The 115,343-nt window shown below is 47.4% G+C and carries 107 protein-coding genes, 1 tRNA gene and 1 pseudogene (1 of these 109 running past the window's edge); 66 read left to right on the top strand and 43 right to left on the bottom strand.

The annotated features are described in order from the left end of the window. From ACO0KY_RS11265 to ACO0KY_RS11250, 4 genes are all read left to right on the top strand, one after another. Window positions 1-98, top strand: the end of a protein-coding gene (locus ACO0KY_RS11265; protein WP_423046094.1) for an IMPACT family protein. Its footprint begins 484 nt before the window's first position; the window shows 98 of its 582 coding nt (coding positions 485-582); the start codon falls outside the window, past its left edge; it ends in the stop codon at window positions 96-98. A 48-nt stretch (window positions 99-146) separates the two neighbouring features. Further along, window positions 147-449 (top strand): DUF2288 domain-containing protein, encoded by a 303-nt coding sequence (locus tag ACO0KY_RS11260; RefSeq protein WP_186912337.1) that lies wholly within the window; start codon window positions 147-149, stop codon window positions 447-449. 157 nt (window positions 450-606) lie between these two features. Continuing rightward, window positions 607-1,224, top strand: coding sequence for a hypothetical protein (locus ACO0KY_RS11255; protein ID WP_423046092.1), 618 nt, complete (start codon window positions 607-609; stop codon window positions 1,222-1,224). Between the two features lie 124 nt (window positions 1,225-1,348). Continuing rightward, on the top strand, window positions 1,349-2,650 hold the full coding sequence (locus tag ACO0KY_RS11250) for a tetratricopeptide repeat protein (protein WP_186912339.1): 1,302 nt from the start codon (window positions 1,349-1,351) through the stop codon (window positions 2,648-2,650). Between the two features lie 217 nt (window positions 2,651-2,867). Here ACO0KY_RS11250 and ACO0KY_RS11245 read toward each other — a convergent pair whose 3' ends face one another. Genes ACO0KY_RS11245 through ACO0KY_RS11235 form a run of 3 tightly spaced genes read right to left on the bottom strand, consistent with a single transcriptional unit; the run spans window position 2,868 to window position 5,570 of the window. Beyond that, on the bottom strand, window positions 2,868-4,439 hold the full coding sequence (locus tag ACO0KY_RS11245) for an ammonium transporter (protein WP_423046089.1): 1,572 nt from the start codon (window positions 4,437-4,439) through the stop codon (window positions 2,868-2,870). A gap of 31 nt (window positions 4,440-4,470) precedes the next feature. Further along, window positions 4,471-4,809, bottom strand: coding sequence for a P-II family nitrogen regulator (locus tag ACO0KY_RS11240; protein WP_186883931.1), 339 nt, complete (start codon window positions 4,807-4,809; stop codon window positions 4,471-4,473). A gap of 14 nt (window positions 4,810-4,823) precedes the next feature. After that, on the bottom strand, window positions 4,824-5,570 hold the full coding sequence (locus ACO0KY_RS11235) for a TorF family putative porin (protein WP_186912341.1): 747 nt from the start codon (window positions 5,568-5,570) through the stop codon (window positions 4,824-4,826). Window positions 5,571-6,021: 451 nt separating this feature from the next. Between ACO0KY_RS11235 and ACO0KY_RS11230 the strand changes: the two genes are divergently transcribed. The 5 genes from ACO0KY_RS11230 to ACO0KY_RS11210 all read left to right on the top strand — a co-directional run bounded on the left by ACO0KY_RS11230 (window position 6,022) and on the right by ACO0KY_RS11210 (window position 11,763). Next, the gene (locus tag ACO0KY_RS11230; protein WP_186912342.1) at window positions 6,022-6,264 is read left to right on the top strand and encodes an accessory factor UbiK family protein; all 243 of its coding nucleotides are present in this window, start codon (window positions 6,022-6,024) and stop codon (window positions 6,262-6,264) included. Between the two features lie 9 nt (window positions 6,265-6,273). After that, window positions 6,274-7,809: a YifB family Mg chelatase-like AAA ATPase gene (locus tag ACO0KY_RS11225; RefSeq protein ID WP_423046086.1), complete on the top strand. Its 1,536-nt coding sequence runs from the start codon at window positions 6,274-6,276 to the stop codon at window positions 7,807-7,809. A 174-nt stretch (window positions 7,810-7,983) separates the two neighbouring features. After that, complete coding sequence (locus tag ACO0KY_RS11220) at window positions 7,984-8,742, top strand: DUF2076 family protein (protein WP_423046084.1); 759 nt, start codon at window positions 7,984-7,986, stop codon at window positions 8,740-8,742. 136 nt (window positions 8,743-8,878) lie between these two features. Next, window positions 8,879-10,459: a DUF1800 domain-containing protein gene (locus ACO0KY_RS11215; protein ID WP_423046082.1), complete on the top strand. Its 1,581-nt coding sequence runs from the start codon at window positions 8,879-8,881 to the stop codon at window positions 10,457-10,459. 101 nt (window positions 10,460-10,560) lie between these two features. After that, entirely contained in the window at window positions 10,561-11,763 is a 1,203-nt protein-coding gene (locus tag ACO0KY_RS11210) for a DUF1501 domain-containing protein (RefSeq protein ID WP_423046080.1), read from the top strand. On the opposite strand, the gene ACO0KY_RS11205 is transcribed toward ACO0KY_RS11210, so the two are convergent. Then, entirely contained in the window at window positions 11,735-13,933 is a 2,199-nt protein-coding gene (locus ACO0KY_RS11205) for an ATP-binding protein (RefSeq protein ID WP_423046078.1), read from the bottom strand. The two genes, ACO0KY_RS11210 and ACO0KY_RS11205, sit on opposite strands and share 29 nt — an antisense overlap. A 267-nt stretch (window positions 13,934-14,200) precedes the next feature. Between ACO0KY_RS11205 and ACO0KY_RS11200 the strand changes: the two genes are divergently transcribed. Both ACO0KY_RS11200 and ACO0KY_RS11195 read left to right on the top strand, forming a co-directional pair. Next, entirely contained in the window at window positions 14,201-15,691 is a 1,491-nt protein-coding gene (locus ACO0KY_RS11200; protein WP_423046076.1) for a M20 family peptidase, read from the top strand. Beyond that, complete coding sequence (locus ACO0KY_RS11195; RefSeq protein ID WP_423046074.1) at window positions 15,688-15,963, top strand: DUF1161 domain-containing protein; 276 nt, start codon at window positions 15,688-15,690, stop codon at window positions 15,961-15,963. The genes ACO0KY_RS11200 and ACO0KY_RS11195 overlap by 4 nt, the downstream gene beginning before the upstream one ends. Before the next feature lie 79 nt (window positions 15,964-16,042). Here ACO0KY_RS11195 and ACO0KY_RS11190 read toward each other — a convergent pair whose 3' ends face one another. Together ACO0KY_RS11190 and ACO0KY_RS11185 are read right to left on the bottom strand one after the other, a co-directional pair. Then, on the bottom strand, window positions 16,043-16,549 hold the full coding sequence (locus ACO0KY_RS11190; protein ID WP_423046072.1) for a GNAT family N-acetyltransferase: 507 nt from the start codon (window positions 16,547-16,549) through the stop codon (window positions 16,043-16,045). A 9-nt stretch (window positions 16,550-16,558) separates the two neighbouring features. Then, window positions 16,559-16,933 (bottom strand): hypothetical protein, encoded by a 375-nt coding sequence (locus tag ACO0KY_RS11185; protein WP_423046070.1) that lies wholly within the window; start codon window positions 16,931-16,933, stop codon window positions 16,559-16,561. Window positions 16,934-17,236: 303 nt separating this feature from the next. Between ACO0KY_RS11185 and ACO0KY_RS11180 the strand changes: the two genes are divergently transcribed. The 18 genes from ACO0KY_RS11180 to ACO0KY_RS11095 all read left to right on the top strand — a co-directional run bounded on the left by ACO0KY_RS11180 (window position 17,237) and on the right by ACO0KY_RS11095 (window position 33,025). Continuing rightward, entirely contained in the window at window positions 17,237-17,743 is a 507-nt protein-coding gene (locus ACO0KY_RS11180; RefSeq protein ID WP_423046068.1) for a hypothetical protein, read from the top strand. A gap of 124 nt (window positions 17,744-17,867) precedes the next feature. Beyond that, window positions 17,868-18,212, top strand: coding sequence for a DUF1840 domain-containing protein (locus ACO0KY_RS11175; RefSeq protein WP_186912377.1), 345 nt, complete (start codon window positions 17,868-17,870; stop codon window positions 18,210-18,212). 3 nt (window positions 18,213-18,215) lie between these two features. Continuing rightward, window positions 18,216-19,136: a lysophospholipase gene (locus ACO0KY_RS11170; RefSeq protein WP_423046066.1), complete on the top strand. Its 921-nt coding sequence runs from the start codon at window positions 18,216-18,218 to the stop codon at window positions 19,134-19,136. Window positions 19,137-19,396: 260 nt separating this feature from the next. Beyond that, window positions 19,397-20,830, top strand: a complete 1,434-nt coding sequence (rsmB, locus tag ACO0KY_RS11165) for a 16S rRNA (cytosine(967)-C(5))-methyltransferase RsmB (protein WP_423046064.1) — start codon at window positions 19,397-19,399, stop codon at window positions 20,828-20,830. 136 nt (window positions 20,831-20,966) lie between these two features. Further along, window positions 20,967-21,554 (top strand): DUF4390 domain-containing protein, encoded by a 588-nt coding sequence (locus tag ACO0KY_RS11160; RefSeq protein ID WP_423046062.1) that lies wholly within the window; start codon window positions 20,967-20,969, stop codon window positions 21,552-21,554. Next, complete coding sequence (locus ACO0KY_RS11155) at window positions 21,551-23,905, top strand: ATP-binding protein (protein ID WP_423046060.1); 2,355 nt, start codon at window positions 21,551-21,553, stop codon at window positions 23,903-23,905. Before ACO0KY_RS11160 ends, ACO0KY_RS11155 begins: the two co-directional genes overlap by 4 nt. A gap of 84 nt (window positions 23,906-23,989) precedes the next feature. Next, window positions 23,990-24,712 carry a response regulator gene (locus ACO0KY_RS11150; RefSeq protein ID WP_186912380.1) on the top strand — a complete coding sequence of 241 codons (723 nt, stop codon included), beginning with the start codon at window positions 23,990-23,992 and terminating at the stop codon, window positions 24,710-24,712. 32 nt (window positions 24,713-24,744) lie between these two features. Then, window positions 24,745-25,125 carry a GTPase gene (locus ACO0KY_RS11145; RefSeq protein ID WP_423046058.1) on the top strand — a complete coding sequence of 127 codons (381 nt, stop codon included), beginning with the start codon at window positions 24,745-24,747 and terminating at the stop codon, window positions 25,123-25,125. Window positions 25,126-25,298: 173 nt separating this feature from the next. After that, entirely contained in the window at window positions 25,299-25,556 is a 258-nt protein-coding gene (locus ACO0KY_RS11140; RefSeq protein WP_186912382.1) for a BTH_I0359 family protein, read from the top strand. Window positions 25,557-25,713: 157 nt separating this feature from the next. Beyond that, window positions 25,714-26,589 carry a xanthine dehydrogenase accessory protein XdhC gene (gene xdhC, locus ACO0KY_RS11135; RefSeq protein ID WP_423046056.1) on the top strand — a complete coding sequence of 292 codons (876 nt, stop codon included), beginning with the start codon at window positions 25,714-25,716 and terminating at the stop codon, window positions 26,587-26,589. Continuing rightward, window positions 26,586-27,614 (top strand): adenosine deaminase, encoded by a 1,029-nt coding sequence (locus ACO0KY_RS11130; protein ID WP_423046054.1) that lies wholly within the window; start codon window positions 26,586-26,588, stop codon window positions 27,612-27,614. The genes xdhC and ACO0KY_RS11130 overlap by 4 nt, the downstream gene beginning before the upstream one ends. A gap of 220 nt (window positions 27,615-27,834) precedes the next feature. After that, the gene (locus ACO0KY_RS11125) at window positions 27,835-29,013 is read left to right on the top strand and encodes an HDOD domain-containing protein (RefSeq protein ID WP_423046052.1); all 1,179 of its coding nucleotides are present in this window, start codon (window positions 27,835-27,837) and stop codon (window positions 29,011-29,013) included. Window positions 29,014-29,207: 194 nt separating this feature from the next. Further along, window positions 29,208-29,585 (top strand): hypothetical protein, encoded by a 378-nt coding sequence (locus ACO0KY_RS11120; RefSeq protein WP_423046050.1) that lies wholly within the window; start codon window positions 29,208-29,210, stop codon window positions 29,583-29,585. A 33-nt stretch (window positions 29,586-29,618) separates the two neighbouring features. Beyond that, a complete protein-coding gene (locus ACO0KY_RS11115; RefSeq protein WP_423046048.1) occupies window positions 29,619-30,146 on the top strand; it encodes a DUF6985 domain-containing protein in 528 nt (175 codons plus the stop codon). Between the two features lie 5 nt (window positions 30,147-30,151). Continuing rightward, window positions 30,152-30,646, top strand: a complete 495-nt coding sequence (locus ACO0KY_RS11110; RefSeq protein ID WP_423046046.1) for a GNAT family N-acetyltransferase — start codon at window positions 30,152-30,154, stop codon at window positions 30,644-30,646. Window positions 30,647-30,917: 271 nt separating this feature from the next. Beyond that, window positions 30,918-31,235, top strand: coding sequence for a hypothetical protein (locus ACO0KY_RS11105; protein ID WP_423046044.1), 318 nt, complete (start codon window positions 30,918-30,920; stop codon window positions 31,233-31,235). 292 nt (window positions 31,236-31,527) lie between these two features. Further along, entirely contained in the window at window positions 31,528-32,418 is an 891-nt protein-coding gene (locus ACO0KY_RS11100; RefSeq protein ID WP_423046042.1) for a hypothetical protein, read from the top strand. Between the two features lie 196 nt (window positions 32,419-32,614). Further along, window positions 32,615-33,025 carry a hypothetical protein gene (locus ACO0KY_RS11095; protein WP_423046040.1) on the top strand — a complete coding sequence of 137 codons (411 nt, stop codon included), beginning with the start codon at window positions 32,615-32,617 and terminating at the stop codon, window positions 33,023-33,025. Window positions 33,026-33,638: 613 nt separating this feature from the next. Here ACO0KY_RS11095 and ACO0KY_RS11090 read toward each other — a convergent pair. The 4 genes from ACO0KY_RS11090 to ACO0KY_RS11075 form a co-directional block, all read right to left on the bottom strand. Continuing rightward, window positions 33,639-34,730, bottom strand: a complete 1,092-nt coding sequence (locus ACO0KY_RS11090) for a porin (protein WP_423046038.1) — start codon at window positions 34,728-34,730, stop codon at window positions 33,639-33,641. Window positions 34,731-34,843: 113 nt separating this feature from the next. Next, complete coding sequence (gene uraD / locus ACO0KY_RS11085) at window positions 34,844-35,362, bottom strand: 2-oxo-4-hydroxy-4-carboxy-5-ureidoimidazoline decarboxylase (protein ID WP_423046036.1); 519 nt, start codon at window positions 35,360-35,362, stop codon at window positions 34,844-34,846. Then, window positions 35,359-36,336: an allantoinase PuuE gene (puuE, locus tag ACO0KY_RS11080; RefSeq protein ID WP_423046034.1), complete on the bottom strand. Its 978-nt coding sequence runs from the start codon at window positions 36,334-36,336 to the stop codon at window positions 35,359-35,361. Before puuE ends, uraD begins: the two co-directional genes overlap by 4 nt. Before the next feature lie 52 nt (window positions 36,337-36,388). Beyond that, complete coding sequence (locus tag ACO0KY_RS11075; protein ID WP_423046032.1) at window positions 36,389-37,108, bottom strand: GntR family transcriptional regulator; 720 nt, start codon at window positions 37,106-37,108, stop codon at window positions 36,389-36,391. A 260-nt stretch (window positions 37,109-37,368) separates the two neighbouring features. Between ACO0KY_RS11075 and uraH the strand changes: the two genes are divergently transcribed. The 6 genes from uraH (at window position 37,369) to ACO0KY_RS11045 (ending at window position 43,169) form a co-directional block, all read left to right on the top strand. Then, window positions 37,369-37,722 carry a hydroxyisourate hydrolase gene (uraH, locus tag ACO0KY_RS11070; RefSeq protein ID WP_423046030.1) on the top strand — a complete coding sequence of 118 codons (354 nt, stop codon included), beginning with the start codon at window positions 37,369-37,371 and terminating at the stop codon, window positions 37,720-37,722. 9 nt (window positions 37,723-37,731) lie between these two features. After that, entirely contained in the window at window positions 37,732-38,934 is a 1,203-nt protein-coding gene (locus ACO0KY_RS11065) for a urate hydroxylase PuuD (RefSeq protein WP_423046028.1), read from the top strand. A 37-nt stretch (window positions 38,935-38,971) separates the two neighbouring features. Next, window positions 38,972-39,982, top strand: a complete 1,011-nt coding sequence (alc, locus tag ACO0KY_RS11060) for an allantoicase (protein ID WP_423046026.1) — start codon at window positions 38,972-38,974, stop codon at window positions 39,980-39,982. Between the two features lie 75 nt (window positions 39,983-40,057). Then, complete coding sequence (locus ACO0KY_RS11055; protein ID WP_423046024.1) at window positions 40,058-40,552, top strand: ureidoglycolate lyase; 495 nt, start codon at window positions 40,058-40,060, stop codon at window positions 40,550-40,552. A gap of 775 nt (window positions 40,553-41,327) precedes the next feature. Further along, entirely contained in the window at window positions 41,328-42,536 is a 1,209-nt protein-coding gene (locus ACO0KY_RS11050; protein WP_423046022.1) for a M20 aminoacylase family protein, read from the top strand. A gap of 48 nt (window positions 42,537-42,584) precedes the next feature. Beyond that, window positions 42,585-43,169 (top strand): ATP-dependent Clp protease proteolytic subunit, encoded by a 585-nt coding sequence (locus ACO0KY_RS11045; protein ID WP_186912399.1) that lies wholly within the window; start codon window positions 42,585-42,587, stop codon window positions 43,167-43,169. A gap of 90 nt (window positions 43,170-43,259) precedes the next feature. Here ACO0KY_RS11045 and ACO0KY_RS11040 read toward each other — a convergent pair whose 3' ends face one another. The 4 genes from ACO0KY_RS11040 to ACO0KY_RS11025 all read right to left on the bottom strand — a co-directional run bounded on the left by ACO0KY_RS11040 (window position 43,260) and on the right by ACO0KY_RS11025 (window position 49,744). Next, on the bottom strand, window positions 43,260-44,999 hold the full coding sequence (locus tag ACO0KY_RS11040; protein WP_423046020.1) for a methyl-accepting chemotaxis protein: 1,740 nt from the start codon (window positions 44,997-44,999) through the stop codon (window positions 43,260-43,262). 108 nt (window positions 45,000-45,107) lie between these two features. Beyond that, the gene (locus ACO0KY_RS11035) at window positions 45,108-46,697 is read right to left on the bottom strand and encodes a methyl-accepting chemotaxis protein (protein ID WP_423046018.1); all 1,590 of its coding nucleotides are present in this window, start codon (window positions 46,695-46,697) and stop codon (window positions 45,108-45,110) included. Between the two features lie 300 nt (window positions 46,698-46,997). After that, window positions 46,998-48,437: a metallophosphoesterase family protein gene (locus tag ACO0KY_RS11030; RefSeq protein WP_423046016.1), complete on the bottom strand. Its 1,440-nt coding sequence runs from the start codon at window positions 48,435-48,437 to the stop codon at window positions 46,998-47,000. Between the two features lie 161 nt (window positions 48,438-48,598). After that, the gene (locus tag ACO0KY_RS11025) at window positions 48,599-49,744 is read right to left on the bottom strand and encodes a serine hydrolase domain-containing protein (RefSeq protein WP_423046014.1); all 1,146 of its coding nucleotides are present in this window, start codon (window positions 49,742-49,744) and stop codon (window positions 48,599-48,601) included. A gap of 131 nt (window positions 49,745-49,875) precedes the next feature. On the opposite strand from ACO0KY_RS11025, the gene ACO0KY_RS11020 reads away from it, so the two are divergent. The 5 genes from ACO0KY_RS11020 (at window position 49,876) to ACO0KY_RS11000 (ending at window position 56,123) form a co-directional block, all read left to right on the top strand. After that, entirely contained in the window at window positions 49,876-51,141 is a 1,266-nt protein-coding gene (locus ACO0KY_RS11020; RefSeq protein ID WP_423046012.1) for a glycerate kinase type-2 family protein, read from the top strand. Window positions 51,142-51,355: 214 nt separating this feature from the next. Further along, window positions 51,356-52,912, top strand: a complete 1,557-nt coding sequence (locus ACO0KY_RS11015) for an ABC transporter ATP-binding protein (RefSeq protein WP_422993260.1) — start codon at window positions 51,356-51,358, stop codon at window positions 52,910-52,912. Further along, window positions 52,905-53,972, top strand: coding sequence for an ABC transporter permease (locus ACO0KY_RS11010; protein WP_186912404.1), 1,068 nt, complete (start codon window positions 52,905-52,907; stop codon window positions 53,970-53,972). The genes ACO0KY_RS11015 and ACO0KY_RS11010 overlap by 8 nt, the downstream gene beginning before the upstream one ends. Before the next feature lie 5 nt (window positions 53,973-53,977). Continuing rightward, window positions 53,978-54,889: an ABC transporter permease gene (locus ACO0KY_RS11005; RefSeq protein ID WP_186912405.1), complete on the top strand. Its 912-nt coding sequence runs from the start codon at window positions 53,978-53,980 to the stop codon at window positions 54,887-54,889. A gap of 85 nt (window positions 54,890-54,974) precedes the next feature. Continuing rightward, window positions 54,975-56,123 (top strand): BMP family ABC transporter substrate-binding protein, encoded by a 1,149-nt coding sequence (locus ACO0KY_RS11000; protein ID WP_423046009.1) that lies wholly within the window; start codon window positions 54,975-54,977, stop codon window positions 56,121-56,123. Between the two features lie 139 nt (window positions 56,124-56,262). Here the strand turns inward: ACO0KY_RS11000 and ACO0KY_RS10995 are convergent, their stop codons facing one another. From ACO0KY_RS10995 to ACO0KY_RS10985, 3 genes are all read right to left on the bottom strand, one after another. Then, window positions 56,263-57,189, bottom strand: coding sequence for a LysR family transcriptional regulator (locus tag ACO0KY_RS10995; RefSeq protein WP_423046007.1), 927 nt, complete (start codon window positions 57,187-57,189; stop codon window positions 56,263-56,265). Next, on the bottom strand, window positions 57,186-57,977 hold the full coding sequence (locus ACO0KY_RS10990; RefSeq protein WP_423046005.1) for a class II glutamine amidotransferase: 792 nt from the start codon (window positions 57,975-57,977) through the stop codon (window positions 57,186-57,188). The genes ACO0KY_RS10995 and ACO0KY_RS10990 overlap by 4 nt, the downstream gene beginning before the upstream one ends. Before the next feature lie 201 nt (window positions 57,978-58,178). Then, the gene (locus ACO0KY_RS10985) at window positions 58,179-58,877 is read right to left on the bottom strand and encodes an ArsR/SmtB family transcription factor (protein WP_423046003.1); all 699 of its coding nucleotides are present in this window, start codon (window positions 58,875-58,877) and stop codon (window positions 58,179-58,181) included. Window positions 58,878-58,956: 79 nt separating this feature from the next. On the opposite strand from ACO0KY_RS10985, the gene ACO0KY_RS10980 reads away from it, so the two are divergent. The 4 genes from ACO0KY_RS10980 to ACO0KY_RS10965 all read left to right on the top strand — a co-directional run bounded on the left by ACO0KY_RS10980 (window position 58,957) and on the right by ACO0KY_RS10965 (window position 62,331). Beyond that, window positions 58,957-60,147, top strand: coding sequence for a cytochrome P450 (locus ACO0KY_RS10980; RefSeq protein WP_423046001.1), 1,191 nt, complete (start codon window positions 58,957-58,959; stop codon window positions 60,145-60,147). Beyond that, window positions 60,128-60,487: an antibiotic biosynthesis monooxygenase family protein gene (locus tag ACO0KY_RS10975; protein ID WP_423045999.1), complete on the top strand. Its 360-nt coding sequence runs from the start codon at window positions 60,128-60,130 to the stop codon at window positions 60,485-60,487. Before ACO0KY_RS10980 ends, ACO0KY_RS10975 begins: the two co-directional genes overlap by 20 nt. Window positions 60,488-60,799: 312 nt before the next feature. Continuing rightward, complete coding sequence (locus tag ACO0KY_RS10970; RefSeq protein ID WP_423045997.1) at window positions 60,800-61,462, top strand: hypothetical protein; 663 nt, start codon at window positions 60,800-60,802, stop codon at window positions 61,460-61,462. 14 nt (window positions 61,463-61,476) lie between these two features. After that, a complete protein-coding gene (locus ACO0KY_RS10965) occupies window positions 61,477-62,331 on the top strand; it encodes a hypothetical protein (protein WP_423045995.1) in 855 nt (284 codons plus the stop codon). Window positions 62,332-62,875: 544 nt separating this feature from the next. On the opposite strand, the gene mnmE is transcribed toward ACO0KY_RS10965, so the two are convergent. From mnmE to rpmH, 5 genes are all read right to left on the bottom strand, one after another. Further along, a complete protein-coding gene (gene mnmE, locus ACO0KY_RS10960; protein ID WP_423045993.1) occupies window positions 62,876-64,282 on the bottom strand; it encodes a tRNA uridine-5-carboxymethylaminomethyl(34) synthesis GTPase MnmE in 1,407 nt (468 codons plus the stop codon). 176 nt (window positions 64,283-64,458) lie between these two features. Continuing rightward, complete coding sequence (gene yidC, locus ACO0KY_RS10955; RefSeq protein ID WP_423046198.1) at window positions 64,459-66,219, bottom strand: membrane protein insertase YidC; 1,761 nt, start codon at window positions 66,217-66,219, stop codon at window positions 64,459-64,461. A 19-nt stretch (window positions 66,220-66,238) separates the two neighbouring features. Beyond that, window positions 66,239-66,538: a membrane protein insertion efficiency factor YidD gene (gene yidD, locus ACO0KY_RS10950; RefSeq protein ID WP_423045991.1), complete on the bottom strand. Its 300-nt coding sequence runs from the start codon at window positions 66,536-66,538 to the stop codon at window positions 66,239-66,241. 1 nt (window position 66,539) lies between these two features. Next, window positions 66,540-66,950: a ribonuclease P protein component gene (gene rnpA / locus ACO0KY_RS10945; protein ID WP_186912415.1), complete on the bottom strand. Its 411-nt coding sequence runs from the start codon at window positions 66,948-66,950 to the stop codon at window positions 66,540-66,542. A gap of 40 nt (window positions 66,951-66,990) precedes the next feature. Further along, window positions 66,991-67,125, bottom strand: a complete 135-nt coding sequence (gene rpmH, locus ACO0KY_RS10940; RefSeq protein ID WP_061535510.1) for a 50S ribosomal protein L34 — start codon at window positions 67,123-67,125, stop codon at window positions 66,991-66,993. Window positions 67,126-67,730: 605 nt separating this feature from the next. Here rpmH and dnaA point away from each other — a divergent pair. The 3 genes from dnaA (at window position 67,731) to gyrB (ending at window position 73,084) form a co-directional block, all read left to right on the top strand. Next, window positions 67,731-69,119 carry a chromosomal replication initiator protein DnaA gene (dnaA, locus tag ACO0KY_RS10935; RefSeq protein WP_423045988.1) on the top strand — a complete coding sequence of 463 codons (1,389 nt, stop codon included), beginning with the start codon at window positions 67,731-67,733 and terminating at the stop codon, window positions 69,117-69,119. Between the two features lie 114 nt (window positions 69,120-69,233). Further along, window positions 69,234-70,340 carry a DNA polymerase III subunit beta gene (gene dnaN, locus ACO0KY_RS10930; RefSeq protein ID WP_186912417.1) on the top strand — a complete coding sequence of 369 codons (1,107 nt, stop codon included), beginning with the start codon at window positions 69,234-69,236 and terminating at the stop codon, window positions 70,338-70,340. A 239-nt stretch (window positions 70,341-70,579) separates the two neighbouring features. Further along, on the top strand, window positions 70,580-73,084 hold the full coding sequence (gyrB, locus tag ACO0KY_RS10925; RefSeq protein ID WP_423045986.1) for a DNA topoisomerase (ATP-hydrolyzing) subunit B: 2,505 nt from the start codon (window positions 70,580-70,582) through the stop codon (window positions 73,082-73,084). 110 nt (window positions 73,085-73,194) lie between these two features. Here gyrB and ACO0KY_RS10920 read toward each other — a convergent pair whose 3' ends face one another. From ACO0KY_RS10920 to ACO0KY_RS10900, 5 genes and pseudogenes are all read right to left on the bottom strand, one after another. Then, the gene (locus ACO0KY_RS10920; RefSeq protein ID WP_423045984.1) at window positions 73,195-73,992 is read right to left on the bottom strand and encodes a nucleotidyltransferase domain-containing protein; all 798 of its coding nucleotides are present in this window, start codon (window positions 73,990-73,992) and stop codon (window positions 73,195-73,197) included. 59 nt (window positions 73,993-74,051) lie between these two features. Continuing rightward, a pseudogene (gene rtcA / locus ACO0KY_RS10915) lies at window positions 74,052-75,065 on the bottom strand (RNA 3'-terminal phosphate cyclase). A gap of 22 nt (window positions 75,066-75,087) precedes the next feature. After that, window positions 75,088-76,317 carry an RtcB family protein gene (locus tag ACO0KY_RS10910; protein WP_423045982.1) on the bottom strand — a complete coding sequence of 410 codons (1,230 nt, stop codon included), beginning with the start codon at window positions 76,315-76,317 and terminating at the stop codon, window positions 75,088-75,090. A 104-nt stretch (window positions 76,318-76,421) separates the two neighbouring features. Continuing rightward, complete coding sequence (locus tag ACO0KY_RS10905) at window positions 76,422-77,552, bottom strand: slipin family protein (RefSeq protein ID WP_423045980.1); 1,131 nt, start codon at window positions 77,550-77,552, stop codon at window positions 76,422-76,424. 261 nt (window positions 77,553-77,813) lie between these two features. Continuing rightward, window positions 77,814-77,879, bottom strand: a tRNA-Phe gene (locus ACO0KY_RS10900). A 344-nt stretch (window positions 77,880-78,223) separates the two neighbouring features. Between ACO0KY_RS10900 and rtcR the strand changes: the two genes are divergently transcribed. Together rtcR and ACO0KY_RS10890 are read left to right on the top strand one after the other, a co-directional pair. Then, on the top strand, window positions 78,224-79,822 hold the full coding sequence (gene rtcR / locus ACO0KY_RS10895; RefSeq protein ID WP_423045978.1) for an RNA repair transcriptional activator RtcR: 1,599 nt from the start codon (window positions 78,224-78,226) through the stop codon (window positions 79,820-79,822). Between the two features lie 103 nt (window positions 79,823-79,925). Beyond that, a complete protein-coding gene (locus ACO0KY_RS10890; RefSeq protein WP_423045976.1) occupies window positions 79,926-80,303 on the top strand; it encodes a nucleotidyltransferase family protein in 378 nt (125 codons plus the stop codon). Here ACO0KY_RS10890 and ACO0KY_RS10885 read toward each other — a convergent pair. Beyond that, entirely contained in the window at window positions 80,272-80,589 is a 318-nt protein-coding gene (locus tag ACO0KY_RS10885; protein WP_422994125.1) for a hypothetical protein, read from the bottom strand. The genes ACO0KY_RS10890 and ACO0KY_RS10885 overlap by 32 nt on opposite strands. Window positions 80,590-80,613: 24 nt before the next feature. Continuing rightward, the gene (locus tag ACO0KY_RS10880) at window positions 80,614-81,411 is read right to left on the bottom strand and encodes an HNH endonuclease (protein WP_423045973.1); all 798 of its coding nucleotides are present in this window, start codon (window positions 81,409-81,411) and stop codon (window positions 80,614-80,616) included. A 106-nt stretch (window positions 81,412-81,517) separates the two neighbouring features. Between ACO0KY_RS10880 and ACO0KY_RS10875 the strand changes: the two genes are divergently transcribed. Next, on the top strand, window positions 81,518-82,009 hold the full coding sequence (locus ACO0KY_RS10875) for a hypothetical protein (RefSeq protein ID WP_423045971.1): 492 nt from the start codon (window positions 81,518-81,520) through the stop codon (window positions 82,007-82,009). A gap of 124 nt (window positions 82,010-82,133) precedes the next feature. Here ACO0KY_RS10875 and ACO0KY_RS10870 read toward each other — a convergent pair whose 3' ends face one another. The 3 genes from ACO0KY_RS10870 to ACO0KY_RS10860 all read right to left on the bottom strand — a co-directional run bounded on the left by ACO0KY_RS10870 (window position 82,134) and on the right by ACO0KY_RS10860 (window position 86,082). Then, window positions 82,134-82,913, bottom strand: a complete 780-nt coding sequence (locus ACO0KY_RS10870; protein ID WP_423045969.1) for a DUF4239 domain-containing protein — start codon at window positions 82,911-82,913, stop codon at window positions 82,134-82,136. 18 nt (window positions 82,914-82,931) lie between these two features. Then, window positions 82,932-83,714: a hypothetical protein gene (locus ACO0KY_RS10865; protein WP_423045967.1), complete on the bottom strand. Its 783-nt coding sequence runs from the start codon at window positions 83,712-83,714 to the stop codon at window positions 82,932-82,934. Between the two features lie 394 nt (window positions 83,715-84,108). Further along, complete coding sequence (locus ACO0KY_RS10860) at window positions 84,109-86,082, bottom strand: methyl-accepting chemotaxis protein (RefSeq protein WP_423045965.1); 1,974 nt, start codon at window positions 86,080-86,082, stop codon at window positions 84,109-84,111. Between the two features lie 230 nt (window positions 86,083-86,312). Here ACO0KY_RS10860 and ACO0KY_RS10855 point away from each other — a divergent pair, with 230 nt between their 5' ends. The 4 genes from ACO0KY_RS10855 to ACO0KY_RS10840 all read left to right on the top strand — a co-directional run bounded on the left by ACO0KY_RS10855 (window position 86,313) and on the right by ACO0KY_RS10840 (window position 88,194). Then, window positions 86,313-86,792, top strand: a complete 480-nt coding sequence (locus ACO0KY_RS10855; RefSeq protein ID WP_423045963.1) for a hypothetical protein — start codon at window positions 86,313-86,315, stop codon at window positions 86,790-86,792. Between the two features lie 62 nt (window positions 86,793-86,854). Beyond that, window positions 86,855-87,229 (top strand): nuclear transport factor 2 family protein, encoded by a 375-nt coding sequence (locus tag ACO0KY_RS10850; protein ID WP_422994113.1) that lies wholly within the window; start codon window positions 86,855-86,857, stop codon window positions 87,227-87,229. Window positions 87,230-87,254: 25 nt separating this feature from the next. After that, entirely contained in the window at window positions 87,255-87,527 is a 273-nt protein-coding gene (locus ACO0KY_RS10845) for a KTSC domain-containing protein (RefSeq protein WP_423045961.1), read from the top strand. Window positions 87,528-87,570: 43 nt separating this feature from the next. Continuing rightward, window positions 87,571-88,194: a glutathione S-transferase gene (locus ACO0KY_RS10840; RefSeq protein WP_423045959.1), complete on the top strand. Its 624-nt coding sequence runs from the start codon at window positions 87,571-87,573 to the stop codon at window positions 88,192-88,194. 109 nt (window positions 88,195-88,303) lie between these two features. Here the strand turns inward: ACO0KY_RS10840 and ACO0KY_RS10835 are convergent, their stop codons facing one another. Continuing rightward, window positions 88,304-89,188: a helix-turn-helix domain-containing protein gene (locus ACO0KY_RS10835; RefSeq protein ID WP_186912432.1), complete on the bottom strand. Its 885-nt coding sequence runs from the start codon at window positions 89,186-89,188 to the stop codon at window positions 88,304-88,306. Between the two features lie 173 nt (window positions 89,189-89,361). Between ACO0KY_RS10835 and ACO0KY_RS10830 the strand changes: the two genes are divergently transcribed. The 6 genes from ACO0KY_RS10830 to ACO0KY_RS10805 all read left to right on the top strand — a co-directional run bounded on the left by ACO0KY_RS10830 (window position 89,362) and on the right by ACO0KY_RS10805 (window position 93,525). Continuing rightward, window positions 89,362-90,558 (top strand): alkane 1-monooxygenase, encoded by a 1,197-nt coding sequence (locus tag ACO0KY_RS10830; protein ID WP_423045957.1) that lies wholly within the window; start codon window positions 89,362-89,364, stop codon window positions 90,556-90,558. Beyond that, complete coding sequence (locus ACO0KY_RS10825; RefSeq protein ID WP_186912433.1) at window positions 90,555-90,746, top strand: rubredoxin; 192 nt, start codon at window positions 90,555-90,557, stop codon at window positions 90,744-90,746. The genes ACO0KY_RS10830 and ACO0KY_RS10825 overlap by 4 nt, the downstream gene beginning before the upstream one ends. Then, window positions 90,743-90,931: a rubredoxin gene (locus tag ACO0KY_RS10820; RefSeq protein WP_422994099.1), complete on the top strand. Its 189-nt coding sequence runs from the start codon at window positions 90,743-90,745 to the stop codon at window positions 90,929-90,931. Before ACO0KY_RS10825 ends, ACO0KY_RS10820 begins: the two co-directional genes overlap by 4 nt. 180 nt (window positions 90,932-91,111) lie before the next feature. After that, window positions 91,112-91,927 carry a tRNA-uridine aminocarboxypropyltransferase gene (locus ACO0KY_RS10815; protein ID WP_423045954.1) on the top strand — a complete coding sequence of 272 codons (816 nt, stop codon included), beginning with the start codon at window positions 91,112-91,114 and terminating at the stop codon, window positions 91,925-91,927. A 25-nt stretch (window positions 91,928-91,952) separates the two neighbouring features. Continuing rightward, window positions 91,953-92,552, top strand: coding sequence for a hypothetical protein (locus ACO0KY_RS10810; protein WP_423045952.1), 600 nt, complete (start codon window positions 91,953-91,955; stop codon window positions 92,550-92,552). A gap of 1 nt (window position 92,553) precedes the next feature. Further along, window positions 92,554-93,525 carry a M23 family metallopeptidase gene (locus tag ACO0KY_RS10805; RefSeq protein ID WP_423045950.1) on the top strand — a complete coding sequence of 324 codons (972 nt, stop codon included), beginning with the start codon at window positions 92,554-92,556 and terminating at the stop codon, window positions 93,523-93,525. A 108-nt stretch (window positions 93,526-93,633) separates the two neighbouring features. On the opposite strand, the gene ACO0KY_RS10800 is transcribed toward ACO0KY_RS10805, so the two are convergent. The 5 genes from ACO0KY_RS10800 to ACO0KY_RS10780 all read right to left on the bottom strand — a co-directional run bounded on the left by ACO0KY_RS10800 (window position 93,634) and on the right by ACO0KY_RS10780 (window position 96,189). Then, complete coding sequence (locus ACO0KY_RS10800; protein WP_423045948.1) at window positions 93,634-94,014, bottom strand: hypothetical protein; 381 nt, start codon at window positions 94,012-94,014, stop codon at window positions 93,634-93,636. A 67-nt stretch (window positions 94,015-94,081) separates the two neighbouring features. Beyond that, window positions 94,082-94,408, bottom strand: a complete 327-nt coding sequence (locus ACO0KY_RS10795; protein ID WP_186912439.1) for a hypothetical protein — start codon at window positions 94,406-94,408, stop codon at window positions 94,082-94,084. A 67-nt stretch (window positions 94,409-94,475) separates the two neighbouring features. Continuing rightward, window positions 94,476-94,838, bottom strand: a complete 363-nt coding sequence (locus ACO0KY_RS10790; protein ID WP_423045946.1) for a hypothetical protein — start codon at window positions 94,836-94,838, stop codon at window positions 94,476-94,478. Between the two features lie 346 nt (window positions 94,839-95,184). Further along, a complete protein-coding gene (locus ACO0KY_RS10785) occupies window positions 95,185-95,454 on the bottom strand; it encodes a hypothetical protein (protein ID WP_423045944.1) in 270 nt (89 codons plus the stop codon). Window positions 95,455-95,790: 336 nt separating this feature from the next. Further along, window positions 95,791-96,189 (bottom strand): hypothetical protein, encoded by a 399-nt coding sequence (locus tag ACO0KY_RS10780; RefSeq protein WP_423045942.1) that lies wholly within the window; start codon window positions 96,187-96,189, stop codon window positions 95,791-95,793. Between the two features lie 225 nt (window positions 96,190-96,414). Between ACO0KY_RS10780 and ACO0KY_RS10775 the strand changes: the two genes are divergently transcribed. Together ACO0KY_RS10775 and ACO0KY_RS10770 are read left to right on the top strand one after the other, a co-directional pair. Further along, window positions 96,415-96,813 carry an MAPEG family protein gene (locus ACO0KY_RS10775; RefSeq protein WP_186912443.1) on the top strand — a complete coding sequence of 133 codons (399 nt, stop codon included), beginning with the start codon at window positions 96,415-96,417 and terminating at the stop codon, window positions 96,811-96,813. A gap of 32 nt (window positions 96,814-96,845) precedes the next feature. Next, entirely contained in the window at window positions 96,846-97,097 is a 252-nt protein-coding gene (locus ACO0KY_RS10770) for a hypothetical protein (RefSeq protein ID WP_423045940.1), read from the top strand. A gap of 88 nt (window positions 97,098-97,185) precedes the next feature. Here the strand turns inward: ACO0KY_RS10770 and ACO0KY_RS10765 are convergent, their stop codons facing one another. Then, window positions 97,186-97,755 (bottom strand): GNAT family N-acetyltransferase, encoded by a 570-nt coding sequence (locus ACO0KY_RS10765; protein WP_423045938.1) that lies wholly within the window; start codon window positions 97,753-97,755, stop codon window positions 97,186-97,188. A 209-nt stretch (window positions 97,756-97,964) separates the two neighbouring features. Between ACO0KY_RS10765 and ACO0KY_RS10760 the strand changes: the two genes are divergently transcribed. The 3 genes from ACO0KY_RS10760 to ACO0KY_RS10750 all read left to right on the top strand — a co-directional run bounded on the left by ACO0KY_RS10760 (window position 97,965) and on the right by ACO0KY_RS10750 (window position 103,247). Continuing rightward, entirely contained in the window at window positions 97,965-98,456 is a 492-nt protein-coding gene (locus tag ACO0KY_RS10760) for a low molecular weight protein-tyrosine-phosphatase (RefSeq protein ID WP_186912446.1), read from the top strand. 367 nt (window positions 98,457-98,823) lie between these two features. After that, complete coding sequence (locus tag ACO0KY_RS10755) at window positions 98,824-100,002, top strand: efflux RND transporter periplasmic adaptor subunit (protein WP_186912447.1); 1,179 nt, start codon at window positions 98,824-98,826, stop codon at window positions 100,000-100,002. A gap of 2 nt (window positions 100,003-100,004) precedes the next feature. After that, window positions 100,005-103,247 carry an efflux RND transporter permease subunit gene (locus tag ACO0KY_RS10750; protein WP_423045935.1) on the top strand — a complete coding sequence of 1,081 codons (3,243 nt, stop codon included), beginning with the start codon at window positions 100,005-100,007 and terminating at the stop codon, window positions 103,245-103,247. A gap of 136 nt (window positions 103,248-103,383) precedes the next feature. Here ACO0KY_RS10750 and ACO0KY_RS10745 read toward each other — a convergent pair whose 3' ends face one another. The 4 genes from ACO0KY_RS10745 to ACO0KY_RS10730 form a co-directional block, all read right to left on the bottom strand. Next, window positions 103,384-105,027: a methyl-accepting chemotaxis protein gene (locus ACO0KY_RS10745; protein WP_423045933.1), complete on the bottom strand. Its 1,644-nt coding sequence runs from the start codon at window positions 105,025-105,027 to the stop codon at window positions 103,384-103,386. Window positions 105,028-105,204: 177 nt separating this feature from the next. Next, window positions 105,205-106,188, bottom strand: a complete 984-nt coding sequence (locus tag ACO0KY_RS10740) for an LLM class flavin-dependent oxidoreductase (RefSeq protein WP_423045931.1) — start codon at window positions 106,186-106,188, stop codon at window positions 105,205-105,207. Window positions 106,189-106,289: 101 nt separating this feature from the next. Continuing rightward, the gene (locus ACO0KY_RS10735; RefSeq protein ID WP_423045929.1) at window positions 106,290-108,359 is read right to left on the bottom strand and encodes a M13 family metallopeptidase; all 2,070 of its coding nucleotides are present in this window, start codon (window positions 108,357-108,359) and stop codon (window positions 106,290-106,292) included. 225 nt (window positions 108,360-108,584) lie between these two features. Continuing rightward, the gene (locus ACO0KY_RS10730; protein WP_423045927.1) at window positions 108,585-113,342 is read right to left on the bottom strand and encodes an NAD-glutamate dehydrogenase; all 4,758 of its coding nucleotides are present in this window, start codon (window positions 113,340-113,342) and stop codon (window positions 108,585-108,587) included. A 423-nt stretch (window positions 113,343-113,765) separates the two neighbouring features. Between ACO0KY_RS10730 and ACO0KY_RS10725 the strand changes: the two genes are divergently transcribed. Then, window positions 113,766-115,343 (top strand): type VI secretion system Vgr family protein (locus tag ACO0KY_RS10725; protein WP_423045925.1); only part of this gene is annotated, 1,578 nt, incomplete at its 3' end.

The raw sequence follows: 115,343 nt of genomic DNA, 5'->3' as shown, positions 1-115,343 counted from the left end.
ATGCTGTCATGCAGGTTAGCGTCAAAGAAAAATATCTGGATCTCATCAATGCCGAACTAACAGAAACACTTAAGGGGCAAGTCAGACTCAAGGCATGAGTGATTTTCCGGCTTTGTTTCATTTTTAATTCAATTTTTTAAATTTTTATGTCTGAAGATCTTTCCTTACGCACTAAAATTAATCAGGAAACCGCCAGATTTCCGTGGAGCGAACTCCTTAAGCAATTCGCTACTGGCACTGTCATTGCTATTGATGCAGACCTTGATCTGGTTGATATTGCTGAAGCGATGGCGACCGACAATACAACCATCATTGCACCTTTACTGAGTCAGGGAAAAATCGCCAAAGTCAGTGATACTCAAGCGCAGGCATGGCTGGAGCAAAATCTGATGTTGTGGACCGTCGTGGTCAAACCATGGATTTTGGTACAACATCGCCCTGAGGCTTAAAAAATCGGCAGGCGAGGGAGTATTCGGGTTTTATTAGTCAATGTTATTACGAATAAAGCCTCTTCAGAGACCAATAGTTGATACTATACCCAGTATATAAAATGAACTTTTGACATTAGATTGAATCTTATCCGTACACGCGTACCGGAGTTCATCTATGCAAGTTAGCACAGTTCAGACGACGTCTTTACCCCAGCGCCTCAGTGTGATGAGTTTGATGCTATTGCTGCATCTCATGCTGTGGCTCGCCTGGCAAGCACAAAGCAAATTTAAGCTGGCACATGAAGACCGGACTTCGTACCTGCAAATTTTACAAGTTCCATCCTCTCAACCGATTCCAAAGCAAGAATCTGAAAAATTAACGCCTGCTCTGGCGACATCCATTAAAACCGCAAACACCGTTACAAAAAAAGCGCTGGTATCTAACGCTAACTCTGCCCGTACCGTCAGTGAAGCAATCACAGTAGCTCCTCATGAAGCGATCCCCGATGTGCAGTCACAACAGGAATATCAACAACTACCTGGAGTGAGCCCGCATCTCGATCTTGACGCCCTGCGGCAATCGGCAGTTGCGATGGAAAAACAACGTCGCCGAGGCGAAATAGAAAAAATTCAGGATAGCCTTAAACGGGACGATAGCTTTGAAAAGCAGCTCGGAGAGGGCGTTAGAAAGGCGCAGGCAAAAGATTGCCGCCAGGCATATTCTGGTCTTGGCTTGCTGGCGATTATTCCTTTGGCAGCAAGCGCCATCAGTGATAAGGTCTGTAAGTGGTGATAGCACTCCCGACCTCAGTTATAATGCCCGCTCCCGCACATCCACAGTCAACAGGCTTGATACGCTGAGCGTTACTCTCAGAACCGTGCTAGTGCGGTCTTCCTTATTTTTTACCGGATATTCCATGAAAAAAATTTCTTTCTTGTTCGCTGCGATGATGTTCGCGGCAATCGGCTCAGGTATCGCTCCTGTGACTATGGGTATTGCACATGCAGACGAAGCGGCGGACAAAGCCAAACAACAAACTGTCCGTGCTGAAATGGGTAAACCATTAACAGAAATTCAAACTTTACTCGACCAGAAGCAATTTCCGGCTGCATTAGAAAAAATCAATGCATTGAGTGTGTTTGAAAAGCAAACACCTTATGAAATTTTTGTCGTTGCACGTATGCGTGCCATTGTTGCCTCCGGCACCAGCAATACTGAGCTATTGGCCAGTGCATTCGAAGTCATGGTTAATTCCGACTTCCTCAAAGACAATGAAAAACTGCGCCTGATAGAAGGCATGGCCGGTACCTATTTCAATGAGAAAAAGTATGATTTGGCGATCAACTGGGGTAAGCGCTACTTGGAAAAAGACAGCAGCAGCCCTCAGGTACACAACATGGTGGCACGTGCGAACTACCTCAAAGGCGATTTTGCCAACGCAATTCAGGAACTGAAGGTCATCCTTGCTGAAGATCAAAAAGCAAAGCGTATCCCTACAGAAGAAAACCTGCGTTTGTTAGCAAGCAGCTATCAGCAATCTAAAGACAATGCTGGCTACACATCCGTATTGGAAATGATGGTCGAATACCATCCTACCAGAGAATATTGGGGTGATTTGCTCTACCGCACAGAACATAAAGCTGGCTTCTCCGACCGCTTGCGTCTCGACTTGTATCGCTTGATGTTGGTCACAAACAATATGGACGATCCTGGCCAATATGTTGAAATGACTGAATTAGCTTTGCTCGCAGGTTTGCCAACTGAAGCCAAAACAGCGGTTGACGCTGGTTATGCCGCCAATTTGTTGGGAACAGGCAAAGATGCTGCAAAACATAAACAATTGCGTGACCGCGTCTACAAACAAGCTGCCGAAGACATTAAAACTTTGGATGCAGGCGAAACTGCCGCGAAGAATGCCAAGACTGGCGTAGGTCTGGTCAATATTGGTTACAACTATGTGATCAACGGCCAATCCGAAAAAGGTATTGGTTTGATCGAACAAGGTATCGCCAAAGGTGGATTGAAGTCAGCAGAAGAAGCTAAATTGCATTTGGGCATGGCTTATCTGAAAGCGGGTAACCGTGACAAAGCAACTGAAATTTTCAACAGTTTGCAAGGCACAGATGGTGCAGCTGATATCGCAAAATTGTGGCTGAAAGTACGTCCAATGGAAGAAAAATCTGCGGATAAAGCACCCGCAGCGCCGGCAGCAAAATAATACATATCTAAACAATTAAAAACCTGTGTTGACGTCGGACGTCACACAGGTTTTTTTACGTGTATTTTTCTGCCAACCTGAATAATCGAATCGTACCAGCAAAAAAAAGCGGTTTAGCCATGACGCTAAACCGCTTATAAATCAGTACCGTGCGCTCTATACACCGTACTGAGGATACTAGCTTTACTCCATCAATTCTTTATACCAACCACTCGTATCAGGAATGGTAAGCAGATTCGCCGTGGCTGGTGATGTCCAGACCTTCGCGTTCTTCATCTTCTGGTACACGCAGACCGATAACCAGATCAACCAACTTGTAAGCAATCACAGAAACGATTGCTGACCAGATGATTGTCGTCCCCACTGCGATTGCCTGCACTTTAACCTGATCAAAAATCACGTATGGATCTGCCGACATTTTGTTAGCAACATAATCCATAATGCCTTGACCACCCAACGCTGGGGCTGCAAACACACCCGTTGCCAAGGCACCGAAGATACCACCAACGCCATGCACACCAAATACGTCCAGTGAATCGTCCGCACCGATCATGCGCTTGAGGCCATTCACACCCCACAAGCAGATCACGCCAACCAGCAAACCGATAACTAATGCACCCATTGGGCCGACGAAACCGCAAGCTGGGGTAATCGCTACCAGACCAGCCACCGCGCCGGAAGCACCACCCAACATCGATGGTTTGCCTTTAGACATCCATTCACCAAATACCCACGATACTGCTGCTGCTGCGGTTGCCAACAAGGTGTTCACGAAAGCCAATGCTGCAATGTCGCCCGCTTCTAAAGCAGAACCGGCATTGAAACCAAACCAGCCCACCCACAACAAGGAAGCACCGATCATCGTCATTGTCAGTGAGTGTGGCGCCATCGATTCTTTACCGTAACCAACACGCTTACCGATCATGATCGCACCAACCAGACCAGCGACCGCCGCATTGATATGCACCACGGTACCACCGGCAAAATCAAGTGCTCCTTTTTGTTGCAAGAAACCGCCCTTGACCAACTCAGTTGCTGCAGATGCGGCATCTTTAATGCCATCAGGACCAGTCCAGAACCAGACCATGTGAGCGATAGGCAAGTAGCTGAATGTGAACCACAACACCACGAATGCCAGCACTGCGCTGAATTTTGCACGTTCAGCAAATGCACCAATAATCAGACCGCAAGTAATCGCTGCAAATGTCGCCTGGAATGCCACATAGACAAACTCAGGAATGACGACGCCTTTGCTGAATGTCGCTGCCGTTGCAAATGTGCCTTTGACCGGATCCCAGATACCTTTGAGGAACACACGATCAAAGCCACCGATCACTGAATTGCCTTCAGTAAATGCAAGTGAATAACCGTAGATGCACCACAACACGATAATGACCGCAAAAATCATAAACACTTGGATCAAAATCGACAGCATGTTTTTAGAACGTACCAGACCACCGTAGAACAAAGCCAGACCTGGGATCGTCATCAGAATGACTAACAAGGTCGATACCAACATCCATGCAGTATCGCCTTTGTTGGCAACAACAGCAGGAGCAGAAGCCGCCGCTGCATCTGCCGTAGCAGCTGGCAAGGATGCCACTGACACGTCTGGTGCCGGAATTGGCGTGACAACGGCAGCGGTGGCCGTTGCACTGGCAGCCGTTGCGACGCTTGCCGCAGCGGCTTCAGGTTTGGCCGGAGCGTCATCCGCAAACGCGACCGATGTCATCCCTACTGAAGCAAGCAAAGCGCCTGCTACCAGTATTTGTTTGAATACATTTTTCATATCAATATCCCCGTAAGTCAAATTGAGTGCATCAGAGCGCGTCGTTGCCGGTTTCACCGGTACGAATACGCACAACCTGTTGCAAGTCATAGACAAAAATCTTGCCGTCACCAATTTTTCCGGTACGTGCTGCGCTTTCGATTGCTTCGATTGCACGATCTACAATCGCATCATCCACTGCCGCTTCGATTTTTGTTTTCGGCAAAAAGTCGACCACGTATTCGGCACCACGATATAACTCGGTATGGCCTTTTTGACGACCAAAACCTTTAACTTCGGTCACGGTGATCCCCTGAACGCCCATTTCAGATAAAGCTTCACGAACTTCATCGAGCTTGAAGGGTTTAATAATGGCGGTAATGAGTTTCATACTATCCTCGGTCTTCAGAAAGTTTTAACGGCAGTCAAGACCAGACTTGTCTTGCCAGTGAATTTACCTGCTGGTGTTACGTACAAGGCGTCATTTGCATTTGTACCAATCGCTGCCAGCGTAAAGGCAACGCCGACAAATTCTTTAGTAACGCCGACTTTCCAGTCAGTGTAAGAATAAGCCGAGTTGTTTTTAATCATCTGGCGACCTGCATGCAGCACCAAAGTGTACGTGTCTGGCAGCTCAATATTCGCACCCAGATCCAGATAGCCACTGTTCTTACTGTTTGGATTGCCGAACAAATTAGTAACGGAACTCGAATACTTCGCATACATAGGACCGTAACCGATCTGACCATAGATTTCTGTTGTGTTTGCGTTGACTAAACCAGCAACATTATCCAAACCATTCGATGGATAAACGTAGCTCAAAACACCTACGTCATAGCTCACATCTTTGACGATCTCGCCTTTTTTACCGGCATACAAATCCCATTCAACATCACCACCACCACCTGCATCTTTCGTCCATTTAATTGAGGACAACCAGGTTCCAGCATAAAAACCCGTCGGGTTATGTGTATAGTCAGCACCACCTTGCAATGCCGGGTCTAAACGTGTTTGAGAAATACCACGGTAGCGATAGTCACTTGCGACCCCAACATTAAAGCTGACTTCATTGTCTGGCTTGGCATCTTCTGCATGCACAAAACCGGTTAAGAAGCTTGAGGCAACTGCAACAGCAAGTAGAGATTTCTTCATTGTGCTTCCCCTAAAATGTAAAAAACATAAATGTTGGTAAGAAACTGCGTTGAACTCACTCCGTGAACCTCAACACAAAGTCAGAAGATCATCCGTGACCCCGCGGGAAATGAACTCGATAATGCCTGTTGTCTCCGTATAAGCAGAAGTCGTGCCAGCTTCCTCAAAAGAAATATATTTAAATTTGTTACATGTTTTTTTTGCATCTACTCGTAGCCTAGTCTAGCTAAATGACACCCTTGTTACGCCTTGTAATAGTTGAATTTGGAAGAAGATGGGAAGTAAGCTAGCTTTAGGTTATGATTTCTGTTTAGGCAAAACAGCAATAAGTGCCTTTGCACGGAATAGACTAAATTTGCACCAATTTGCGGCAAGCAATTTTGGATAAACTAACGGCAAATTGCGGCGCACCATTAACGTGCACACGACCCTATAATGAGGATAAAAGACGATGAACAAGCAAAATTTTTTTGAAGACATGCAGGCAAAAATCAGCCAGGCATTTGAAAATTCACCAGCGAAAGACATAGAAAAAAATGTCAAAGCCATGATGACGCAAGGTTTTTCTAAGCTGGATCTGGTCACTCGTGAAGAATTCGATATTCAGGCTCAAGTTTTAGCTAAAACCCGCGCTAAGCTGGAGGCACTAGAGGAACGTGTGGCTGCTTTGGAAGCACAGATCTCGCAAAAATAAGACTGCCTTATGTCGTTGGCGGTTCTCAAAAGTCGCGCCTTAAACGGCATGCACGCTCCGCAAGTAACCGTGGAAGTGCATCTGGCCAACGGGCTTCCGGCTTTTACGATAGTTGGCTTACCGGAAACCGAAGTCAAAGAATCCAAAGACCGGGTGCGTGCAGCATTACAAAATGCGCGGTTTGAATTTCCTGCTAAACGTATTACTGTTAATCTCGCCCCGGCTGATTTACCCAAAGAGTCCGGCCGTTTCGATTTGCCTATTGCACTAGGCATCTTAGCGGCATCTGGCCAGATCCCAGCTGAAATGCTTGCACACTACGAATTTGCCGGTGAGCTTTCACTTTCCGGCGAACTACGCCCGATTCGCGGCGCCTTGGCGATGACTTTTGCTATTTGCCAAAGCAGTCACGAAACAAAGCAAGAATCCGGGCGCAAAGCTGCTTTTATTTTGCCTTCAGCCAATGCAGATGAAGCAGCCCTGGTCACCGAAGCAGCAATTTACCCCGCAGACTCATTGCTACAAGTTTGCGCTCACTTTGCTGCAATCGATAATGACAGCAAGCTTTCACGTCATCGTCCTTCGCAAAACCGCAAGCAAGCCAACTACCCGGATTTTAGTGAAGTCAAAGGCCAGCTACAAGCGAAACGCGCACTAGAAGTGGCAGCCGCAGGTAGCCATTCGGTGTTAATGGTCGGTCCTCCAGGAACCGGCAAATCAATGTTAGCAGCCCGTTTTGCCAGCATTTTGCCGAACATGACAGATCAGGAGGCACTGGAATCGGCAGCGGTGCAATCGCTGACTTCAGGATTTTCCATAGAAAAGTGGAAAGTTCGTCCCTTCCGCTCACCTCATCACACTGCATCGGCAGTGGCATTGGTCGGTGGTGGAGGTAATCCTCGCCCCGGTGAAATTTCTCTCGCCCATCGTGGCGTACTGTTCCTTGATGAACTGCCAGAATTTGATCGTAAAGTATTAGAGGTCTTACGTGAGCCATTGGAATCGGGTCACATCACGATCTCACGCGCGGCGCGGCAGGCGGATTTTCCGGCACGTTTTCAACTGATCGCCGCCATGAACCCGTGCCCGTGCGGCTATTTCGGACACAGCAATGGCAAGTGCCGTTGCACGCCAGACATCATCAATCGTTATCAAGATAAAATTTCTGGTCCCTTGCTCGATCGCATCGATATACAAATCCAGGTTGCCGCATTACCGCAAGCTGATTTGCTCAAACAAGCCAGCGGCGAACCAAGCATCCACATTCTTGCTCGTGTAGAAGCCGCCTTTGACCGCCAACAGCAAAGACAGGGCAAAGCCAATAATCTGCTCAGCACAACAGAGATTGATACGCTGTGCCAGCCCGATACAGAAGCAGAAAAAATACTCAAGCACGCCATGAATAAATTCGACTGGTCAGCCCGCGCTTATCATCGGGTGCTCAAGGTTGCCCGCACCATTGCCGATCTGGCTGCCTCCGAACACATTTGCGCACCCCACGTGGCGGAAGCGATTCAATACCGCCGTGCGTTGAAAGAACGCTAGGACATAGCGCCCCGCACTCTTTTACAGCGTTCCCAAGATCAGGCAGCAAATATGAACCTCAATTTCAGCCCTGGATTTTCAAAGACAGAATTTTTCACACAGTTCAACGCCGGGATTGAAATCTGTGTTCCCATGACCAGATACAGGCCACATCGCTCACTTCAGGAGAAAACCATGTCCCCGCAGGAAATCCAGATTTTGCAGAACTTTCTTGATCAATTAATACAAGTTCAGGGTGTCAATAAAGACCCGGTTGCGCTCGAAATGATCACGGCTGCCGTCAGCAAGCAAGCAGATGCGAGCTATTTATTGGTACAACGCGCATTGTTACTGGATCAAGCAATGGCCAATGCCAATAGCCAAATTGCCAGCCTGCAAGCGGATTTGCGTGAGCAAAAAGCACTGGTTGCAGCACTCAGCGCGAGTTCAGGCGGTTCTTCAAATTCCAGCTTTCTGGATCCAGCCGTCAGTGGCTGGGGAAATAGCGCGCACAGCCGGCCATTGAATGTGCAGCCAGTCGGTAACACCAGCGATTATCCTTCTACAACGACTTCCGTCACAGGGGCGCCATTAGCCGCGTATCCTGCCATGGGGGCAGCGCCAGTGCAATCCACCCAGCCCGTGCAATATGCTCAGTCAGCATCTCCTAGCTTTTTTGGTGGCAATACTGGCAGCGTCTTAGGCACGGTTGCCACCGCAGCGGCAGGCGTTGCCGCAGGTGCGTTTTTATACGAGGGTATCAGCCATCTGATGGGTGGCAATGAGCGTCACGGAATGGGAAATAATTTCAGCGACGTCAACCCAGGCAACAATCTGAATAACAGTAATGATGGTGGCTTGATACCAGGTTATTTTGATCAAGGTCAAAATCAAGCATCCGCGCTTGATAGCGTGTCCGATGATAGTAGCGATAACGGTAGCGATGACACGTAAGCCGTTACAGCCTGCTCAATAAAGTCTTACACATTTACAAAAAAATACACAGCCACTTTCTGCTCCGGTCATCTATTTTGGGGATAATTCGTTGTATCCTCATATTCTTTGAATGTGACCGGAGAACAGAAAGCCCATGCTTACCTCTACAACAATACAACGGTTGGCCAGTGCCACGCTGATATGTTTGCTAAGTGCATGTTCCTCTTCTTTGTTGCAACAGGGCGCAACGAACAACTACGTTAAAGAATTGCCTCCCATTGGTAACACGCTGACCAAAGCCAATGTCAATCCAAATCAATTATTGAACCGTCTGACCTTCGGCAGTAACTTTTCTTCTGACCAGCAACTGCAAACTGTCAATATGGACCGTTATCTGGATCAGCAATTACGTTCCCGTGGCAGCGTCGTACCTAACGTGATCCAGACGCAAATCAGCGCCATGACGATTTCCCAAACCTCGCTGGAGGATTTAATACACAAGCTGGAGGCACAACGGATTGCCGCTGACCAGCAAAAAGGGGTAGATGACAGTCTCAATAAGCAATACCAGCAAGAACTGAGTCGCCTGCAACGCGAAGCAGCAACCCGTTCATTGTTGCGCGACATTTATTCCCCCAACCAGTTACAAGAACAAATGACCTGGTTCTGGATGAACCATTTCAATATTCACAGCGGCAAACATAATATCCGCGCCATGTTGGGTGACTTTGAAGAAAATGCAATTCGTCCTTACGCCTTAGGTAATTTCCGCGATTTATTGCGTGCCACTGCTTACCATCCTGCAATGCTGCGCTACCTCGACAATGAGTACAATGCCAGCGGCCACATCAATGAAAACTATGCGCGTGAAATCATGGAGTTGCATACCATGGGCGTTAATAGCGACTACACACAAAAGGATGTGCAAGAGTTGGCGCGGGTGCTGACAGGTGTCGGTATCAACCTCAACGGCAATGCCCCGAAAATCAAACCTGAGCTGAGCAAATTTTATGTTCGTCGAGGTTTATTTGAGTTTAATCCGCAAAGACATGATTTTGGCGATAAGCAGTTTTTAGGTACCACCATTCACGGCCGCGGCTTAAATGAGATGGAAGAAGTGTTCAGCATGTTGACCAGACAGCCAGCTACCGCGCGTTACATCAGCAAAGAGTTAGCGACTTACTTTGTGTCAGACAACCCATCCGATGCGCTGATTCAAAGCATGGCAAAGAGCTTTTTACAAAGCGATGGCAATATCCCCATCACTTTACGAACCATGTTTGACTCGCCGGAATTCATTGCCTCGCTCGGTCACAAATTCAAAGATTCTTTGCATTACGTGGTGAGTGTTGTGCGCCTTGCCTATGACGGTAATTCTATCGTCAATACTGGCCCAATACTGAACTGGCTCAATATGATGGGGCAGCCTTTCAATGGTCATCAAACGCCAGATGGTTATTCTATGCAAGAAAGCGCCTGGGCAAGCCCGGGTCAGATGAGTGTGCGCTTTGACATCGCTCGTAATATGGCATTCGGCACGCCTGGTCTGTTTAAGATCGAGAATCAGCCGGCGCCAGCAGAAAAACCACCAGCACCCGCTTTGGCCAGCTCTATGTATGCCAAAAACATGAGTAATACGTTTAGCAAAGAAACCCGGGACGCTTTGCTACAAGCGAAGAATCCTAACGAATGGAATATCTTTTTCCTCGCCTCACCAGAAATGATGCGACGCTAATTCATTCGACTTCATTCGACTTCATTCGACTTCATTCAATTTCATTCAATTTCATTCAATTTCATTCAATTTCATTCAATTATCAGTCTGAAGGATCTATCATGAACCGCCGTGACCTGCTTAAATCCATGCTGGCGATGACTGCATTGCCTGCCACGGGATTTTGCACCAATGCGCTGGCAGAACCAGCAACGCAAAGTCGATTTTTATTGGTTTTTTTGCGTGGTGGTTATGACGCATGTAATTTACTGGTACCTACTTCCAGCAGTTTTTATTACGAATCCCGTCCCAACATTGCGATTGCCCGTCCCAGCGATAATCCGCAATCAGCACTGGAGCTCAATGCCGACTGGGGACTCCATCCGGCACTGCGTGACACGATTTATCCTATGTACAAAAATGGTGAAGTCGCATTTATCCCTTTCGCCGGTACCGACGATCTCACCCGCAGTCACTTTGAAACGCAAGACACGATAGAACTTGGGCAACCCTTGAATACGTCGCGCAATTACCATTCTGGCTTTATGAATCGCTTAGCCAGCGTAATCAATGGTGGCAAAGGCATTCCGGCGATGGCATTCACCGATCAATTACCGATTTCCATGCAAGGCACTGCCAGCGTAGGCAATACGTCTTTGCGTAACTTGTCCAAATCCAGCGTCGATCCACGCCAAACCGACATCATTCAAAAAATGTACGGCAAAACCGGCTTAGCCCAGCAAGTCAATGAAGGGTTTGCAGTAAGGCAGGATATCGCGATGGAAATGCAAGATGAAATGAATGCCGCGAATCGCGATGCGATCACCACCAAAGGTTTTGCACTGGAAGCCAAACGTATCGCCAAAATGATGCGTGAAAAATATGCGCTCGGTTTTATCGATGTTGGTGGTTGGGATACGCATGTAGACCAGGGCGGTGCGAAAGGCGCGTTGGCGGGTAAATTTGAAGAACTTGGTCGCGGACTGGCTGCGTATAAAGAAGAAATGGGCGACGCCTGGCATGACACCACAGTGGTCGTGATCAGCGAATTCGGCCGTACCTTCCGCGAGAACGGCAAGCGCGGCACCGATCACGGACACGGTAGTGTCTATTGGGTCATGGGTGGTGGCGTCAAAGGCGGACAAGTCCTCGGCGACCAGATTAAACTAACATCCGGCCAATTATTTCAAAACCGCGATTTCCCGGTATTGAATGAATATCGCGCCGTGCTAGGTGGCTTGTTTTCGCGGATTTACGGTTTAAACAATCAGCAATTAACTACCGTGTTCAATGGCGTTAAAGCACGGGATCTGGGCTTAATTTAATACTACTTTGTTGGTTCGCCAATGGCAGATCTACATAAAAAATAGCGCCGCCACCTTGATCTGCAGGGAGATTATAAAAGTCGATATCTCCCTGCATTTGTTGAATAATCACTTTAGAAATTGCCAAGCCAAGGCCAGTCCCGCCTTTCGCACGCGTATCTGACGAATCGGCCTGAGAAAATTTTTGAAAAATCCTGTCACGGAAGCTATCTGGCACTCCGCTGCCCTGATCTTCCACCGAAATTCGAACCGTATCCTGTCCTAATCTGCTGGCACGCAAATTAACTACGCCACCTTGTGGTGAATATTTGCAGGCATTAGAAATCAGGTTCGCCATCACTTGCTGGAAACGCCCCTGATCCACATTGACCGCAGCCAGTTGGGTGGCATTGTCCTCATCTGCAATGTACAAGCCAACACCAAGTTCTTGCGCTAAGGCCTGATTATTTTGCACTGCCGCTTGCAGTAAAACACTGAGATTAACGCGCTCCATCAAAAAGTCCATTTTACCGGCTTCAATTTTTTGAATATCGAGTAAATCATTAATCAAGCGGGTCAGGCTGGTACTATTTTTGTGTGCCATTGTCAGTAGCGGCAATATTTTTTCCGGTAATGCGCCCATTGCGCCCCCCATCAACAAACCCAGTGCGCCCCGTATCGCAGTCAGTGGCGTACGAAGTTCGTGGCTGACGGTGGAAATAAATTCATTCTTCATGCGTTCAATTTTGCGGCGATCAGAAATGTCGCGCACAAATACGATGAGTTTTTGTTTTCCGCCCAGATGATATTCGCTCATAGCCAACTCAGCCGGAAACAATTCGCCATTTTTTCTGCGCCTCTCCGTTTCAAGCAACAGACGCCCGGTCTTTAAAAACTCGCGCTGGTTGGTGGCCAGCGTCAATAAATCAGCTTGCCCTTTGGGAGAAAATAATTGATTATCTTTTCCTACAACATCGTCAGCTGAGTAACCATAAATCAATGAAGCTGCTGGATTGATCGCTTCCACGATACCCTCCTCATCAATCATCACAATGCCGTCAACCGCATTTTGAAAAATCGCCTGCAAACGATCAGAAGACTCTTTCAATGCGCCTTGTTGTTCGGTCAGGTTTTGCAACAGGCCGGTTTGACTGCGATTAATAATATCCGCCTCGCGTTTGAGTTCGGTCATCACCCGCATATCTGTTTCACGCTGCAAAAATAACTGAATTAATATACGGAACGCCGCCAGCACGGCGGCAATAGCAGCAGCGGTGACGATCGCAATAGCGACACTGATTTTCCACCAATCGGACAAATACAAATCTTCATCGATTGAAAAATTCACGATCAGCGGGTACTTGTCCAGTGCTTGTATCGCCTCCATACGGCGAACCACCTTCTGATTACCGGTATGGGTATCTGTTTCAGAGATGATGACTCCGGAACGTCTCTTTAAATCATTGAGCAAATGGTAGGCGCTGCCCTTTCGATTTGTGCGCCCCATGTCGGTATCACTTTCTGGCCATTTAGCAAGATAAATAAAGTCATCACGCATCAAACTGATGGCCGCGTGTCCGTCAACGCTAAGTTTTTGATAAAAATTAGAATAAAAGTCAGGTGAAATACCCATGATGACGGCACCAATAAATTCACCGTCGCTGCCAGTCAATCTATGGCTTAAAAAGAATATCCAACGGCCCGTGGTTTTGCTGTGCACCGGGTCACTGAGATAAATTTTTTGCATTGCATTATTACGCTGCACCTGAAAATAATCGCGATCCCCCAGGTTATAAGTTGGTGCCGGAAATTCTCTCGATGTACTAATCACATTACCATCGACATCAAGCACAGAAATAACTTCGATGGCTGGAAATAACGCGACTTTATCCTTGAGGTATTGATGGAAATCATTCGAGCCAAGTTGCGACGATAAGTATTCGGCACTGATGCTCCATCTGTCTTCAATACGATCGGCAATATTACTCAGGGCCGTATAAGCAAAATCCATTTGCTGGCTAGTGTTTTCAGCTAAAACAATACTGAAGGTTTCTGTTTGCTTTTCCCATTTACCAATTTCTTGAGTACGTAATGTCCATATAAAAGCAGCTGCTGCCAACAAAATTGCAACAACCAAGCCCACGGCAAGCGCGTTAGCGATACGACTGGCATGTATTCCTGCTAATCTCATAGTCTACATTTCTATCCGTCAAACAAAATGGCAAATGGCCTCAAATATTTCTGAATAACAACGACTCTTATTGTTTAAATTGTAAAGTTTGCAAAATAATAGTATCTTCATAATCATGTATTCTGTTAGCGCTTCGGCATAATTTTCGCCTAGATACAGTGCGACAAAGGTGGAGTAATGCCATCCCGAATTAGCCCAATCTTTGGTTATGACAGTATTGGATTTGTTTGCTAAAACCCAGCCATCCTACACAGATAAGAAAGTACCATGATCAGACGCTTTTTTTTCTTTCTCGCCAGTATTTTATTAGTGCTGATCATTGTTTTAGCTGGCAACACGCTACTACAGCGTTCGCAGCAAATCGAGGTGAGATCAATTGCACAGGTTACCATTGATGAGCAAGCAGCCGCAGATCGTCTCGCACATTCGCTGCGCTTCGTCACCATTTCCAGTCAAACCGATGAGAATGCAAACGCTGCTGAATTCCAAAAGCTCCATGCTTTCATGGATCAATCGTACCCCCATATTCGCGCCGCACTAAAGCGTGAAACTATAGGTGCAAACAGCCTTTTGTACAAATGGGAAGGGACTGACGTAAGCTTAAAGCCGATTTTATTGATGGCACATCAGGACGTGGTACCGATAGCACCTGGTACCGAACATTCATGGCAACAGCTACCATTTGCTGGCAACATTCAAGACGGCTTTATCTGGGGTCGCGGGGCGTGGGATGACAAAGGCAATTTATTTGCCATCCTGGAGGCAGTAGAAATGCTGTTGGCTTCAGGTTATCAACCACAGAGAACGATTTATCTTTCATTCGGACATGATGAAGAAGTCAGTGGTTTGCATGGCGCGAAAGCGGTCGCCGAACTGCTTAAGTCACGTCAAATTCAATTTGAATACGTGCTGGACGAAGGCATGCTGGTGACCGAAGGTATTTTGCAAGGATTAGACAAATCAGCAGCATTAATAGGGGTGGCTGAAAAAGGTTATGCCAGCGTTCAGTTAAGTCTGGATGCAACACCAGGGCATTCCTCTATGCCACCGCAGCAAACTGCCATAGGCATGATGAGTCTGGCACTAAGCAAACTGGAGCAACATCAGCTACCCGCTGATATACGTGGCGTAGCGTTGGATATGTTCAACACCATCGCACCTGAAATGCACGGTATCAATCGTGTCGTTTTGTCCAACTTGTGGTTGTTCAGTCCTTTGCTACAGCATGAGCTGGAGAAAAGCGGCAGTACCAATGCTATGTTGCGCACAACAACCGCGCTGACGATGGTACACGCAGGCAACAAAGACAATGTATTACCAGGAAATATTCAAGCAACGGTGAACTTCAGAACGCTGCCCGGTGATACACAGGCGAGTGTGATGGCGCACGTCAAAAGCACAATAGACAATACCAACATCCATATTCAAAGTCTGATGGGAAATTCCGAACCGTCCAAAGTATCGCCGACCACTGGCAAAGCATACGAAACAATCAATCGTACGATTCGCGAGACCTTTACCAACACCATAGTGGCACCAGGTTTGATGCTGGGGGCGACGGATTCTCGCTATTTTGAAGGTTTGAGCGAGAACATCTTCAAATTCTCACCGGTGCGCGCAGGCAGCGAAGATTTGCCAAGATTTCACGGAACCAATGAACGTATTTCCATCAAAAATTATGCGGAAATGATTCGGTTTTACCACCAACTTATTTTAAACAGCAGCAAATCATCCAATGAAAAGGAGAAGACGAAATGAATAAGCGTGTATTAACAACAAGTCTGCTATTGAGTCTGATGCTAAGCAGTACCCCAGTATTAGCTGCGGTGACTTCTTGCGATGCCATTATGGATAAAATCAATACCAAACTCGAGCATAAAAACGTTAATGATTACTCACTCAAAGTAATTTCCAAAGACACTGAAACCTCTTTACGTGTGGTGGGCGTCTGCGAGGGTGGGAGCAAAAAGATCATTTACAAAAAACATAAAGCAAAAAAATCCGAAAAAGCTGACAAGACCGAAGAGTAATCAGATCTGTTTTTTTTGGCTGACTAACTGTGTTCAGATAGTCCCGGCAAAACACTGCCGGGGCGATTTCTTGTCCGCCTTAATTTGATAATTTTTTGCTGCAGTAATACGCCGGACCGACATAGGTCAACAATAAAGATGACTGTTCAGGGCTGAGATTTTTATCCTCCGCAAACCCCAACTTTTCCCAAAACGACAAGCTATCTTGCACGGAAACCAGACATACATATTGAAAGTCTCTGCTCTGCGCGCAAGACAATGCTCGTTGAACCAATGCCACGGCGACGCCCTGTCCCGCCATTCGCGGTGCAACCGCAACATCATGAACGTACAAAGCATCAGGTATCGACGGTAGATCGAAGTCACTGCCTAAAGCTGATATTTTGCCGCGTTGAGAAGGATAAGCGACCAGATAAGCACCAATACCATCTTTATTTTCGGCGACCCATGCCGTTTCTGGCGATGCATGCAAGCGCGCTTTGAGGATATCCAACGACTCTATCATTTCGGGAATATACGCTAAGGCCTGCACTGCATGAACTGCAATCAGATCCGATTCACGCATCAGACGGATATTGAATGACATAGACTGAACTTATTTTTTAGATTTAGCAGAGGCAGAAGCGGACGCCGATACTGACGCTGATTCCGAAGCACTGTCCTCCTCCTTTACAGAAGCTGCCGCCGGATGCGCAGGCAACTCTGGTTTGACGACGTCAATTTTATTGTCGCGCATGTAGTCGTTCATTTCTTTCCAGCCAGCATAGATTGCAGCCCGCGAAGCTTCAGGATTTAACGCATAGCAGTCTTCGATCGCTCGCCCTGCATGACGACAAGCACTTCCCGTGGCGCGGGCATCAGCTTCTTTTTGTTCCGCTTCTTTCGCGGGATCAGCAATACCCAGACGCTCACAAGCACTCAGCAAGGTCAAAGAAAACAGAGCAATTAAGGCAGAATGGCGTGGCAACATCATGGCACCAGTTTAAGTATGAGAAAATGCAAATCAGCAACGCCTTCCGGGTCTGAAATTCGAAAAGCAAGCTGCAAGAATGACTTATGATACCTTAGTGTAGACGAGTTTCGATAGCATTGAATTAAGAGACAGAACAAGGAAGATAGCGCTAATCAAAAACTCGTCGTGTTTATATAGCGCCATACTTTTTTAAAAAATCTGATGCTATCGACTTGAAAAATCTCTGATTGACGATCGTTATTGTCCTTGTCTGATAGGTTTTTTCTTTGCGTTTTAATATAACTATTCTGGCGAAGATTTATGGCAATCAAAAAACTACGGATGTCGGCGTTGATACTTTTATCAGCGTTACTGTTATCTGCCTGTAACCCGCAATTTAACTGGCGTGAAATACATAGCAATGATGCGCCCTTCAGTGTGTTAATGCCCGGCAAAGCAGATAGTTTCTCGCAGGATATTCAACTTGCGGGCGTTACAGTCAAAATGACGATGACGGCAACCGATGTCGGCGGACTCAATTTTGCGGTTGGTAGCCTCAAGCTCGATGATGTCAGTAAAACCACAGAAGTTCTGGCAGCGATGCAAAACGGTATGATAAAAAATATTCAGGGTCGTATCATCAAACCAGTAAGCGCAACGAATGCGGTCTTGGAAGTACAAGGCAAAGCCGGTGGTTCAGATATTGTTATGGCGGCACGATTTGTGAACCGCGGTAATTGGGTCTATCAGGTGATCGTTCTTGGGCCTCAAAATAAAATGACACCGGAAATCATAGAAACATTTATGAGTTCATTCGTCGCAAACTGAAACACCGCATCGTCCGATTTGGGATTATCATTGTCTAAAGCGTTGGTGCTAAATTTCACTGCTTCGTAATGATTTCGGCAACAGTATACAAAAATCCGATAATTTTTCTCAAGGGAATCTGAACATGTTGATTACGTTTAAATCTAAAGCGGCAACTGAAGTAACGATGTATAAAGAACACGCTCGCCGCATTCTGGAACTGTTAGAAAAAGACGTCGAGCGTGGCATCATTACTCCAGCTGAATTGCCGCACGCCATAGAAAAAATTGAAGCGGCTGTCGCTGACAGCAAAGCGCATCCTATTTCTGACGAAGTCAGTCGTGACGTCAACGCCCATCACAACGAAAATGGTGATGACAACGAACACGAAAAGCCAGAACACGTTACATTTGCGACCCGCGTTTTTCCTGTATTGGAAATGTTGCATGCTGCTAACAAGATGCAAAGAGAAGTGATGTGGGGGGTTTAACCCGTGACCGCGCATATAGAAAACACGATTGAATTCGAGCTTTGCGCTGACGACGAAACACCTATCTTTGTTCGTGATTGGCCTGTTACAGCAAAGGACAATGCGACCAAGCTGAATTCAGACAAGGTGCAAGGCGTGGTCATCATGCATGGTTTGGGTGAACACTGTGGACGATATGCACATGTGGCGCGTTTTTTTAATGCGCTGGGATTTGTGGTTCGCACTTATGACCACCGCGGACATGGTAAATCTGGAGGTAATGCCGGCGACGTACCAGATGATGCAGCGATGTTGCGAGATGCCGCCTTGGTCGTTAATGATTTTAGTCGTCAGTTAGCAGAACCACCCATTTTGTTAGGCCACAGCATGGGTGGCTTGTTTGCAGCGCGCTTTGCCGTCGCTGCCATTGCGCCGCTGCGGGCACTGATACTATCCTCGCCAGCACTGGCAATTTATATGTCTGACCTCCAACGTGGCTTATTGCGTTTTGCCACGGCGATATTTCCCGGTATCGGCATACCAAATGGTTTAAAAACACGCTATTTGTCGCATGATGCCGAAGTCATCAGCGCTTACAAAAATGACCGCCTGGTCCATTCAAAAATCAGTGCGCGCTTATTGAATAGTATGTTGTCTGCGATGGATTTCAGTTTTCAGCATGCAAAGGATCTGAAGATTCCGCTATTAATGCTGGTCGCCTTAGACGACCATTTGGTGGATCCAGAAGGCAGCAAACGGTTTTTTAATCTATGCAATCAAGAGCAAGACAAGCAAAGTCGTGATTTTGTGACTGCGCATTTTTATCCTGATTTTTATCACGAAATATTGAACGAACTGGACGCTACCCAGGTCTTTGACGATATTCGGACTTGGTTAGAAATACAGCAATTCACCCCAGTCTTGAGTGAGTCGGTCGCTGTCTGATAGCGCCTGGTTAGCGCGACGAGTTGAAGTAATATTCATTGAAACTCACTAAAACGCGCATCAGGTGACTGTTTTTATTGTCAAAGAAGAAATTTTACAGCGCAGTCTCCGTGTGAAATGGCAGTACGAACTGTTTGACTGGTACACTAGCACTCCGCGCATTTACAATTCGCAATATAAATTGTGGCCGAAACGCTTTACCGGCAGTGCATTTATCACATTCACCGCTTGCCGGATCAAATTGGTAATAAAAAACATATATGCAAGAACGCTCAAGAAAAATCCTTGGTAAACCCGCCAACAAAACTGTTACTCCACATACGACAGCGCCTGCCTCGGCTAGATACGCTTCGGCGCCCGCTGCGGAAGCACCGGCAATAGAACTCAAACCAGACTCACTCGCGTTTAGTCTAATTGGCGCGGCACAAGCGGTTGCCTATGTGCTGGAAGGGACTGCCTTACCACAGGCTTTAGCGAAAGTGTTTACCCAGACCAATGCGCTGCCACAAGCGCGCGGCGCGATTCAGGATATTTCTTACCGTACGATGCGTCAGGTCGGCAGGGTTGATGCCTTACTTAAGGCGATGACGAATAAAGCACCGGAGCCAGCACTGTTATATGGTTTGCTGTGTTGTGCACTGACCTTATTGGTCAACAAAGAAGATGAAACAGCACCATACGAAGATTTTGTCGTGGTTGACCAGGCAGTGACTGCCGCCACGTCCAGCCCGCATATGGTGTTCGCCAAAGGCATGGTGAATGCCGTTTTACGCCGCTTCTTGCGCGAAAAAGATGAATTATTAAAGCTGGTTATGAAACAGCCGGCTGCTGTCTGGAATTATCCACAATGGTGGGTAGATCAGACCAAAGCCGCCTACCCGGAAGACTGGCAAGCAATTTTGACCACGGGCAATCACGCTCCTCCATTAACGCTAAGGGTCAACCGCCGCTTGAGTACCGCGGCAGCGTATCTGGAGCGTTTGGCTGCGGAACAGATAGAAGCGACGCAAATTGGGCCGTATGCCGTGCGTTTAGCAAAGCCAATACCAGTGACGAGTATTCCCGGCTTTGAAGAAGGTATGGTATCGGTACAGGATGCGGCCGCACAATTAGCCGGGCCGTTACTGGACGTGCAAGCAGGCATGCGAGTATTGGATGCGTGTGCAGCACCTGGTGGTAAGACCTGCCATCTTTTGGAGTTGGCGGACTTAGATTTGCTGGCACTCGAAATTGACGCAGCGCGGATACAAAGAATTAATGAAAATCTGCAACGCCTGAAATTTACCGCGGATATCAAGCAAGGTGACGCTACCCGTTCCGGTTGGTGGGACAACAAACCCTTCGACCGGATTCTGGCTGACGTGCCATGTACCGCCTCCGGTGTGGTACGTCGTCACCCTGACAGCCGTTGGCTGCGTCGCAAAACAGACACCGCTCAATTAGCAGCGTTGTCATCGCGCATTCTTGACAATCTGTGGCGCATGTTAGCTCCGGGTGGAAAAATGTTGATGGTCACCTGCTCAATTTGGCCGCAAGAGTCTGAGAAACAAGCCGCCGCTTTTGTAGAAAAACATGGCGCGATCCGCTTAGATGCCCCCGGACAATTATTGCCAACCATGGCCAATTCGTCCGATGCAAACAACGAACATGACGGTTTGTTCTACGCCTTGTTCCAAAAACCCGAGCAAAGCTAACTAAATTGAGAGCTTCACGTTATCATTAGAACTAATGCAAAACTGTTTCATTAAAGCATGGTGAAGACATCCCATCAAACGACGAATCAGTTTCGCCAAAGTCCATTTTGTGACTCCCGAACATATTTTAGATTGCATGCTCCTTCGACTGATCGCACCGCTACGCCAATTGATGCTGACATTATTGTTAGCATTAATGGCTATGCTCATTGCTCCCACAGTACATGCGACCGAAGCAGAAGTGACTTCTGCCAAACTAGAAACAACGGATGAAGGTTATCGGATATCCGCAAGTTTTTCATTTGAACTGAGTCGCGGACTGGTCGATGCAATTTCAAAAGAAATTCCGCTGTCTTTTACAACAGAAGTAGAAATGACCAGGCCGCGTTGGTATTGGTTTGATGAAAAAACCATACGTTCGACGCAAACCGTCAGAATTGCCTACAATCCCTGGACCAGAAATTACACTGCAACCATCAATAATGGGCTGCAGCAAAACTTCCCGACGCTAGAGGACGCGCTAGCCTTAGTGCTTAGGCCACGGCGCTGGATCGTGGCAGAAAAAGGTAGTCTGACCCCCGGCGCAGTTTATAACGTGGGCATCAAACTAAAGCTGGATCTTAGCTATCTGCCTAAAACCTTCCTGATTACCTCACTCAACGATAGTGACTGGCGCTTCTCCTCTGACTGGAAACGCTTTACTTTCAAGGTCGAAGAAAAGTGACAAAATTTTTGCGGTATGCCTTAATTATTGGCGGTGCTCTGATGAGCATCTTGCTTTTTTTACTCACTACTGCCGCAGACAATTCAACGCGCTTTGAACATTATTATGGCTGGCTGTTAGGCGCCAATGCCCTGGTGGCTTTCGCACTGCTGATCCTGATCGCCACTTTGTTAGGGCGGCTGTTCAATCGCTTCCGCAATCGTGAATTTGGCTCACGACTCATGACTCGTCTCGTATTATTGTTTGCGCTGGTGGGTATTTTGCCGGGCACAGTGATCTACGTGGTTTCAGTCACGTTTGTATCCAAATCAATTGAATCCTGGTTTGACGTCAAAGTCGAATCGGCTCTCGATTCTGGTAAAAATCTGGGGCTAAGCGCACTCGATTTCCTGCTGGCCGATTTGAAAAGTAAAGCCCGTGATATGGCGAGCGAATTAAACTCGCCGTCAAGCTCATCTGCTTTGCAATTGTCGCACCTGCGTGAACGTGCGGGCGTTCAGGAAGCGTGCATCGTCAATAGCAGAGGCCGCCTGATCGCCGCTGCGAACCAGAATTTTGATCGCTTAGTGCCAGAGTTACCAACCGCCGATATGATCAGGCAGGCGCGCAGTTCGCGTATCTACGCAGCGACCGATGAACAAATCAGCGATGCAGGAACAGATAACGTAGCGTCAGACGCCGCCACCAATGGTGCCAAACGTCCGGTATTAGCGCAGGAACCCAAAAAAATCCTGCGCTCACGCGTCGTGATACAACTTGAAGGCGTCGATACTGGTCTGTCTCTGCAGCGTGAAACTTATTTCCTGCAATTGATCCAACCAGTACCGGCCAACATTGCCATGCACGCCGAGGCGCTACGTAACGCCTCTAGCGAATATCAAGTCCGCTCTCTGGGTCGTGGCAGCTTAAAGACCATGTACATCTTTACGCTGACGCTGACCTTATTGCTGGCGATCTTTGCTGCGATTACCAGCGCGTTTCTGATCTCCGGACAACTGGCGCGTCCCTTATTGTTGCTGGCGGAAGGCACGAAGGCGGTCACTGAGGGCAATTTCTCACCACGACCTATCGTTGCCAGTTCCGATGAGTTAGGCAGCCTGACGCAGTCATTTAATACCATGACGCGACAACTATTCGATGCGCGTGCGGCAGTAGAAAAAAACCGCAATGAACTGGAAAACGCCAAAGCCTATCTGGAATCCGTATTGGCAAACATGTCGGCAGGTGTGATGGTATTAGATCAAGCCGGACATCTGGTCACTTGCAATGAATCTGTTGAACGTATTTTGCAACGCCCGTTAGAGACTGAAATCGGCAAAGCGCTTGGTGATATCCCCGGAATGACTGAATTTGCGACCGAAATTGACAAGGCTTTTTCCGAACAACATGCACAATCGGCAGCAGGCGGCAAAGACGAACACGAACAACATTGGCAACAACAAATCGAAGTTCCACGGCCAGATGCCGTCGCGACACAGGCACCAGCCTTCGATGCCATGCCGAATGATGAAAAATCCAGCATCACTTTACTGGCGCGCGGCTCGCATTTACCGGTAGGTTCTGGTAATGGCTATGTGATCGTGTTCGATGACATCAGCAATATTATTTCGGCTCAGCGGTCGATTGCGTGGGGTGAAGTGGCACGGCGTTTAGCGCATGAAATTAAAAATCCGCTGACACCTATCCAATTATCGGCAGAACGTTTGCAAATGAAATTGCAAGATAAGCTCAGTGAGACTGACGTCGCGATATTAAATAAGAGCACCACCACCATCGTCAATCAAGTAGCATCAATGAAGCGCATGGTCGATGATTTCCGTGATTACGCCAAGACGCCGCCTGCCGTTTTGTCCGAACTGAATCTGGGTGGTCTGATTGATGAAGTTTTACATCTTTATCTGGCTGGGGACGACCGCGATATCATACGACTCAATATGGCGCCTGATCTGCCAAAAATTATGGGTGATGCCACACAATTACGGCAGGTAATACATAATTTGCTACAAAATGCCCAAGACGCAGTGGCTGACAACCCGCATACTAGTGTTGCACCACGCATCGACGTCATTACCGAGGTTGTACGGTATAACACGAAAGGGAATGATGTACAGTCAGCAGTAAGATTGTCTATCGTTGATAATGGCCCGGGATTTTCCAAGAAAATTCTGTCAAGAGCATTTGAACCATATGCAACATCGAAGCCAAAAGGTACAGGTTTAGGTCTGGCTATGGTCAAAAAAATCATTGATGAACATGGCGGTAGAATTGATATTCAAAATCGTAGTGATACAAACGGTGCAAAAGTAGCGATTTTGCTGTTAAAGTTAGCACCGGAATCAAAAGCAGTTTGAGCGTGCAGGTATTCACCTGACATCTTCACAGAAAGATGCAGGTATAAAAAGGTAAAATCATAGGGGCGGTAATAGGGTAAATTTATGGCAAATATTCTGGTCGTAGATGATGAAATGGGAATCCGGGAATTACTTTCGGAAATCCTGGGAGATGAAGGGCATGTGGTTCAACTTGCTGAAAATGCTCAGCAAGCACGTCTCGCGCGTCAAGAAGCAAAACCTGATCTGGTGCTATTAGATATCTGGATGCCAGACACAGATGGCGTAACGCTGCTCAAAGAATGGCAACGCGATGGTCTGCTGACCATGCCTGTCATTATGATGTCAGGTCACGCCACGATTGATACTGCAGTCGAAGCAACTCGCATTGGTGCACTGAACTTTTTAGAAAAGCCTATCGCTTTACAAAAACTGTTAAAAGCCGTACAGCAAGGTTTGACCCGGACACCGGAAACAAATCGTCCTGCAGTACCGCCGTTGCGCGTTATCAGCAGCGATCACGGCAACAACGTGAACAATGCACATAACTTGCAATCAGCGAACAGCAATTTTGAAAATCGTTCTTTCAACGTGGCTCAGGTAGCGGCGCCAGCGCCAGTGAATCAATTTGCCAGTTTGTCATTTGACTTACCTCTGCGCGAAGCCAGAGATGCCTTCGAAAGAATATATTTCGAATACCATCTGAATCGCGAAAGCGGCAGCATGACACGGGTGGCGGAAAAAACTGGTCTGGAACGCACACACTTGTATCGCAAATTGAAGCAATTGGGTGTTGAGTCCGTGAAATACGCGAAGCGCGGCGAATAAACGTCCGCTTTATACATCCGTTTTCAACGTCCATGTCTGAACGCCTACCGCTGACCATCGTCAGCGGGGCTGATTACGCACGAAGAGAAGCAGTGATTGCAGAAGCAAGCGCCGCTTTTCTGGCTGCGCAGCCCGCTAATGCAAAGATTGCTGCAATTCTCGAAGGATTGCCATCGGGCAATTTTCTACTTCCTACTTCGCCACAAGTTTTCGTGCACCGGATTGCACCCGGTTGTTTTTGTTGCATTGGTAATCTCACCATGCGCGTGACCCTAAATCGGGTACTCAGGCAAAAAATACAACATCTGTATCTCAGCGTTGCCAGCACGGAACATCTGGACAACATACGCCAGACCTTAAAACTTCCCCCTTACGATCAGTTGCTACTGGAAGTATCGTTTATTTGCTTGTAGACTAAAGACCGACACTGGTTCTGCCGTTACTACAGGCAAGACGAAAGAAAACATGCCAGTCGTCCATCGCTCTTTAGTGCCGTTTCGTTTCATATCACTTGAAATCCGCTGCCGTTAGCACCATGTCCGGTTCAATCGGGGAAGTTTTTCCTCAAGCCAGAAAGGATGCAAAAATGAATCTCATCTACAACAGCGAAAATTTCAGCGTCGTTGAGTATGGCGCAGACGCTGATCACGAAGCCCTGCGCTTTGGCGGCTATGAAATCACCGATAAATCCGTTCATCGTGAATGGTTTATTGCCGGTGCGAGAGCAATAGACTTTCGCCATGACGTCACACAACTGATTGCGAGCGAACCCAGCGTCGAAGAAATCGACGAATTTCTCGGTCAATATGACGCATCGATGGCACAAAACGTCTATTTTCATTAAATCGATAAGCGAGTAGCCCACATTTCAGCCATTCATTGTTACAGGCAATATTGCTAGTCAAATAAGCAGCATCAGTGTTCATATATGGCGCTGACATGGCAAGCTGCTATCGTGGGTTCATTACCCGAAAAGGCTTGCCATAACTATGAATACGAACATGACTTGGCTGGAAAGTTTGCGTCGACTGACACCGGCAGATAAGGCAGTTTTAATCACGGTGACGACAGTGCGGGGGTCAACCCCGCGCGGGGCAGGCACGCGCATGCTAGTCACCGCCAATAATCAATACGACACCATAGGCGGCGGCCATCTGGAATGGAAAGCCATTGCCAGCGCCCGTTTGTGGCTGGCAGAGACTACTACAGTCAATGAAGAACCTCGACATATAGACCTGTCATTGGGCCCTAGTCTGGGTCAGTGTTGTGGCGGTGCACTGAGTCTCTGTCTGGAACGTGTCGATTGCTGGAGTTACACAGACTGGCAAAACAAATTACTGACTTTTCAACAAGAACAAGCCAATTTACCGCATTTATATCTGTTTGGTGCGGGCCACGTAGGCGCTGCTCTTGTGAATATTTTGCAACAAGTGCCTTGTCGCATCACCTGGGTTGATGAGCGTGACCATTTGTTCCCGACTGACTTACCTGCCAACATCAGTACCGAAGCCACCGACACCCCGGAAGCCGTCATTGCCACCGCTGATAAAGGTGCGTATTTTCTGGTCATGACGCATCACCATGGGCTCGACCTCATTCTCAGTGAACATATTTTGCGCCAACCAGATGTTGCCTGGTTTGGCCTGATTGGTTCCAAAACCAAACGGGCGCGCTTTGAAAACCGTCTGCAAGAACGTGGGATAAGCCAAGCACATTTAGAATCAATGGTGTGTCCGATAGGTATTCATGGCATCAATGGCAAGGAACCAGGCGTGATTGCCGTCGCGGTCGCTGCGCAATTATTGCAACTCTGGGCGAAGCCCCCTACACTCTCTGCCATCTCAACACCAACAATAAAAAGTGAAGTAAAACTATGAGCACCTCTTTGCACGATTTCATTCAACACTTACCAAAAGCGGAACTCCATTTGCACATCGAAGGATCACTCGAGCCTGAAATGATGTTCGAACTGGCAAAAAAAAACCAGGTCAGCCTGCCCTACGCCAGCGTTGAAGAAGTCCGTGCGGCTTACGATTTTGCTGACTTGCAATCATTTTTGGATTTGTATTATGCGGGTGCAGCGGTGCTGCAAACCGAGCAGGATTTTTTTGACCTGACCCATGCTTATATTCAACGTGCTTTGGCCGATCAGGTGCGCCATGTAGAGTTATTTTTTGATCCGCAAACGCATACTGCGCGTGGCATTGCGATAGAAACCGTATTTGCCGGTATTGCACGTGCCTTGCGTGAAGCCAAAGCACAACATGGCTTTTCTGGCACCATGATTATGTGCTTCCTGCGTCATCTGAGTGAAGAAGACGCGATTGCCACGCTGGAAGCTGCGCTGCCTTTGCGCGATGCCTATGCAGATGTCTGGATAGGCGTTGGCTTAGACTCGGCCGAAGTCGGCAATCCACCAGAAAAATTCACGCATGTATTTACGCTGGCGCAAGCCATGGGTCTGCATCTGGTTGCCCATGCCGGCGAAGAAGGCCCACCAGCCTATATTCATGGCGCCTTAGATGTTTTGCAAGTAGAGCGTATCGACCACGGTGTACGCGCTGAAGAAGATGCTGCATTAATGCAACGCTTGCAGCAGACCCGCATGCCGCTGACGGTCTGCCCTTTGTCCAACCTCAAATTATGTGTGGTCAAAGATTTACGAGAACACAATCTGGCACGTATGTTGCGCGATGGTTTGTGTGTCACAATTAATTCGGATGATCCTGCGTATTTTGGTGGCTACATGAATACCAATTTCATCGCTACCGCCGATGCGCTCAATTTGAGCAAAGCAGAATTAGTGCAACTGGCACGCAACAGCTTTGAAGCTGCTTTTGTTTCCGATGAGCAAAAACAAGTCTGGTTTGATGAACTTGATCTGTATCTGAAAAACGCCTGATACCTTCCATAGCTACTTCCCCTAGGGGAGTATCAACAAAAAATGCCCCGTTATCCTGAGAAGATAAAGGGCATTTTTTATTACTCCCTGTAGTATATTTTATTAAAATTTCGTCATCAAACAACCATCCAGTTCAGGTGTAAAGCTGCTATTCTTTTGCAACGTAGCTAAGCGTATTTCATTCCTTGTAATGTCAATCTGTGGCAAAGAAAGGGCACCCGTGGCAAATCCCTTCAATCAATTTTTTCAACGCTTGTTTGGCACTGAACAAGAAAGCAAAACAAAGAGCCCGCCAGTTGCTGATTCTGTTACGCCTGAAACTGTACCCGCTGTTGAAAACGTGCTTCCGGTGGTAGTTGAAAATACTTTGCCGCCGTTAGCTGTGAATACCACCGTCGTGCCTGCTGCAGCCCCTACTCAAATAGTGGAAATCAATAACGCCACGCCCTCCACTGAAAAATTACAGATCTGGAAACCTGCTATCCCGATCGATACTTTGTTTTTTGACTGGATTATGGGTTACCCCGGCGAAGGCAGTGTCGCTGATACGGAACAAAAAGTGCTACAAGCCTTGTATGGTTTGTTGGCCTCCGATCTCAATGATGCGGTGGTCGTGCCGCGTATGCCCTCGGTCATTCCACAACTGTTGGCCAGCTTACGCAACAAGTCAGTAGCGGTGCATGAATTAACCCGGCTCATCGTCAAAGACGTGGTGTTGGTCGGTGAAGTTGTAAATTCCGTCAACAGTGCGCTCTACAACCCAGCTGATCGCATCAGTAGCCTGGAAAAAGCGGTGATCATGCTAGGTGAAGACGGCTTACGCTTTGTCATCGCCAAAGTCGCTTTCCGCCCCATCATTAATCTCAGTGCAGGCCCCTACACGCGCCGTGCCGCACCACACCTCTGGTTGCAATCCGAAAAATGCGCATTGGCCTGTCATGCTCTCAGCGATCACAAAGAAAACAACGGCTACGATGCATTTCAAGCGTTTCTGACTGGCTTGATGAAAAACGTTGGCCTCATCATTGCATTCCGTTTGCTGGATCAGGAATGCGAACAACCGAAATTCAGATATTCGGCAGGATTCCAACACGCAATGGCCTCGGTCGCTGCGACATTGTCATACCGGATTGCACAGCGTTGGGATTTCCCACCGACTGTGATACAAGCGTTGCAGCAACAAGCCGGTGGCAGAAAAGCGGTTGAATGGACGGCTTTAGGACAACTCTTACATGACGCTGACCTGATTAGCAAGATGCGTGTTCTGGTCAATCAGGCGCAACTTAGTCGCAATGATCAGCAACTCAAATCCGGCTTGAACCCGGCAATGGCAGATTGTTTCGATAACCTTAATACCCTGCAAGCATATGAGCTGCGCAACGTCAGCACCAACGGTTAGATGAGCGTCAAACAAAAACGTATTTTAAGCATTTGCACATCGACAGAAATTGATAGAATGCAACGCGGTTATCTAAATCGATAACTGCTACGCGCCACGCTGAACTGGCGCAGCATCATCCGGCAAGTGTTTTGTTTCACGCTGGATCAATTCGATCAATACCATCCGTTGATGGATTTTTTTACAGGTTTGTTGTGGCCAGAACTCGTATTCTTATTGCAGCTGCCGTGGCAGTTGCCTATGTTGTTGTCGCAGTGGGTAGTTCTTTACTTAATGTCTCAGCCAATAGCGATCATCTCAGCGTTAATCTTAGTTTTAGTCAACTGACAAACTGGCTCATCGCGATCATTGGTTTGTTGATTGCGATTGGTTTGTGTGGGCGTTATGCGTGGGCATGGTGGCTGGGGTTAGCGGCCAGTGCGTTTCAACTTTATCGTCTGGTCAGTCGTGTTTGGGCGCAAAATAGTCTCAATCATTTACCAGGTACGCATGTGTTTCTGCTGTTTGGCTTATTATTCATTTTTCTGTTGTTATTGATCTCCCCGAAGGCTATGTCTTCGTGTAATCGTTAATGACATCGTCATCACATTTTAACTAGGATTTCTATGCAAATCGCACCGCTTGGACTACTGACCGAAGATACAGAAAACGATTGGCTGGTCAGTGAACCGATCGCCGTCGCTGCGCTCAACAAGGAGTGCGAGTTTTTGCTGGAAGGCTATGCACAAGACGCGCGCCCGCAAGAGTTTTCAGATGCCATCAGCCATTTTCTGGCGTTGGATAAAACCGTACTGCTCGCCGTTGAACATGAGATCTTTTCTTACTATCGGGATTGCGTCCAATTTGCCAAAAGCGAAGGATTTGATGTCGTCGATATTTCCACCGCGGATCAAGTCTGGCAGCACATACAATTTGGCGACGAAATTTTAGTATGCCGCCGCCAGACCGGCGATCAAGGCGTGTACGTATTGCTGGAATGTGATTGCGATTGGAACGAAGAAGAAGGCTTACAAATCGTTTTCAAAAATGGCAACGTAATCAATAAGCTTGGCCCCTTTGATGATTTTTTAAGCAACGCGGACGTCTATGGCTTACCTGAACTGGAAAAAGTCATTTATCAAAGCCGCGGATAATTTCTATGATCAGACTGGAGTCCATTCCACTTGCAGATCTGAGAAAATTGGCCGTATCTGACTACCCTGCGCATCTGTTGCAAAGAGCACTACCTGATGCCCTGCCGCCAAGTTTTGTCGCAGAGCGGTCATTGCAACAACTAGGCAGCGGTTTATCGGAAGCCTGGTGTTCGACTTTTTATATCGTGCGACTAGCTGACAACTCAATTGTCGGTGGCTGTGGCTTTAAAAGTGAACCGCTGGATCAACAAGTGGAAATCGGGTATGGCGTGGCTCCGTCAGCACGCGCACAAGGTATAGCCAGTGCTGCCGTGGCTGAATTAATTCGCATCGCCACAAAACTTGGTAGTGCTAAGAGACTATTGGCGAGAGTAAATCCAGACAACTTACCATCTATCCACGTCGTGCAAAAGAATGGTTTTTTGTACGAGGAATTGATCATTGATGAAGATGGTGAACCTCTAGTGAATTGGATCAAGCACATTTCTGCCGATACCTGAGCCCAAAAAAGCTACGTACGAAACCAAGCCTTAACAAAAAGTGTTGAAAACCGGGACAGTATGCCAACGATCTCAAGGTTGGGTTTTGATGGGGTACTTTATTTGCGATTGAATTTAACTTCTCTATCAGTAAAAAATTATTGCCTATGGCTAAAAATTTCGCAACTACTCCACTGATATCGGAACTCATCTGCAGGGATATTAAGGTCAGTCTCTGCTTCTACATAGAAGTGCTTGAATTCAATATCAGCGTGAAGAGGCGGGGTTTGCGATGATTGAGCGCCAAGGCGCAAGGATTTTGTTGGACGAATACGATTCAGGAAACGAAAGAACCTGGATCGCTGCCCCGTTCGAGGTTCCATTTGGTCGAGGATTGAACTTGCAGATCGAGACTGAATCGGTAAACTCTCTATACGATCGTATAAAAGAATCCGGTGCGACAATCTTCTTGCCAATGGAGGAAAAATGGTATCGTGCTAACGATATTTATGTAGGTAATCGGCAATTCATTGTTCAGGACCGGGACGACTATTTGCTTCGTTTTTTTCAGGATTTGGGTGAGCGTAGAATCACCGACGGCAAAAGTTAATAGGTTAAACATATGCCCGATAATAGTTCCGAAGTGGACGCAACCTGAATGTCGGCACCTGTAAACTGTCGGCACAGCTCGTTCATGCGTGTAAACAAAATTCAATAAAGTGCCCACACTGCCTAGTAACACTTACAACTCATAAACTTAAGGTCACAATGCGTCACCGTCCATACTTTAATTTAATTTAATTTCTATTCATCTTGTTTCTTTTTTTTGTGCAGTCTCGTCGAACTGTCGCGCAGAGCCTGATGTCATTCAGGCATTCTATGGAAAAGTAGAGCCGATGTTAATGGCAAAGCGCTTCATTGAACTTGATGCGATGGCAGATAACTTTCGTAAGTCAGATGCGCGCTTTCCAGGTGGAGATCAGAAATTACGTCACTTTTACTATGGTTTAGGTTCCATTGAAGGTGAAACCTGCGGATGTGGGGGATATGAAACCTTGGTTTCGTTTGAACAAAAAGAGCTACTCGTCAGAGAGTGGTTAGTCAAAAAACCTCAATCGATTGCCGCTCATATAGTCATGGCAAAAATGCTGATTAACTATGCCTGGAGGGCTCGGGGACATGGTTATGCTAATACAGTAACGTACAATCAAGAGAAAATTTATAAAGATAAACTAACGCAAGCCGGCATTCTTATGAAGAGTTTGAATCCCAAGGATGATCCACAGATATATGGAATTTACACAACGATAGCCCGTGCCAGCTCTAACCCTAGGCCAAAACTTGATTCAATCTATGCGGAAGTTACTAAGCAATATCCAAGTTTGTTTATATCGTATTCCAATCGCGCTGATATTCTGCAGGAGAAGTGGTTTGGCCAACCGGGCGAACTAAGCGCTTACATCCAATCTTTGCTGTCTTCACCTGGTGGCGAGAATGGAAAGATAGCCTATTCGTATGTTGCCGACAGACTTATTGGGCAATACAGTTGGCAAGAACTTTATACCGTCACTGGTTTGACGTGGCCGTTAGTGAAGGAGGCTTATGCCACACGAGAGAAAAAATACGGAATGAATAATAATAATTGGAATATCTTGTTAAGTCTTGCGGTCGCCGGGAGAGACATCCCCGTCGCAAAAATGGCAATTCAGCATATTGGAGATGATTGGGACTCCGACGTATGGAGAGAGAAGAAATACTTCACCCAAACTGTTGCGTGGGTGAAGAGTCATTGATAGTTGATATTAGGCGGCCTTTCAATTGTCAGGTGGTAAATCTTAAGCTGTCGTTGATTTTACGTTGTTGTCTGGGCAAAATAGGCACAAAGACGACATTTGAAATTTTTCTGAAAAGCGGATATTGGATCCGGTAAATAACAGCAATCCGGTTATCTCTACGTTAAACACTTTCATAACAGCAAATAGGCACATCATGAATTTATCGCTCAAAGCTTTTTCTTTTGTATTCTTAGGTACCTTCGCGTCATTTTCCAATGCGTCCGATAATGAAGAGACCAAGGCATCCAGATTTCTTTATTGTGCAAACGTCTCGCAGTTCTACTATCAATATTTTTTGAAGCATGAACCAAACAGCAATAATGTAAGTACATATCGAATTACTAGAGATAATTTCCGCCTTGCTGCCGTAGCCACTAAATCGTTCCCAGATTCTCAGTCTTTTGCCTTTGAAAATGACGCAGCTTTGAAAAAAGTTATTGCCATTCTCGAAAGAGAAAAAACTGAAAATGTCGATTTATTAAGTAGCGAAAACAAGAGTTGCGCGGAGACAATGATCAAAGACGTAATTCCACTGCTCAAGCCAAAAAATACGCAAGCGAACTGAATAGGACCCAACTTGCTGCTTACTTGGAATCAATGCTAAAGCCATTGATACGTGTCACTCTATGTTGAAAGTCTGTGTTTCAAAATCGTTACGCTGGTTCAGGACACGAACTTGAACGTATGCATGGAATTTAAGGAACAGTTCTCGGCACATAGCGAATAGTATAGGCACTACCTCGTTGCACCACCTACATGTTATCGATTGAATATCCGGGTCTGAGAGCACGTTCTGACCGTTCAGCGCACGACCCAGTCCGTCGCTTTAAAACATGAATGTCTGCAAACCCTTGTTCACCGGTCATTATTGATCAATGAAGCAAAACATTCTTTGGAATGTGACTGAGTGGCTTTTTTTGAAAACCATTCGGGTGCTTATTTCATCCTAATTCGCGCACTATTCATTGAAGTCAAATTGGTAGCAAAGACAAAATTAATTGCAGACTAAAGATAAAGAGGCCCAGATTTCTCTGGGCCTCTCAATTTGAATTAAAAAACTATGCTAGCCGGCTCAAAAAATAGTTCGACTCTTTTTTGAGCTTTTTTTCAAGGCTTGATTTAAATCACGCGGTTTTTTAAGTTCAACAAGCTACGATGTTATACAAAAAACCAAGCAATCAGAACTTGTGACGAATACCGACTGCAACGCTGTTAGCACGGTCAGCCGTGTTGATTTTGTCGCTCATCACGACTGCATACACGTCAGTACGCTTAGACAGATCGTAGTCATAACCACCTGAGAATGTGTCACGGCTCAAATCTGCACCAACCAGACTGCCAGTACGTTTAGTGTCAGCGTATGCCAACAAAATATTGCCCCCAGCTGCTGGCACTTTCGCACCCAGACTGTAGGTTTTGTCGGTCATCGCTGCAGTCGTGCTGCTGTCGTCTTTGGTGTTGGAATATGTCGCAAACAATTTAGCAACGTTCAGATCATAGCTACCACCAACGAAATACGATTTTTGATAGTTGATTGATGCGTAGTTGATCGGTGAGCTAGTCGCGTCAACAATCGCACCAGGGGTCGGGTTACCGACTTGTACCTGGTGGTAGTAGGCAGTCAATGCCAGTGGGCCATTGAAGTACAACACGTTCATACCAACGTTATTTACACCAGTCTGACCCGCTTTCTCACCGGCCTGATAATGGAAATTAGCACTCAACCCATTGTAGTTTGGCGTGGTGTAAATGATTTCATTGCTCCAGCCAGAGTCGCCAGCGGAAGAATTCACCCAGGTACGTGCAGCGAAATTACCGTTAGGTACCCAGGTATGCAGTACCAATGGGGAAAAGTTAAACGAATCGCCGAATGGATTGAAAATAACGACTGGCAAAAAATTAGGAGACAAGTTGCGACCCAAAGAAACTTTACCAAAAGAACCAGAAATACCTACATTCGCATCGCGTGAGAACAGCGTATCGCCAGAAAAACGTCCGGATTCGCCAGTATCAGCGCGCAAGAAGCTGGTCAATGCGAAGTCAACTTTCATGCCGTTGCCTAAATCTTCAACGCCTTTAAAACCCAACCACGAGGTCGTCATGCCGCCGCTGTTGACGGCAAGTGTTTTAGCTTTGTCGCCACTGTACTTAATAGATCCAGCCGACATATCGACCAGACCTTCAACGGATACAGTAGATTGCGCCAGTGCGCTACCCGCAGCTAAAGTAGCCGCAACTGCAATGACCAGACTGTTGAATTTACATTTCATGGTTCTTCCTTTATCGAAGTAGTAAAAAAATTCTTTTGCAGCAGTGCGCTTTGCGCAAATCCTGGATCGTCTTTGATGCGAAATCGGCGAATAATCGTTCTTAAGCAGGCGGCTTATGGTCTTATCAAATCAGCCAGCCGGAAGCCGCCAATACGGACAATTTGCTCGATACATTCCTGCATTTCGGTGACGCGGTCTGAGTTCAGCCGCTGCGTGAAGTGCCGGATAATACTTTGTCTGTCATGCCCTCGTACAGCGATGATGAAAGGAAAACCGAATTTTTTATTATATTCAGCGTTCAAACGTTGTAATTCCGCGAATTCGTCAGGACTACATTGATTCAGCCCGGCACCACTCTGTTCACGTGTCGATTCGGCAGTTAATTCTCCGCGGACTGCCGCCTTACCCGCCAGTTCCGGATGGGCACGGATCAGGGTCAAACGCGCTTCTTCATCCGCACTGCGTACCGCATGCGCCATCGCCGCGTGCAAATCATGCACGCTCAAAAATGGTCTTTGTGCCATCACTGCCTCAGCAACCCATGGCGAATGTTCAAAAATGCCGCCCAGTATGCTGACAAATTCTGTGTCAGCAACCTGATTTAAGGCTTCTAAGCTGTAAGTGTGGCTCATGGTTTTACTCCTGTATTTGCTACAGTATTTACCGCTGCGCCATACGGGTGCTGCTGCATCCAGTGCTGCGCAATATCAATCCGGCGGCAAATCCACACCTTGTCATGCGATTGCACATAATCCAAAAAGCGTTGCAAGGCGCGGAAGCGTCCCGGCCTGCCTAACAAGCGGCAATGCATGCCGATGGATAACATTTTTGGTGCGTTATCTCCTTGCGGATCCCCTTCGGCATACAACACATCAAAGCTATCTTTCAAGTAGGTATAAAACTGCTCGCCCGTATTAAATCCTTGTGGTGTGGCAAAGCGCATATCGTTGCTATCTAACGTATAAGGCACGACCAGATGCGGCTTGACTTCACCAGCACTGGTGCTGACTTCGGTCCAGAATGGCAAATCATCACCGTAATAATCTGCGTCATACACAAAACCACCATGCTCAACCACCAACCGGCGTGTATTCGGCGAATCACGCCCGGTGTACCAGCCTAACGGCGCACTACCAGTGAGTTCACGCATGATTTGCACCGCTTGCTGCATATGTTCGCTCTCTATCGCTTCATCCAGATTTTGATAATGAATCCAGCGTAGACCGTGACACGCGATCTCATGACCTAATTCACCAAACGCTTGCGTCAGTTCCGGATGACGTTGCAATGCCATCGCCACGCCAAACACGGTCAGTGGCAAGCCACGTTTTTCAAATTCGCGCAAAATGCGCCAAACCCCGGCGCGTGAACCATATTCATAAATCGATTCCATCGACATGTGCCGCGCTTCATACGCAGCCGCGCCGACGATTTCTGATAAAAACTGTTCTGAGGCTTTATCACCATGCAAGACGCAATTTTCGCCACCCTCTTCATAATTCAATACAAACTGCACGGCAATTCTTGCCTGCTCTGGCCATTGTGCGTGTGGCACGTGGCGGCCATAACCAATCAGATCACGCGGATAAGCTGAGGTGATTGTCATTCGTTGTTTTCTCCGTCAATGTGGAAACTGAAATTGTCTGTCTGTGATCGGCTTAACTATTTCTTTGTCCGAGTACTGTTTTTAAATCAAAACTCCTCCCAACATTTTTCGGTGTGCGGCATGCACACTGATGCAAATGTTGTGCCATTTCATGCAAAGCGGATTTCTTATCCCGCCGTTCCAATGCTTCGAGTACCTTGAAGTGCTCATCAAATGAGCAAGGGCGAGTACCCGGCACGTCGTTACTCGATATCATTAAGGTGGTACGTGAGACCAGACGCCGCAGCATATCGACCAGTAAATCATTGCCGCTAAGGCGCGCCAGCTCTATATGAAAATCGGCTGACAGCCTGATCCACTGTGGTCTGTCACCCTGCTGATAGGCGTCGCGTTCACGCTCTACCATCTGGCGCAATCCCCGCAAAGCCTGCCTGTCGTCGTTGGCTAACACTTTTTCTAAAGCTAACTGCTCCAGGTTATGGCGCAATTCAAACATGTCTTGTGCTTCTTTTTCGCCCGGACTGGCAATAAATGCACCGCGATTGGGCTCCAGATCAACCAGACCATCGGCTGCAAGCTGACTCAATACCTTGCGCACGCCATGGCGAGCCATGGCATAAATCTCGCTCAAGGATTGCTCGGTCAGTTTGGTACGCGCAGGCAGACGATGATCCATGATGGCATCGTAAATATCGCGGTACATGCGCTGTTCCTTATCAAGGTTATCAGCGTTATCTGTATTTTCTGCTTCCCAGGGGGTGTTACTGTTCACGTTCTGGCTCTATGGATTAAGTGAAAACGAAGTAAATACTCAGTCAATGAGGTTTTTCACATTTAAGCATCTCATTTGCCAAATTGTCGACAATTTTTAAATAGAATGCTGATTATTTTTAGTTTCGTGTTGCGAAACACGAAAAATTTCAGCGTAATAACAAGGATTTACCGAAGTTTTGTTTGACATAGAGATTTTCAGAGGCTTAAGATTGTCGACAATATTGTTGTTTTATTTTCGGTATTTTATAAAGGATAGGCATGGGACGTCTCACGACACATGTACTCGACACTGCGCACGGCAAACCCGGACAAGGCATACAGGTACGCCTGTACCGCATCAAGGATCAGCAAAGACAGCTGTTATGTGAACGTTTAACCAATGCTGACGGTCGTTGTGACCAGCCTTTATTGGAAGGCGATGCACTCATTAGCGGCACGTATGAACTCGATTTTGATGTCGGTCGTTATTTTGCGGCGATGGGCGCCCAACTGACTGAACCTGCTTTCCTGAACATCGTCACGTTGCGCTTTGGCGTAGCTGACGCAAGTCAACATTATCACGTGCCCCTGGTGACGACACCATGGAGTTACTCAACCTATCGCGGTAGTTAGGGATCATCAATGGAAGCGTATTTTTTAGACTGGGCCAACCTGTTATTGCGTTGGCTGCATGTGATCGTCGCCATCGCCTGGATAGGCTCTTCATTTTATTTCGTGTGGCTGGATAACCATCTGACACCACCGACCGATGAGCAATTGAAAAAACAAGGCGTTGGCGGAGAATTGTGGGCTGTGCATGGTGGCGGTTTTTATAATCCACAAAAATACCTCGGTGCACCACCGCGTTTGCCAGAACACCTGCACTGGTTTTATTGGGAATCGTACAGCACCTGGCTATCTGGCTTCAGTTTGTTTTTATTGGTGTATATCTTTAATGCACGCACCTATCTGATCGATCCGTCAGTAGCACAACTCACACCAGCCATCGCGATTGCAGCTGCCTTAGGCTTTCTGGCGCTGGGCTGGATTGTGTATGACGTATTGTGTCGCGTGTTCGGCAAAAATGAAAAGCTCTTATCAGGCCTGATCATTGCCTATGTCGTTGCTGCGGCATGGGGCGCCTGCCATTTGTTTTCAGGACGTGCCGCGTTTCTGATCATTGGGGCGATGATTGCGACCATCATGAGTGCCAATGTGTTCTTCTGGATTATTCCAGGCCAGCGCAAAGTCGTCGCAGCGATGAAAGCCGGTCAGCCTGTTGATCCAGTACACGGACAACGTGGCAAACAACGTAGTGTACACAATACGTATTTCACTTTGCCTGTCCTATTCGCGATGCTGTCTAACCATTACAGCATGACCTACAGCGCAAGCAATAACTGGGCAGTATTAGTGTTGATCATGGTTGCCGGGGTGCTGGTGCGACAGTTTTTTATCCTACGCCACAAAGGGAATACCCAACCGATTTATCCGATTTTGGCAATTGCTATTCTGGCCGGTGTAGCAGCTTGGATTGCACCAAAACCAGCAGTAACAACTGCCGCGCAAACGACAGAAAATCAATTCGCAGAAGTACAAAAAATTGTTCAGGCACGTTGCATCCAATGCCACGCTACCCACCCAACCATGATGGATAGTCCGGCAAAAGGTTTGATGTTTGATCAACCCGGCGTGATTGAAGCCAAGTCACAACTGATTTATCAGCAAGTGGTACAACAAAAAATTATGCCATTAGGAAATCTGACCAACATCACCGAACAAGAGCGTGCAACCATCGCTCATTGGTTTGAAAGCGGCAATGCTGTTGCACCAGCTTCAAAATAAACAAATTGGTTATTGATAAAAAAATAGAAAGTATCTTATGGCTATTATCACTCTCGACCCGAACGCCCCTGACTTTACCCGTCGTTACCCAAACCTGGCTGATCCACGTTTAGGTGCAAAGACACTGGCATGCAGCGACGACTTTTTTGCAGAAATGTCGCGCATGCTCAATCCCGATCCAGCCGTATTTATTCCTGGCAAATACGATACCAATGGCAAATGGATGGACGGCTGGGAGTCACGTCGTAAGCGCGTCAATGGCTACGACTGGTGCGTGCTTAAACTGGCGCGTGCTGGCATATTGAAAGGTGTCGATATTGATACCAGCCATTTCACAGGCAATTACCCACCTGCGGCTTCGCTGGAAGGTGCTTTCGTGCCAGCAGGCGACCCAAATGCCGACACGGTCTGGCACGAGGTATTGCCATCGGTGAACTTGCAAGGCAATAGCCATCATTACCACGAGATCAAGCACACGCAAGCCTTTACCCATTTGCGATTGAACATCTACCCAGACGGTGGTGTAGCGCGTTTGCGTGTGTATGCACAACCTGAAAATGATTGGACAGCGGCGGACAAACATAGTTTATTTGATCTGATCGCAATGGAAAACGGCGGTTATGTGGTCGCCACCAATAACCAACATTTTGGTCTGGCATCGAATCTGTTGATGCCGGGTCGTGGCGTCAACATGGGCGATGGCTGGGAAACCCGCCGTCGTCGCGAGCCTGGCAATGACTGGTGCATTATTGCGCTGGCACATCCGGGTATCGTGGAAAAAATCGAAGTCGATACTTGCCATTTCAAAGGTAATTTCCCGGATAGCTGCTCGATACAAGCCGCATCGATGGCTGGCGGCACAGAAACGTCTCTGATTACCCAATCGATGTTCTGGCCTGTTTTGTTGCCACAACAAAAACTGCAAATGGATCACCAGCATTACTACCAGCAAGAAATTCAGGCGTTGGGGGCAATCACCCACATCCGCCTGAATATTTTCCCGGATGGCGGTGTATCTCGTTTGCGTTTATTGAGCAGACTGGCGTAAGAGCAAGATCGTAGCAAGATCGACAGGGCTTTCGTTCATTTTGGATAGCGAAAGTCCTGAAAAAGAAAGAAGACCATGCCACAGCTACCGTTACAAACACTTTCGCGAGAAGCGTTTGCCCCATTTGGTGAAGTCATCATGCTAGAAGGCGCACGCCATTACCCTATCAATCAGGGCACCACCGAGCGTTTTCATGCCTTAGCCATGGCTGATACACAAACGCAGAATGGAAAAACCATACTCAGCGTGTTTCGCGCGCAACCAAGAACCTTGCCACTGGCAATTGAGGTGATGGAACGTCATCCCCTGGGCAGTCAGGCTTTTGTACCATTGACCTCAGATATAGACGATGAATATCTGGTGGTCGTGGCACCACCTGGTGAATTTAATCCCACACAAATGCAGGCATTTATCTGCAAAGGCTTACAGGGAGTCAATTATGCGCGTGGGGTCTGGCACCACCCATTAATTGCCTTGCACAAGCAAAGTGATTTTATTGTCATGGATCGCATCGGTGAGGGTTTTAATTGCGATGAAATCGCGCTCGATGGCAATTGGACGGTTGGTTAATCACTCAGCGCCGCTGAACTCGGCATAGCGGACAAAGCAAAACGCAGATAAAAAAATAGCCCGCTCGAGGCGGGCTTAAATCCAAACCTTAGGAGGTGTTGGAGGAGACAGGTGTAACTATATCGCAGCGCAACAAATACACCAACTACTATTTTCGTATATCAAACATTCATAAATCATATATCTAATCAACTTATTCATTTCTTTGCAGAAATACTCGCGCCATATGCGGAATGCGCATGAGAACTTTACAGCATGAGAGCCAAACAGCAGCGTGTATCGCCCAGCATCCAATGCGTATCTAACATCGCGTTAAATAGGTATTAACTTTCACAAATTCTCGTTAAATTAAGTTTAATCAAGTTTAATCTTTATATTCAGCCATCGACAGTGTCGATTTTTGCCCGTTGCTATCCGTTTATCAAGGACAAACGGCAAAAAAAAACCCGCGACCTTGCGGTTGCGGGTAAATCCAAACCTTAGGAGGTGTTGGAGGAGACAGCTGTAACTATAGTGCACCGCAACATAGATGTCTGCTTTATTATTCGTATACCGCTCATCACTGTCGCGAATAACTACGCAAGTACGCCATTTTTGCCGTTTACAGCCTTAAAAACCTCATCTCATTCAAAAGCATTAAAGAAAATTTTATCTTTTTATCACCTTGTCGCGACATGCATAATACGACGGGACTAAGAATCTGGTATCTTTCTCATTCAAGCCACGATCTGCAGCCATATATACAAAACCACTGCAGCAGCATCCGGAGACTACGATGAAACTGATTGATCCTATTGTTGAGTTTCAACACGAAATTCAACAAATCCGGCGTGACATCCACGCCCACCCAGAACTTTGCTATGAAGAACACCGCACTTCAGAAATTGTCGCCAATAAACTGCAAGAATGGGGCATCCCCGTAGTGCGTGGTTTGGGTGGTACTGGCATCGTCGGCATCATTACCAACGGCAGCAGCGAGCGTGCCATTGGTTTACGCGCCGATATGGACGCCTTGCCGATGCAAGAGATCAATACGTTTGCCCATACATCGAAACATGCTGGAAAAATGCACGCCTGCGGTCATGATGGTCACACTGCGATGTTGCTTGGCGCAGCACATTATTTGTCAAAATACAAACCTTTCAATGGTACGGTGTACGTGATTTTTCAGCCGGCAGAAGAAGGTGGCGGCGGTGCGCGCGCGATGATTGATGACGGTTTATTTGAAAAATACCCGATGGAAGCGGTATTTGGTATGCACAACTGGCCAGGGTCAGCAGTCGGCACCTTTGGTGTTACACCTGGCCCGATGATGGCATCGTCGAATGAATTTTATGTCACCGTTAAAGGCAAAGGTGCGCACGCGGCGCAGCCGCATAAAGGCATAGACCCCATCATTGCCGCGATCCAGATTGCGCAAAGTTGGCAATCCATCGTCAGCCGAAATGCCAGCCCACTAGAATCAGCCGTATTATCGGTCACGCAAATTCATTCCGGCAGCGCCACCAATGTGATTCCGGATGAAGCACAATTAGTCGGTACGGTGCGTACATTCAGCACATCTATGCTCGATATGATAGAACAGCGCATGCGGACAATCGCACAGCACACTGCTGCTGCATTTGACGCTGAAGTCGATTTTGAATTCAAGCGCAATTATCCACCGCTGGTCAACCACGCCAAAGAAACTGCATTTGCGACCGAAGTCATGCGCGCCGTTGTTGGTGTCGAAAACGTTGACGCACAAGTCGAACCGACCATGGGCGCAGAAGACTTTGCCTTCATGTTGCAAGAAAAACCCGGTTGTTATGTGTTCATCGGTAACGGCGATGGCGAACATCGCGACATCGGCCACGGCTTAGGCCCCTGCAACCTGCACAACCCAAGTTATGACTTCAATGATGATTTGCTGCCTATCGGCGCTACTTATTGGGTCAGATTGGCAGAAACTTACTTGAAAAAACCAGCATTCGCAGCCATCTAAGGCCGCACAACACTCTTCAACTTCAACCCTCAAACAATAGACATCAATATGGCCGACGAAAAAGACAACGACAACATCGACACAGCGCGCAGCCCTTTCCTGGAAGAGAAAGCATTCAAATCCCGCACCGTGCTGGTGTTTGGCACCATCAATGACAAGCTTGCTGCGGATGTCAGCAAACGTCTGATTGCGTTAGCGGCTGAATCTAAAGAGCCGATTACGCTGCTGGTGTCCTCACCTGGCGGTCACGTAGAATCTGGCGATGTCATTCACGACATGATCAAATTCATCGATGTACCGGTTAACATGATTGGCTCTGGTTGGGTTGGCAGTGCAGCGGTCAGCGTCTTTTTGGCAGTACCAAAAGAACGCCGCGTTTGTTTGCCAAATACACGCTTTTTGATCCATCAACCAAGCGGTGGTGCCGGTGGCCAGGCAAGCGACATCGCCATTCAAGCGCGTGAAATCGTCAAAGTCCGCGAACGCATCGCCGCTTTGATCGCACGCGAATCAGGTCAGAGCCTGGAACGCGTCACCAACGATATCGACCGCGATTACTGGATGACCGCAGAAGAGGCCAAAGAATACGGCTTAATCTCACGCACGATCGTTAAACAAAGCGAATTGAGCTAATCATTTTTGGCCGCTTCCCCGCTCAAACCGGATGGGAATAGCGGCCAAACGTAGGTTTGATATAACCCTCCCTACGAAACGACGAAGCGCCTAAAACTCTTCCCACTCATCTGCGCCACCAGCTTGCGTTGCTGCCTTTTTCGCTTCCTGAGTTTTGCTGACATTTGCTGGTTTCGGCAATACCTTGGTCGCAGGTTTATTTGTTTTCGCAGCCGGCGTCGCTTTCGCAACGGGCTTAGCAACTGATCTTGCTACATGCTGATGGCTTTCCATTTCGTGTGCACGATCAAGCTTAAACACACTCACCACCTGACTTAAACGCTGTGCTTGCTCTTGCAAAGATGCAGCAGCAGCAGCGGCTTCTTCAACTAAGGCCGCATTTTGTTGCGTCATGCTATCCATTTCTATCACGGCATCGTTAATTTGACCTATACCGGTACTTTGTTCCAGACCCGCCGCCGTAATTTCGCTGATGATGTCACTCACACGTTTAACGCTGTCGACGACCTCGCTCATCGTGCTTCCTGCCTGATCCACCAGACGTGAACCTTCTGACACTTTATCAACCGAATCATTAATCAATTCTTTAATCTCTTTTGCGGCGCTGGCTGAGCGTTGCGCAAGGTTACGCACCTCCGAAGCAACCACCGCAAACCCGCGTCCCTGCTCGCCTGCGCGTGCGGCTTCCACAGCAGCATTTAAAGCCAGAATATTGGTTTGAAACGCAATGCCATCAATGACGGCAATAATATCGACGATTTTTTTCGAAGAATCATTGATCGAACCCATGGTACTCACCACTTGCGAAACCACTTGTCCACCGCGCTGCGCAACTTCAGAGGCTGAATGGGATAATTGGTTCGCCTGACGTGCATTATCAGCATTGTGTTGTATGGTCGAGGTAATTTCTTCCATCGATGATGCCGTTTCTTCCAATGAACTCGCTTGATTTTCGGTGCGATTCGATAAATCCATATTGCCGTGAGCAATTTCTGACGAAGCATGCGCAATTTCGTCCGTACCGTTCCGCACTTCCGTCACAACTTTCATCAAGCTGTCGTTCATATCTTTGAGTGCCTGTAGTAATAAGCCCGTTTCGTCTTTGCTCGTCACTTTAATATGGCTGGTCAAATCACCAGCTGCCACGGTTTGAGCAACCTTGACGGCATGTTCCAAAGGTCGTGCAACGATACCAGCGATGGAGAACGCCAGAAATAAGCCGATGCCCAGACTCACCGCCAACAAAATAATAATCAACATCCGTGAATGTTCATACACGCTGATGCCGGATTGATACGCCTTGACCCCACCATCAGAATTAATCTGAACCATCTTATCAACCAATTCCCGCATTTTAGTATTGATTTTCGATGAATCACCACGCATCAAAGCCACAGCATCAGGAGAATTATCCGCTTTTTTTAAAGCGATCATTTTGTCAGTGATCTGCAAATATTCAGTGGCTTTTTGCACATACTCCGCATACACCGCCTTTTCATCGGGCTCAGAAATTAAAGCACTATATGCTGCCTCGCTTTCTTTGAGACCTGTCACCGCTTCTTTGATACGCCCTACATACTTATCAATTTCTTCAGGGCTTTCCGCAAACACCATCTGCGCCTCCTGAGAGCGAATCCGCGAGACTCTTTCTTTGATTCCCATTGCGGCTTTCACACTTGGCATCCAGTTGGTACCTAATTCTGTGGCGGAATTATTGACGCTCGACAGCTCATAGATCGAGAAAATCCCGATAAAAGCCGTGAGTATCAACAACAAAATAAAGCCAACCAATAACTTGGCGGATATTTTCAGATCATTAAAAAACATCATTTTCAACTCCATCATTCATGTATTGACACTAGAAAAAGTAGTACGACACTGAAAATTTCCAACCAGCTACGTTGCATCGTTCATTGGACACGTACCAAACTCATCACACTAAGCAAGTTGCAAAAACGCATTATTTGTATGCTCTTTATGATCAAGCTTAAACACACCAACCACGCGAATTAAGTGGCTCGCCTGTTCTTGCAACGAAGCAGCTGCAGCTGCGGCCTCTTCGACCAGTGCCGCGTTTTGTTGAGTAATCTGATCTATTTGAATGATGGCGGTATTGACCTGATCAATACCTGAACTCTGTTCAGTCGAAGCGGAAGTGATTTCATTGATGACGTCATTGACTTTTTGCACGCTGCTTACCACTTCATTCATGGTGGCGCCCGCTTCTGCAACGAGCTGCGTGCCTTGTGTGACTTGTGCGACGGAGTTATCAATAAGCACTTTAATTTCTTTGGCAGCGCTTGCTGACCTTTGTGCGAGATTTCTGACTTCCGATGCAACCACCGCAAACCCACGCCCTTGTTCACCCGCACGTGCCGCCTCGACAGCCGCATTCAATGCCAGAATATTGGTTTGAAATGCAATACCGTCAATAACCGAAATAATATCGACGATTTTTTTAGAAGAAACATTGATCGAGTCCATGGTATTCACCACACGCGACACCACGTCGCCGCCACGCAGCGCAATCGCGGTTGCCGACTGTGCCAATTGATTCGCCTGGCGGGCATTATCACTATTGTGTTTCACGGTAGAAGTCAGCTCCTCCATCGAGGATGCGGTTTCTTCTAACGAACCCGCCTGACTTTCTGTACGCGCAGACAAATCCATATTACCGTTGGCGATTTGGGTGGATGCCGTGGCAATCGTATCTGTGCCCTGCCGGACTTCACGCACAACAGACAACAGATTGCCATTCATTTCTTTTAAGGCTTGCAGTAGTTGTCCGGTTTCGTCTTTTGTATCGGCATAAATATCACTACTTAAATCACCCGAAGCGACCGTCTTCGCGATACGCACTGCTGCTTGTAAAGGTCTGGAAACCACACGTGCTATCCAAAATGCGAGTACCAGGCCCAAACTAACGCTGGCAACACAAAGAAAAATAATCCAGATTTTGGATGATTTATAAATTTCAGCACTGGTTTGATACGACGCCATCCCACCATCGACATTGATCTTCACGATCTTGTCAGCAAAGGTCAATATCTGCGCATTTAAAGTTGACGAAGCACCACGTAGGGTTGCCATCGCTGCGTCTTTATCTCCCGCGCGGGCTTGTTCTCTGATTTTTTTTGATTCAGTCAGGTATTGATCCCACAATTTGAGGTAATCGGCGTAATAGACCTTTTCTTCATTGGTCGAAATCAATTTGACGTATTGCTCTTCGTATTTTTTAAGTTCGACTGCGTATTCGTCAAAACGCTTGGCATATTTATCTACGTTGGCGGGGTCACCGGCAGACAAGACTATCTGCATTTCTTGTGTGCGCAAACGTGACATACGCTCTTTAATGCCCATCGCGGCATTCACACTGGGCATCCAGTTCGCACCCAGATCGACGGTAGTTTGATTAACACTAGAAAGTTGATAGACCGAGAAGATGCCAAGAAAGCTGGTCAATATCAGTAAAGAAACGAAGCCCAATAAGAGCTTTGATGCAATTCGTAAATCGTAAAACAATTTCATGACGTGCTCCAGAAAAGATCCAGACATCAAAAAATGCTACAAAGACCGAACATCAGATTTGACTATACTACTTAAATATCAAAGAGAAATGACAAGCATAAGAAATTTATAATTCTTTTTGTGAAAATATTAAATTCAGATTGCACTAAGGCCAATTAAAATAAGGCTATTATTCTACAAAATCCAACAAAATACACACAACTTCGCGCAATATTCTTAATTTTCATCAAAATTTCAATTTTCATAAAAAACGGAGCCCTGTGGCTCCGTTGATAAAAATACGATTAGCGAGGTGTTTATTTATTCAGCAACGTGATGACATTGCGTGCTTTTTTCTTGCATTCGGCATTCGGTCATCAGCTGACCATTTTTATTCCAGGCCTGAACTTTCCAGTAATTTGGCTGGCGTTCGAGAGTCATAAAACCAACGTCATTGGAATTACTAAAATGCGCCAGTTGCGCCGCTGGATAAGGAGTTACGCCAGCAGCCAACGGCGTTTTCAAAGGGATATCCAATGACGACCCGCCGTTGCCTGACACAAACTGGGTAGGATAATCGTTCGAGAAAGTTAAGGCTTCAAACAAATGCACGTGGCCAGATATTGCGACCTGGATTTTAGGTGAAAACAAACGCGCCGGATTCACTTCTTGCATGATGTCTTGCAAAGCACCATTACCAGGTTTGACGTCGAGTCCACCACTGACTTTCTTCTCTACGCTTAAACCGAGAATCGGATGATGATTGGTGAACAAATTAAAATCTGCTTTTTCTGCCAATTGATTGACTGCTTTCATCTGATCCAGATAGATCTGATGCGAAGGATCTGTTTTAGGGATATTTTTATAAGGCACTTTAGAGGAATCAAACACAATGAATTGTGCTGATTGACCGCCGACGCTACCCAATGGAACTGCATACGGTGCGCTGTAATCGCCAGTCATATCATCCTGATCCAGATTGCAATCACGCCCCGCTTGCAAAGCGCGTGGATCCATGAAGCGCCACCAGCCTTGTCCGGCGCGAACGCAGCTTTCATGGTTACCACGTACTACCACCCATGGAGCGGCATTCAATAAAGCTTGCGCCGGGCTGAAAAAATCTGCCTGCCAGGTATCCCAACCATAACCCCAAGGACTGCCCGCACATTCAGGATGACCTTCCGGACATGAGTTCTCGCGATATTGATAATCGCCAACGTGCAATACGAGATCCGGTTTAAATTTTGCCGCCGTTTCTACCATAGAACGGAACGCCCATTTTTCGCCGTCATTACATGGCTGAAAATAATTATCAGCCGCCTTTAAACGGCAGCCACTATCACCGACCACGACGATTTTCTGCACCACGGCTTTGGGCACTGGTAAATCGTGGCCAGCAATGCTGGCGGTTTTAGTCGTTTTAGACAGAGGCGCTTCACAAGTCAGGACTGGAAACTCGGAAGGCTTAGAAGCATCGGGCTTACTTGCCGTTTTGCGCTGCGCGACCGTTGCCGCTGCTGCACGTACCGACATCGTTTGCGCTACGCCATCTTGCATCAACGCCGGACATACGGTATCAGTGGTAATTGCCCGCGCAATCGCTTCTCCATTCTCACCCATCACAACCCAGGAGGCCTGCAAAGAAGGACTTTTATTTTTGACGCTGACAGGTACTACCTGCTTCGTCGCCAAGCTGCTACACGCGGCCAGACCGATAATGCTGCTCATCAGCGCAAGGCGACGCATCCATTGTTGTTTCAATTTACTTCTCCTAATGAGTGAAGTTCTGTAGTGACCAAAAAGTAGTGAGGTTCAATTGCAGGCGCCATGGTATGCGAGGAGCATGGCTGGAAAATTAAACCTGGCTTAAAAACACCATGAAGGTATTGCAGGTCAAGTACAACCCATCCTGCAAATTTTTCTTATTTCGCGCCAACCGCCTTATATGCCAGGCGCTTGAAATCAAACGAAAACGGATACCAGAAGCTCATCAACCGCTGTGTCATTAACACACCAGCAATATGGTGACGCGGTGAAATCCACCAATGTGTACCCGCGATGCCGCCCCATTCAAATTCGCCTTCCGATCCTTGTGGATCGATCGAAGACGGTCGCAAAGTGACCGCACCGCCGTAGCCAAATCCCTTGCCTGGTACATCGCCTATGCCCGGAAAACTAATGCCTGTGCCGGCAGGCAAGTGATTTTGCATCATCAGATGTAAAGTTTCTGGCTTTAACAATGCGTCACCACCAGGAAGCATGCTGCGCATCAGCGCCAGCATATCGTGCATGCTGGAGACCAGACCACCGCCACCCGACAGGCGTGGCACTGGCGTCACAAATGCGCCCGGGTAGGGTGATTTATCCAGACGGCGCAAACCACGCTTTAAGATATTTTCAGGGTCTGCGCCAGCGTAGTAAGCCGTCAGTCGGCCTTGCTTACTTTCTGGCACAAAGAAACTGGTGTCATCCATGCCCAAAGGATTGAGTATGCGCAGACGAATAAATTGTTCAAAATTTCTGCCACTGACCACTTCAACAACCCGCGATAAGACATCGGTCGCAATCGAATATTGCCACGCTGTGCCCGGATGAAAACTTAAAGGCAGAGGTTCCAACACGGTAATCATTTCTTCCAGTGTTTGAAATGCATTTAAGACTTTGCGCTCGTTATACGCTTTGTACATCATGCTGCCATGGTCTAACAAACCATAACTCAAACCGGAAGTATGGTTCAGTAACTGACGGATGGTGATAGACGAACGTGCAGGTTCGGTATCGTCCAGACTGGTCGCATGCGGCTTTAAGACGCGGCGGTTTCCGAGTTGCGGTAAGTATTTCTCAACCGCATCATCCAGCGCCAGCTTGCCATCATCCATCAAGATCAGAATGGCGATCGACGTGATCAGTTTCGTATTTGAAAATACCCTGAACAAATGATCATCACGTAAGGCAATGTCATTTTCTTTATCCGCCCACCCAACACAATGTTGGTGCACCAGATCTTGCCCCACCAGCACCGCGGTTGATACGCCGGCCAGTATCTGACGATCGACGTATTTTTGCATTGATGAATTTACTTCACTGAAATCGTAAGTCATATCGTTTATGATCAATTTTAAAATGCGGCAACAGCTTGAATCATTGTTGCCCGGACTCTGCTTTTTTATTCAAGTCGCTATCTTACTACTCTGCCACCATGACCATTTCTTCGCCCCGTGATTTTTTGCTTTCTCTCTACCAGACCGCTGTCGATGCCGTCAGTGCCGACAAATGTTTGCCTGCGTTTTTACCACCGCCACCCAAAGGGCGCACCATTGTGATTGGGGCTGGCAAAGCCGCCGCGGCGATGGCACGCACGGTGGAGCAACATTGGCACGGAGCTTTGTCCGGCCTGGTGGTCACACGCTATGGTCACGGCGCAGCATGCCAGCATATCGAAGTGATCGAAGCAGCGCATCCTGTCCCAGATGTCGCCGGACAACAAGCAGCGCAGCGTATCTTGAAAATGGTACAAGGTTTAAGTGAGGATGATTTGGTTCTGTGTCTGATTTCTGGCGGTGGTTCGGCGCTGCTGGCTTTGCCAGCGGAAGGGATTAGCTTAGAACAAAAGCAAGCCATCAACAAAGCCCTGCTCAAAAGTGGCGCAGCGATTGATGAAATGAATTGCGTACGCAAACATTTATCAGCAATCAAAGGCGGACGCCTTGGACTGGCGTGCGCTCCGGCGCGGGTCGTGACTTTGCTGATCTCCGATGTACCAGGTGATGATGCGAATATCATCGCTAGTGGGCCAACGCTACCGGATGACAGCACATGCGCCGATGCCTTAGCGATTTTACAAAAATATGCGATCGCTGTTCCGGCGAATATTGTTGAACATTTACAATCAGGTCGTGGCGAAACACCCGATTCCAACGACCCGCGTTTTGCCCGCCATAGCCACCACATCATCGCGACCGCTCAACACGCTTTAGACGCCGCAGCGTATGCCGCAGGCGAGGTGGGTATGACGGCTCATATTTTGTCTGACGGCATAGAAGGCGAGGCGCGCGATATCGGCGTCATGCATGCAGCGATTGCCCGGCAAGTTGCCAAAAACGGTCAACCTTTTCAAAAGCCGTGCGTGATACTTTCAGGTGGAGAAACCACGGTCACCGTGCGCGGTAATGGTCGCGGCGGGCGTAATGCAGAATTTTTATTGAGTCTGGTGGTCGCCTTAGATGGTCATCCTGACATCTATGCACTGGCCTGTGATACCGATGGTATTGATGGCTCAGAAGACAATGCCGGCGCGGTTTGCGACCCCGGATCATTGCGGCGCGCGAGTGAAAATGATTTATATCCAAAAACGATGTTGGAAAACAACGATGCTTATACGTTTTTCTCAACATTAGAAAATTTAATCATTAGCGGCCCCACCCGCACCAACGTGAATGATTTCAGAGCAATTTTGGTTTTGTGAATCTACCCCAAGGGGATTTATAATGCTGCCTGAATACTCAACATGCCTATTTCATGATGATGTCCGCGCTGCAATCTCCCTAACCTGAGTTGTTGTCGCTGTTTTTATGCTGGTCATCTTGCTTCAAGGGATCAGGTTTTTTCTGCTGCCCTCAGGCTTATTTTAAGCGCTCCATCTCGCATTGAGCGCTGATATACATGTTGGAAAGGTACACGTGACTTCTACTGCTTCACCGATATTGCCCAGATTAGCGCTCGCTGATATTTGCAAAAGCTACCCCGCGGTAGTCGCCAACGACCATATTCATCTCAGCGTTGCCCCTGGTGAAATCCATGCGGTGTTAGGCGAAAATGGTGCTGGCAAATCCACGTTAATGAAAATTATTTTTGGTGCTGTCAAACCCGATTCTGGTCGCATGCTCTGGAATGGTCAAGAGGTCAACATTGCCAATCCACAAGATGCGCGCAAACTCGGCATCTCTATGGTATTTCAGCATTTTTCGTTGTTTGACACGCTCACAGTCACAGAAAATATTGCACTCGGTCTGGATGCTGGTGTCGATATGGATGAACTGGCAGAGCAAATTCGTCAAACCGGCGCGAATTACGGTCTGGAACTGGAACCGCATCGCCATGTGCATACCTTATCCGTCGGTGAGCGACAGCGTGTAGAGATTGTTCGCGCCCTCCTCACCCATCCGCAATTGTTGATCCTTGACGAACCGACCTCGGTTCTGACTCCCCAGGCAGTACAAAAACTCTTCGTGACCTTGCGCAAAATTGCCGCTGAAGGATGCAGCATTTTGTACATTAGTCACAAACTCGATGAAATCCGCGAACTCTGCCACTCAGCGACCGTGATGCGTATGGGCAAAGTGACCGGGCATTGTGATCCGGCGCAAGAAACTGCCGCCAGCCTGTCGCGCCTCATGATCGGCGATACGATTCCACAGCACACCCCAGATAAAACGAGTCAGACTGGCGCATCAAAATTGCGCATACAACAACTGACACTACCCAAAGCGCATGCGTTTGCAACCGCACTCGACGATATCAATCTGGAATTATTTGCCGGAGAAATCGTTGGTATCGCAGGTGTTTCAGGCAATGGACAACAAGAATTGTTAGCCGCCTTGTCCGGCGAAGACCGTCGTCCGGCAGCCAAAATGATTACGCTAAAAGGCCAACCAGTCGGCAACCGAGGCCCGAACGCCCGACGCGACCTGGGACAAAGTCTGGTACCAGAAGAGCGCCTCGGTCGCGGCGCCGTGCCAGAACTGAGCCTGACCGACAATATGTTGCTGTCGCAGCAAAAAGCACCGTTTGTCCGGCATGGCATGATTAATTTCAAACACACGATACAAGCTGCGAGCGACATCATCAGCCGTTTCCGTGTGAAAGCCTCCGGCCCTGCAGCCCTGGCGCGCAGCTTGTCGGGTGGCAATTTGCAGAAATTTATTGTCGGTCGGGAAATCATGCGTGAACCGGAAGTCTTCATCGTTGCTCAGCCTACCTGGGGCGTGGACGTCGGTGCCGCAGCACAAATTCATGCAGAAATCCGCAAACTGAAACAAGCGGGTTGCGCGGTGTTAGTGATTTCTGAAGAACTCGACGAATTGTTTGAATTATGTGATCGCATGCATGTGATCGCCAAAGGCCGTTTGTCGCCATCCATTGCGACTGAATTGGCCAGCAGAGAACAGATAGGATTGTGGATGAGTGGTTTATGGGACGTGAACGCGACCAGAAATACAGGGGTCGCTTATGCTTAAGCTGGAATTACGCGCTGCGTCGTCGCGCAATATGGCGTATTTGTCGCCCGTTCTGGCCTTGGCGCTGACGATATTTTTTGGTGGTCTGGTATTTTTGGCCTTGGGCAAAAATCCACTCGTCGGTCTGCAAGTCTTTTTAATTGAACCCGTCCGCAATGCCCCGGCGATTGCAGAATTGCTCATGAAAACCACGCCGCTGGTGTTATGCGCACTTGGTTTGTCGGTCTGTTATCGCGCCAATGTCTGGAATATCGGCGCGGAGGGTCAACTGATTGCGGGTGGTCTGGCAGCAGGTTCAACGATTTTGTTTTTTGATAATGGTACGCCTGGCTTATCTGGCGGCACGGTATTGGTGCTGGCCACGTTGGCTGGTGTCATCGGTGGCAGTTTGTGGGCATCGATCACTGCGCTGTTGAAGGATAAATTTCACGCTAATGAAATTCTGGTCTCGCTGATGCTGACCTACATCGCGCAATTGTTGTTGATGTATGCGGTCAATGGTCCGCTAAAAGATCCGAATGGCATGAATTTCCCGCAATCCAAAGTGTTTTCCAGCGAGTATCTGTTGCCACATTTAATGGCTGGCAGCCGCTTGCATATTGGCTTTGTGGTGATGTTGATTGCCAGTGCAGTGATGGCGGTGTTTGTGTATCGCAGCTTTGCCGGTTATCGCTTAACGGTCGGCGGGCTGGCACCACTGGCAGCGCGTTATGCTGGTTTTTCGAGTCGTAAAGCCTTATGGACATCCTTGCTGATCTCCGGTGGTTTTGCCGGTATGGCGGGTGCGTTTGAAGTGGCGGGTCCTATTGGTCAGGTGCTGCCTTCGATTTCACCTGGCTATGGTTTTGCGGCGATTATTGTCGCGTTTATCGGGCGTCTGAATCCGATCGGCAGTATTTTGGGTGGTCTGGTGTTGTCGCTGTTTTATCTCGGTGGTGAATTAGCGCAATCGCGCCTTGGTTTGCCTTCTGCCATTACCGGTCTGTTTCAAGGCATGTTGCTGTTTTTGCTGTTGGCTTGCGACACGCTGATTAATTACCGCCTTCGTTGGAAGAAATAAGTATTATGGAAAATTTTGCAGCTCTTATCGCCGCCTCCATCAATTCTGGTACACCATTGCTGATCGCCGCCCTTGGCTTGCTGATCAATGAACGTGCAGGTGTGCTCAATCTGGGTGCGGAAGGCATGATGTTGGTCGCCGCCATTGTTGGCTTTGCCGTCGCCCATCAAACCAATGTACCGGCACTTGGCTTTTTAGCGGGTGCCGTTGCAGGCATGTTGATGGCCAGCTTGTTTGCGTGGCTGGCATTGGTACTGGCCACCAATCAGGTCGCCACCGGTCTGGCGTTGTCGATCTTTGGCGCGGGTCTTTCGGCGTTTATCGGTCAGTCCTTTGTTGGTCAATCTTTGGCGCCAGGTAGCCACGGCATACCGTTCCTGGCGGAGATCCCATTTTTTGGCAAAGCCTTATTTGATCAGCATTGGGCCGTGTATTTCAGCCTGGCGTTGTGTGCTGGCATCATCTGGTTTTTGTATCGCACCCGTGCCGGCCTGGTCTTACGTGCCATTGGTGAATCGCCAGAATCCGCACATGCGTTGGGTTATCCGGTTCGTAAAATCCGTTATGTAGCGCTGCTGTTTAGTGGTGCATGCTGCGGGATTGCTGGTGCGTATTTGTCCATCGTCTACACGCCAATGTGGGTAGAAGGCCTAGTTGCGGGACGTGGCTGGATCGCTTTGGCGCTGACCACTTTTGCGACCTGGCGTCCGGCACGAGTCTTGCTCGGTGCATTGCTATTCGGTAGCGTGACGATATTGCAGTTTTATTTCCAGTCAATCGGCATTGCGATTCCTTCCCAGATTTTGTCTATGCTGCCGTATGTGGCAACCATCGTCGTCTTGGTACTGATTTCACGCAATCCGGATTGGATTCGTTTAAATATGCCAGCCTCGCTGGGTAAGCCATTCCGTCCTTGATTTGCAACGCAGGTGTTTTACAGCAAGTGTTAGAAATTAAATTAAAGTTTAAAAACCATTTTTTGTTCACCGAAGGAAACTGATGATGAAAATTTCCCGTAGAAAAACCCTGGTCGCAGCAATCTCGCTAGCCGCCCTTGGTCTGGCAGCTTGCGGTAAAAAAGAAGAAGCCAAACCAGAAGTCGCCGCTGCTCCGGCTAGTGCTGCTGCAGCACCGGCTGCCGCTGCTGAACCATTAAAAGTTGGCTTTATTTACGTTGGCCCCGTCGGTGACGCAGGCTGGACGTTTGCGCATGATGCTGCGCGCAAACTGGTCGAAGCCAAATTCGGTGACAAAGTCAAAACCACGTTTGTCGAAAACGTTCCTGAAAGCGCCGCTGATGCAGAACGCGTGATCCGCGATCTGGCAAACCAAGGTAACAAAGTCATTTTCGGTACCACCTTTGGCTACATGGAAGCGATGTTGAAAGTCGCTAAAGATTTCCCTGACGTCAAATTTGAACACGCCACTGGCTACAAAACCGCCGACAACTTAGCGCAATACGACGTTCGCACTTACGAAGGTGCTTACCTCGCTGGTGTTGCGGCTGGTAAGCTCAGCAAATCTGGCAAATTGGGTATCGTCGCTTCTGTACCTATTCCAGAAGTGCTGCGCAATATCAACTCGTTTGAACTCGGCGCACGCAGCGTGAATCCAAAAGCCACAACCAAAGTCGTGTGGGTGAACAAATGGTTTGATCCGGGCAAAGAACGTGAAGCGGCCACCACTTTGGTTGGTCAGGGCGTCGATGTGTTGATGCAAAACACTGATTCCGCAGCCGTCGTACAGACTGCTGAAGAAAAAAATGTATTGGCGTTTGGCTGGGACAGCGACATGACCAAATTCGGTCCTAAAGCCCACGTTGCAGCATCGACGATCGACTGGAGCGGCTACTATATCCAGCGCATTGGCGATGTCATGGACGGCAAATGGAAATCAGGTTCCACCTGGTGGGGTCTTAAAGAAAACATGATCGATCTAAAGTACTTCAACGCGACTTTGTCTGACGATGTGAAAAAACTCATCGCCGAAAAACGTCAAGGCGTAATCGACGGCACAGCACCGATCTGGAAAGGCCCGCTGAAAGACAATACTGGTAAAGAAGTGTTGGGTAAAGATGTCGTTGCTGACGACAAATTCCTGCATGAAATTAAATTCTACGTCGAAGGCGTAGAAGGTAAAGTACCAGGTTAATTTCTGGACGCATTGCTGAACGAACTAAGCCGTTTTACAAAGTAAAAACCTCGCGCTTCAGATGATGAAGCAGCGAGGTTTTTTTATTTGATTGCAATCGATAACAATCAGATTGGGCCCTGATTTTCTTGCATCAACCTTATGCGTAAACTTCACCCGCAGCTTCTGCCACAATTTTACGCAACCACTGCACTTCTGCCGCCGCATGCACACGCTCGTGCCAGAGCATGAAGAACTGCATTTTTGGCATAGGGATAGGCATAGGCAACACTTCGATTGGCCAGTCTTTTGCGCATTGCACCGCAAAGCTGCGGCTGGTCGTGAACACCAGATCGGTCTTCGACAACACATACGGCACCATACCAAAGTAAGGAATCGTCATTTGAATCTTGCGCTTCAATCCTTGCTCAGCGAGTGTGCCATCAATAATACTGCGGTGTCCGATCATGTACGGTGTTGGTGCCAGATGCGACATTTCCAGATAGTATTTCAGCGATAAACCTTTGCTGACGACCGGATGTTTGCGGTTCACCATGCACACGACTTCATCTTCAAATAGCTGCGCAATGTGGAGATGCTGTGGCAGGTCTGGCCAATTACCAATCACGCAATCAAGCTCACCAGTTTCCAGTGCCGCTGCATAGTCAAATCCGGCGTTCAACGCATGGATCACCAGACCTGCATTCGGCGCCAGTTCACGCACTTTTTCCATCACCATAGGGATCAACAACACGCTCAGATAGTCTGGAGCACCAAGGTGAAATACCCGTTGTGTAGTCGCAGCCACAAAAGCAGGTGCCGGGCTGGCAATGTTTTCCATCACACCCAGACCCTGACGCGCCAGCAGCAATAATTCCTGACCACGCTGGGTTGGCGTCATCCCGTTTTTGCCACGCACCAGAATCGCGTCTCCCGTGATGTCGCGCAAACGTTTGAGCATATTGCTAATCGCTGGTTGCGATTGCCCCAGCTTCATGGCGGTGCGGGTCACGCTGCGTTCCGTCAGCAAGGTATGCAACACGCGCAATAAATTAGTATCGAGTTGATCAACCAGACGTGAACTCATGCTGCACCTCCGGCAGATGCAAACTGCACCAAGTCGCCATCAACAAACACCGTCATTTGTCCCGGTGCAAATTGGGTCCAGGTTTCATTATCGGTTAAAGGTTCCGTCACGATCACAGCCACTTTGTCATTTGGTGTGGTCACCTGAGAGAAATCCACTGTCATTTGTTCATCCGATAAATTGGCGACAGGGAAAGGATACTGTCTGATGATGTAATGCAATTTAGTAGAACAATGCGCAAACAACGCCTCACCATTTGATAGCATCATATTGAAAGTACCAAAGGCAGCGATCTCTGCGGTAATCTCACGCATAAAATCTGCCAGTTCCGGCATGCCTGGTATCACCTCGCCAAAGCGGCTACGCATCTGTTGCAACAAATAACAAAACGCCAGCTCGCTATCCGTGGTGCCGACCGGTAAAAAACTACCATTGAGCGCAGGTGCAAAATTCTTCAGGTCACCGTTATGTGCAAACACCCAATAACGCCCCCAGCATTCACGCACAAACGGATGACAGTTTTCCAGCATCACTTCGCCTTGCGTTGCTTTGCGGATGTGGGCAATCACGTTTTTAGACTTGATCGGATAACTTTTAATCAAATCAGCCACCGGAGAACTGACCGCAGGCTGATGATCGACAAACAGCCGCACCCCACTGCCTTCAAAAAAGGCGATACCCCAGCCATCTTTATGTTCGTCGGTTAAACCGCCGCGCGTAGAAAACCCCGTGAAACTAAACACGATATCCGTCGGGGTGTTGCAATTCATTCCAAGTAATTGACACATGATGCAAAACGTAAAAATAAGTGCCCATACCTTAACATAGGCAGCTACGATTTTGCTGCTAGTTTTTGATATTTGCCATACAGAAAAATCAGCGAAAACACAGTACAGTCGGGCAGGTACAACCCGCCATTTTCAGCCGCACAAAGATCCGCGCGGGCTGCACCCGACCTACTTGATGGCGTTCTCAAGGGCATTCGATCGTCAAATAACAATCGCAAAATGCCTTTGAAACTGCTTTTTCCCCTCCCGCGTCAGACTCAGGGCACGACTATCGAGATCACGTTCCAGCCATTTATGCTTCAGACTCAACGCGAGTAAGGCAGCGCCTAAAGCGCCACCCAAATGCGGACGCCGTTCGCTCCAGTCCAGGCAAGTACATGCAAAGCGGCGGCGCGACTGGCGCGTCAGATCAACATCAATGCCCAAGTTAGTCAGTGCCTGCTCACCAGCCTGGCTTAATTCATAAACGCTGTTATCTTGCTGGTCGCCGACCAGCCAGATTTGTTGTACGCAAGAATCATGTAATTTCACCGCCAGCTCTCCCGCCATATGATCGTAACAAGTACGCGCATGGCGTAAGCGCGGCGGAGTTGAGGGTTTAAAACGTGGCTGCGGTGCACCAGCGATCGCCAGCAAAGATTCAAGCGCAGCAGCAACTTCGCTGCTACCAAGCTGGTAGTAACGATGTTTACCCTGAGCAATCACTTGTACCAATTGCTGCTCTTTGAGTTTTGCCAGATGCACGCTCGCGGTTGACGTACCTATCTCAGCGATTGCGGCCAACTCTGTGCCAGTGCGCGCATGCCCATCCATCAAGCTGCATAACATACGCGCTCGCGCTGGTTCTGCAATGGCGGCGGCCAGTCGGGCTAAACGGGTGTCGGCAAAATCTGCATCCATAGTTTGATAGGCAACGAAGTGTGATTGATCATTTGTCCGTATTCTGCACCTGAAAAAGAATTATGCCAAAGGAAAAATGATGAACACCATGGACTTACTTAGTGCGGCTTACCATCCAACTGCAAATGAATTTTATAGTCACTTACTAAAACAACCAGGTCTGTCCTACGACAAGCAGCATCAACTCTGGATTGCCGCGCGAGCACAAGACATAGAGGAAATTTTAGCCTCACCCGATTGCACCGTGCGTCCTATCGGTGAGGCAGTGCCATTGGCGCTACAAGGAACTAGCGCTGGCGAGGTTTTTTCTTTGTTAATTCGGATGAACGAAGGTGATGCCCATCATTGTGGGAAAATGGTTATGCAGCAGTGTCTGAGGGTATTTGAACCGATTCAGCTACATCAAACGAGCAAACAGCTCGCGAGCAAACTTGCGTCAGAGTTAAATTTTGAAGAGGCAAATGCACTCAATCATTTTGCTCAACGCTTACCTCTGTACACCGTTGCAAGCCTGCTCAGTTTTGAACCAAAGACATTGCCTTTAATCACTGATGCGATCAGTCAATTTGTGCTCTGCCTGTCACCACTGAGCGGCACGACAGAGATTGAAAGCGCAAGTAGAGCTGCACAAACTTTACTCACTGAATTCCATATGTTGGTACAGACGCAAACTGTAAAACCGAACAGCCTTATTGCGCAAATACAAACGAGGGCAAAAGAGCTAGGATGGAATAATGCAAATGCCATTCTCTGCAATCTGATTGGCTTGTTATCCCAAACCTATGAAGCAAGTAGCGGATTGATCAGCAACGCGCTGACTTGCTTAATTCAATATCCTGATCAGCGCGAGCAATTATCGCAACAGCCCAAATTAATTCCCGCTTTTGTCACTGAGGCATGCCGCTTGCATTCCCCTGTTCAAAATACACGCCGCTTTGTCATCTCGGATACCGTCGTTGCGGGCATCCATCTGCGTGCTGGAGAAAGAATCTTGTTATTACTAGCCGCGGCGAATATTGATCCGGCAATCCATGTACAGCCACTTGAATTTGATATTGCGCGAGCAAATCATCGCCTTTACAGCTTTGGTTCTGGTCGTCATGCCTGCCCGGGAACGGCGATCGCATTGGCGATTTCACATAGCGCGATTGAAGTTTTATTGGCTCAACACATTGCATGGGGGCAGTTGAACTGGCGCTACCGGCGCTCGTTGAATGGTCGCCTGCCGGAATTTTTACCAAGGAAAATGAATGATTGCCGTCATTTTTGAAGTGCAAATGGAAGAGCTGCATCGTCCCGATTATCTACGTATCGCCGCCAGTCTGGCTGACGAATTGCGTACCATCGATGGCTTTATCTCGATTGAACGTTTTCAAAGTTTGCAGTCCACCGACAAGTTATTATCTTTATCGTTCTGGCGCGATGAAGATGCGGTGAAAGTCTGGCGAAATACAGAACACCACAGAGCTGCACAAAGTGCCGGACGCGATTCAATATTCTCACAATACCGGCTACGTATTGCCAGCGTAGATAGAGACTACGGTATGTATGAAAGAAAGCAAGCGCCTGATGATAGTCAGTTTTTTCATGGTCATAGAGAGAAATCGTGAAGGAATAAATTTCAGTAATGTAGACTGGCTACAACCCGTTCCGCCCCAGCCTTCTGTTCATTTGAAAACTTCTTTTTATCTTATACAACACTCACAGAGTGCCTGACATCACGAGATTAGGATGGGTGATTTTAGCAACAAAAAAAACTTTAGAAATCGCGGTTTATGTTGAAAATCAGTGCCTTCCAAATTACGATTCTCAAATTCAAATAGTTGCTAATTTGAAAAATTATAAAACGATTGATCTTAGTTAAACAGAGATGTTGTTTCTTCCGGGCACTAAAAGAATAAACAATAAAGGATATGTTATCGATGAATAAACATAAAATTGCCGTCGTGTTTTATACTTTAATGAGTACGAGTTTTGCGTACGCCGATCAAGGTGATGAAATATGCTTTCCACTTTATAAAGCAACGGGAGCAATCCCGGGAACATCAGAATGCCAATCGCTTGCCAATACCGCAAGAGTGGGAATGGGGACATTTTTTTGCACCTCTGAGCCAGACAGAATTGAAAGATACTGTCTGCCAAAATGTTCAGTTCCCCCCTTGGCTCCGGTCACAGCGGCAGCGGATGCATATGAGAATGGCGAGTTTTCTCGTTCTCCCGACCTTGGTAACGTTAGCTCCGCAGTCAATAATGGACTTACATGCATTCAACAGCGTATTCCTCGAGCGTTTCCGACTTCAGGCTACCGCCCTCAGGAATATCAAAATCACTTGCGCGAAGTTTGGGATAAATGGCAACTTCTAAAAAATGACTCCTCCGCAGCGTGTGCGACAACTAAACTCAACGTTAAAAATGAATTTACTCAACACCGCATGGTTCACCAACCAGGTTTAACATCGCGGCATTCAAGTGGAAACGCTGTCGATATATCAGGAGTACCAGAGGCTGTTGCAGATACGACCGCTGCAGCATGCTCTATGTCGAGACCTGTAAGTAACGACCATGTACAGTATGAACCTCATTAAGGATTAATAAGATGATGATTAAATATACCGCCTTGACGGTGCTGGCTTGTTCTTTATCTTTCTGTGGACTCAATGTAGCTAGTGCTAGTTCCGACGTTCCAGTGTCAGTCGAAGTCTGGCCACTTCACCGTGGTGGATTGGTAACTTATCAATATAAAGTGACAAATATCGGATCAAAACCAATTAATGCCGTGACGATAGGCTGGAATCCAGATGCACCAGCGGTAGAACTGAGTGAACCACCAACCTCCCTGTCTAAGTCTTTTTGGCTTTCGCCCGACAAGACAAGTTCTCCCGTCGGTTGGGGCGCGGCAGTTCGGTATTCCGACGAAAGTCCGAAGTTCTCAATTGAGTGGATTGAGGGTAATAAAGAACTTCAAATTCATCCAAGAGCTGGAAATGTAACGGGTACGCCTACTCCAACAAAGCAAGCAAATTTATTACCTCCGGGTAAAACTTGGGATACATTTTCAATTACCTTAGAAAAAGATGACCCCGGATATGTCAAAGGTCATGCAACCGTTTCTATTGGTGACGACATAGTTACTGTTCCTATAAAAAAAGGCGACACCACTCCTCCATCTGTCTCGGCGTCCATTTTACAAGTCACACATCCTGATCCGACAACCAGCATACTCAGCTTTTCTGTTAGTGCAACTGATAACTATGATGTAGCACCGACGATTATTTTAGAATCAGTTAAATCAGACAAGCAGTTGCCCCAGGGTGACGTTAAAGCTCAAGTTGGCTCTGATGTGCGAACTGTGACGTTGAAAAATGTTAGCGGACGTAAGTATTACGTTACTTTTTCTGCTACCGACGCATCCGGAAACAAAGGAAGAAAAACGCTGACCTTTGTCTGTCCGTAATGTTCAAAATATGATGCGGCCCAAACATACGCAAGCGAGGTTTTGCGGAGCGTTGTTCTTGGTTGCGCATTGCGTAGGGCGGGTGCAACCCGCCCTGATACGATTAAGTCTCCGCACCCAAGGCAATATCGCTTTTGATTTTCACCGCGTTAGACAAAGCAATTCGTGCTTCACGGAAAACGGATCAGAAAGTGTCGTTGTCTGAGCGCAGCAAGTTTCGACACTTTCCCGTTTTACGTTACGCACGAATTTTGCCGACACGCAGTGACGGCACCCGCAGGGCAAAGTCTCAGCGTCGCCTTTCTTTTGCTTACTTCGCTTTGGCGAAGCAAAGAAAAGTAAGTGGCTGCCGGGCCACACCCGGCTTGGCTCTACGAAGAGCGATCGTTTTACACATTAAAAAGGGTTCAAAATTAACGCAAAAAGGAGTGGCATCAGGATTGACTTGGATAACAGCGTGTAGGATACGTGCAACCCGCCATTTTCAGCCGCCCAAAGATAGGCGCAGATTGTACCCGCTCCACACAATACGATTTGCCGCGCTTTATTTCCCAATACAAAACCGCGAGAAAATCACGCCCAGCAAATCGTCAGAAGAAAACTCACCGGTGATGCTATTGAGTCTGTCCTGCGTCAGGCGCAATTCTTCCGCAAACAGATCCAGCGACTGATCGTTTTGCGCGGCGTATTCTGCAGCGGTTTGCAGATGTTCGTGCGCATGTTTAAGGGCGATCAGGTGGCGTTCGCGGGCGAGGTATAAAGATTCGCCAGTTTGTTCCCAACCTGCGATGCGCAGCAATTCTGTGCGCAGTAAATCGATACCGATATGGTCTTGCGCTGAAAGATAAATGTGGGTCGCATCTTCCATCTGGTCAACACTGGCGTGGTGACCAGAGATGTCGATTTTGTTCCAGACACGTATCACCGGAACACCATCCGGGAAGCGCGCGACAATCGCTTCATCGGCGCGCGTCGGGCCACGGCTGGCATCGAGCAAATGTAAAATCACATCCGCTTTTTCAACTTCCGCCCAGGTGCGTTCGATACCAATACGTTCTACGGTGTCGATCACATTCAAAATGCCGCCGGGTTCTACATCATCATGTTCATGACGTATGCCAGCGGTGTCGATGATGTTGAGCGGAATACCTTCGATATGAATTGTTTCGGTGACCTTATCACGTGTGGTTCCCGCAATCGGCGTGACAATCGCCACATCATCGCCTGCCAGTGCATTGAGCAAAGAAGATTTACCAACGTTAGGCTGACCAGCCAAAACGATATTCAAACCGGCACGCAACAAAGCGCCTTGTGCAGCCTGGTCAAACACTTTTTGCAAAGCCGTTTGTATGGTGCTGAGTTGACCACGCGCATTCGATTTTTCTAAAAAATCAATTTCTTCTTCAGGAAAATCCAGCGTCGCTTCGACCAGCATGCGCAGGTGAACAACCTTGTCGACAAGATCATGAATGACTTTTGAAAACGCACCAGACAACGATTGCGATGCGGATTTGGCCGCGGCTTCCGTCGATGCTTCAATCAAATCCGATACTGCTTCGGCCTGAGCGAGGTCGAGTTTGTCATTTAAAAATGCACGCTGGGTAAATTCGCCCGGTTCGGCCAAACGCAAACCCGATGCTTTACCTGCTTCGAGGCAGCGGCTTAACAGCATTTGCATCACAACCGGGCCACCGTGACCTTGCAATTCCAGCACATCTTCACCGGTGTAGGAATGTGGAGCTTTGAAATAAATCGCAATACCTTGATCGATAACGGTGCCATCTTCCTGTGTAAATGGCAGGTAACTCGCATGGCGTGGTTTGAGTTGGGTTGCACCAAACAAGGCACTCATGACTGGTGCCAGATTTTTACCGGAGATGCGAACCACACCAATACCTCCGCGTCCGGGGGCGGTGGCGATGGCGGCGATGGGGATAGGGTCGTAGATCATGTTCAAATTATCTTTGCTTGCACCGCAGAAGTGCAGAAATATAGGCGAGTTTGTGACGGAAATGCGACAAACAATTTTAATGTCCTCAGCGGGTTGCTATAAAAAAAGCCCGCGACGAGCGGGCTTTTTTGGGCTTTGGCGCTTTTTGAGAAGCTTTCAGTTCCCTCAAATAATGCTTAAGCCTTTACTTTATGCTCAGGTGGAATCAATTTATTGTTGATCACCCATTGTTGGCCAATCGACAGAATGTTATTCACTACCCAGTAAAGTACCAGACCGGATGGGAAGAAGAAGAACATTACTGAGAACGCCAATGGCATAAACATCATCATTTTGGCTTGCATAGGATCTGCAGGTGCCGGATTCAGTTTAGTGGTGATATACATCGAAATCGCGTAAATCACTGGCAAAATGAACAGCGGATCTGGTGAAGTCAGATCAGTGATCCAACCCATCCAAGGTGCGCCACGCATTTCAACGCTGGCTTGCAATACCCAGTACAGCGACAAGAACACGGGCATCTGAATCAAAATAGGGAAGCAGCCACCGAGCGGATTGATTTTCTCGGTTTTGTACAACTCCATCATCGCTTGATTCATTTTTTGCGGATCGTTTTTGTAACGTTCACGCACGGCCTGCATCTTCGGCGTCACCACTTTCATTTTTGCCATGCTGCGATAACCAGCAGCGGACAATGGGAACAACGCTAATTTGATAGAAATCGTGAACACAACAATCGTCCAACCCCAGTTGCCGATCAGACCATGGATGAAACTCATCAGACCAAACAATGGTTTAGCGATGATCGCCAGGATACCGTAGTCTTTGACCAATTCCAGACCTGGAGCGATTTTCTCCAGAGTCGCTGTCGATTGTGGCCCCGTGTACAACGTTGCATCAGAATCTTTGCTTGCGCCCGGAGCAATGCTGCCCAGTTGCAATACCGTGCTGACAGAATAAATATTGTCACGTACTTTTTCGGTACGGAATTCACGTGTCGACTTGTCTTGCGGTACAAAAGCGGAAACAAAGAAATGTTGAATCACCGCAACCCAGCCATTGTCCGCAGACTTAGCGTGGTTGTTATTGCTGCTACCTGGCTGTTCGTGTTCTGCTTTGCCGATTTTTTCAAAATCCAGTTTCTGGAAATGCTCTGCATCGGTGTACACCGCAGGTGCATAGAATTCAGAAGGGCCAGTGAACATGGAACCGCCTTCAGGCTTGGTACCATCGTGTATCAATTGCAAGTACAAAGCTGGCGTAATCGCTGCTGTTGTGTTGTTGGTCACAGTGTGCTTGACGTCAATCGCATAGTCACCTTTTTTGAAGGTGAAGGTTTTTGTCAGTTTGACGCCACCTTGCTCAGAAACCAATACTAACTGTACGCTGTCGCTGCCATCTAAACTACGCTTACCTGGCTGCGCCACGAAAACGGATTTGTGATTTGGATAAGCTGCATTCGCCAGGCCGGTTTGTGCCAGATAAGTGCGGGTATCGTTCTCGCTAAACAACACGACATTTTTATCGCTAGGCGCTTTTTCACGCAAGCCGACAGCTTCCAGGAAGGGATAGTAGAAATGTTCTGGCTTAGGGTGATCTTTATATTGCAGCAATTCCAGACGTTTTACTTCACCGCCCAGGGTATCAATATCCGCCTTGATCACGTCGGTAGTGATAGTAATACGCTCAGTTTTGACAGCGACTGCAACAGCTTCGCCATTCGCAGCAACTGCGGTCGTGCCATTGGCAGCATTAGCAGAGTTGGCTGTTGGTACTGAGGAATTATTTGCCGTTGCTGTCTTAGCATCTTTTGCTTGCTGCGTTGCCGCCGCAGGGAAAAACATAGATGACTTGCCGTTATGGCGCATCCAGTTGTCCCACAGGAGCAACAGCGACATGGAAAAAATAACCCACAGGACGGTACGTTTGATATCCATTTTATCCATTTGGTGTATGTCAGGAAAAGTGTGAGGAATGACCCGTGCTGCCAGATTGTTCATGGCAGCATTGGTCGGATGTGGGGACAATCTTTTGTTTTTCACTAGCAGGCGGGACATGATCTACGCCGCCGGGATGCCACGGATGGCATTTACACACGCGTTTGCCAGCTAAAAGACATCCTTTAGCTGCGCCGTGAATTTGTATCGCCTGCGCCGCATACTCAGAACAACTCGGGTAAAAACGACAATTCTGCCCCAGCATAGGACTGATTGCGTACTTATAAAAGCGTAGCAACAGGAGCAGTAGTGTTTTCATGTCATCCCACTTTTTTACAGGCAGGGGCGGCAAACAGGCGCAGAATTTCCGCCCGCAGCTCGCGTTTGAGCTGGGCAGTCGTAGCTGGACCGTCTTTGCTGTTGACGGGTCGTGACAGGCGCACAATGCAATCGACGTTTTGTAAGGCTGAACATCTGAAAATTTCACGCGTTACACGCTTGATCGTGTTGCGGGTCACTGCGCGCGGCGCAAAGCGCTTGGCAGCGACCACACCTAAACGAGCATGCGACAATTCATTGGCTCTGGCGTAGAGCACAAAATGGGGCGTCTTTTGCACGGGGCGCAAACGAAAAACGGATGAAAATTCATCCGTTTTAATGATGCGTCGGGCACGTGCAAAATCTGCACCACCGGCATCCGCCTGAACTTGGTCAGCTAAAAGATTGATCATGCGATGTCAGCCAAAGCTGCCGCAGACCAAAAATTTAAAATCAAGCTGCCAGGCGTTTACGGCCTTTAGCACGGCGTGCGTTCAGTACAGCGCGGCCACCGCGGGTTGCCATACGTGCGCGGAAACCGTGAGTGCGCTTGCGGCGAACGACGGAAGGTTGGTAAGTACGTTTCATGTTGGTCTCGCTATTTGAGCAATAAAAAAAATCGGAATTACGGGTAAAGGCTTGCGTTATTTACGTCAGGCTTTTCACCTTTACTGCCCCAAAACCGCTGCTCATGGCTTGCTGCATTACTGTACTACGCATGTGCTGAATCGGTAAAACTCATCACAAACAATGCACCATCCAATAAAAGAGGGTAGGGAACCCGTAATTAGACACCACTTTTACCTTACGTGTCAATCACTTAGCGTAAAAATTAATCAAAAGCGGTTTACCAAGGCTGGTGCAGTGCAAAGAATAAATTTAATCTAAGGCTGTGGATAACTCGCCCAGTCGGGGTTAAAATAGAGGATTAGCGCGGCACCGGTTTATGCCTTCATGGCAACTTTCAAAAAACTGAATTAAAAGAGCGAATGAAGATATTCATTATCTGTTTCGCATTTTATTCATAAAAATCGAAAGTATCAGGGTTGATGAAAAAGTATTCCCGCAAGGCACGGCAAACCAATCAGTTCTACTGACAGGTGTTTGTTACCCACTTGCTGAGGCTGTTTTACATACACCCTGAAAGATTAATTCGGCACCGCGCATTTGCATTTAATAATTTAAAGTCATACATGGAAAATTTCTGGCAAGCCTGTTCGTCCCAACTTGAGCAAGAGCTTCCACCGCAACAATATAGTGCATGGATCAAATCGCTCGTACCGCTCTCCTTCGAAGAAGGCAAGCTGAGTATTGCTGCGCCCAATCGTTTTAAACTCGATTGGGTGAAAGCCCAATTCGCCAATCGTATTTCTGAGTTGGCAAATCAGTATTGGGATGAAGAAGTTGAAGTCGTTTTTGTTCTCGATCCACGTGGCGGCAAAAAAGCAACGCCAGCGCCGATGCCTACTCGGCCCGGTGTGGACGGCGAAATACCAAGCAGCAACAGTGCACCAGAAATTCAGGCTGAAGTCGTAGCACCAGAAGCATCGCCTCGCCGCGACCTGAGCCGTATCAATGTCGAACTAACGTTCGATAGTTTCGTGACCGGTAAAGCCAACCAATTGGCGCGCGCCGCAGCGATTCAAGTTGCCAACAACCCTGGTGTTTCGTATAACCCGCTGTTTTTATACGGCGGCGTTGGTCTGGGTAAAACGCACTTGATTCACGCGATCGGTAATCAGATTCTGGTCGATAACCCGAATGCCAAAATCCGCTACATCCACGCCGAGCAATATGTGCGTGACGTGGTCACGGCTTACCAGCGCAAAGGCTTTGACGAATTCAAACGTTACTACCATTCACTCGATCTGTTGCTAATCGATGATATTCAATTCTTTGGTGGCAAGAGCCGCACGCAAGAAGAATTCTTCTATGCGTTCGAAGCGTTAATCGCTGCTAAAAAACAAATCATCATCACCAGCGATACGTACCCTAAAGAAATCACCGGCATGGATGATCGCCTGATTTCGCGTTTTGACTCTGGTTTGACGGTCGCGATTGAACCACCAGAATTAGAAATGCGGGTCGCGATTTTGCTTAAAAAGGCACATTCCGAAGGCGTGCATTTTTCTGATGACGTGGCTTTCTTTGTCGCCAAACATTTGCGCTCTAATGTGCGTGAGCTGGAAGGCGCCCTGCGCAAGATTCTTGCTTACTCACGTTTCCATGGCAAAGAGATCACGATTGACGTTGTTAAAGAAGCCTTAAAAGATTTGTTGTCAGTGCAAAACCGTCAGATTTCTGTTGAGAATATTCAGAAGACCGTCGCCGACTTTTTCAATATCAAAGTCGCTGATATGTATTCTAAAAAACGTCCAGCCAATATCGCCAGACCACGCCAGATTGCTATGTATTTGGCCAAAGAATTGACGCAAAAAAGTTTACCAGAAATTGGCGAACTGTTTGGCGGCCGCGATCACACCACGGTCTTGCATGCGGTGCGCAAGATCACCGCAGATCGCAGCAAAAATCCAGAATGCAATCATGAATTGCACGTGCTGGAACAGACCCTGAAGGGTTGATGCAGGTAAAAAAAGATAGCAGCAGTACTAAAGCATTACAGCAGCGAATGACAGCATTAAAGCAGTTTTTAAGCATTATTTATTGTATTCAACCACGATTAGCGAGGATTTCAAATGCAATTGGTAAAAACCCACCGGGACACACTGCTCCGGCCTTTGCAAATTGTGAGTGGTATTGTCGAGCGTCGGCACACATTGCCGATTTTGGCCAATATCCTCATTCGCAAAGACGGTGAACAAGTGTCCTTCTTGTCGACGGACATCGAAGTACAGATCACGACCAAGGCAGAGATCGGTTCAGGTGGCGATGTTGTCGCTACCACGGTTGCTGCACGCAAATTGTTGGATATCTTGCGCGCACTGCCGGATGATCAAGACGTGGTTCTCAAGCTGGACAACAAGCGCATGAGCGTGCAGTCTGGCAAATCGCGTTTCTCTTTGCAAACCTTGGCAGCAGAAGAATTCCCTACTGTTGCACAAGCTGAACACTTCAATGCTAGCGTCAATTTGCCGCAAAAAACATTGAAGCATTTGTTCAACATGGTGCATTTCTCCATGGCGCAACAAGACATTCGTTATTACCTCAATGGCCTGCTGTTGGTGGTCGATGGTAAAAACGTGATTGCTGTTGCGACTGACGGTCATCGTCTGGCGTTTTGCCAGGTCGAAGTGGAACAAGAGTTCCCACGCCATGAAGTCATCATCCCACGCAAAACAATTATCGAATTGCAGCGTTTGCTGGAAGACAAAGAAGACCCGGTACAAATCGACATCGCCAACAATCAGGTCAAACTGACGTTTGCCGATATCGAACTGGTGTCCAAACTGGTTGAAGGTAAATTCCCTGATTTTAATCGCGTGATTCCTAAAGGCTACAAAAATAGCTTTACACTCGGTCGTGAACAATTGCTGCGCTCGTTGCAACGTGCAGCGATCATGACGTCGGACAAGTTTAAAGGTGTGCGTTGTGTGATCACACCAGGCAGCATGCAAATCTTGTCGACCAATGCCGATCAGGAAGAAGCGATGGAAGAAATCGAAATCGATTACGGCGGCGATAGCGTCGACATCGGTTTCAACGTCAGCTATTTGTTGGATGTATTGAACAACCTGAAATGCGATCAAGTCTGCGTGTCTCTCGGTGACTCCAATTCATCTGCATTGATCACCGTTCCAGAAAACACTGACTTCAAATACGTTGTCATGCCAATGAGAATTTAAACCTGAATTGAAGCATGCCACTCCTCTCCCGCAATCAGGAGAGGAACAGGGGTGAGGGTCGTTGATAACGGTGAACTACAGCCAACTGCACGAGACGCAGCCAGTTGTTCAATCTGATCTTCAATGTCTTTTTAGCAGAGTACCCACTCCGCCACCCCACCCTTCCCCGCCCACCACAAAATGAGCGAGTAAGGGATTGAATACCCATGAACACGCAGTAAACACAAACGAAGGTAGCCATGTCCGATCAAAACCAAGAGAACCAACCAGCTCCAGCCGCCAGTTCCAATCAATACGGCGCATCCTCCATCCAGATTCTGGAAGGCCTGGAAGCCGTGCGCAAACGCCCTGGCATGTACATTGGCGACACGTCGGACGGCACTGGTTTGCATCATCTGGTCTTCGAAGTGTTAGATAACTCCATCGACGAATCTCTGGCAGGTCACTGTACAGAAATCAACGTCGCGATTCATACCGACAATTCCATTTCGATTACCGATAATGGTCGCGGTATTCCAACGGGTATCAAATGGGACGACAAGCACGAACCTAAGCGTAGCGCGGCTGAGATCGTTATGACCGAATTGCACGCCGGTGGCAAGTTCGATCAGAACTCCTACAAAGTCTCCGGTGGTTTGCACGGCGTTGGTGTTTCTTGCGTGAATGGCTTATCCAAATTACTTAAGCTGACGATTCGTCGTGATGGCAAAGTTCACACCATGGAATTTGTCCGTGGCGTACCGCAAAACCGTGAACTCGAAACTGTTGACGGCGTCGTCACTTCCCCAATCAAAGTCGTCGGCGACACCGACAAACGCGGCACTGAAGTGCATTTCTGGGCTGACGAAGAAATCTTCACCCACGTTGAATTCCATTACGAAATTCTGGCAAAACGTATCCGCGAATTGTCTTTCCTGAACAACGGAGTACGCATCAAACTCAACGACCACCGCACTGGTAAAGAAGAGTTATTTGCATTCGAAGGCGGTACCCGCGGTTTTGTGGAATACATCAACAAAGCAAAAAGCGTATTGCACCCAACGATTTTCCAGGCAACTGGCGAACGCGTTTCTGACCAAGGCACCAACATCACCGTTGACGTGTCTATGCAATGGAACGATGCGTACAACGAACAAGTACTGTGCTTCACCAACAATATTCCACAGCGCGACGGTGGTACCCACTTAACTGGCTTACGCGCTGCGATGACCCGCGTCATCAACAAATACATCGAAGAACACGAATACGCTAAAAAAGCCAAAGTCGAAGTGACTGGCGACGATATGCGCGAAGGCTTAACTTGCGTCTTGTCCGTCAAAGTACCTGAACCAAAATTCAGTTCACAAACTAAAGACAAACTCGTTTCTTCCGAAGTGCGCGGCCCGGTAGAAGAAATCGTTGCCAAAACATTGACCGATTTCTTAGCAGAAAAACCCAACGACGCCAAAATCATTTGCGGCAAAATTGTTGAAGCCTCCCGCGCCCGCGAAGCAGCACGCAAAGCCCGTGAACTTACCCGTCGTAAAGGCGTCATGGATGGCCTGGGCTTATCTTCCAAGCTTGCTGATTGCCAGGAAAAAGATCCAGCCCTGTGCGAACTGTACATCGTCGAGGGTGACTCCGCGGGCGGTTCTGCCAAACAAGGTCGTGACCGTAAATTCCAGGCGATTTTGCCATTGCGCGGTAAAGTGCTCAACGTCGAAAAAGCCCGCTTTGAAAAAATGCTCTCCAGCGAACAGATCACCACATTGATCGCCACGCTAGGTACAAGCATCGGCCCTGACGAATTCAACGCTGACAAACTGCGCTACCACCGCATCATCATCATGACCGATGCTGACGTTGACGGTGCCCACATTCGTACCTTGCTGCTGACCCTGTTCTATCGCCAAATGCCACAACTGGTGGAACGCGGGCACATCTACATCGCTCAGCCACCATTGTACAAAGTCAAAGCTGGTCGCGATGAACGCTATCTGAAAGACGACGCTGAAGAAGCAAGCTACATGATGAACGTCGCATTGTCAGGCGCATCGCTGATCCCAAGTACAGGCGCTGACCCTATCACTGGCGACGCATTGGCAGAATTGGTACGCCAATACAATCTGGCCAACGCCATCATGATGCGCTTAACCCGCGTCATTGACCGCGCTGCATTGACTGCCATCATGACCGGCGTCACCTTGAAAATGGATACGCTGGAACACGCAGAACAATCCGCGATCAACATGACCCAAGCCATCAATGATCCGGCCGTCAAAGCCATCGTACGTAGCGACGATTTGTCCGGCGCCTACAGCCTGCGCATAGAACGTATGTACCACGGCAACATCAAAGTCACCAGCATCGACGCAGACTTTGTCGAAGCAACCGACTACAAGGTCTTGGAAAGCGCCGCAGCAACGTTTAAAGGCCTGCTAGGCGAAGGCGCCTTCATGCGTCGTGGCGAAGGCGAGAAAGCCAAGGAAATCGCCGTAAAAGACTTCCACCACGCCATGCTGTGGCTGCGCGACGAAGCCGAGCGCGTCGTCGTCAAGCAACGCTACAAAGGTCTGGGCGAAATGAACCCAAGCCAACTGTGGGAAACCACCATGGACCCAACCGTCCGCCGCCTGCTTAAAGTCCAGATCGAAGACGCGATTGCAGCGGATCAAATCTTCACGACATTAATGGGCGACGACGTTGAACCACGCCGGGCGTTTATTGAGTCGAATGCGTTAAGGGCGGGGAATATTGACGTTTAAAGTTGTTGCGACAATCTAAAAAAAGGGTGAAGACGATATGTTCGTTTTCACCCTTTATTGTTTTCCAAGCTAACTTGGTTGCATTGGAAGACATACTCATAATGAGTACCTCAATCCCACGCCTGCGCTAAACTCTGGCGAAATATTACATTGAGCAACGACGTCGTATTTGAGTACCGTACAGGCGCAATAGCTAACGCATCCAGTCTTTCCAATTCACTCTCGACAAATCGATTGATACTCTGAACTGGAGATGCTAAGCCTAGTTCTGGTGCTTTGCGTTTTTGTTCCAGGAGTGCATTGATGTCAGCTAAGAGTGCATGCTCATTCGCAATCAAATGCAGTAATTTGCTAAATTCAATTGGAGCAGCCGTGCCATAACGTTCTAACCATCGAACTGCAAGTAATGGGCGTAAAACGTAAAAGTACTTTTTCAATGGAACGAGCTCTGATTTCAAATAGCCGCGAAAGTTTGTTTTTGCCATGCTCTTGTAGTGATATATACCGTTCTCGCAAGAATAAATTTCCGGCAAGAGCTTCCGAACATCTCCTGCAAAGCTGTTATTTTCGGCATAGATGACAGGCGACTGTATCCATTCGACAAATGCTGGATTCGACTTACGAAATAACCGCAATGCTTTCCTGATATCCCAACCGTTCAGATCAATCTCATCTACGATTGGATATTCGATAACATCACGTTGCTCCTCAAGACCAACGGACAAATACCAGTCCTTCGTATTCACGTATATAAAGCGTACGTCGAAATCACTGTTCGGAGATTCAAATCCCCATGCACGACTGCCGGACTCAACCGCAAGTAAAATCCTTACGTTATGCTCGTCCTCTGCACGCCGAATGCGACGCAGAATTTCTTCGCGCACGGCTGAGGGTATGACATGATTCATAAAAATTTATCCCAAATAAAAAGGTACCGCAAATAATTCAACCTCTTTAGTTAATGCGGTTATTTAACTTCAACTATGTAATTGTGTTCGCCCATTTGTTGAATATTAAATTTCACTGTTAAAAATAATTCGATGATCGCGATATTCGTGCTTAAGTGCTCACTGATCACATTGGTAGAAAACTTTCCGCCCGCTAACGCCAAGGGTATGAGTAACTGATCAGCCAAATGCTCACCGATGGCGGCATCACTGCGGAGATACCGTTTGATTTCATCGCACGCCCGTAGGGCGACATATTCGCTCGACTTCGTCTTGTCGCCGTAAGCACTAGCAACTTCAGTATGCCCAGCCATTTTCACACTCAACATCAACGCATTGCCTATGCCATGTGAGTTGCGCAATCCCTGATGTTTCAAATTGTCTTCGGACCATTCCAGGTGACGTGTTACTTCAGAGAGCTGCTTCGACGAAATATTGTGATCAAGGTTCGCTGTCAAACACAATGCTTGTTGCCCTATATACTCTCCACGGGTTTGCAGATCTAAAGCATTACGCTCCGACCAAGGCTTTATGTTCGCATGTAATTTTCCACCTCCGCCTGGATAGAATCCGTGCTTACCCAAAAACACTTCGACATTCATACCCATTTTTGTCAGGGCTGGAATAAAGCTCCATTTTAAAAATTCAAACGAAGGAGCCATACCAACGTGCGTCCCACCATCAATCGTGACACGGCTAGGTAAGTCTGCAAACAAGAGTGGCCATAAAACGGTTTGCAACACTAAGGCGCAACTGCCAGCCGTGCCGATGGCAAACTCGTATTCACCGCCACACACCTGGCCCGGGTGAAAATATAAGTCGCTACTCCCCAACTCATCGCCTTTCACTTCCGCTTGTGTGATTGCGGCGGCTGCCCGTACACACGTCAAATGCTGACGCATTAAGCCAGGTTAAGGGCGTTTTGCACGGATATTCATGAGCCGCACTGACGTTTGAGTCAAAATGGATAAAGACAGGGCCGTGCGCAAAATCTGCCCGCCACCTTCGCCTTGGGACGCATCAATCTCTATCATCGTATCTTCACTTTTGATTTTTTTAGCCTTTAACACAGACCACCTGCTTTAACGTATATATGACTTCAACCAAGTCTTTTTGTGCCTGCATTACCGCATCAATATCTTTGTAGGCCATAGGAATTTCATCGATCACATCCGCATCTTTTCTGCATTCAACACCTTCCGTCGCTTTGATCTGATCATTGAGTGAGAAAATTTTCTTGGCCTTAGTCCGACTCATAATCCTCCCGGCGCCATGGCTACATGACGTGAAGCTTTCTTCATTTCCTAAACCACGCACAATAAAACTTCTTGCCCCCATAGAACCTGGGATGATTCCCAATTCGCCTTTCTTGGCAGAAACAGCTCCTTTACGGGTCACATAAACCTCCTCACCAAAATGCGTCTCTTTCTGAACGTAGTTATGGTGGCAGTTCACCGCTTCAAGATGGGTCTGAAATGGTTTAGTGATAATCTTACGCATGGCATCAATCACGTGTTGCATCATGATTTCTCGGTTAGTTTTAGCAAATTGTTGTCCCCACCCAACCGCTTTTACGTAATCCCCAAAGTACTTACTTCCTTCTTCAAAATAGGCGAGATCTTGATCGGGGATATTGCACAAATGCTGCTGCATATCTTTTTTCGCCAACTCGATAAACATTGTACCAATTGCATTACCTACACCACGTGACCCCGAATGCAACATGATCCACACGGTATCGTTTTCATCCAGACATATTTCGATGAAATGGTTACCGGTACCCAATGTTCCCAGATGCTTATACTGATTTGTATTCTTTAATTTTGGATAATCTTCAGTAATTTGTTTAAAGGTAGCTTCCAAGGTTTTCCACGCTTCGTCGACGAGCACTGGAGGCCTATCGCCCCATGATCCCTTATCACGTCCACCACGATTCGGTGTTCGTCCGTGTGGAACAGTTTTCTCGATTGCTGCCCGCAGAGGAGCAAGATTATCCGGCAAGTCTTTTGCAATTAAAGTTGTTTTGCACGCGATCATTCCACAACCAATATCAACACCCACAGCAGCTGGAATAATTGCTTTATGGGTAGGAATTACACTTCCTATCGTCGAACCTTTTCCCAGATGCACATCTGGCATCACTGCCAGATGCTTAAAGATAAAAGGCATTTTGGCAGTATTAATCAATTGTTCTTTAGCGTCATCCTCAACCGGAACGCCTTCGGTCCACATTTTAATTGATGCCGCATTTTCTATTTCCAGTACCTGATAATTTTCTTTAGTCATTTTCTTCTTTCTATTATTTTTTGTTATTGTCGATTATTTTCTATCGTTCTCAACTAATCATCTGTGAGGTGCGATACATCTGCGATGCCACACCTCAAATTTGATCAGGCACCAATCTTCACCAAACCATTCAACACCTGATCCAATCCACCAAAGACGGAGATTTTATCGATTCGCTCTGCGACTTTTTCTAAAGTTTCCAGCTCTTTAAGGCGTAACGCAATCGGGTTATTCTCCATCACACGCGCGGTATTTAGCATCGAATGTGTCGCGTTCGTTTCTTCACGTCGACGAATCACATTGGCCTGCGCTGCTTTTTCAGCTTCCACCACTTGAGCAAGCAATACCTTCATTTCACCGGGCAAGACGATATCCTTGACGCCAACACTAACGACGCGAACGCCGAAACCGCTTAGCTTGTCTTGCAAATGCTGATCTACGACGCGATCAATAACTTGCTTATCTTCCAGCAATTCATCCAAGCTGCGGGTACCCACGGCAGCACGCAAGGCAAACTGCAATTCACGATAAATGTGCTCAGCAGGTTTCGCCAATCGTGCAAACGCCAAGGTGGCGTTTTCATACTGCCAATGTGCGTTCAAGTTAATACGCAAATTGACTTTATTGCTGGTTAAAATCTCTTGCCCAGATACTTCAAGTGACTGCAAACGAGTGTCAACCAATTCCAATTGAATGTCACGATTAAAACGCCAGTAGGCTGTTTTACCCGGATTCAGCTGTGCCACTAACTTACCGTCAACTTTCAACAATCCAACAAATGATTCTGGTACTTGCGCTGGAAAAATATTTTGCAGCCCAGTCACTGCTTTTCCGCGTAAAGTAGGTTGTGCCAGGTAAGTTAATAGCTTCGATGAAACCTGATAGTCTTCAGAAATTTTCACTGTCTCAAATTGTTGTGGCGCACCCCATTTCCAAAACAACTTACGCGTCCCAGGTGGAAGAATTTCAGCCAGACTACCATTCTCGTATCTCAATACAACTTCTTCATCGCCGACATCGGCAATTTCAAAATTTTCAGCAACAACTGCTGGTTCGTGACGACGCAAATATTCAGCGAATGGGCTATCGAACAGCGCTTTTTCCATATCAAATATCTGAAATTGATAGTTCCCGAACAAGCTCGAACGCGAATATCCTCCCGGCGCCAATATCGCTTCGAAGGCCTTATCTTTGAACAGCATCGCACGTTCATTTTTTTGTACTTTGATTTTCATTTTTTTTCTCTTCTTATTATCAATTTTAATGGGAGGGGTGTTTTGCATATCACGGAAACTAATCGTGAAATGATAGAGAAAGTTGGAATTCCCATTATTTGCTGACGGATGCATTCTTCCCGGCACACAGACAATATCGATTCGTTCTTTGTCAGATCGTTGACGATCAATCTCGGTAATACACAAGGAGGAAGTGTCAATAGATCATTGTTCACACCCTCCCACCCCTTACTACAGTTCTACAAGATGACCCTGTTAAGGTCAGGAGTGGGAATCGAACCCACTACAGACTGATTTTTAGTCAGTTGCTCTACCAAATGAGCTATCCATTGGTGGCGAAGCCAGGAATCGAACCTGGATAATTTTCACCAGAAACATCGCCATGTGTTTTAAGTTTCAAGATGGCGGCATACTTCGTATCAATACACTTGGCCAGAGGCCGCAGTGAAGATTGAGGTACCGGAAGGGCATTAGAACCCTTACCTGTTGCACATCATGTCGCTTAAGACATCTTCTTTATTGCGATAAGTGTGCCAGCTTTCAATATTTATTATCCGAATTACATAAGCATATGATTTGTAAGCTATTTTCATTAATTGAGATAGTTTTGCAAAATTTCCTTATTTATAGGAAAATCATTTTTATATAATTTTAGATATGGATATATAAAAATGGATAAAGTCATTTTTAGCTTTCTTGGTACAACACTTGATGCAGGATACAGCGCTGGTCGCTGGGAAAGATGGCGACCCACCATTGCGCTATGTCAGCAGGAAGACATGATTGTGAATAGATTGGTACTATTTCATGGCGGCGGCCATGATTCATTACTCAAGCTGGTGATTGAAGATATTCACCGCATTTCACCAGAAACTGTCGTTGAACCTGTCCGTCTTCAGATCCGCGATCCGTGGAATTTTGTGGATGTATATTCAGCACTACACGACTTCGTGCGCCGCTATCCCTTCAATACAGAAGACTTCGAATACCTGGTCCATATCACGACCGGTACCCACGTTGCGCAAATTTGCCTGTTCCTTTTGATAGAAGCGCGTTATTTTCCTGCAAAAATAGTACAAACTTCGCCACCAAGAAATAGCAAGCGGGTCGACAAATCAGAAGTTGCTATCATTGACCTCGACCTATCTCAATACAATCAATTGGCAAGCCGTTTTGATGAAGAGCGAAAAGAGGATGTTTCATTTTTAAAATTTGGCATCGCCACCCAAAATTCTCGCTTTAACGCGACTATCGCTGAGATAGAACAAGTCGCGCTACGCTCGTCGACACCTATTTTGCTGACTGGTCCGACAGGAACAGGCAAATCATTTCTTGCACGGCGTATTTACGAATTAAAGCGCGCAAAACATCAATTTCATGGTGAATTTATTGACGTCAATTGCGCCACCTTGCGTGGTGATGGTGCCATGTCTGCCTTATTCGGACACGTGAAAGGCTCATTCACAGGCGCCCTACAGGCGCGCGGTGGCTATTTGAAAGCCGCAGAAGACGGCTTACTATTCTTGGATGAAATCGGTGAATTAGGCTTAGATGAACAGGCGATGCTACTCAAGGCAATCGAAGAAAAGCGATTTTTTCCAGTCGGCAGCGACAAGGAAGTTTCCAGCCAATTTCAATTGATCGCAGGCACCCATCGTGATTTAAGCCAGGATGTGAAAGATGGCAGATTCCGTGAAGATTTATTTGCAAGGATTAATACCTGGCTCTACTCCTTACCGGGATTAAAAGATAGACGCGAAGATATCGAACCTAATCTTGATTTTGAACTGGAAAGAATTGCCGATCAACTTGGTAAGAAAGTGAGATTCAACTCCGACGCAAAAAAGAGTTATCTGCAATATGCAATGGCAGGGACAACTGAATGGGCAGGCAACTTCCGCGATTTGTCTGGCAGCTTACTTCGCATGGCGACACTCGCCAATTCCGGGCGCATCGATGAAGATAATGTCAGCGTTGAAATACAACGTTTAAAAGCACGCCACCAAACGATTAACAGCGACTTAGGTGTAGATGAGTCCGGTAATTCACATCAGGATTGGTTAGAATTACGTGACCGAATTGACCCATTTGATCAGGTTCAATTAGCGTACGTGATCAAAGTCTGTAAACAATCGGCAAACTTATCTGATGCTGGAAGAAATTTATTTCAACAAAGCCGTAAGGATAAAAAGATGTCAAATGATGCCGATCGTTTGCGAAAGTATCTCAGTAAATTTGAGTTAAGTTTTTCGCAAGTTAAGGAATGGTAGAGAACGAATGGGTTATATTTAGTTTGCAACGAAATAGAGCCGGATTGCAGTAATTCTGACTAAGCTAGTTGCCCGAAAAAATAGTGCAATCAACGTAGCGCTTTTGACTGCATTAATTTTGATTGCCTCCGGGGCGATAATCGCAGCGATATTGCAACGCCATGTTCCCAACGACACGATGTGGGCGTTTGGCTCACGCGCAAAATACACAGCCAAGCCCTACTCTGATCTTGATCTGGCAATCGAAAGCAACGCAGGTTTATCTTTAAGCCTCATCGCAGCACTTGAGCATGATTTTTCGGAATCAGATTTGCCATTTAAAGTGGATATTGCGGATTGGGCGGCGATGAGTGAGGGTTTTCGTCAGCTAATAGACGACGATAAAGTGAAGGTCTGGTTATCTTTGTCACAAGAGCAACATGAACAGCGAACTATTTTCGGTGCGACATTTACATTAATTTTTTTGCCTTTAGTTGTTTAATAAAATCGCTTATCGACTGCAAATCGTCTCCAGTGTTGTTGTCAACGACATGCTCCAATCGATCAAATTCATGCCAATCGTGATCAAGTTCGTCGTCGTAATCTTCAAAGAATAACTCTGGCAAACCAACCGCAAAAGCATCAAAAAATAAGTCGTCTAAAAGATTGGATTTTATTTTTTCTGTCAGGTTTTCTAAACTGAAACCATGTGGATTTTCAAAATAAGCTTCGCCAAAATTTTTGAAATTTCCAGCATCGCGATACATGTATAAAAATCTTACTTTCACGTCAGCACCTAAGAAAATCAATATTTAATTCGACAAAAATATATGCTCGTTATGCCAAGAAATAAATTCGTTTGAAGGTATAAATTTTTCAGGCAAAGAAATTTTCTTGCCGTCTAAATCTAATAGCCATTCAGATGTAAATTTATTCTTCTCTAATTTTCTAGCAGAAGAGGAAACCTTGACTTCGTAGTCGTGCGTGATTGTGATAAGCCCTTGATCAAACGCTTTATCGTGCAGCGCAGAAAGACATAAACCATTGCGCGGGTTGAGGCGATTATTTTTATCAGATTTCCAAGGTACGATGTGACTAGCGACCAATAAACTTGGATGCGACAAACCAGTAATGCAGCAACGTCCAGAATATGCACTTAATACGGAGCGGCGAAAGAAATTTTGACCTACACGAATTTTTGTCTGCGCTAATTTTGTTTCGGCAAAGTAGTCCAATTCATCTTCGACAATTCCTAATTCTGTAGTGATGGCACTTTCGAGCAATGGCTGACTTGACTCAACTAAGTTATCAACTATAGTCTGACTTTGCATCGCGAAAGAATTCCAATCATTTTGCATTTCGTCCCACATTGCCCGATCCAATTTTGATGATCCCTTAAGTCCTACCCTGCCAGTATCGGTAATAAGTGGATCAAGGCTTGCAATGTTGACTAATTTCATTGCAAGGGCTGATGGAGTACGACCTATCAGCGCAGCGAGGCGAATAATATCCGGATTACGGCTATGAAACCGACCAAAAGGTAATTGGCAGTACAAATTAAATGCAACCAACAATTGTTCCCTAGTCCAATGATTTGACTTTTCGCTCATCGATTTACATTCCTAAAGATTTTAGTTTGTGCCATCATAACCTGGTTATTTTAATAATTTAACGACTTCAGAAAAGAAAACTATTCAAATTCAAAAGAAAGCCCTCATGCTCATCTTCATCGACACAGAATTCACCGATTTCAAAGATACCGAACTCATTAGCATAGGTTTGGTGTCTGAGTGTGGGCGGTATGAGTTTTATGCGGAGTTGCCGGTGAATCTGGCGAAGTGTAATGATTTTGTGGTGGCGAATATTGTGCCGCAATTGGGGAAGGTGCCGGGGGCGCAGTGTTCTGTGGCGGAGCTTAAAACACGGCTCGTTTTATGGCTGGAGCAATTTGCGGAGCAGGCGCCGGTGATTTGTTTTGATTATGATGGTGACTGGCGGCTGTTCTGCCATGCGTTAGATTATCAGGTGCCGTCTTGGTTACGGGGTAAGAATATTTATCCGTATCTGGATAAGGTGGCGTTGCAGATGTACTTTATCGATAATCAGCTAAAAGACCATCACGCCTTGCATGATGCGAAGGCGAATTGCCATGCGTTTGATATTGAAAAAGTGAAAGCTGATACGATGGAATTTAGAAAGTCGCGCTGAATTTAGCTGCCATCTTTTGTTGATCGACTTTTGAGATGGGCAGCGATCAGATAGCAGTGTTATCTGGGCGCTGCTTTTTTTTCTAAACCGCGGTGGTCTGGTACCGCGGCAATTTTTTCTTCAGTTAGCGGAGTTTCATCGCCTCGATGGTTTTCACGATCGGTTCCGCGGTAACGGATACTTTTCCCGTGAACGGTTGATCAACGATAAACACGATCGCGGTCAAACCGACCAGACCAAAGACTTGAAGCAGGACGCCGATTTTGGTGACAACGCTGTTTAATGCCAGCCCAAACGCTGAAATGAGCAAGACACCAAATAAGATCGACAAATTGACTAACCAAAAGATGCTGTGCAAGCCGAGGTGTGCGCGTTCGATACGGTTGGTGCGCAATTCGGCTAGTTCATTGGCATTTTTGAGAATCTGGGCAAAAATGACGGACTCTCTCAAGTTGCCTGGATTGAGTTTTCCCAACTGTAGGTCGTACTTATTCAACAAATCGGCGGTGACGGCGGACGATTTTTTGATTTGCAATTGCGACCATTCATCATTCACGATGGACTGAGCGTAACGTTGCAAATCAGCGCGGATAGTGCTGCTGTTGTTGTATTGGTAGAGTGTGCGATCGGCTTCTTCGAGTTTGCTCGCTTCGACGGAAACGTTTTTGTCAGCACTGTCAAAATTATTGAGCACCATGACCAAAGAAAAGCTCAGCAATACCGCGCTCAAAGCCACCAGACCGGACTGCAAGGAGATCAGAAATTCTTTTTCATGATCGGACATTTTGCAAAGAAATTGGGTTTTTCGCGTGAGGTATTCCAACGAAAACAAGATCACTGCCGCGCAAATCATGCCTATCATCACGATGGCGAGATCAGGGAGTGTATAGAGCCAGCTAATCATTGTGCTTTCCTTTGTACCTTAATCGGTTCTTTTTGAAATTTTGTCCAGTACATCCACGATCAAGGTGGGTTTAATGCCGCTTTCACCTTTGAATGGTTCATCGAAGTAATAGGTCAAAAAGATCAACGAGGAAAAGCAGATCATTTGCAGCGCCATCACGATGTCTGCTGTTTTGCTGCGTTCAAAGAAGGAGGATAAGGTATTTTTGGCAAACAGCAGCAGATAAATCAGGGCCCAGAAAATCATGGGGATTTCCAGTTTAGCGGCTTCCAGCCGTTCAGCACGGTAATCAGCCAGTGCATCGGCTAGCTTCACCATTTCGCTATAAATCGAATTTTCGCGCGCATTACTTGGTTTGAGCTGTATGATGCCTTTGGAAACGGGTTTAAACAGTTTGTTTGTGGTTTCGCTTTCGTTACCCGATTGCATCGCATCCCATTCATCTTTGATGATGGAATTGGCATAGGTTCTGAGGCTGGCGCGAATGACACTGACGTCTTCGCTGCCACCGTAACGTACCAGCAATCGATCGAGGTTGTTAATGCGTACCGATTCCTGCCGGACCGCCTGATCGGCCTGCTTAAAAGTGGTGACAGCCTGAACTAATGAAAAAGCAACGATCAGCGCCAGCGTCGTCGATACCGAAGTATGGATATTGAGTGCCAGATCGGATTTGTATCCTGAGAAAAATTTATCCAGAAAAATTCTGGTGATTTTATGCTGGACAAACATTAAAGCCAGCGCAGCAACAGCAAAAATAGCCAGTTGTACCAGGCCTGGCAAGTTGTAAATAAGGTGCATCAATTTCTCCGCAATAGACTAAAAATATTTCTGGTGCGCACCATACCGGACAAATGCATTTTTAGCAAGACAAATTGATAAGTTTTTTGGCGCTTTTTTTTCCAATGTGCTTGATCCGTGAATACTTTGTGATCGAGACTGCAACCATCTCGGCACCTGCCCGGTAAGCGCGTTCGATCACCACGGTTTTGTTGAACTCATGATGAGAAGGCGCATTGCCATGCGTTTGATCGGAAAAAAAAGGAAGAACGGATGCAATGAAATTTAGAAAGTCGCTTTGAGATGAACTGTCCGCTTCTGTTGATCAACTTTTGATATGTGTGGCGCCAGACTACGTCCTTAGCGCGGCTTACGGCTTGGAAAAATCCAACCCGTACGGCCTGCAATTACTTTTTTACTTCAACTTAAACGCGCTAATTAACTGCACCAGATGTTCCACTTGTTCACGCATGGTTTCGGTGGCGGCGGAGGCTTGCTCTACCAGTGCGGAGTTTTGTTGGGTCATGTCGTCCATTTGCGATACCGCCTGATTGACTTGTTCGATACCGTCGCTTTGTTCCTGGCTGGCGGTTGAGATCTCCGAGGTGATTTGGGTGATCTGATCAACCGAGTTCATGATGTCGCCCATGGTCTTACCGGTTTGTTCGGCTAACAAGTTGCCAGATTCTACTTTGGCGACGGAGTCTTTAATCAAAGCAGCGATTTCTTTGGCGGCGCTGGCTGAGCGTTGTGCGAGGTTGCGGACTTCGCTGGCAACAACGGCAAAGCCACGCCCTTGTTCACCTGCGCGTGCGGCTTCGACGGCGGCGTTCAGGGCGAGGATATTGGTCTGAAATGCGATGCCATCAATGACGCTGATGATGTCGACGATTTTTTTGGAGCTGTCTTTAATCGACGACATGGTATCGATCACGTCACTGACCACCTTGCCACCTTGAGACGCCACTGCGGATGCAGCGTGTACTAATTCATTGGCGTGTTTGGCGCCTTCAGAATTTTTCTTCACGGTGCTGGTCAGCTCATCCATGGATGCGGCTGTTTGTTCCAGAGAACTGGCCTGTGATTCGGTACGCGCAGACAAATCCGCATTGCCATCGGACATTTCCTGCGCGGAGTGGGCAATCATATTCGCACTTTGATGCACTTCATTGATCAATACGCGCAGCCCTTTACTGATGCCATTGATCGCGTGCATGAGTTGCCCAATCTCATCGACACGGGTTACGTTAAGCGACGCCGTGAGGTCACCATTTGCCATTTTGCTGGCGGCAAAAATTACTTGTTGCAATGGTGTACTTAAGCGTATGCGCATGACCTTAAACATCAGTACACTCAGCATCAAGATGATGACCATGCTGATCATTTGATAGCGCGTGTTGGTACGATTTGACTCTGCTGCATATTCATCGGCATACATGCCGCCAGCGACCACCCAGCTCCAGCCTTTGACGGGATAAAACGCGACGACTTTTTCTCTGACATCGGTCTCGCCTAATTCTGCGTTGGTCCAAGGATAGCGCACCACGCCTTGCTTGCGTTCCAACATTTCTTTGATAAATTCGTGCCCGTTTTGATCTTTGGCATCAAGAATGTTTTTACCTTCTTTGGTCGGATGCAGTAAAAGATCGCCGTAGTTTTTTCCCTCGCGCGCATCGAGCGCAAAGAAGTAACCGGATTGACCGAGTTTGATCGAGCGAATTTTGGCCTTCATCTGATCAATGGCGGTCGTAAAGTCTTTACCGACAAATAAGACGGCAATCACTTTGCCATTGCTATCCAACACCGGATCGTACTGCGTCATGTACTGTTTGCCAAAGAGCATCGCCAGGCCGGCATAGGATTTACCTTCTGTCAGCGCAGGGTACGCCGGGCTGGCATGGTTGAGAGGTGTACCGACGGCGCGTTCGCCTTTTTCGTTTTTCAGGGAGGTAGAAATGCGGATGAATTCATCGCCTTGTTTGACAAAGATGGTAGCGACGACGCCGATCTCATTACTGAGTCGGTCTGTATTCGAGAAATCTCCGTTCAAATCTTGCGTGCCAGATTTAAGTACCGTTGTGCTTACGCCCGCGACATCAATAGTGCGGTTGGCATCCAGCGCAAAACCATCTTTGAAGTTACCTTTGAATACCTTAATGGCATCACTGGTTTGATTACGCAAATCTGCATCAAATAAATTGAGCATGTCGGCAACAAACTGCGTTCTGTCAGTGACATTCGCAATCGCTTGCGCTTCAGCCTGCTGCTTAAGGTTGTAATTTACGATAGACGTAAATGAAAGCAAAATGATACTGAAAACGACGGTAATAATGAACGTGAGTTTGGATCCGACTGTCCATTCTGTATATTTTTTAAATCTTATTGACATGTCATGGGGCTCGTGCTGGCTGAAAAATGGGTGTGATAGTATCAAAGAAAATATGGACGCAAGTTTCTAAAGAGCACTATTTGTCGTTGAATTTGTTATGAAAGTTGCTGTCCAATGGAAACAGGAACGTAAAGATATTTAATTGAATATAATTTAAATCAATGAAACATTTGAACTGAGTTTTTCTGGCAAGAAAAATTGATACTGCACATGAAAGAGATGAAGTAATGATGAATTTAATGCACGTAAAAATATTGCCTCTTTATCGCTTACCAAACCTATCCACACTGATGTTCCTTGGCTTTTTCTGTGCAAGTGCATCGGCACAAACGACGCCCTCCCCTACATCATCTGTTGCCGAAGCACCACTGCCCGTGCCGATTCATCTCGACGTGGATAAAGTTAACGAAAAAGTAATCAAGCAGGCTGCAAAAGAAATGAGCAAAGACGCACCCGCGACCAACGTCAAACCCGATGTCTTTAAGACGATGCATGATGATTTTGAGAAGAGTCTGGGTAATTACGAAAGCCGCAAAAAAATTTCTGGCTCGGTAGAAGCCGGTGTAGGTGTTGGCAACTTACCTTCAGTGCGTGGTTATCAATCGGAGAACGTGACATGCGGATACTCCGCTGCGTCAATCAACGATGACATCAGCAAAAATACACAAGTTAGCGTGTATGCACAAACCAGTTCTTGCAAGACAAAATAATTTGTACTGGGTCTGACTCTCAGACCTTTTTTAACGTTTCAACTATTCTCTGAAAACCATTCATGACGACAACTCATCTCGCTGAAATCGCTGCTGAGCAGCAATTGCTTGCCTACAACGCCCGCGCTCTGGAGCCGTTTCTGTCCAATTTTACGGAGGACGTTGAGGTATTTGAGTTCCCGGCGACGCTGTTGTATCAAGGAAAAGCGACGATGCGTGAACGTTATACGCTGCGCTTTGCCGATGAGAAGTTGCATTGTGTGATTGTGAAACGCATGGTCATGGGCAATACCGTGATCGATCAGGAGCGGGTGCGCATGACCTTGCCTGAAGGACCGGGCGTGCTGGAAGCGATTGTGATTTATGAGGCACGTGAAGATAAGATTGCAAAAATCACTTTTATCCCGGGCAAGAAAACGCCTGGTGAAGAGTTGTAAGCGGATTCAAGCGTAGGAGACCACGATGGAAATGAAACGTATCAATGCCGGCAAGCTGCGCGCCATAGGCTACGAACCACGCGAACGCCTTTTGCGTGTCGAGTTTGATGATGGCAGCGCGATTGATTATGCAGGCGTCGGCCAAGAGGTGTGGCGTCGGCTATCGACCTCTGGTTCTGCCTGGAGCTATTACCGCGATAATATTGAAGAAGAATTTATGGGTAAGCGTGCTGCAACACGCTCTCATGCCCGTCCCGCTGGGCTTGATGATTTATTCAAGCCGCAGGAAGAAGATTAACAGCGACACAAATTATCAATAATCACTCATCAAGGAGAACAAGATGCCTCAACTTAAACTGACTTATTTCGACTTTCATGGCGGTCGTGGCGAACCTGTGCGACTCGCACTGGCGATTGGCGGCATTGCGTTTGAAGACCATCGTTTTACTTTTGCTGAGTTTCCTGAGGTGCGCAAAACAGCGCCGTTTGGCCAGGTGCCCTTGCTGGAAATCGATGGTGCGGTGATCACGCAATGCGATGCTATCTTGCGCTACGCAGGTAAGTTAGCAGGCCTGTACCCAATCGAACCATTGCAGGCTTTGCTGTGCGACGAAGTGATGTATGTTGTCGAAGAATCGACAGTCAGACTGGGCCCTACTTTCCGTATGACAGGCGAAGAGCAAAAGGTAGCACGCCTGGCTTTAGTGAATGGTTCTATGCCAGTCTATCTGCAATGGTTAGAAAAACAATTGCTGGCACGCGGCGGCGAATACTTTGCAGACAACCGCTTGACGATCGCGGATTTAAAAGTGTTTGTGGATGTACGCGGCCTGAATTCTGGCCGTTTGGATCACGTACCGACCGACCTGGTAGAAAAAGTCGCTCCGGCACTCAACACCCACATGAAACGTATCGCTGCATTGCCTGCGGTACAGGCGTATTACACGAAGTTTGAAGCGAAATAATCGGAGTATTTGTAGGGCGGGTCCAGCCCGTCAAATGAAGTCGCCGATGGAGCAGAGCGGAGCGCACCCGCTCTGCGAAATGAAAATAGCTCTGGCGTGAATCCCTCGCTCATTCCGAAAACTGCGACAAGCGCGCCTTCTGTTTCATCCGCGCTGGCGTGACCCCGTAGGCGGTTTTAAAACTCGCCGTCAGGTGGCTTTGGCTGCTGAAGCCGCAATCTTGAGCAATGCGTTCTATGGACAAGTCGGTACGGGTCAATAACTCGCTGGCACGTTGCAAGCGCAATTGCAAAACGTAGCGATGCGGCGTGACACTCATGGCTTGCAAAAATAAGCGTCGGAAATGAGGGGCGCTGACCCCGGCGTGTTGTGCTAACTCGGCAATTGGCAATTCTGCTGCCAGATTTTTTTGTATCCAGTTTAAAACCGCTTCCAGACGCCCGATTTGTAAAGTATCAGGGCGCATACCTTTGCCTGTCATGCCTTCTATCGTACGACAACTTTGCTCCACCATCAGCGCACTCAATTGCGTTAGATAGACCTCATCAGCCGCTCTGCCCTTGCTAAGTTCATCGACAATCTGCCGCGCCAGCGCATTGACGAGCGCATCGTTGAATGGGTAAAGCGTTGGTGTGCTGCTGATCAGATTTTGTAAGCGAATCGCATTGCGTGAATACGGTTCTAAAAAGTAAAAAATCGCCACATCGATGGCGCCACCAAATAGCCATTCAGTCGGACAATTGGCTTGCATCACCGCCGAAAAACTAGGGATAGAATCAAAGCCAGCTTCAGGTTGGTGGCCTTCATGCGCGCGCCCACCGCCCAGGTGTGAGAGCAAGACCATCGCGGGTAAGGCTGGTATCTGGCGCTGCGTCATCCGGAACAGGTAACGTTCAGCCCGCAAGGCAATACCATCATCTGAGCGAGTGCCAATTTCTGCGCTGACAACCGGCTTTACGCCAAGGATTTTGCTGACTTCTTCCCAGACTTTCATCCCACCTCCGATGTGCCGACGAGTAATCGCTCAATGACCACTAAATGATCGTTTTTTGATAAAAACAGGCTCAGTTTATCGCACTTTCGAACAACAGAAAGGCACAAAATGAACATACTGGCAGACCATATACCAACCATCAAAAGCGCCAGCAAAAAATAACGGAGACCTTTATGACAACCATCACCAATCACCGTTGGGTGAATATGCTGGAACGCAAGTGGCTAAGCCATAAGCGTTACTGGTATCTGATTTCGCTTGTATTACCAACATTACCGCTGGTATCTGCTTATACGGCAGTGCATTTTCAGCAAGGCGCATGGTTCTGGAGTGTGGTGCCAGTGGGCTATATGCTGATTCCGGCGCTGGATCTTGTATTTGGAAAAGATCACGCCAATCCCTCTGATGAACAAGTCGAACTGCTAAAAAGCGATCGCTACTTTGCCCGCGTGTTGTACTGCGCTACCGCTATGCATTGGGCTGCGATGATCGGCGTGGCGTATGTGGTATCACATTGGGAATGGTCATGGCCCGCAATATTGGGAGCAGGATTGAGTGCCGGATTGGTGAATGGTGTTGGCCTCGCCATCGGTCATGAATTGGGGCACAAAGTGACCGATGGTCAACAAACTTTGGCTGGCAAACTGGTCATCGCCTGCTGCGGTTATGGCCACTTTATCGTTGAACACAATAAAGGTCACCACAAAGACGTTGCTACGCCTGAAGATCCGGCGTCAGCGCGTTTGGGTGAGTCGATTTACCGCTTTGCCTGCCGCGAGCTACCCGGCACTATGGTAAGGGCATTGAAGCTGGAAGCGAGTCGTTTGCAACGGCAGAATAAACATTGGTGGTCACCGCAGAATGAGATTTTGCAGCAATGGGCTTTTACTTTGGTTGCTTATGGTTTGATGCTGTATTTCTGGGGGGTAGTCTTGCTGCCGTATTTATTTCTGGCAGCGATATTTGGCTGGTGGCAGCTGACTTCCGCGAACTACGTAGAACACTATGGCTTGTTGCGTCAGAAAGAGGCAAATGGTCGCTACCAACGGTGTGAGCCCAAGCATTCATGGAATAGTAATTTCAAATTGTCGAATTTGTTTTTGGTTCATTTACAACGGCATTCCGACCACCACGCCCATCCGACCAGACCATATCAAGTCTTACGCGATTTTGATGATGTGCCGCAATTGCCGCAAGGCTATTTTGCGATGTTCTTTCTGGCGCTGTTTCCGCCGCTGTGGTTTGCGGTGATGAATCATCGGGTGGTGGCGTGGGCAGCTGGCGACATGAATCTGGTCAACCTGGATCCGGCAAAGCGCGACGCCCTGTTCCAACGTTATCATCAGCCAACATCAGAGAGCCCAGAATGAGCGCCTATCAATGCCCCGACTGCGGCTATATCTACGATGAGCAACACGGTTGCGAGCACGAAGGCTATCCGGCAGGCACGCGCTGGCAAGCGATTCCGGCGGACTTTCCGTGCCCGCAATGTTTTGTGCGTGAGAAACCGGACTTTATTGCCCTTACCGAGGATAAACAGGAAGGGGCAAATGTATGATTACTTCCACAAAAGCTGCTGTCTTCCGCCAATACTGCTGCGTCACTTGCGGAATGGTCTACGATGAGAAATATGGCTTATCGGAAGATGGCTTCCCTCCCGGTACACGCTGGGAAGATATTCCGGAAGACTGGACCTGTCCAGATTGTTCAGCCTCAAAAGGTGACTTTGTATTAATGGAATAGGAATAAGGCAAGCAAGAGAAGATTGACCCCTTAAACGTCATTCTTTTTACTTCCATGCGTCCGTACCTCTGCGTTGCGAAGTTTTAAGGCACGAAAACTTAAAGGTTTTAAAATGTAAGCGACGCACATGCTACAGCAGGATTGCACTAAAATGCAGGACTTTCCTGCCCTGCTGTCATCATGAAACCAACGCATCCAACGCATCCACCCCACGCCGTCTCACGTTTGCGCGCGAATCGCTTGTTACGTAGCACGCGGCCATTTATGGCGCGTGGCGGGTCGCATGGCGAGCGTTGTGCGGGCTGCCGACTGGTGTTAAGTCATTGTCTATGCCATCTGCGTCCCATCGTTGCTACACGCGCTGGGGTGTGCCTGCTGATGGCGGAACATGAAACCTTGAAACCCAGCAATACTGGTTGGTTGATTGCCGATGTAGTGCCCGATACCATGGCGTTTGGCTGGGCGCGTACCGAAGTGGACCCTGCTTTATTAGCACTGTTAGCAGATCCGCAATGGCAGCCATATGTGGTGTTTCCGGGAGAATTTGTCGCGCCGGAACGTGTCGTCGATCAATTATTGCCAGAAGCGAATGGCGATGAATGCGCCACCGTTCATCAAAAACGACCGTTGTTTATTTTGCTTGATGCAACCTGGTCAGAGGCACGCAAAATTTTTAAAAAGAGTCCTTACCTGCTGCGATTCCCGGTTCTCAGTCTGGCGCCGGAACAATTATCCCGTTATCGCTTACGCCGCTCTAAACGTGATGATCATTTATGCACTTCGGAAGTCGCCGCAGTATGCCTGGGCATGGCGGGTGATACGCTGGCAGCGCAGACGCTAGATGCCTATCTGGATGTGTTCAGTGACCATTATTTACGTGCAAAACAACAAATCAAAGTGAGTTGGGATGATGAATTGCATCAGCGTTTGCAGGCGATAACAGGATTAACACGTGCTAACATAGATAAACCTGACTGCGATAGCCCTCAAAACTAATCAAACTCATTTCTGTATGTTCTTTATGAAACAGCTGAAACGGTGGCGATATGTCCTGGCATTTTTCTACGCCGCGTTGTGTTCAACCACGCAAGCAAGTGACGACAGTTTTCCGGCGAAGTTATCGCGTCAGGAAAGACTGCAATTGGAACAAACGGTGTGTGGTGCTCAACACGGATTGGCGGTAGCAGAAATTGATGCCCGCTCTATGGAGGCCAATGGCCGCGCCAATTTTGCCGATGTAAAGTGCCGCCCGCATGCACAATTGGCAGGTCAACCCATGTATTACGTTGCCTTGTGTGGTCGGGATGGCAATCAATGGAGTTGTGGTGAAGCAGAATTAGAAACGATTGTCCCACTAGCTCAACGCAAATTACTCGTACGTCCTGGCACAGTTGATCCATTACGCGGTGTGACTACACTGAAAAAAATCAGTAGCTACGGATACTTTCAGGGACTCAGTATCGACAAAGCTTTGCAATCGACTTGCAATATGGGAATGGGTAATCGACCTGATTTGATAGAAATTTCTTGTCAACGCTGGTCGATCACGGTGTCGTTCTGGTGTCCACAAACCAAGCAAGATCCAACTTGTCCACGCGTAATTTATATGGCGGAGCATTAATATGAAAATCAGAAAACCAGGTCGCCTGTTCTGCATCTTTAAAATGCTGGAATGTGTGTTTCTATCTTGCATACTGATGCCCCAAATCTCTGGAGCCGAAACCCCATTAATCAACGTTGAGACAGTCAAGGTGGCAAATGCCGACACGGTCATTGCGAAAAATCTGAGCCAAATTCCGATAACAGTCACTCTGACCTTGACTAGTGCCAACAATATCGTCTCCAGCACGAGTTGGCCGATTACACGTTTGATACCAGCAGGTGAAACGCTTGAACTTGTAAAAGTGTCGGCCGCAGATACGCAACAAGTGTATTCCTTTTATTTTAAGTACGAATATCTGATTGGTCAGCCAAATGCACAAGCCAAAACAAGTGCAATTTATATGCTTCCGTTCAGATCTGACCGGATTTTTCAAGTTTCACAAGCATCGGATGGTCCGATTTTTTCTCATCATGATTTTGCGAGTAAATATGCCATCGACATTCTCATGCCTATTGGTACAACGGTGGTCGCCGCGCGCGACGGCATAGTCATTGAAAACGTTAATCAATTTCCTGACAATGGAAAAGCGGAGCCCGAATACAAAGATAAAGCAAACTACATCAGAATTTTGCATGATGACGGAACGTGGAGTTTGTATTTACATTTACAGCGGTTTTCTTCGCAAGTAGCCGTAGGCCAGAAAGTGACGGCTGGAACAGCAATCGCGTCGTCTGGTAACAGTGGATTCTCTACCGAACCCCATCTTCATTTTGCGTTACAAAAAAATGAAGATGGAAGTATTGTGTCATTTCCGATTCAATTCAAAAATGCCAAGAGCAATACCATTACGCCCACGTATCATACATGGCTATCAACTGGTGTGAACGATGCAAACTTCGTGCCTTCATCTAAGGCTAAACGCAGCGTCAAAAAATGTTCGCAAGATGGTGTTATTGACGATGCCGCTTTGCAGTGTATGAAGGGCTATTGACAAGAATTACATCCAACTTAAGCACTGATTGCACAACAAAAAAACCGACCAGAAAGTGGTCGGTTTTTTTGTTAACGATGATCGAAAAATACCTCGATCAATTTTGTTTTATTTAGATGCGGCTGCTTTCTCAACTTGAGGTTTTGGTGCGATTTTTGTCGGCACTTTTGTAGCTTCTTTTGTGTCAACCTTGGTATCCGTCTTCACTTCCATTTTTTCTTCCGCTCCTTTTTTTGAACCCATATGATGCTTCATATTGTTCTTTGTACCAGCTTCAAAGCCTTTAGGATTTGACGCTGAGGATGCTGCTGTAACTGCTGCCGGTGCAGTTGGAGCGGTCGAAGTGGTGCTACTAACAGAGGCTGATTTAGTAGCCGTCACTACAGCAGGTGTAGCTAATTTTTCAGAAGCCCCAGTTACAGGTGTTTGCGCAAATGCTGTGCCCATTGCGAAAGTCGTAGTGATGATAGCGGCGATAATCGTTTTCATGATGTGTCCTATTCTTTGATCGTTAATTTCAATACATTTTTAGGTTGATCTTTTACTTGATAAGGATTTATTTTCCGGTCGCAGTAGATGCTGCTGCGGCGACAACTTTAGCAACTGGTTTTGTAGTCGCTTTTGGATCAGCTTTTACTTCAGCTTTTTGCTCGCCTTTTGCTTCTGATCCAGCTTCTTTTTTTGCGTGTTTCTTGTGCTGAACTTTTGCTACTGGCGCTGCTACTTTTGCTTCTGTGCTTGCGCTTGCGGCGGGTGCTGCAGGTGCAGTAACGGCCGCTGGAGTAGCACTTGCTTTTGCTGGTGCTGTCGTTGCTGGTGTTTGGGCAAATGCTGTACCCATTGCGAAAGTAGTAGCGATGATAGCGGCGATGATTGTTTTCATGATAGATCCTTTTCTGTATTCAGTATTTAAATAGTGTGCTTACTTTTTGTAATTGACTTTGACAAATTTATTTCTTTGTTGCTGGTGTTGTCGTTTGATTGACAGCCACTTTTGTATCGGTCTTCGGTTCAACTTTTACATCTACTTTTGCATTCGCCGTTTCTTTTCCTAATGGCTTTTTTTCCGATTTAGTGTCGACCTTAGCGACCGTACCAACTTCATTTTTAGCATGTTTTTTATGAGCTACTTTAGCTACTGATGCAGCTGGTTTTACATCGGCTTTTGCAGTGGTAGAAGCTGTCGAAGTTGCAGTAGTTACGGCTGCCGGTGCAACGCTTGCTTTCGCTGGTGCACTCGCTGCTGGTGTCTGGGCGAACGCTGTACCCATTGCGAAACTAGTAGCGATGATAGCGGCGATAATCGTTTTCATGATGAGTCCTGTTCTATAAAAAATATTGCTTATGTTTGAATGCTGCTTAACTGCTGTTTTTTTACTTTGCGTAGTGTGTCTACGTAAGCTAAGAACGCGGTCGAATGACAAGCTGTTGACAGCATTTTGTTGAATTCATTGGAATTGGTAGAGTCGTTCTAAACTAGCTTTTTTTAACAATTTTATGTCAACCGCCAAAGCACATTTTTTTCAGGTCATATTTAAATTTAGAGATGTTTATGGTCAAAGTAGATACCATATTCCCCCCCAAAAAAAACAGCGCAGACCATTTCGATCTGCGCTGTTTTTAATCACCTAACCTCATTGATTGAGGCCGGATAAAAATTTATTTTTCTGATCCTGCTTTTGCATCAGTTTTGACATGAGATGTGGCAGCTGGTGTCGCTTCTGCAGCATCTTTTTTCGCATGCTTTTTATGCGATTTTTTTGCTACTGGCGCTGCTGGTTTTGCATCAGTGGTTGCACTCGCTGTTTGTGCCATTGCTGCGGCCGGTGTTGCAGTTGCTTTCGCTGGAGCAGACGCTGCTGGTGTTTGGGCAAACGCAGTACCCATAGCGAATGTAGTAGCGATAATAGCGGCGATAATCGTTTTCATGATAAGTCCTGTTCTTAAGTTTGCTTCAATGTTCTATGGTTTTACTGCTCTTGCGTAGTCAATCTACGTAAGCTAAGAACGCGGTCAGATGCATATCCGTTGACCTTCATTTTATAAATAATTGAAAGCGGCTTTCTCAACAGTTTTTTTTGAAAATTTATGTCAGTCAAAAAAAAATGGATAGCCAAAAAAATATCTCCATATCGCTTCACATTTTTTTATGTAATAAATTTTGAGAGGTATTTTTCTGTTAAAAAAACAGCGCAGATCATATTGATGTGCGCTGTTTTTTATTCAGCCTCGATTATCGAGACTGCGATAGAAAATGCATTGCAATTATTTAGCTGGTGCTAAACTAGCCTTTGATTGCGTATCAGATTTAGCATCTGCTTTTACTGTCGGTGTTGCGTCTGCAGCAGGTTTTTTAGCATGTTTTTTATGCGCTTTTTTGATCACTGGTGCTGCTGGTTTTGTCTCAGTTTGTGTTGTCATTGCAGGTGCTGGTTGAGCGCTGGTAACGACTTCAGGTTTACCTGCTGCTGTTGCGTTTACAGCTGTTGGCATCGCTGATTTTGCGCTGCTGACAACAGATGCTTTTGTATTGTTCGTTACTGAAGCGGCCTGTGCGCTGGTGGCGCTGGTTACTGTGGTTGCGGCTGTGGTTGCTGGTGTTTGGGCAAACGCAGTACCCATAGCAAATGTAGTGGCGATGATTGCGGCGATGATCGTTTTCATGATAGGTCCTGTTCTTTCGTTTGCGGTTCAATGTTCTTTGTTTTTACTGCTCTTGCGTAGTCAGTCTACGTAAGCCAAGAACGCGATGAACAAGATATGTGTTGACATGGATTTGAAGAAAATTATGGAAAATCGTTAATCGTGTCAAATGCTTGATTTTGCCTTAGTATGACAAGGCAAAAAATTCTTTCCATCTGACCGATCAAAAAAATGAAGGAGTCAACAATGACGATTGCAAATTGGTGTGTCCTGGCAGCCTGCTTATTACCGATATGTACGGTCGGGCTGGCCAAAGCCGGATCGGCAAAAAAATCTGCTGGCGTATCTCGCTACGATAATAATAATCCGCGTGAATGGGCTAATCATCTTTCGGGATGGCAGCAACGCGCTCAGGCCGCACAAAATAATGGCTGGGAAGCACTGCCACTATTTATTGCGGCGGTTGTCCTGGCACAGCAAGCGCATGGTGATCAAGGTCGGATTGATACGCTGGCGTTAGTGTTTATTGGTTTGCGGGTTTTATATGTCGCCGCCTATTTGATGAATGCAGGTACAGTGCGGACTTTGATCTGGACCGCTGGCGTTGCAAGCTGTATCACCATCTTCTTGCAGTCAGTAACCTAAACGCCGTTTGAATCGCTTAGAAAGTTGCCACAATGGATGAACAAGCATTGCAAGGTATGTTAATAGGCATGTTACCGACACCGGCATACATTTTTGGTGCGATCGTGTTTGGCATTATTGGCTTCGTCGCGTATCGCTTTGGTAAAAAGACGGCGCGTTCAAAAATCAAATGGTTGGGGGTAGTTTTGATGTTTTACCCTTACGTCACCGGTAGTGATACGCGCTTGCTCTATTTGGTGGGCTTAGTTTTGTGTGTGGCTTTGTACTATTATCGGAACGAATAGGTTTTAGTAACTTGGATGTGAGGGGCGCAAAGCAACGATCTGGCTAGTTGCATCCGCCCTACATGTCGCCGACAAGAATAGGTCGAGTTCAAACAGTAAGTTTCTTTTCCATCTCTTCAAATTGAAGATTATCGACCAGCATCTGTTCTTTGCCATTGTCTTTAGGAAATGGTTTAAATCTTCCGGTGCGCAGGTAGCCACGGCGTTGATAGTAGGCAATCAGTTCTTCACGCACACTAATTACGGTCATCCAGATTTTATTGATGCCCCACAACTTGTGCGCGTGCTGTTCTGCGGTTTGCATAAAATGCTTGCCTATACCATTGCCTTGCAAGTTCGGGCGCACTACAAACATGCCCAGATACGCGGCATCGTCGTTTTTTTGTAAATGGACGCAGCCTATTATTTCTTGCTCTTGCAGGCACAAGAGAATAACGGAATCCCTGGCGGCAATTATTTCCAGCACTTCTGCGGCAAAAATCCGCGAGCCCTCTAGCAAATCTGCTTCTGTCGTCCATCCCTGACGGCTAGTTTCGCCGCGGTAGGCGCTGTTTACTAGTTGCGCAACGACTTCCGCGTCTTCATTACTTGCGTGGCGAAAACTCAGATGTTGAAAGGTGACAAATTCAGTCTGCAAATCAGGGAATTGTAGTGTCATGGGTACTCAAAATGATGAAACGTTGATCAACTTATTGCAAACCGTATTGCGAATCAAATAGGCATTGTGAGGCGGAATTCATTGCCATTTGAAATTTATGAATTGTTCACATTTGCGACTCAAAAATCATGCAGCTTTTATAAAAAACCCGCGTAACATTATATAATTTTCTCCCCTGGTCGATCCGATACTTCCCATCAACTTTGCAGATGAATGCTCCCAAAGTGACTTCTATTCTCTTCGTATGTATGGGCAATATTTGCCGCTCACCAACAGCCGAAGGTGTGTTTTTAGCCAAAGCGAAAGCGGCCGGTTTATTGGATCAACTCATTGTTGATTCAGCGGGTACACATTTGCACCACGTGGGAGAAGCACCGGATCCGCGTGCTCAGACGTACGCTTTAAAACGGGGAATTGATCTGAGTATGCAGCGGGCCAGACAAGTCAGAGCAGACGATTTTGTGAAATTTGATCTGATACTCGCGATGGACAGAAATAATCTGGCCTTGCTAGAAGCCGCTTGCCCATTGCCATATCGGCAAAAATTAGGGCTGCTCATGCGTTACGCTCAACATAACAATAACACCGAAGTGCCTGACCCATATTACGATGGTGGCCGCAGCTTTGATCTGGTGCTCGATTACATTGAGGACGCTACCGAGGGTTTATTGCACGATTTACAGGTCGAGTCGCGGTCTTAAGGCTTTTTTAGCACATAGCTGTTCACAATTCCTTCCTTAAATTTAATTATTAAAATACTAATTTTAAGGAATATAGGAGCTACGCAGAATAGTTCCGGCAAGACATGCGACGACAGTAAAAGGAAACGGCTAGGAGTTATAACGCTGCTGGGGCCGTTTTGCGTAAGCCCAAAAGATCTTGTCATTCTTATTCCATACTGACTGGTGCCCCCGGAAATACACTTTTTTGCCGCTCAACCTCAAAAAAGTGCATTTCATCCCTCAATTAACGCAACTTAAGTCATTGGTACTTGTCTGAGATGCCACAGTGCATAATACTGCACCATCCCTGAAGTCCCGATTATTTCAACAGCGTAAGAGACCCGCCATGTTACGTAAAACATTGATAGCCATCGCCATCGCAGCGACGCTTGCAGCTTGTAACAATAATAAAGAGCCAGAAAAGGCCAATACTGCCAGTGCAACCACTGTCGCAGACAAAGCTAGCACTGATAAGAAGGAAAAACCCGCCGTCAAATTACTGATTGCACCTGAAGATACGGTGAAAATCGCTTCCAACGCTATGGTATCTGGTCCGGTTGTTACCGGGTCAATACAGCCGGAACGAAAAGCCGATTTACGCGCTGAGGTACAAGCGATTGTTTTGCAAGTGTTAAAAGAAAATGGCGACGTCGTCAAACGGGGTGATATTTTGGTCAAGCTGGACGAGACATCGATCCGCGACAACCTCAATTCCGCCGAAGACAATGCGCGCAGCGCGGCACTATCCCTGGAGCAGGCGGATCGTTCTCTGCAACGCCTCAAAACCTTGCGCTCATCAGGTATGGCTTCACTACAAGCATTGGATGATGCTGAAGTCAAAGTCGATGCTGCCAGAAGCGAATTGTCGGCTTCGAGAGCCCGTGCTACCAACGCGCGCCAGCAATTGCAACGTACCGTCGTGCGTGCGCCATTTGATGGCGTCGTTAGCGAACGTAAGGTCTCTGCAGGTGACACGGCATCATTGGGTAAAGAGTTAGTCAAAGTCATTGATACCAGCAGTATGCGTTTTGTCGGCAATGTTTCTGCTGATCGCATCGCTCAGGTCAAGGTCGGCCAACCGGTCAGTTTCCGGGTCAATGGCTACGCCAATCAGGAGTTTCACGGCAAAGTAACACGGGTCGACCCGGCAGCGAATGATGTCACGCGCCAGGTTGAGGTCTTAGTAGGATTCGCCGATAGCAATCAACCCAAAGTGTCTGGATTGTTCGCAGAAGGCAATATCGAATCAACCACGATTGATGCGTTGACACTTCCAGAAGGTGCCATTGTCAAAGCAGGGGATAAGTCCTATGCCTGGCGTGTCGCTGGCAACAAATTAAAGAAGGTTGATCTGGTATTAGGAAAACGCGATCAACGTTCTGGCAATGTTGAAATCCGCCAAGGCTTATCTTCCGGCGATTTGGTGATGCGCAGTCCAGGCTCGAACTTTAAAGACGACCAGAACGTAGAAATGGCGGTTGCTAAAGTCGCAGCTTCAGCCGCTGTTCATTCAGAAGGAAACTAATTATGTTTTTATCTGATTTCAGTATTAAACGGCCAATTGCGACGATCGTCATGATCATCGCGCTAATGGCGATGGGGCTGTTGGCACTCAGCAAATTGCGTGTCAATCAAAACCCTGATGTCGCGGTTCCCGGTCTGTCTGTCATCATCACTTATCCCGGTGCATCACCTGATACTGTTGAGCGAGACATCATCAATCGCCTTGAAAAATCCTTAATGAGCGTTCAGGGCGTCAGCGAACTCAATGCTTCTGCCAATGAAGGTGTGGCGACGTTTGACATCATGTTCGATTTTAAAAAGAACATGATCGAGGCGTCAGATGAAGTACGTAATGTCATTTCCAGTGTGCGCTATAAGATGCCAACGGAAATGCGTGAGCCTGTTATTCAACGTTGGGACCCATCGGCAGAGCCCATTCTGAATCTGGCATTGTCTTCGAGCAAAATGACACATGCTGAGATTTCCCGACTGGCTGAAGATACTTTAGCAGACAAATTGCGCGGTGTTCCGGGCGTCGCTACCGTGATCGTCAACGGTTCATTGAAACGTGAATTATCTGTTTTAGTCAGAGCAGAGAAATTACGTGAGTTCAATGTCTCAATTGGCGAAGTAGTCAATGCTCTGCGCAATCAAAACAGCAATGCCCCGGTAGGTAAGCTGCGTGGCGATCTGGAAGAAGAAAGCATACGTCTTGTCGGTCGTATTGAGTCACCAGAAGAATTTCAAAGCATTGTGGTAAAACGTAACGGCGATCAAATTGTCCGGCTTGCACAAGTGGCGACGATAGATGATAGTTTTGCGGATATTAATGGTTTATCGATACGTAGTGGCAAACCCAATGTCGGTATTCAAATTACAAAATCACGCGAAGCCAGTACGGTTTCAGTAGCCAAAGAAGTACACAAATTAGTTGATGAAATTAATAAAGATTTTGAAAAAAATCATCCTGGAACCAAAATTGAAATCACCCGTGACGGTGGTAAAGAAGCGCAAAATAGTCTGAACAACGTCGTCGATTCATTGGTACTGGGTGCCTGCCTGACGATTTTTGTGGTCTACGCGTTCTTGAATTCCTGGCGTTCAACCTTGATTACTGCCTTGAGCTTACCTACTTCTGTAGTAGCGGCTTTTATCGCTGTATGGTTGTGCGGCTTTACACTGAACTTCATGACCTTGCTTGGTTTGTCATTAGCGATTGGCGTATTGATTGACGATGCAATTGTGGTGCGCGAAAACATTGTACGACATATGCAAATGGGTTCAGATCGCCGTAAAGCAGCGCTCGAAGGTACTGCAGAAATTGGCTTAGCGGTGGCAGCAACAACGTTCTCGATTATTGCAGTATTTATTCCAGTCGCATTTATGCCAGGTATGCCGGGTGAATGGTTCCGTCCATTTGCGTTGACGGTAACTTGCTCGGTATTGGTCAGTCTGGGTATCTCATTTACGCTTGATCCGATGTTGTCAGCATATTGGGGTGATCCGGTCGATCATCACACTGCACCGAAAAAAGGTATCAGCAAGGTATTGGCACGTTTTAATGACTGGTTTGATAGTCAGGCTGACCGCTATAGCCGCGTTATTGCCTGGGCTTTGCACCACCGCCGTTGGATGGCAGCGATCGCCTTCATTAGCCTGGTCACAGCATTGGGACTACAAGCAAAATGGGGCGGCACCAGCTTCTTACCGCCAACCGACTCCGGTAACTTAATGATACAAGTCCGTACGCCTGCTTCGTCCTCGTTGGAATACGCCAAATTGAAGATGGAACGAGCCGCAGAACTTGCCCGCACTATCAAAGAAGTCAAAGAAACCAATAGCAACATTAATCCTGCTGGCGGCCGCATCTATGTCGACATTGGCAAACGCACAGAACGCAAACGTACTGCAAAAGAGATCGCTGTCGAATTGCGAGAAAAAATCAAATCTCTGGTCGGTGCCGAATACGTGGTGCTAGATGATCTCAATAACGGTGCACAAAAGCCGGTACAGATCGAATTCACCGGCCCAGATTCTCGTAAGCTGTTAGAGATCACCGGCGCCTTTATGGAAAAATTGCATGACGTTCCAGGTGCTGTTGATATTGGTTTGTCGCAGCAAGATCCTAAGAAAGAGTTAAAGATAGAACTCAATCGTGGTCTGGCCAATTCTATGGGTATTTCTTCTAGCGATGCTGCACAGGCTTTACGTGTTGCGTTTGCTGGTATTGAGGTTGGTGATTGGGTAGATCCGACGGGCGAAACCCGCGATGTCGCCGTGCGCTTGCATCCAGATGATCGCATCAGCAAAGAAAATATAGAACGCTTACCGATCGCTGTCACAGGCACAAACCAAATGGTGCCGCTAGATCAGATTGCGACCATCAGCATGGGTAAAGGCCCGTCCGGGATTGAGCATAACAAAGGTAAGCGCACGATTACCGTGTCTGCCAATGTACAAGGTCGCTCGAATGGTGAAGTAATTGCGGAAGCTAAAAAACTGGCTGAATCTTTCGACTACCCGCCTGGATATGGCCTGGCAATTGCCGGTTCTGGTCAGGATCAGGAAGAAGTATTTGGTGCGATGGCAATTGCGCTGCTGTCTGGCATCGGTTTAATGTATCTGATTCTCGTCATGCAATTTGGCTCGTTCACGGCACCAATGGGAGTAATGTTATCCCTGCCATTGTCCTTGATCGGTGTGGTGTTGGCTTTGTTAGTGACTGGCAGCACCATCAATTTGATGAGTCTGATTGGCGTGATCATGTTGATGGGGTTGGTCGCAAAGAACGCGATTCTCTTACTTGATGCAGCACGTAAAAATGAAGCCGACGGAATGGAACGAGAAGAAGCCTTGATGCAAGCCGGTCGGGTACGTTTGCGCCCGATTCTGATGACGACCTTTGCCCTGATCGCTGGCATGATGCCGGTAGCTCTGGGCTTGGGCGAGGGTGGCGAGTTTTACCGTCCACTGGCGATCGCAATTATCGGTGGCACCATCACTTCGACCTTACTGACTTTGTTGGTGGTACCGACGTTCTACGACAGCATAGAAATTGCACGTGAAAGTATGATGAAAAAAATGCGTGCTCGTATGACACGCTACAGCTCTATCGTTGGCTTTGCGATGACAATGTTGGAAGCATTATGCACACTGTTGTTGCTGCGATTTGTGTATCGCATGCTGGGCAAATTGTTTGGTTTGGTATCAGGTCGTACTCGCCGCTCACATATCAACATGAAAGCAGTGAGCTCAGAGTCGAATTGAACACCTGACTTGTTCCTCCCGCTAGAGAGATCTCCCATTTTCGCTCTCTGGTATTTGATGCCCGCAAATGAAAATTTGCGGGCTTTTTTATATTCGCTTCAGGCTCAGAAATACTTAGAATTGAGTGAAAAGACGTTTAAGCAATTAATTTCAATTTAGGTCGCGCCGCACGTTGTGCAGCGGGTCTTGCTATCCTGCTGTTGTCAGCAACGCTGCCAATATGAAACTGTCTTACGACGTTTTCAAGCGAAGACGCTTGATCTTGCATGGATGCAGCTGCCGCAGCGGCCTGTTCCACCAACGCTGAATTTTGCTGTGTGACATTGTCCATCTCGATAATGGCCGTATTAATCTGATTGAGTCCAGTAGACTGCTCCTGATTGGCATTGGCAATTTCGCTGATGATAGTCGTCAGGCGTTTAACACTAGCAACCACCTCTTGCATCGTTTCACCTGCCTGATCAACCAGTTTGGTTCCGGTTCCAACCTTCTCGACTGAATCATTGATGAGCGTTTTGATTTCTTTAGCTGCACTGGCTGAACGTTGTGCCAGATTACGTACTTCTGATGCCACTACGGCAAAACCACGCCCTTGTTCACCAGCCCTGGCTGCTTCTACCGCAGCATTTAAGGCGAGAATATTGGTCTGAAAGGCAATTCCATCAATCACTGAAATAATATCCACAATTTTTTTGGATGACTCGTTGATAGAACCCATCGTACTGATCACATCACCTACTACGGCACCGCCTTTTTGTGCTATACCTGAGGCATTATCTGCCATCATTTGTGCTTCTTTGGTATTGTCAGAATTTTGTTTGACGGTGCTCGATAGCTCTTCCATCGCGGCGGCGGTTTCTTCCAAAGAACCTGCCTGTTGTTCGGTACGTGACGATAAATCTAAATTGCCACTGGCAATTTCTGATGATGCGGTGGCGATAGTCTCGGTACCAGCACGCACCTCACTCACGATCTTAATCAAACTGGCGGTCATTTCTTCGAGCGCCATGAGCAACTCCGCTGTTTCATCTTTTCCTACCACTTCAACTTTCGCCGTTAAATCTCCGGCAGCAACGGTTCTGGCAATATGCACAGCATGTGCCAAAGGACGGGTAATGCTGCCCACAAAGTAGTAAGTAATTACAATGCCAAGTATAAAAGCCAGTACCATCCCCAATAGAGACAACAGGCTCGCATTTTTATAGGCAGCGATTTGCTGTTCGCTGGTTTCTGCCATCATGTGCTCAGATTGTTCCAGCACGTAAGCAACAATGTCACCAATTTGCTTCGTTGGTGCCCGGTCCATTCCTTTGACTAAGGCATCAACAATATGCGCGCTTTCTGGATTGGCGACGTCGTAGCTTTTCATCGCAGTCAAATATTTACCATTCAGCTCTTGCAAGGATTGCTTTGCGACATCTACTTGCTTGAGGTCTAAGCCTAATTTGCCAAACAAGGTTTTTAATTTATTTAAGTCGGCCTGAGTTTCATCACCTTTGGTTTTAAAAGCATTTTGGTATTTTTCAAAGGCAGCCGGATCATTTCCGCGCAACAATAGATCTTTCCACTCCTGGACTTGAATCTTAAAATCTACCTGAGATTTTCTGGCAGCATCCACGGACTGCTCCAAAAGCAACGAGCGTTCCATTGCTTCATGGACACGAATGTTGCTATTTCTGAGATTCAGCCAGTCATTAAAGCCAACAACAAGCATTGAAAGCAACAAGAATCCGGCTAATAAACCTAACCGGGTACCTATTTTGATATCGTTAATTTTCATGCCTGTTCTCCCAAAATGTATAGACCACAGCAAGTGGATAATTCATTTTAGGAGCATTGTAGAAAAGCAATTGTGAACGTTTGTGAATGTTTATGAATGTTTATGAAAGTTTATGAAAGTTTGTGTAAGTCTGCAAAACCCTGTCAGTGTTTTCATTAATTCGTAAACAAAACCTCCTTAACCACGAAATGCATTCATAGCAATTTCATAAGAGCGTAAGCGCGCCTGATGCTCAAAAATATTGGAGGCGATCATCAATTCATCAGCGCCTGTCTGAGCAATAAATGCCTGTATTTGTTGTGCCACGGTAGCTGGCGCACCGATCGCGGAACAAGCAAGAATTTGATTCAGCAATGAACGTTCGGCTTCACCAATTTGCTGCATAAAATTTTCCACTGGTGGTGGAATCTTTGCTGGCCGGCCGCTACGCAGGTTGATAAAGGCTTGTTGTGCTGAACTCGCCAGATAATGCGCTTGTGCATCCGTTTCTGCGGCAAAGACATTGAAACCCAGCATAACGTATGGTTTTTTCAAATGGATCGATGATCGGAATGTCGCTCTATACAAGGCAATGGCTTGCATCATTTCTTGCGGAGCAAAATGGGAGGCAAATGCGTACGGCAAACCCATTGCTGCTGCTAATTGTGCGCCGTATAAGCTTGAACCCAAAATCCACACCGGAACATGCAAACCGGTACCGGGCACGGCACGTATGGACGATTGTGGCTCATCAGAAAAATAATCAATCAGTTCAGCGACATCACGCGGAAATTCATCGGCATCAGAGCTCAGATTGCGGCGTAAAGCACGGGCGGTTCTTTGGTCAGATCCGGGGGCACGTCCTAAACCTAAATCGATACGTCCAGGAAAGAGGGATTCCAGCGTACCAAATTGTTCAGCAATAACTAATGGCGAGTGATTCGGTAACATGATGCCACCAGCACCAACGCGTATGGCTTTGGTGCCACCGGCAACATGGGCAATGAGCACAGACGTAGCCGCGCTGGCAATACCCGGCATACCGTGATGTTCTGCCAGCCAGAAGCGCTGGTAACCCCAGCGTTCTGCATGTTGTGCCAGATCGAGTGAATTTTTGAAAGATTGTGCGGGCAAACTACCCTGCGCGATGGGTGCGAGGTCAAGAATCGAAAGTTGCGTCATGGTACGGTAATCCTTTGCAGATATTCCGACCTGTAAAAAAGTCGGACAAGATAGCGCTTATTATGCGCCATCTGATCCGATTTCGTTTTTGAGGCTATTTATTACCAGACTTTAACGCGTGCTTTAGGTTCCAGATACAGCGCTTCACCAGGTTTGACATCGAAGGCTTTGTACCATGCATCCAGATTACGCACGGTTTGCACTCGATATTGTTCCGGTGCGTGTTCGTTGGTAATCACGATGGTACGCAAGACTTCATCCCGCACCTTGCTGCGGAAAGATTTCGCATAAGCCATGAAGAATTCCTTGTCTGTTGCTTCAGTAGGTTCTTGGCCTTTTTGTTTCATCGCCGCATGATAAGCATCATAGGATGCCGTCAAACCAACCAGATCAGCAATGTTCTCGCCCAAAGTTTGCTGTCCTTTCACTGCCAGATCAGGGAAAGGCCGGTATTGATCAAACTGCGCTACTAAGGCCTTGGCTGAAGCATTAAAACGAGCCAGGTCGGCCTTGGTCCACCAATTGCGCAGTTCACCTTTGGCATCAAACATGGCGCCGGTATTATCAAAACTGTGGCTGATTTCGTGACCGATTGTGGCTCCTAATGCGCCATAATTGGTCGCGATGCTGGCATTGAGATCAAAGTTTGGTGATTGCAAATACGCGGCCGGGAAATCAATCGCATTTTGCAAAGGCATATTGACTGCATTGACCAATTGCGGGTTCATGCACCATTCAGTGTCATCGATTGGTTGACCAAACTTTGCCAGAGCACGTTGGTATTCAAACGCACTTGCTCGCTCAGCGTTACCATACGCATCATCCGCTTTGACTTCTAAGCCTGAGTAATCGCGCCATTTTTCGGGATAGCCAACACCGACGTAAGTATTTTTGATTTTCTGCAGCGCTTCTTTTTTGGTGCTTGCTGCTAACCAGGTATTGTTTTGAATCCGGTCGCTCAGTGCTGCAAGCAAATTGGTCACCATAGAACGGATGCTTTCCTTCGCTTCTGGTGAGAAGTTCTCTGCAACATATAACTTACCTACTTCTTCACCCAATGCATTATTGGTTGCATTGATGGCATATTTTTCGCGCGCCTCGGGTACCGACGTTCCTGATAAAGCACTATAAAACTTAAATTTTTCTTTGAAAAATACCGTAGGTAAGACACTAGCGCGTTGATTGATGGAGTGAAAACGTAAATAGTCTTTCCATGTTTCCAAAGAAATCGATGAAACCAAACCGGCAGATGCTTTTAATGCAGTTGGATGCCAGATCAGGAATTCCGTTTGTTTGTCCAGACCTGATGCTGCAAAGTAAGCATTCCAATCAAGACCAGGTGCTTTTTTATTGAAATCTGCTTTACGCCAGGTATTGTCGACTTTTTGCATGTCGGAAGTATCTTCACGCGATGCGTGGCCTTTAGCGATTTTTAATTCGAGATCGAATACGCGTTTGGCGGCGATATCAGCATTTGGTACATTCGCCATTTTCAACACGGTGGCGATATAGTCCTGATAATTTGCCCGCAACTTAACCATGTCAGCGCTGTTAGCGAGATAGTATTCACGATCCGGCAAGCCTAGGCCGCCCTGCAACAAATAAGCCTGATACTTTGTATGGTGGTGAAAGCCTTGCGAGACCCACAGTCCAAACAGATTTTCTGTAAATACACTAGTGGCATTGATAGGGTCAACATCAGCGCGTAAATTGCGACCCAGATAGGTTGCCAGCGCAGCTTTATCATTCAGCGCGGCAATCGCGTCGAGACGCGGCTGAATAGGATCTAATCCACGTTGGTCGATTGCGGCGGTATTTAAGTAGGCCTGATAGTAATCAGCGATTTTTCTGGCGGGAGTACCTGGTTCGGCTTGCAAGGTTTTTTGTATGATGCGAGCGACGGCATCATCCGATTCTTCTGCCAGCATATCGAACAAACCGACTCCGGATTTGCTATCTGGAATTTTGGCGTTTTTTTCCCAACCGCCATTCGCGTATTTGTTAAAATCCTGACCAGGCTTGACTGAATTGTCGATGCCATCGCCTTTAACTGCGGCGATTTCTTCAGGTGTCATATCAGCTGCGTGCGCCAGGCTTATACCCAAGGGCAATGCCAACATCATGCACAGCACTGCAACTGGTTTTAACCGAGGTAATTTTTTGTTTTTCATTTAGTATCCTTCACTTTTGTCTCAACAATTCTTGTTATGTTTGCGATGGTTGCAGTGCTTTCCACATCAAAGTTTCGAATGCAACACCCGAGTCTGATCACAAATTCCTGACTTAGTTCGACGCTGAAATTTAAACTATCGCGCTATTTTTACATTTCCTTAAAAAAATCCCCATCCATCATGATGAACAGGGATCTTTTCCACAGATAAGAGACGTAATACGCTTTACGCCAGATGTCGCAATTCGCGCAAGGCAACAGACACTGGTGCCAAATCAGCTGCTTGAGCACTGATCAAACTGAGCAAGCTGGTCAAGCGATCAATTGGAGCTGCATTGCGTGCATGCCAGGTTGGCAGGTCTTCTTGACGGGTAAGCAAGCCACGAGTGATCTGACTCGCGATTGAGTACACATCATCACGCGCACTACCGCGAGCCTGTGTTTGCCACAAGGTTTCTGTTGGCAAGCGATTGATTTGTGCGCGCCAGCCGCTTAATCCAAGTTGGTCATCCACACCAAAGTAAGCGCGGGCAACTTGTTCCAGATTTGCATTGGTACTTGCTGCGAGATCAACCAGATCAAGTGCCGGGAAGATGTATTCCAGCGCACTCAGGTTTTGTGCCAAGGTTGGTTCAACACCGGCTTTTACCAGCACATCGGCTTCATGCTGCCACGCGGCGTGCGCATTGGCTGGCAACCAATCATCTAACTGCCAACGTAATTCACGTGCTGCTGGTTGATAGCGTTGAATCAAGGTTGGCATATCCGTGCTTTGTGAACGGATGCGCAAAATCCAACGTGATGCACGTTGAGTAATCGCGATCAGTTTGGATAACAAATCGAGTTGCAAATTAGACGCTACTTTGTAATCAAGCACGTCAATCTGATCCCATAAAACTTCCAGATCAAAAATCTCTCGTGCCAGCGTGAACGCACGAATCACGTCTGCGGCAGTAGCACCCGCTTCAGAAGCGATGAAGTTCACGAAGGTTGCGCCAGCACGATTGACCACTGTGTTGGTGATGTAAGTAGCGATAATTTCACGCTTCAAAGGATGTTGCGCGATGGCATCGGCAAAACGCTCTGACAAGACTTGCGGGAAATAAGCCTTGAGCGCACGGCTGAAGAAGGGATCGTCAGGCAAGTTGCTGGCAACCAGATCATCAAAGACCGACATTTTAGCGTAAGCCAGTACCACGGCGCCTTCTGGTGCGGTTAAGCCTTGCTTACGTGCTTTGCGATGCAAAATTTCATCGTCGCTTGGCAGGTATTCAATCGCACGATTTAAGCGACCTTGTTTTTCTAATGACTGCATCAGACGTTGCTGACCATCCAACACATACAACGGACGATGTGCGGCGATGTCCAGTGCTTGTGATTGATAGTAGTTATCGGTCAGCACCAGGTGACCAACTTCATCGGTCATGGAGGCTAACAAATCATTACGTTGTTTAAGTGTCAGATCGCCGGCTTCAACAATCGCACCCAACAAAATCTTGATATTAACTTCGTGATCTGAGCAATCCACACCCGCAGAATTATCGATCGCATCGGTGTAGATACGCCCACCTTTTTGTGCGAATTCGATACGGCCATTTTGGGTACAACCCAGGTTGCCGCCTTCTGCCAGCACTTTACAACGCAGCTCATTACCATTGACTCGGAACGCATCACCAGCCTTATCACCCACCTGGGCGTGGGTTTCAAATGTCGCTTTGACATAAGTACCGATACCGCCGTTGTACAACAAATCAACAGGTGCTTGCAGAATCACGCGTAATAATTCGACTGGTGTTAATTCTTCGGTTTCTATACCTAACACAGCACGTGCTTCAGCACTGAGCTTGATGGATTTAGCACCGCGTGGATACACACCACCGCCAGCAGAAATCAATTTTTTATCGTAGTCATCCCAGCTGGATCGCGGCAGATTGAACAAGCGTTGGCGCTCAGCAAATGACACGGCAACGTCTGGTGTCGGATCAATGAAAATATGACGATGATCGAACGCAGCAACCAGTTTAATGTGCTCAGATAACAGCATACCGTTACCAAACACGTCACCTGACATATCCCCGATACCAGCGACCGTAAACGCGGTATCCTGAGTATTGACGCCCAGTGAACGGAAATGACGCTTAACGGATTCCCACGCACCGCGGGCTGTGATACCCATTTTTTTATGGTCATAGCCAACCGAACCACCGGATGCAAATGCATCACCAAGCCAGAAGCCATAATCAGCAGAGACGCCGTTAGCGATATCTGAAAACGTTGCCGTACCTTTATCCGCAGCGACCACCAGATAGGGATCATCAACGTCATGACGAATAACTTTGACCGGAGGTACGACCGCACCTTTAACGATGTTATCAGTGATGTCTAACAAGCCAGACAAGAAAATTTTGTAGCAAGCCACGCCTTCGGCTTGATAGGCTTCACGATCGGACATCGGTGGTGCATTTTTCAGTACAAAACCACCTTTAGAACCCACCGGTACGATCACTGTATTTTTAACTTGTTGTGCTTTGACCAGACCCAGAATTTCGGTACGGAAATCTTCACGACGATCAGACCAGCGTAAGCCACCTCGGGCAACCTTGCCACCACGTAAATGCACACCTTCAACACGCGGGGAGTAGACCCAAATTTCAAACAAAGGCTTAGGTTCTGGCACGCCTGGTACTTCGCGTGGATTGAGTTTAAAACTCATGTACGGTTTGAAACTACCATCGGCGTTGGTTTGCCACAGGTTAGTACGCAGCGTTGCCATGATAGTGGCATAGAATTGTCGCAGGATACGATCTTCATCAAGACTGGCGACGTTGGCCAAATGCGCTTCAAGAAGTTCTTTGATGTGTTTTTGCGCCGCTTCACGATCACCGGCATAGTCAGGTTTAAAGCGTGCACCAAACAATTCTGCAATCAATTGCGTAATATCGGCATTTTTATTCAATGCAGATTCAATATAGGTTTGGCTATAGGCAAAACCGAGTTGTTTGAAGTAACGGGAACAGGCACGCAATACGGCGATCGAACGTGCGTCCAGTGCCGTATTCAACACCAGACGGTTCAGATCATCGCTTTCAACTTCACCTTTCCAGATCTGCGAGAACATGGTTTCAAAGCGAGCCTTAATCGCAGACAAATCTGTGTCTGACGGCAATTGCAAACCAAGATCATGAATCCACAAGTTGTCTGTGCCATTGACGATCTGGTAAGGATGCTCATCGAGCACGCGTGCACCCATGTGCTCCAGCACTGGTAAGGAATCTGACAGCGCAACTTTGGTGGTATTGTAAATCTTAAAGCGAAGCATGCCAGCATCAGCATCGAGCGGACGATACAGTTTGACCACCATCGCTTGCTCAGGATTTAAGCTTGCCAACATTTCTGAATCTTCCGCCCCAACCAGCGCGGAAAAATCTTCACGGTAAGCAGTCGGGAATGCATTTGCAAAACGATTTGCTAACGCCAGTCCTTGACCTTCACCGTGGGTGCGCAGCAATTCGGTCGTGCAATCATCTTCCCAACGTTGTGCGAGCTTGGCAATACGTGCTTCTAATGCACCCAGATTCACGTTTACCGGAGCACGATTTTTTGCACGTACTTGATAGTGAATACGAGCCAACGGGCTATCTGTCAGCATCGGCGTGAATTCTATCGATTCGCCATCCAGTGCAAACATCAATTCATTGCCAACTTTGACGCGCAATTCTGTGTTGTAGCGATCACGTGGTACAAATACCTGGGCAGAAGTGAAACGACCGAACGGATCACGACGTAAAAATAAACGTGTGCGTTGACGTTCTTGCAGACGCAAAATACCAATCGCATGATCAGCTAGCGTAGGCGTATCAATCTGGAATAATTCATCGCGTGGATAGTCATCCAGAATCGCTTGTAAAGCTTTAGCAGCATGGCTTTGCGGTACAACGCCAGAACTCGCCATCACAGCTGCCACGCGCTGACGCACTTGAGGAATTTCATCCACTGGAGCTGAGTATGCAGACGATGTGTACAGTCCCATAAAACGCGATTCACCAATCACTTTGCCATTGTCATCAAAACGTTTGATGGCGACATAATCGAGCCATGCCGGGCGATGCACCGTGGAGCGTGTCATGGCCTTGGTCACCAATACCGTTTCGTCGGACTCCATGATGGCCAATACTTCTGGCGGCAAATAGGCGAGTGAGGTCTGGACTTTGCCGCGCAAAATGCCGAGGCCAGATTCAGGAATTGCGACCAGGCTGACTTTGTCGCCGTCGCGTTTCAAATCGTAGTCACGGGCACCAAGGAAGGTGAAATGACGTTCTTCCAACCAGCGCAAGAAAGCCACACCTTCATTGCCACTTTGCGACGGCGCATGTTTTTCGCAAGCACTGCACACTGCATGTACGCGATCCAACATCGGCTGCCAGTCGACCACGGCACTTAATACATCTGCTAATACGTGTTTTAATTCTTCGGCAAGGGCTTGCTGTTCTGCCACGCTGACGATGCGATCACATTCAACCATGATCAACGATTCAACTGGGTCATTTCTGCCTGCTGCTTTGGCTGCGGCGACGGTACTGACTGAAGCGATACCGTCTTTTTCGTTGCGTGTGACGCTCATCAGAGGATGGACGATCCAGTGCGCAGTGCGACCAGTGCGGTTGATCGCCATCGTGACCGAATCCACCAGGAAAGGCATATTGTCATTGACGATTTGCACTATCGTGTGTTCGCTGACAAAACCATCCTCGGCCAAGGTTGGATTAAACACCCGGATCTTCGGCGTATGATCGGCACGCGGTGCATCAAGCAAACGCCAATGCGCATTTGCCTGCGCAAACAAGGTCGCCGGACCGCGTGCGGTAATTTCGTCGGGATCGGTGTTTTCAAAGTAAGCTGCGATGAAAGGACCTTGGCGGTCGGCAGCTGGGCCAGGGTGGGCTTGCGCATAAGCGAACAGCTCAGCGAAGTGCGTTGTGGTCATACGTTCTCCTATGGATGGGAAGACACGAGAAAAAGCTTAGCAAGATCATTGCAGCATAGGCTTACAAGTATCCTCCAATATCGGTTGGCGGACAAATGTCTGTGTTATTTTGTTACAGATTTCATAAGTTTATTGACTTATAACAAAATTTTAATTGACAGGCTTGGGATACATTAAAACAAGCCTCCATGTGGCCGAATTCGCGTTATTGCATTGGAGGCAATACTCCACCGCTAGACTTTCCTAGGTTAAGACTAGATTGCTAACGCGTTAGCCTCCGCAACGCCAGAAGTTGCAAGATGTAATAGAAGCATCCTTAAGTAAGAATCCTTCCGTAAAGGTTTATCTTTCGCTACGATTTTTGTTCTTTTCAGCGCCTTGCATTTCAACATCAGCAATGAAGCTCGCCAAAGGACTCATATCGTGAACGGATTATTCACCCACTCGCGCGCCTTAAGCGTCAGCGGTGCCGCCTTGTCTGGTATCAGCAAGCCGTTGACGCCTTTACGCTTATCCGGCACCGATGGCGTCAACCAGTTATTTGACTATCGATTGACGTTGCAAACATCGGATCGCGTTGGTGCTGGTGTGGGTGCTGGTGTGGGTGTGGGTGCTGGGGTTGGCGCTGATCTTGATCTCGATAGCGTCATCGGCAAAGAAATCACCTGTACCATCGAACTTGAAGGCAAGGGCTCTTTTATCCCTGGCCTCCCCGGTGGCTGTGCTGGTCACCTCGGTGCTGGTGCCAGAGAAATCTCCGCCTTAGTCACCGCCGCACGCTTGATCGGCGTCGATAGCCGCCATGCACTTTATGAGTTCACCTTGCGTCCGTGGTTGCATCTCGCCACACTCACGAGTGATTGCAAAGTCTTCCAAAATCAAACACCCGTTGAGACGATTTTAGCGGTACTCAACGACTATGCGTTTGTCGTCGACAAGCGTTTGATTGAGAAGTATCCATCACGAGACTATTGCGTCCAGTACAACGAGACCGATTTTGCGTTTGTCTCTCGTTTAATGCAAGAGTGGGGCATCAACTATCACTTCGAGCACAGCAGCGGTGTGCATCGGTTAATCCTCTCCGATTTCAATGGCGCATTCCGCACCGCCAGCGAAGCCTACGCCAGCATTCCGTATTACCCACCTGGTCATAAAATCGACCGCGATTACATTCATGCTTTTAGTCCAGAGAACAGTCTCACTTCAGGCAGTGTCGCCAGTCGTGACTATGACTACACCCGATGCCGCTCAAGCCTCGAGGCTAAAAGTAGTGACCCTCGCAAAACCGGACAAAACGACCAAGAACTCTATAGTTGGCACGATGCCCAGAGCGGCAATCGTTACAGCCAACCCAATGCCGGATCTGACTCACAGGCCAATAAAACAGACGAACAAGGCAAATTTTTAACCCGACTGCGCATCGAAGAACGCCGCCAACATGGGCAACGCGCCAAGGCCAGTGCTTATCTGCGCGGTGTAGCGCCTGGCACCTCCTTCACCCTGACCGACCATCCTCAAGGCTCGGCCAATAGGGAATATGTCGTTATCTGCACGCATTTTTTAATAGAAAATGTCAGCGAAGATACCCGACGTAACCCGTCCGCAAAGCTCAATGTCAAAACCTTGCCCAGCATTGTCAACGCACAATCTGCCGGACAAATAGAACGCGGCTTATGGCAAGTCCAAACCGATTTCACCGTACAACCTGGCAGCGAAATCGTACGCCCAGAACATACACAACTGAAACCGCGTTGCTACGGCCCGGAAGTTGCCACCGTGACCGGCCCGCATTGTGACACCGCCGCCAGCAATATCTATACCGATCAATACGGCCGTATCAAAGTCCAGTTCCCATGGGATCGCTATGGCGAAGTCAACCACAACAGCAGTTGCTGGGTTCGCGTCGCTTTACCATGGGCAGGCAATCAACTAGGGCAACAAGCTATTCCCCGCATCGGACAAGAAGTCATCATCGATTTCATCGGCGGCGACCCTGACAGA

It is taken from the genome of Undibacterium sp. Dicai25W, assembly GCF_049340505.1.
Lineage (GTDB): Bacteria > Pseudomonadota > Gammaproteobacteria > Burkholderiales > Burkholderiaceae_D > Undibacterium > Undibacterium jejuense.
This window is presented reverse-complemented; position numbering and strand designations above follow the sequence as displayed.

Bases quoted from the DNA above. Each gene is read 5' to 3' on its own strand.
- ACO0KY_RS11260 (WP_186912337.1), top strand. From the start codon at position 147: ATGTCTGAAGATCTTTCCTTACGCACTAAAATTAATCAGGAAACCGCC.
- ACO0KY_RS11255 (WP_423046092.1), top strand. From the start codon at position 607: ATGCAAGTTAGCACAGTTCAGACGACGTCTTTACCCCAGCGCCTCAGT.
- ACO0KY_RS11250 (WP_186912339.1), top strand. From the start codon at position 1,349: ATGAAAAAAATTTCTTTCTTGTTCGCTGCGATGATGTTCGCGGCAATC.
- ACO0KY_RS11245 (WP_423046089.1), bottom strand. From the start codon at position 4,439: ATGAAAAATGTATTCAAACAAATACTGGTAGCAGGCGCTTTGCTTGCT.
- ACO0KY_RS11240 (WP_186883931.1), bottom strand. From the start codon at position 4,809: ATGAAACTCATTACCGCCATTATTAAACCCTTCAAGCTCGATGAAGTT.
- ACO0KY_RS11235 (WP_186912341.1), bottom strand. From the start codon at position 5,570: ATGAAGAAATCTCTACTTGCTGTTGCAGTTGCCTCAAGCTTCTTAACC.
- ACO0KY_RS11230 (WP_186912342.1), top strand. From the start codon at position 6,022: ATGAACAAGCAAAATTTTTTTGAAGACATGCAGGCAAAAATCAGCCAG.
- ACO0KY_RS11225 (WP_423046086.1), top strand. From the start codon at position 6,274: ATGTCGTTGGCGGTTCTCAAAAGTCGCGCCTTAAACGGCATGCACGCT.
- ACO0KY_RS11220 (WP_423046084.1), top strand. From the start codon at position 7,984: ATGTCCCCGCAGGAAATCCAGATTTTGCAGAACTTTCTTGATCAATTA.
- ACO0KY_RS11215 (WP_423046082.1), top strand. From the start codon at position 8,879: ATGCTTACCTCTACAACAATACAACGGTTGGCCAGTGCCACGCTGATA.
- ACO0KY_RS11210 (WP_423046080.1), top strand. From the start codon at position 10,561: ATGAACCGCCGTGACCTGCTTAAATCCATGCTGGCGATGACTGCATTG.
- ACO0KY_RS11205 (WP_423046078.1), bottom strand. From the start codon at position 13,933: ATGAGATTAGCAGGAATACATGCCAGTCGTATCGCTAACGCGCTTGCC.
- ACO0KY_RS11200 (WP_423046076.1), top strand. From the start codon at position 14,201: ATGATCAGACGCTTTTTTTTCTTTCTCGCCAGTATTTTATTAGTGCTG.
- ACO0KY_RS11195 (WP_423046074.1), top strand. From the start codon at position 15,688: ATGAATAAGCGTGTATTAACAACAAGTCTGCTATTGAGTCTGATGCTA.
- ACO0KY_RS11190 (WP_423046072.1), bottom strand. From the start codon at position 16,549: ATGTCATTCAATATCCGTCTGATGCGTGAATCGGATCTGATTGCAGTT.
- ACO0KY_RS11185 (WP_423046070.1), bottom strand. From the start codon at position 16,933: ATGTTGCCACGCCATTCTGCCTTAATTGCTCTGTTTTCTTTGACCTTG.
- ACO0KY_RS11180 (WP_423046068.1), top strand. From the start codon at position 17,237: ATGGCAATCAAAAAACTACGGATGTCGGCGTTGATACTTTTATCAGCG.
- ACO0KY_RS11175 (WP_186912377.1), top strand. From the start codon at position 17,868: ATGTTGATTACGTTTAAATCTAAAGCGGCAACTGAAGTAACGATGTAT.
- rsmB (WP_423046064.1), top strand. From the start codon at position 19,397: ATGCAAGAACGCTCAAGAAAAATCCTTGGTAAACCCGCCAACAAAACT.
- ACO0KY_RS11160 (WP_423046062.1), top strand. From the start codon at position 20,967: ATGCTCCTTCGACTGATCGCACCGCTACGCCAATTGATGCTGACATTA.
- ACO0KY_RS11150 (WP_186912380.1), top strand. From the start codon at position 23,990: ATGGCAAATATTCTGGTCGTAGATGATGAAATGGGAATCCGGGAATTA.
- ACO0KY_RS11145 (WP_423046058.1), top strand. From the start codon at position 24,745: ATGTCTGAACGCCTACCGCTGACCATCGTCAGCGGGGCTGATTACGCA.
- ACO0KY_RS11140 (WP_186912382.1), top strand. From the start codon at position 25,299: ATGAATCTCATCTACAACAGCGAAAATTTCAGCGTCGTTGAGTATGGC.
- xdhC (WP_423046056.1), top strand. From the start codon at position 25,714: ATGACTTGGCTGGAAAGTTTGCGTCGACTGACACCGGCAGATAAGGCA.
- ACO0KY_RS11130 (WP_423046054.1), top strand. From the start codon at position 26,586: ATGAGCACCTCTTTGCACGATTTCATTCAACACTTACCAAAAGCGGAA.
- ACO0KY_RS11115 (WP_423046048.1), top strand. From the start codon at position 29,619: ATGCAAATCGCACCGCTTGGACTACTGACCGAAGATACAGAAAACGAT.
- ACO0KY_RS11110 (WP_423046046.1), top strand. From the start codon at position 30,152: ATGATCAGACTGGAGTCCATTCCACTTGCAGATCTGAGAAAATTGGCC.
- ACO0KY_RS11105 (WP_423046044.1), top strand. From the start codon at position 30,918: ATGATTGAGCGCCAAGGCGCAAGGATTTTGTTGGACGAATACGATTCA.
- ACO0KY_RS11100 (WP_423046042.1), top strand. From the start codon at position 31,528: ATGGCAAAGCGCTTCATTGAACTTGATGCGATGGCAGATAACTTTCGT.
- ACO0KY_RS11095 (WP_423046040.1), top strand. From the start codon at position 32,615: ATGAATTTATCGCTCAAAGCTTTTTCTTTTGTATTCTTAGGTACCTTC.
- ACO0KY_RS11090 (WP_423046038.1), bottom strand. From the start codon at position 34,730: ATGAAATGTAAATTCAACAGTCTGGTCATTGCAGTTGCGGCTACTTTA.
- uraD (WP_423046036.1), bottom strand. From the start codon at position 35,362: ATGAGCCACACTTACAGCTTAGAAGCCTTAAATCAGGTTGCTGACACA.
- puuE (WP_423046034.1), bottom strand. From the start codon at position 36,336: ATGACAATCACCTCAGCTTATCCGCGTGATCTGATTGGTTATGGCCGC.
- uraH (WP_423046030.1), top strand. From the start codon at position 37,369: ATGGGACGTCTCACGACACATGTACTCGACACTGCGCACGGCAAACCC.
- ACO0KY_RS11065 (WP_423046028.1), top strand. From the start codon at position 37,732: ATGGAAGCGTATTTTTTAGACTGGGCCAACCTGTTATTGCGTTGGCTG.
- alc (WP_423046026.1), top strand. From the start codon at position 38,972: ATGGCTATTATCACTCTCGACCCGAACGCCCCTGACTTTACCCGTCGT.
- ACO0KY_RS11055 (WP_423046024.1), top strand. From the start codon at position 40,058: ATGCCACAGCTACCGTTACAAACACTTTCGCGAGAAGCGTTTGCCCCA.
- ACO0KY_RS11050 (WP_423046022.1), top strand. From the start codon at position 41,328: ATGAAACTGATTGATCCTATTGTTGAGTTTCAACACGAAATTCAACAA.
- ACO0KY_RS11045 (WP_186912399.1), top strand. From the start codon at position 42,585: ATGGCCGACGAAAAAGACAACGACAACATCGACACAGCGCGCAGCCCT.
- ACO0KY_RS11040 (WP_423046020.1), bottom strand. From the start codon at position 44,999: ATGATGTTTTTTAATGATCTGAAAATATCCGCCAAGTTATTGGTTGGC.
- ACO0KY_RS11035 (WP_423046018.1), bottom strand. From the start codon at position 46,697: ATGAAATTGTTTTACGATTTACGAATTGCATCAAAGCTCTTATTGGGC.
- ACO0KY_RS11025 (WP_423046014.1), bottom strand. From the start codon at position 49,744: ATGCAAAAATACGTCGATCGTCAGATACTGGCCGGCGTATCAACCGCG.
- ACO0KY_RS11020 (WP_423046012.1), top strand. From the start codon at position 49,876: ATGACCATTTCTTCGCCCCGTGATTTTTTGCTTTCTCTCTACCAGACC.
- ACO0KY_RS11010 (WP_186912404.1), top strand. From the start codon at position 52,905: ATGCTTAAGCTGGAATTACGCGCTGCGTCGTCGCGCAATATGGCGTAT.
- ACO0KY_RS11005 (WP_186912405.1), top strand. From the start codon at position 53,978: ATGGAAAATTTTGCAGCTCTTATCGCCGCCTCCATCAATTCTGGTACA.
- ACO0KY_RS11000 (WP_423046009.1), top strand. From the start codon at position 54,975: ATGAAAATTTCCCGTAGAAAAACCCTGGTCGCAGCAATCTCGCTAGCC.
- ACO0KY_RS10995 (WP_423046007.1), bottom strand. From the start codon at position 57,189: ATGAGTTCACGTCTGGTTGATCAACTCGATACTAATTTATTGCGCGTG.
- ACO0KY_RS10990 (WP_423046005.1), bottom strand. From the start codon at position 57,977: ATGTGTCAATTACTTGGAATGAATTGCAACACCCCGACGGATATCGTG.
- ACO0KY_RS10985 (WP_423046003.1), bottom strand. From the start codon at position 58,877: ATGGATGCAGATTTTGCCGACACCCGTTTAGCCCGACTGGCCGCCGCC.
- ACO0KY_RS10980 (WP_423046001.1), top strand. From the start codon at position 58,957: ATGAACACCATGGACTTACTTAGTGCGGCTTACCATCCAACTGCAAAT.
- ACO0KY_RS10975 (WP_423045999.1), top strand. From the start codon at position 60,128: ATGATTGCCGTCATTTTTGAAGTGCAAATGGAAGAGCTGCATCGTCCC.
- ACO0KY_RS10970 (WP_423045997.1), top strand. From the start codon at position 60,800: ATGAATAAACATAAAATTGCCGTCGTGTTTTATACTTTAATGAGTACG.
- ACO0KY_RS10965 (WP_423045995.1), top strand. From the start codon at position 61,477: ATGATTAAATATACCGCCTTGACGGTGCTGGCTTGTTCTTTATCTTTC.
- mnmE (WP_423045993.1), bottom strand. From the start codon at position 64,282: ATGATCTACGACCCTATCCCCATCGCCGCCATCGCCACCGCCCCCGGA.
- yidC (WP_423046198.1), bottom strand. From the start codon at position 66,219: ATGGATATCAAACGTACCGTCCTGTGGGTTATTTTTTCCATGTCGCTG.
- yidD (WP_423045991.1), bottom strand. From the start codon at position 66,538: ATGAAAACACTACTGCTCCTGTTGCTACGCTTTTATAAGTACGCAATC.
- rnpA (WP_186912415.1), bottom strand. From the start codon at position 66,950: ATGATCAATCTTTTAGCTGACCAAGTTCAGGCGGATGCCGGTGGTGCA.
- rpmH (WP_061535510.1), bottom strand. From the start codon at position 67,125: ATGAAACGTACTTACCAACCTTCCGTCGTTCGCCGCAAGCGCACTCAC.
- dnaA (WP_423045988.1), top strand. From the start codon at position 67,731: ATGGAAAATTTCTGGCAAGCCTGTTCGTCCCAACTTGAGCAAGAGCTT.
- dnaN (WP_186912417.1), top strand. From the start codon at position 69,234: ATGCAATTGGTAAAAACCCACCGGGACACACTGCTCCGGCCTTTGCAA.
- gyrB (WP_423045986.1), top strand. From the start codon at position 70,580: ATGTCCGATCAAAACCAAGAGAACCAACCAGCTCCAGCCGCCAGTTCC.
- ACO0KY_RS10920 (WP_423045984.1), bottom strand. From the start codon at position 73,992: ATGAATCATGTCATACCCTCAGCCGTGCGCGAAGAAATTCTGCGTCGC.
- ACO0KY_RS10910 (WP_423045982.1), bottom strand. From the start codon at position 76,317: ATGACTAAAGAAAATTATCAGGTACTGGAAATAGAAAATGCGGCATCA.
- ACO0KY_RS10905 (WP_423045980.1), bottom strand. From the start codon at position 77,552: ATGAAAATCAAAGTACAAAAAAATGAACGTGCGATGCTGTTCAAAGAT.
- rtcR (WP_423045978.1), top strand. From the start codon at position 78,224: ATGGATAAAGTCATTTTTAGCTTTCTTGGTACAACACTTGATGCAGGA.
- ACO0KY_RS10880 (WP_423045973.1), bottom strand. From the start codon at position 81,411: ATGAGCGAAAAGTCAAATCATTGGACTAGGGAACAATTGTTGGTTGCA.
- ACO0KY_RS10875 (WP_423045971.1), top strand. From the start codon at position 81,518: ATGCTCATCTTCATCGACACAGAATTCACCGATTTCAAAGATACCGAA.
- ACO0KY_RS10870 (WP_423045969.1), bottom strand. From the start codon at position 82,913: ATGATTAGCTGGCTCTATACACTCCCTGATCTCGCCATCGTGATGATA.
- ACO0KY_RS10865 (WP_423045967.1), bottom strand. From the start codon at position 83,714: ATGCACCTTATTTACAACTTGCCAGGCCTGGTACAACTGGCTATTTTT.
- ACO0KY_RS10860 (WP_423045965.1), bottom strand. From the start codon at position 86,082: ATGTCAATAAGATTTAAAAAATATACAGAATGGACAGTCGGATCCAAA.
- ACO0KY_RS10855 (WP_423045963.1), top strand. From the start codon at position 86,313: ATGAATTTAATGCACGTAAAAATATTGCCTCTTTATCGCTTACCAAAC.
- ACO0KY_RS10850 (WP_422994113.1), top strand. From the start codon at position 86,855: ATGACGACAACTCATCTCGCTGAAATCGCTGCTGAGCAGCAATTGCTT.
- ACO0KY_RS10845 (WP_423045961.1), top strand. From the start codon at position 87,255: ATGGAAATGAAACGTATCAATGCCGGCAAGCTGCGCGCCATAGGCTAC.
- ACO0KY_RS10840 (WP_423045959.1), top strand. From the start codon at position 87,571: ATGCCTCAACTTAAACTGACTTATTTCGACTTTCATGGCGGTCGTGGC.
- ACO0KY_RS10835 (WP_186912432.1), bottom strand. From the start codon at position 89,188: ATGAAAGTCTGGGAAGAAGTCAGCAAAATCCTTGGCGTAAAGCCGGTT.
- ACO0KY_RS10830 (WP_423045957.1), top strand. From the start codon at position 89,362: ATGACAACCATCACCAATCACCGTTGGGTGAATATGCTGGAACGCAAG.
- ACO0KY_RS10825 (WP_186912433.1), top strand. From the start codon at position 90,555: ATGAGCGCCTATCAATGCCCCGACTGCGGCTATATCTACGATGAGCAA.
- ACO0KY_RS10820 (WP_422994099.1), top strand. From the start codon at position 90,743: ATGATTACTTCCACAAAAGCTGCTGTCTTCCGCCAATACTGCTGCGTC.
- ACO0KY_RS10815 (WP_423045954.1), top strand. From the start codon at position 91,112: ATGAAACCAACGCATCCAACGCATCCACCCCACGCCGTCTCACGTTTG.
- ACO0KY_RS10810 (WP_423045952.1), top strand. From the start codon at position 91,953: ATGAAACAGCTGAAACGGTGGCGATATGTCCTGGCATTTTTCTACGCC.
- ACO0KY_RS10805 (WP_423045950.1), top strand. From the start codon at position 92,554: ATGAAAATCAGAAAACCAGGTCGCCTGTTCTGCATCTTTAAAATGCTG.
- ACO0KY_RS10800 (WP_423045948.1), bottom strand. From the start codon at position 94,014: ATGAAAACGATTATCGCCGCTATCATCACTACGACTTTCGCAATGGGC.
- ACO0KY_RS10795 (WP_186912439.1), bottom strand. From the start codon at position 94,408: ATGAAAACAATCATCGCCGCTATCATCGCTACTACTTTCGCAATGGGT.
- ACO0KY_RS10790 (WP_423045946.1), bottom strand. From the start codon at position 94,838: ATGAAAACGATTATCGCCGCTATCATCGCTACTAGTTTCGCAATGGGT.
- ACO0KY_RS10785 (WP_423045944.1), bottom strand. From the start codon at position 95,454: ATGAAAACGATTATCGCCGCTATTATCGCTACTACATTCGCTATGGGT.
- ACO0KY_RS10780 (WP_423045942.1), bottom strand. From the start codon at position 96,189: ATGAAAACGATCATCGCCGCAATCATCGCCACTACATTTGCTATGGGT.
- ACO0KY_RS10775 (WP_186912443.1), top strand. From the start codon at position 96,415: ATGACGATTGCAAATTGGTGTGTCCTGGCAGCCTGCTTATTACCGATA.
- ACO0KY_RS10770 (WP_423045940.1), top strand. From the start codon at position 96,846: ATGGATGAACAAGCATTGCAAGGTATGTTAATAGGCATGTTACCGACA.
- ACO0KY_RS10765 (WP_423045938.1), bottom strand. From the start codon at position 97,755: ATGACACTACAATTCCCTGATTTGCAGACTGAATTTGTCACCTTTCAA.
- ACO0KY_RS10760 (WP_186912446.1), top strand. From the start codon at position 97,965: ATGAATGCTCCCAAAGTGACTTCTATTCTCTTCGTATGTATGGGCAAT.
- ACO0KY_RS10755 (WP_186912447.1), top strand. From the start codon at position 98,824: ATGTTACGTAAAACATTGATAGCCATCGCCATCGCAGCGACGCTTGCA.
- ACO0KY_RS10750 (WP_423045935.1), top strand. From the start codon at position 100,005: ATGTTTTTATCTGATTTCAGTATTAAACGGCCAATTGCGACGATCGTC.
- ACO0KY_RS10745 (WP_423045933.1), bottom strand. From the start codon at position 105,027: ATGAAAATTAACGATATCAAAATAGGTACCCGGTTAGGTTTATTAGCC.
- ACO0KY_RS10740 (WP_423045931.1), bottom strand. From the start codon at position 106,188: ATGACGCAACTTTCGATTCTTGACCTCGCACCCATCGCGCAGGGTAGT.
- ACO0KY_RS10735 (WP_423045929.1), bottom strand. From the start codon at position 108,359: ATGAAAAACAAAAAATTACCTCGGTTAAAACCAGTTGCAGTGCTGTGC.
- ACO0KY_RS10730 (WP_423045927.1), bottom strand. From the start codon at position 113,342: ATGACCACAACGCACTTCGCTGAGCTGTTCGCTTATGCGCAAGCCCAC.